Annotated in this window: 89 protein-coding genes, 1 pseudogene and 2 riboswitches; of the genes and pseudogenes, 62 read left to right on the plus strand and 28 right to left on the minus strand. The window is 71.8% G+C overall.

Annotated features, from left to right (window positions below; genetic code table 11):
- Window positions 1–110 precede the first annotated feature (110 nt).
- Window positions 111–1,304: an amino acid deaminase/aldolase gene (locus AB0D67_RS06480; RefSeq protein ID WP_362930596.1), complete on the minus strand. Its 1,194-nt coding sequence runs from the start codon at window positions 1,302–1,304 to the stop codon at window positions 111–113.
- 148 nt (window positions 1,305–1,452) lie between these two features.
- On the opposite strand from AB0D67_RS06480, the gene AB0D67_RS06485 reads away from it, so the two are divergent.
- Window positions 1,453–2,073, plus strand: a complete 621-nt coding sequence (locus AB0D67_RS06485) for a DUF6286 domain-containing protein (RefSeq protein WP_362930598.1) — start codon at window positions 1,453–1,455, stop codon at window positions 2,071–2,073.
- Between the two features lie 227 nt (window positions 2,074–2,300).
- Here AB0D67_RS06485 and AB0D67_RS06490 read toward each other — a convergent pair whose 3' ends face one another.
- The 4 genes from AB0D67_RS06490 to gcvT all read right to left on the minus strand — a co-directional run bounded on the left by AB0D67_RS06490 (window position 2,301) and on the right by gcvT (window position 7,389).
- Complete coding sequence (locus AB0D67_RS06490) at window positions 2,301–4,244, minus strand: hypothetical protein (protein ID WP_362930600.1); 1,944 nt, start codon at window positions 4,242–4,244, stop codon at window positions 2,301–2,303.
- Window positions 4,245–4,456: 212 nt separating this feature from the next.
- Window positions 4,457–5,833, minus strand: a complete 1,377-nt coding sequence (locus AB0D67_RS06495) for an L-serine ammonia-lyase (RefSeq protein WP_362930602.1) — start codon at window positions 5,831–5,833, stop codon at window positions 4,457–4,459.
- A 78-nt stretch (window positions 5,834–5,911) separates the two neighbouring features.
- Window positions 5,912–6,301 carry a glycine cleavage system protein GcvH gene (gene gcvH, locus AB0D67_RS06500; RefSeq protein ID WP_362930604.1) on the minus strand — a complete coding sequence of 130 codons (390 nt, stop codon included), beginning with the start codon at window positions 6,299–6,301 and terminating at the stop codon, window positions 5,912–5,914.
- The gene (gene gcvT, locus AB0D67_RS06505) at window positions 6,298–7,389 is read right to left on the minus strand and encodes a glycine cleavage system aminomethyltransferase GcvT (protein ID WP_362930606.1); all 1,092 of its coding nucleotides are present in this window, start codon (window positions 7,387–7,389) and stop codon (window positions 6,298–6,300) included. The genes gcvH and gcvT overlap by 4 nt, the downstream gene beginning before the upstream one ends.
- Window positions 7,390–7,422: 33 nt before the next feature.
- Window positions 7,423–7,517: riboswitch (glycine riboswitch) on the minus strand.
- Window positions 7,518–7,616: riboswitch (glycine riboswitch) on the minus strand.
- 215 nt (window positions 7,617–7,831) lie between these two features.
- Here gcvT and AB0D67_RS06510 point away from each other — a divergent pair.
- From AB0D67_RS06510 to AB0D67_RS06520, 3 genes are read left to right on the plus strand one after another with little or no spacing between them, the layout of a single operon-like run.
- Complete coding sequence (locus tag AB0D67_RS06510) at window positions 7,832–8,734, plus strand: hypothetical protein (RefSeq protein WP_362930608.1); 903 nt, start codon at window positions 7,832–7,834, stop codon at window positions 8,732–8,734.
- Between the two features lie 7 nt (window positions 8,735–8,741).
- Window positions 8,742–9,077 carry a hypothetical protein gene (locus AB0D67_RS06515; protein WP_362930610.1) on the plus strand — a complete coding sequence of 112 codons (336 nt, stop codon included), beginning with the start codon at window positions 8,742–8,744 and terminating at the stop codon, window positions 9,075–9,077.
- Window positions 9,078–9,082: 5 nt separating this feature from the next.
- On the plus strand, window positions 9,083–9,790 hold the full coding sequence (locus tag AB0D67_RS06520) for a nucleotidyl transferase AbiEii/AbiGii toxin family protein (RefSeq protein WP_362930612.1): 708 nt from the start codon (window positions 9,083–9,085) through the stop codon (window positions 9,788–9,790).
- 50 nt (window positions 9,791–9,840) lie between these two features.
- Here the strand turns inward: AB0D67_RS06520 and tsaA are convergent, their stop codons facing one another.
- The gene (tsaA, locus tag AB0D67_RS06525; protein WP_362930614.1) at window positions 9,841–10,245 is read right to left on the minus strand and encodes a tRNA (N6-threonylcarbamoyladenosine(37)-N6)-methyltransferase TrmO; all 405 of its coding nucleotides are present in this window, start codon (window positions 10,243–10,245) and stop codon (window positions 9,841–9,843) included.
- 384 nt (window positions 10,246–10,629) lie between these two features.
- Between tsaA and AB0D67_RS06530 the strand changes: the two genes are divergently transcribed.
- Entirely contained in the window at window positions 10,630–10,830 is a 201-nt protein-coding gene (locus AB0D67_RS06530; protein WP_362930616.1) for a hypothetical protein, read from the plus strand.
- A gap of 91 nt (window positions 10,831–10,921) precedes the next feature.
- Here AB0D67_RS06530 and AB0D67_RS06535 read toward each other — a convergent pair whose 3' ends face one another.
- Window positions 10,922–11,239 carry a hypothetical protein gene (locus tag AB0D67_RS06535; RefSeq protein ID WP_362930618.1) on the minus strand — a complete coding sequence of 106 codons (318 nt, stop codon included), beginning with the start codon at window positions 11,237–11,239 and terminating at the stop codon, window positions 10,922–10,924.
- Between the two features lie 511 nt (window positions 11,240–11,750).
- Between AB0D67_RS06535 and hutU the strand changes: the two genes are divergently transcribed.
- Entirely contained in the window at window positions 11,751–13,406 is a 1,656-nt protein-coding gene (gene hutU, locus AB0D67_RS06540; protein ID WP_362930620.1) for a urocanate hydratase, read from the plus strand.
- A gap of 204 nt (window positions 13,407–13,610) precedes the next feature.
- Window positions 13,611–14,444, plus strand: a complete 834-nt coding sequence (locus AB0D67_RS06545; protein WP_362930622.1) for a MurR/RpiR family transcriptional regulator — start codon at window positions 13,611–13,613, stop codon at window positions 14,442–14,444.
- A gap of 157 nt (window positions 14,445–14,601) precedes the next feature.
- Here AB0D67_RS06545 and AB0D67_RS06550 read toward each other — a convergent pair whose 3' ends face one another.
- The 3 genes from AB0D67_RS06550 to AB0D67_RS06560 all read right to left on the minus strand — a co-directional run bounded on the left by AB0D67_RS06550 (window position 14,602) and on the right by AB0D67_RS06560 (window position 17,153).
- Window positions 14,602–15,351 carry an ABC transporter permease gene (locus AB0D67_RS06550; protein ID WP_362930624.1) on the minus strand — a complete coding sequence of 250 codons (750 nt, stop codon included), beginning with the start codon at window positions 15,349–15,351 and terminating at the stop codon, window positions 14,602–14,604.
- 103 nt (window positions 15,352–15,454) lie between these two features.
- Window positions 15,455–16,414, minus strand: a complete 960-nt coding sequence (locus AB0D67_RS06555) for an ATP-binding cassette domain-containing protein (RefSeq protein WP_362930626.1) — start codon at window positions 16,412–16,414, stop codon at window positions 15,455–15,457.
- A 208-nt stretch (window positions 16,415–16,622) separates the two neighbouring features.
- The gene (locus AB0D67_RS06560; protein ID WP_362930628.1) at window positions 16,623–17,153 is read right to left on the minus strand and encodes a PadR family transcriptional regulator; all 531 of its coding nucleotides are present in this window, start codon (window positions 17,151–17,153) and stop codon (window positions 16,623–16,625) included.
- Window positions 17,154–17,191: 38 nt separating this feature from the next.
- Between AB0D67_RS06560 and AB0D67_RS06565 the strand changes: the two genes are divergently transcribed.
- The 6 genes from AB0D67_RS06565 (at window position 17,192) to AB0D67_RS06590 (ending at window position 23,369) form a co-directional block, all read left to right on the plus strand.
- Window positions 17,192–17,521, plus strand: a complete 330-nt coding sequence (locus AB0D67_RS06565; protein WP_362930630.1) for a hypothetical protein — start codon at window positions 17,192–17,194, stop codon at window positions 17,519–17,521.
- Window positions 17,522–17,639: 118 nt separating this feature from the next.
- Window positions 17,640–18,326: an SDR family oxidoreductase gene (locus AB0D67_RS06570; RefSeq protein ID WP_362930632.1), complete on the plus strand. Its 687-nt coding sequence runs from the start codon at window positions 17,640–17,642 to the stop codon at window positions 18,324–18,326.
- Window positions 18,327–18,409: 83 nt separating this feature from the next.
- Window positions 18,410–19,588, plus strand: a complete 1,179-nt coding sequence (locus tag AB0D67_RS06575) for an allantoate amidohydrolase (RefSeq protein ID WP_362930634.1) — start codon at window positions 18,410–18,412, stop codon at window positions 19,586–19,588.
- A complete protein-coding gene (locus AB0D67_RS06580) occupies window positions 19,576–20,934 on the plus strand; it encodes a formimidoylglutamate deiminase (protein WP_362930636.1) in 1,359 nt (452 codons plus the stop codon). Before AB0D67_RS06575 ends, AB0D67_RS06580 begins: the two co-directional genes overlap by 13 nt.
- Before the next feature lie 104 nt (window positions 20,935–21,038).
- Window positions 21,039–22,178: an imidazolonepropionase gene (hutI, locus tag AB0D67_RS06585; protein WP_362930790.1), complete on the plus strand. Its 1,140-nt coding sequence runs from the start codon at window positions 21,039–21,041 to the stop codon at window positions 22,176–22,178.
- Window positions 22,179–22,430: 252 nt separating this feature from the next.
- A complete protein-coding gene (locus AB0D67_RS06590; protein ID WP_362930638.1) occupies window positions 22,431–23,369 on the plus strand; it encodes a sigma-70 family RNA polymerase sigma factor in 939 nt (312 codons plus the stop codon).
- Between the two features lie 230 nt (window positions 23,370–23,599).
- Here AB0D67_RS06590 and AB0D67_RS06595 read toward each other — a convergent pair whose 3' ends face one another.
- Entirely contained in the window at window positions 23,600–24,778 is a 1,179-nt protein-coding gene (locus AB0D67_RS06595; RefSeq protein ID WP_362930640.1) for a cytochrome P450, read from the minus strand.
- A 142-nt stretch (window positions 24,779–24,920) separates the two neighbouring features.
- On the opposite strand from AB0D67_RS06595, the gene AB0D67_RS06600 reads away from it, so the two are divergent.
- The 5 genes from AB0D67_RS06600 (at window position 24,921) to AB0D67_RS06620 (ending at window position 31,026) form a co-directional block, all read left to right on the plus strand.
- A complete protein-coding gene (locus AB0D67_RS06600) occupies window positions 24,921–25,526 on the plus strand; it encodes a TetR/AcrR family transcriptional regulator (protein ID WP_362930642.1) in 606 nt (201 codons plus the stop codon).
- Between the two features lie 313 nt (window positions 25,527–25,839).
- Window positions 25,840–27,327 carry an aspartate aminotransferase family protein gene (locus AB0D67_RS06605; RefSeq protein WP_362930644.1) on the plus strand — a complete coding sequence of 496 codons (1,488 nt, stop codon included), beginning with the start codon at window positions 25,840–25,842 and terminating at the stop codon, window positions 27,325–27,327.
- Between the two features lie 29 nt (window positions 27,328–27,356).
- Complete coding sequence (locus AB0D67_RS06610; RefSeq protein WP_362930646.1) at window positions 27,357–28,670, plus strand: lysine N(6)-hydroxylase/L-ornithine N(5)-oxygenase family protein; 1,314 nt, start codon at window positions 27,357–27,359, stop codon at window positions 28,668–28,670.
- On the plus strand, window positions 28,667–29,218 hold the full coding sequence (locus AB0D67_RS06615) for a GNAT family N-acetyltransferase (protein ID WP_362930648.1): 552 nt from the start codon (window positions 28,667–28,669) through the stop codon (window positions 29,216–29,218). The genes AB0D67_RS06610 and AB0D67_RS06615 overlap by 4 nt, the downstream gene beginning before the upstream one ends.
- Window positions 29,215–31,026 (plus strand): IucA/IucC family siderophore biosynthesis protein, encoded by a 1,812-nt coding sequence (locus AB0D67_RS06620; RefSeq protein ID WP_362930650.1) that lies wholly within the window; start codon window positions 29,215–29,217, stop codon window positions 31,024–31,026. The genes AB0D67_RS06615 and AB0D67_RS06620 overlap by 4 nt, the downstream gene beginning before the upstream one ends.
- Window positions 31,027–31,070: 44 nt before the next feature.
- Here AB0D67_RS06620 and AB0D67_RS06625 read toward each other — a convergent pair whose 3' ends face one another.
- Together AB0D67_RS06625 and AB0D67_RS06630 are read right to left on the minus strand one after the other, a co-directional pair.
- The gene (locus tag AB0D67_RS06625) at window positions 31,071–31,271 is read right to left on the minus strand and encodes a DUF397 domain-containing protein (RefSeq protein WP_362930652.1); all 201 of its coding nucleotides are present in this window, start codon (window positions 31,269–31,271) and stop codon (window positions 31,071–31,073) included.
- Window positions 31,264–32,121 (minus strand): helix-turn-helix transcriptional regulator, encoded by an 858-nt coding sequence (locus AB0D67_RS06630; protein WP_362930654.1) that lies wholly within the window; start codon window positions 32,119–32,121, stop codon window positions 31,264–31,266. Before AB0D67_RS06630 ends, AB0D67_RS06625 begins: the two co-directional genes overlap by 8 nt.
- A 229-nt stretch (window positions 32,122–32,350) precedes the next feature.
- Between AB0D67_RS06630 and AB0D67_RS06635 the strand changes: the two genes are divergently transcribed.
- From AB0D67_RS06635 to AB0D67_RS06645, 3 genes are all read left to right on the plus strand, one after another.
- Window positions 32,351–32,638: a hypothetical protein gene (locus AB0D67_RS06635; RefSeq protein ID WP_362930656.1), complete on the plus strand. Its 288-nt coding sequence runs from the start codon at window positions 32,351–32,353 to the stop codon at window positions 32,636–32,638.
- Window positions 32,635–33,093 (plus strand): ATP-binding protein, encoded by a 459-nt coding sequence (locus AB0D67_RS06640; RefSeq protein WP_362930658.1) that lies wholly within the window; start codon window positions 32,635–32,637, stop codon window positions 33,091–33,093. Before AB0D67_RS06635 ends, AB0D67_RS06640 begins: the two co-directional genes overlap by 4 nt.
- Window positions 33,094–33,226: 133 nt before the next feature.
- Window positions 33,227–34,045, plus strand: coding sequence for an alpha/beta fold hydrolase (locus AB0D67_RS06645; RefSeq protein ID WP_362930660.1), 819 nt, complete (start codon window positions 33,227–33,229; stop codon window positions 34,043–34,045).
- A gap of 552 nt (window positions 34,046–34,597) precedes the next feature.
- Here AB0D67_RS06645 and AB0D67_RS06650 read toward each other — a convergent pair.
- Window positions 34,598–35,530 carry an iron-siderophore ABC transporter substrate-binding protein gene (locus tag AB0D67_RS06650; RefSeq protein ID WP_362930662.1) on the minus strand — a complete coding sequence of 311 codons (933 nt, stop codon included), beginning with the start codon at window positions 35,528–35,530 and terminating at the stop codon, window positions 34,598–34,600.
- Window positions 35,531–35,791: 261 nt separating this feature from the next.
- Here AB0D67_RS06650 and AB0D67_RS06655 point away from each other — a divergent pair, with 261 nt between their 5' ends.
- The 8 genes and pseudogenes from AB0D67_RS06655 to AB0D67_RS06690 form a co-directional block, all read left to right on the plus strand.
- A complete protein-coding gene (locus tag AB0D67_RS06655) occupies window positions 35,792–37,105 on the plus strand; it encodes an ammonium transporter (protein WP_362930664.1) in 1,314 nt (437 codons plus the stop codon).
- Window positions 37,102–37,440, plus strand: a complete 339-nt coding sequence (locus tag AB0D67_RS06660; RefSeq protein ID WP_189246045.1) for a P-II family nitrogen regulator — start codon at window positions 37,102–37,104, stop codon at window positions 37,438–37,440. Before AB0D67_RS06655 ends, AB0D67_RS06660 begins: the two co-directional genes overlap by 4 nt.
- Before the next feature lie 3 nt (window positions 37,441–37,443).
- Window positions 37,444–39,873: a [protein-PII] uridylyltransferase gene (locus AB0D67_RS06665; RefSeq protein WP_362930666.1), complete on the plus strand. Its 2,430-nt coding sequence runs from the start codon at window positions 37,444–37,446 to the stop codon at window positions 39,871–39,873.
- Between the two features lie 130 nt (window positions 39,874–40,003).
- Window positions 40,004–43,000 carry a nitrate- and nitrite sensing domain-containing protein gene (locus AB0D67_RS06670; RefSeq protein WP_362930668.1) on the plus strand — a complete coding sequence of 999 codons (2,997 nt, stop codon included), beginning with the start codon at window positions 40,004–40,006 and terminating at the stop codon, window positions 42,998–43,000.
- Window positions 43,001–43,005: 5 nt separating this feature from the next.
- Window positions 43,006–43,419, plus strand: a complete 414-nt coding sequence (locus tag AB0D67_RS06675) for a roadblock/LC7 domain-containing protein (RefSeq protein WP_346020964.1) — start codon at window positions 43,006–43,008, stop codon at window positions 43,417–43,419.
- Window positions 43,420–43,446: 27 nt separating this feature from the next.
- The gene (locus AB0D67_RS06680; protein ID WP_362930670.1) at window positions 43,447–43,809 is read left to right on the plus strand and encodes a DUF742 domain-containing protein; all 363 of its coding nucleotides are present in this window, start codon (window positions 43,447–43,449) and stop codon (window positions 43,807–43,809) included.
- Complete coding sequence (locus AB0D67_RS06685; RefSeq protein WP_362930672.1) at window positions 43,790–44,377, plus strand: ATP/GTP-binding protein; 588 nt, start codon at window positions 43,790–43,792, stop codon at window positions 44,375–44,377. Before AB0D67_RS06680 ends, AB0D67_RS06685 begins: the two co-directional genes overlap by 20 nt.
- Window positions 44,371–44,658: pseudogene (locus AB0D67_RS06690) on the plus strand (transposase); the annotation flags it as partial. The gene AB0D67_RS06685 and the pseudogene AB0D67_RS06690, both read left to right, overlap by 7 nt.
- Window positions 44,659–45,233: 575 nt before the next feature.
- On the opposite strand, the gene AB0D67_RS06695 reads toward AB0D67_RS06690, so the two are convergent.
- The 3 genes from AB0D67_RS06695 to AB0D67_RS06705 all read right to left on the minus strand — a co-directional run bounded on the left by AB0D67_RS06695 (window position 45,234) and on the right by AB0D67_RS06705 (window position 48,197).
- The gene (locus AB0D67_RS06695) at window positions 45,234–45,803 is read right to left on the minus strand and encodes a dihydrofolate reductase family protein (RefSeq protein ID WP_362930674.1); all 570 of its coding nucleotides are present in this window, start codon (window positions 45,801–45,803) and stop codon (window positions 45,234–45,236) included.
- A 335-nt stretch (window positions 45,804–46,138) separates the two neighbouring features.
- Window positions 46,139–47,092 carry an SIS domain-containing protein gene (locus AB0D67_RS06700; protein ID WP_362930676.1) on the minus strand — a complete coding sequence of 318 codons (954 nt, stop codon included), beginning with the start codon at window positions 47,090–47,092 and terminating at the stop codon, window positions 46,139–46,141.
- 154 nt (window positions 47,093–47,246) lie between these two features.
- A complete protein-coding gene (locus AB0D67_RS06705; protein ID WP_362930678.1) occupies window positions 47,247–48,197 on the minus strand; it encodes a hypothetical protein in 951 nt (316 codons plus the stop codon).
- A gap of 343 nt (window positions 48,198–48,540) precedes the next feature.
- Here AB0D67_RS06705 and AB0D67_RS06710 point away from each other — a divergent pair, with 343 nt between their 5' ends.
- From AB0D67_RS06710 to AB0D67_RS06725, 4 genes are read left to right on the plus strand one after another with little or no spacing between them, the layout of a single operon-like run.
- Window positions 48,541–49,674, plus strand: a complete 1,134-nt coding sequence (locus AB0D67_RS06710; protein ID WP_362930680.1) for a spermidine/putrescine ABC transporter substrate-binding protein — start codon at window positions 48,541–48,543, stop codon at window positions 49,672–49,674.
- On the plus strand, window positions 49,671–50,552 hold the full coding sequence (locus tag AB0D67_RS06715; protein ID WP_362930682.1) for an ABC transporter permease: 882 nt from the start codon (window positions 49,671–49,673) through the stop codon (window positions 50,550–50,552). The genes AB0D67_RS06710 and AB0D67_RS06715 overlap by 4 nt, the downstream gene beginning before the upstream one ends.
- Window positions 50,545–51,318, plus strand: coding sequence for an ABC transporter permease (locus AB0D67_RS06720; RefSeq protein WP_362930684.1), 774 nt, complete (start codon window positions 50,545–50,547; stop codon window positions 51,316–51,318). Before AB0D67_RS06715 ends, AB0D67_RS06720 begins: the two co-directional genes overlap by 8 nt.
- Window positions 51,318–52,508, plus strand: coding sequence for an ABC transporter ATP-binding protein (locus tag AB0D67_RS06725; protein ID WP_362930686.1), 1,191 nt, complete (start codon window positions 51,318–51,320; stop codon window positions 52,506–52,508). Before AB0D67_RS06720 ends, AB0D67_RS06725 begins: the two co-directional genes overlap by 1 nt.
- Here AB0D67_RS06725 and AB0D67_RS06730 read toward each other — a convergent pair.
- Entirely contained in the window at window positions 52,502–53,110 is a 609-nt protein-coding gene (locus AB0D67_RS06730) for a TetR family transcriptional regulator (RefSeq protein WP_362930688.1), read from the minus strand. The two genes, AB0D67_RS06725 and AB0D67_RS06730, sit on opposite strands and share 7 nt — an antisense overlap.
- Before the next feature lie 127 nt (window positions 53,111–53,237).
- On the opposite strand from AB0D67_RS06730, the gene AB0D67_RS06735 reads away from it, so the two are divergent.
- The 7 genes from AB0D67_RS06735 to AB0D67_RS06765 all read left to right on the plus strand — a co-directional run bounded on the left by AB0D67_RS06735 (window position 53,238) and on the right by AB0D67_RS06765 (window position 62,507).
- Window positions 53,238–54,518, plus strand: coding sequence for a glycosyltransferase (locus AB0D67_RS06735; protein WP_362930690.1), 1,281 nt, complete (start codon window positions 53,238–53,240; stop codon window positions 54,516–54,518).
- A gap of 144 nt (window positions 54,519–54,662) precedes the next feature.
- The gene (locus AB0D67_RS06740) at window positions 54,663–56,069 is read left to right on the plus strand and encodes an aminobutyraldehyde dehydrogenase (protein WP_362930692.1); all 1,407 of its coding nucleotides are present in this window, start codon (window positions 54,663–54,665) and stop codon (window positions 56,067–56,069) included.
- 122 nt (window positions 56,070–56,191) lie between these two features.
- Complete coding sequence (locus AB0D67_RS06745; RefSeq protein WP_362930694.1) at window positions 56,192–59,323, plus strand: nitrate- and nitrite sensing domain-containing protein; 3,132 nt, start codon at window positions 56,192–56,194, stop codon at window positions 59,321–59,323.
- On the plus strand, window positions 59,320–59,742 hold the full coding sequence (locus tag AB0D67_RS06750; RefSeq protein ID WP_362930696.1) for a roadblock/LC7 domain-containing protein: 423 nt from the start codon (window positions 59,320–59,322) through the stop codon (window positions 59,740–59,742). Before AB0D67_RS06745 ends, AB0D67_RS06750 begins: the two co-directional genes overlap by 4 nt.
- Before the next feature lie 9 nt (window positions 59,743–59,751).
- On the plus strand, window positions 59,752–60,153 hold the full coding sequence (locus AB0D67_RS06755; RefSeq protein ID WP_189246057.1) for a DUF742 domain-containing protein: 402 nt from the start codon (window positions 59,752–59,754) through the stop codon (window positions 60,151–60,153).
- A 7-nt stretch (window positions 60,154–60,160) separates the two neighbouring features.
- Window positions 60,161–60,700 carry an ATP/GTP-binding protein gene (locus AB0D67_RS06760; RefSeq protein ID WP_362930698.1) on the plus strand — a complete coding sequence of 180 codons (540 nt, stop codon included), beginning with the start codon at window positions 60,161–60,163 and terminating at the stop codon, window positions 60,698–60,700.
- A 544-nt stretch (window positions 60,701–61,244) separates the two neighbouring features.
- Window positions 61,245–62,507, plus strand: a complete 1,263-nt coding sequence (locus AB0D67_RS06765) for a flavin-dependent oxidoreductase (protein WP_362930700.1) — start codon at window positions 61,245–61,247, stop codon at window positions 62,505–62,507.
- A 38-nt stretch (window positions 62,508–62,545) separates the two neighbouring features.
- Here AB0D67_RS06765 and AB0D67_RS06770 read toward each other — a convergent pair whose 3' ends face one another.
- From AB0D67_RS06770 to AB0D67_RS06790, 5 genes are all read right to left on the minus strand, one after another.
- Entirely contained in the window at window positions 62,546–63,550 is a 1,005-nt protein-coding gene (locus AB0D67_RS06770; RefSeq protein WP_362930702.1) for a methyltransferase, read from the minus strand.
- A gap of 129 nt (window positions 63,551–63,679) precedes the next feature.
- Complete coding sequence (locus AB0D67_RS06775; protein WP_362930704.1) at window positions 63,680–64,462, minus strand: ABC transporter ATP-binding protein; 783 nt, start codon at window positions 64,460–64,462, stop codon at window positions 63,680–63,682.
- Between the two features lie 9 nt (window positions 64,463–64,471).
- Window positions 64,472–65,263 carry an ABC transporter permease gene (locus tag AB0D67_RS06780; protein ID WP_362930706.1) on the minus strand — a complete coding sequence of 264 codons (792 nt, stop codon included), beginning with the start codon at window positions 65,261–65,263 and terminating at the stop codon, window positions 64,472–64,474.
- A complete protein-coding gene (locus AB0D67_RS06785) occupies window positions 65,260–66,051 on the minus strand; it encodes an ABC transporter permease subunit (protein WP_362930708.1) in 792 nt (263 codons plus the stop codon). The genes AB0D67_RS06780 and AB0D67_RS06785 overlap by 4 nt, the downstream gene beginning before the upstream one ends.
- The gene (locus AB0D67_RS06790) at window positions 66,048–67,040 is read right to left on the minus strand and encodes an ABC transporter substrate-binding protein (RefSeq protein WP_362930710.1); all 993 of its coding nucleotides are present in this window, start codon (window positions 67,038–67,040) and stop codon (window positions 66,048–66,050) included. The genes AB0D67_RS06785 and AB0D67_RS06790 overlap by 4 nt, the downstream gene beginning before the upstream one ends.
- A gap of 639 nt (window positions 67,041–67,679) precedes the next feature.
- On the opposite strand from AB0D67_RS06790, the gene AB0D67_RS06795 reads away from it, so the two are divergent.
- From AB0D67_RS06795 to ffh, 5 genes are all read left to right on the plus strand, one after another.
- Complete coding sequence (locus tag AB0D67_RS06795; protein WP_362930712.1) at window positions 67,680–70,676, plus strand: nitrate- and nitrite sensing domain-containing protein; 2,997 nt, start codon at window positions 67,680–67,682, stop codon at window positions 70,674–70,676.
- Between the two features lie 34 nt (window positions 70,677–70,710).
- Entirely contained in the window at window positions 70,711–71,133 is a 423-nt protein-coding gene (locus tag AB0D67_RS06800) for a roadblock/LC7 domain-containing protein (protein ID WP_362930714.1), read from the plus strand.
- Between the two features lie 144 nt (window positions 71,134–71,277).
- Complete coding sequence (locus AB0D67_RS06805; protein WP_362930793.1) at window positions 71,278–71,649, plus strand: DUF742 domain-containing protein; 372 nt, start codon at window positions 71,278–71,280, stop codon at window positions 71,647–71,649.
- Window positions 71,650–71,659: 10 nt separating this feature from the next.
- Window positions 71,660–72,220: an ATP/GTP-binding protein gene (locus AB0D67_RS06810; protein WP_362930795.1), complete on the plus strand. Its 561-nt coding sequence runs from the start codon at window positions 71,660–71,662 to the stop codon at window positions 72,218–72,220.
- A gap of 83 nt (window positions 72,221–72,303) precedes the next feature.
- Window positions 72,304–73,860 (plus strand): signal recognition particle protein, encoded by a 1,557-nt coding sequence (gene ffh, locus AB0D67_RS06815; protein ID WP_362930716.1) that lies wholly within the window; start codon window positions 72,304–72,306, stop codon window positions 73,858–73,860.
- Between the two features lie 317 nt (window positions 73,861–74,177).
- Here ffh and AB0D67_RS06820 read toward each other — a convergent pair whose 3' ends face one another.
- Window positions 74,178–74,444, minus strand: coding sequence for a hypothetical protein (locus AB0D67_RS06820; protein ID WP_362930718.1), 267 nt, complete (start codon window positions 74,442–74,444; stop codon window positions 74,178–74,180).
- A 268-nt stretch (window positions 74,445–74,712) separates the two neighbouring features.
- On the opposite strand from AB0D67_RS06820, the gene rpsP reads away from it, so the two are divergent.
- The 12 genes from rpsP (at window position 74,713) to dprA (ending at window position 83,887) form a co-directional block, all read left to right on the plus strand.
- Window positions 74,713–75,198 carry a 30S ribosomal protein S16 gene (gene rpsP / locus AB0D67_RS06825; protein ID WP_362930720.1) on the plus strand — a complete coding sequence of 162 codons (486 nt, stop codon included), beginning with the start codon at window positions 74,713–74,715 and terminating at the stop codon, window positions 75,196–75,198.
- Between the two features lies 1 nt (window position 75,199).
- Entirely contained in the window at window positions 75,200–75,442 is a 243-nt protein-coding gene (locus AB0D67_RS06830) for an RNA-binding protein (RefSeq protein WP_362930722.1), read from the plus strand.
- A 125-nt stretch (window positions 75,443–75,567) separates the two neighbouring features.
- Window positions 75,568–76,083, plus strand: a complete 516-nt coding sequence (gene rimM, locus AB0D67_RS06835; protein ID WP_362930724.1) for a ribosome maturation factor RimM — start codon at window positions 75,568–75,570, stop codon at window positions 76,081–76,083.
- A 13-nt stretch (window positions 76,084–76,096) separates the two neighbouring features.
- The gene (trmD, locus tag AB0D67_RS06840) at window positions 76,097–76,864 is read left to right on the plus strand and encodes a tRNA (guanosine(37)-N1)-methyltransferase TrmD (protein ID WP_362930726.1); all 768 of its coding nucleotides are present in this window, start codon (window positions 76,097–76,099) and stop codon (window positions 76,862–76,864) included.
- A 303-nt stretch (window positions 76,865–77,167) separates the two neighbouring features.
- Window positions 77,168–77,521 carry a 50S ribosomal protein L19 gene (gene rplS, locus AB0D67_RS06845; RefSeq protein ID WP_362930728.1) on the plus strand — a complete coding sequence of 118 codons (354 nt, stop codon included), beginning with the start codon at window positions 77,168–77,170 and terminating at the stop codon, window positions 77,519–77,521.
- Between the two features lie 168 nt (window positions 77,522–77,689).
- A complete protein-coding gene (lepB, locus tag AB0D67_RS06850) occupies window positions 77,690–78,562 on the plus strand; it encodes a signal peptidase I (protein ID WP_362930730.1) in 873 nt (290 codons plus the stop codon).
- Window positions 78,563–78,691: 129 nt separating this feature from the next.
- The gene (gene lepB, locus AB0D67_RS06855) at window positions 78,692–79,387 is read left to right on the plus strand and encodes a signal peptidase I (protein ID WP_362930732.1); all 696 of its coding nucleotides are present in this window, start codon (window positions 78,692–78,694) and stop codon (window positions 79,385–79,387) included.
- A gap of 94 nt (window positions 79,388–79,481) precedes the next feature.
- Window positions 79,482–80,138: a ribonuclease HII gene (locus tag AB0D67_RS06860; protein WP_362930734.1), complete on the plus strand. Its 657-nt coding sequence runs from the start codon at window positions 79,482–79,484 to the stop codon at window positions 80,136–80,138.
- Window positions 80,139–80,177: 39 nt separating this feature from the next.
- Window positions 80,178–80,501 carry a DUF2469 domain-containing protein gene (locus AB0D67_RS06865; protein WP_026215037.1) on the plus strand — a complete coding sequence of 108 codons (324 nt, stop codon included), beginning with the start codon at window positions 80,178–80,180 and terminating at the stop codon, window positions 80,499–80,501.
- Window positions 80,502–80,621: 120 nt separating this feature from the next.
- Entirely contained in the window at window positions 80,622–80,975 is a 354-nt protein-coding gene (locus AB0D67_RS06870; protein WP_362930737.1) for a YraN family protein, read from the plus strand.
- Between the two features lie 48 nt (window positions 80,976–81,023).
- The gene (locus AB0D67_RS06875; RefSeq protein WP_362930739.1) at window positions 81,024–82,628 is read left to right on the plus strand and encodes an ATP-binding protein; all 1,605 of its coding nucleotides are present in this window, start codon (window positions 81,024–81,026) and stop codon (window positions 82,626–82,628) included.
- Window positions 82,625–83,887: a DNA-processing protein DprA gene (gene dprA, locus AB0D67_RS06880; protein WP_362930741.1), complete on the plus strand. Its 1,263-nt coding sequence runs from the start codon at window positions 82,625–82,627 to the stop codon at window positions 83,885–83,887. The genes AB0D67_RS06875 and dprA overlap by 4 nt, the downstream gene beginning before the upstream one ends.
- Before the next feature lie 255 nt (window positions 83,888–84,142).
- Here dprA and AB0D67_RS06885 read toward each other — a convergent pair whose 3' ends face one another.
- Entirely contained in the window at window positions 84,143–85,039 is an 897-nt protein-coding gene (locus AB0D67_RS06885) for an NAD(P)H-binding protein (RefSeq protein ID WP_362930743.1), read from the minus strand.
- A 272-nt stretch (window positions 85,040–85,311) separates the two neighbouring features.
- A complete protein-coding gene (locus tag AB0D67_RS06890) occupies window positions 85,312–85,668 on the minus strand; it encodes an AraC family transcriptional regulator (RefSeq protein WP_362930745.1) in 357 nt (118 codons plus the stop codon).
- A 302-nt stretch (window positions 85,669–85,970) separates the two neighbouring features.
- Here AB0D67_RS06890 and AB0D67_RS06895 point away from each other — a divergent pair, with 302 nt between their 5' ends.
- Complete coding sequence (locus AB0D67_RS06895; protein ID WP_362930747.1) at window positions 85,971–86,525, plus strand: GNAT family protein; 555 nt, start codon at window positions 85,971–85,973, stop codon at window positions 86,523–86,525.
- A 44-nt stretch (window positions 86,526–86,569) separates the two neighbouring features.
- Here AB0D67_RS06895 and AB0D67_RS06900 read toward each other — a convergent pair whose 3' ends face one another.
- Together AB0D67_RS06900 and AB0D67_RS06905 are read right to left on the minus strand one after the other, a co-directional pair.
- Window positions 86,570–87,223, minus strand: a complete 654-nt coding sequence (locus AB0D67_RS06900) for a peptidoglycan DD-metalloendopeptidase family protein (protein ID WP_362930749.1) — start codon at window positions 87,221–87,223, stop codon at window positions 86,570–86,572.
- 252 nt (window positions 87,224–87,475) lie between these two features.
- Window positions 87,476–88,753, minus strand: coding sequence for an MFS transporter (locus tag AB0D67_RS06905; RefSeq protein WP_362930751.1), 1,278 nt, complete (start codon window positions 88,751–88,753; stop codon window positions 87,476–87,478).
- A 67-nt stretch (window positions 88,754–88,820) separates the two neighbouring features.
- Here AB0D67_RS06905 and AB0D67_RS06910 point away from each other — a divergent pair, with 67 nt between their 5' ends.
- The 4 genes from AB0D67_RS06910 to pyrH all read left to right on the plus strand — a co-directional run bounded on the left by AB0D67_RS06910 (window position 88,821) and on the right by pyrH (window position 92,562).
- A complete protein-coding gene (locus AB0D67_RS06910) occupies window positions 88,821–89,450 on the plus strand; it encodes a winged helix-turn-helix domain-containing protein (RefSeq protein WP_362930753.1) in 630 nt (209 codons plus the stop codon).
- Between the two features lie 377 nt (window positions 89,451–89,827).
- Complete coding sequence (rpsB, locus tag AB0D67_RS06915; protein ID WP_362930755.1) at window positions 89,828–90,793, plus strand: 30S ribosomal protein S2; 966 nt, start codon at window positions 89,828–89,830, stop codon at window positions 90,791–90,793.
- A gap of 113 nt (window positions 90,794–90,906) precedes the next feature.
- Entirely contained in the window at window positions 90,907–91,740 is an 834-nt protein-coding gene (gene tsf, locus AB0D67_RS06920) for a translation elongation factor Ts (protein ID WP_362930757.1), read from the plus strand.
- Window positions 91,741–91,863: 123 nt separating this feature from the next.
- Entirely contained in the window at window positions 91,864–92,562 is a 699-nt protein-coding gene (gene pyrH / locus AB0D67_RS06925; protein WP_218911649.1) for a UMP kinase, read from the plus strand.
- Window positions 92,563–92,704: the final 142 nt, after the last annotated feature.

Below are 92,704 nucleotides of genomic sequence, written 5' to 3' on the forward strand. Positions count from 1 at the left end.
AAGACGCCGGGGAAACAAGTCCCCGGGAACGTGAGTCCCCGGGAACGTGAAGACGTGAGGCCCGCGGGTGTGAGCCCGCGGGCCGTGTGCGTCAGAGGGGGCCGTGTGCGTCAGAGGAAGGTCCGGCCCTCGCCTCGGTAGGTGGGGGCCTCCTCCACGATCTCCTCGCCGTCGATGAGGTGCAGGCTCGCGAAGCGCTCGGACAGTTCGCCGGCCTTGGCGTGGCGGAACCAGACGCGGTCGCCGACGCGCAGTTCCTCGGCCGCCTGGCCGAGGAGGGGGGTCTGGACCTCCCCGGCGCCCTCGTCGGGGTCGTAGCGCAGGCCGCAGGGGAGGTAGGGCTGGGGGAGGCGGTCGGGGCCGGGGGCGCCGGAGGCGTGGTATCCGCCTCCGAGGACGGTGACGACGCCGGCGGCGGGGCGGCGGACGACCGGGAGGGCGAAGAGCGCGGCGGGCCGTCCGGTGAAGCCGCGGTAGAAGTCGAACAGGCGGGGGTGGAAGAAGCCCGATCCGGCGGCGACCTCGGTGACGGCCTTCTCGCGGGCGGTCTTCTCGATGCTGCCGGTGCCGCCGCCGTTGACGAACTCCAGGTCGGCGACCTGGCGGACGGCGTGGACGATGCGGCCCCGGCGGGAGAGGAGCTCGCGCCGCGAGCTGGCCTGCATCCACCGGATCGCCCGGGTGCGGGCGGCGCCGCCCGGCGGGGCGTCGCCGACCCCGGCGATCTGGGACTCGTAGGCCATCAGCCCGACGAGGCGGAAGCCGGTCCGCTTGGCGATGCCGGCGGCCAGGTCGGCGGCCTGGCCGGCCTCGCGGACGGTGGAGCGGCGGGCGCCGATCCGGAGCCTGCCGCCGAACGCGACGAACCCCGCGTCGATGTCCAGGCAGACCCGGATCTCGTGGCGGTCGCGGACGCCGGCCACGGCCGACTCGACGAGGTCCAGGTGGTCGGGGTGGTCGACCATGATCGTGATCTCCCGGGCCGCGCGGCCGTCGGCGGCCAGCTCGGCGAGCGCGGCGCGGTCGGCGGTGGGGTAGGCCACGAGCACGTCCCGCAGTCCCGTGGAGACGAGCCAGAGGGCTTCGGGGAGGGTGAAGGCCATGATCCCGGCGAAGCCGTCCATGGCGAGGATCCGTTCGAGGACGGGGCGGGAGCGGATCGACTTGCTGGCGACCCTGATCGGCTTGCCGCCGGCCCGCCGGACCATGTTCTCCGCGTTGGAGCGCATGGCCGCCAGGTCGAGGACGGCGAACGGGGGGTCCAGGTGCGCGGTGACCCGGTCGTAGCGCTGGCGGTCGTCCATGACGGCAGGATAACCCGGACCGGCCGAACATGAGCAGTATTCATGTCCATCGGGCGGCGGTAAAGTCTCCCGCCAGGGCGATCCCAAGATCATGAAAATGGCAGGTCGCGGCCCGCACGGGAGCTTCCGGCCGGTTAAGCCTGGAGGCGTGACGAGTAGCCTTCAGGAGACCTCGGCGGGGCTCGGGGGGACGACGGCCGAGGAACAGCAGCACGCCGCACGCCGCCGGGCGGTACGGCTGTTCCGCCCGGCGAGGAGCCCGGCCGGCGTGGTGGTCGCCCTGATGACGTCCACCGCGTTGTCGGCCGCCGCCGGGGTGACGGCCGGGATGGTGACGGACCACCCGCTGGGGCGGGTGCCGTACCGGAGAATCGCCACCGGGCCCGGCGCCGCCGCCTGGTCGGACCCCTCCGTGATCCTCGTCTCGATGGGCGCGATCGTCGCCGGCGCCGTGCTGCTCACCCTCGCGCTGCTGCCGGGGCGCACCCGGCTGGCGCCGCTGGAGACCTCCGACCCGCGGCTGTACATCGGCCTGACCAGGAGCGGGCTGCGCCGTACGCTCCGGGCGGCGGCCGAGTCGGTGGACGAGGTGACCGGCGCGCGGGTACGCCTCGGCGCGCGGGACATCGAGATCACGGTCATCAGCGGCGCCGAGCGGACCGGCCCCCTGCTCCGCCAGGTCGGCACGGTGGTGGGCGACCGGCTGGCGGGCCTGGGCGCGATCTCCGAGGGGGAGATCGTGGTACGGCTCCGCAAGCGGGGACTCTAGATGTCCGGCGGACGGGAGCGGCGGATGGACGGAGAGCGCGGATGAGGCCGTACCGGGGCAACCGCATCGGGCTCGCCGTCGTCGGGCTGGCGCTGGCCGCGGCCGGCCTCTACGGCTTCCTGCGCGGGGAGGGCAAGCTCCCCCGGCCGCGCGGGGAGCGCCTGCTGCCCCGCGGGCTGCCCGCCCGGGTGGCCGAGCACCCGTGGGCGGGGTGGGCGGCCGCGCTGCTACTGACGGCGCTGGCGCTGCTGTCGATCCTCTGGCTGATCCGGGCCGTGGGGCTGGGGCGACTGGGGAGCCGGAGCGGCAGCGCGACCGCCATGCTGGGGGTTGCGCTTAAAGAAATCGAAGGGCTCGCCCGGATCCGCGTCCGGTGGGTCAAATGCGACCGGCTGCGGATCTCGGTGACCTGCGGGCCGTCGTCGGACCTCGCGAAGCTCGTCGCGCGGCTGAACCGCGATGCGGTCGGCAAGGTGCGCCGGACGGTCGGAGATGACGATCTCGGGGCGGTCGTCCGGCTGCACGTCGGACGGCGCTGACCCGCCGGACCACGACCCGGCCGGTACGGCGGGCGGGTCGTGGTCCGCCCACGGATCCCGGTCTCCCAGGCTCGGGAAGGCATCGCGGGACGGGCTGAAGAACATGCCGGGACGCGCGTCGGCCGCCGCGGTGGCCGGGACCGGATGCACGAGCCGGTCGCTCCGCCCGGGCGCGGGGAAGGCCGGCACCTCCGGGCCGGACGCGCCCGGGGTCTCCTCATCCGCCGCACGAGACCTCCTGGCGGTCCGGGAGAAGGCCAGCCCGGCCGCCAGGCAGGCGAACGGCAGGGCGGGCACCACGTACCGGTGGTCGAAGGCCGCGATGAACGGCGGCAGCGCCAGCAGCGTCGCGCCGGCCGCCCACGGCAGCAGCACGGCGCCGCCGAGCCGCCGGACGCGCGCCAGGACGCCGACCAGGCCGATCAGCACGATCGCGGCGATGAACGGGCCGCGCAGATAGCCGTACCGCTGGTAGTCGCGGAGCAACCCGGCGTACGGCTCGGCCAGCACGGGCCGGCCCGAGACGCCCTGGTAGGCGGCGGTGATCTGCTCGGCCGTCCGGCCCCGGGAGGCGGCGCCCTCCGGGAAGGGCCTGGCCGTCTCCGGGAAGACGTAGGCGCTCTGCGGGCCGGGGGCGGGGTAGACGCGGCGGTTCCAGTCGAAGATGTGGGCCACGTCGGCCAGTCCGGTGCGCAGGAAGTCGAGGGGCTGGGCCCTGATGGCCTGGGCGGCGAAGTCGCCGGCGAGCCGGTCGCGCTCCGCCCAGCTCCCCTCGATCTCGTTCAGGGGGGAGGAGCCGTCCCAGATGTACGCCGGCGGGGCCTTGCGCTCGCTCACCGGCTCGTCCGGGCACAGGGTGGCCTCCGGACCGGCAGGCCTGATCTTCGGGCAGTCGGCGAAGGTGAGCGTGCGCGCGTACAGGAAGGCGTTGCCCCGGGTCAGCCCGTAGGAACCGTACTCGGAGTGGAACCAGGCGGCGTAGGCGCCCAGGCCCAGCGCGGCGGCCACGGCGGTGGCGGTGACCGCCCGCCAGCCGGCCCGGCGGATCACCAGGCAGACGAGGACGACGGCGGTCAGCGGCAGGCCGATCGTCCGGGTGGCGGTCGCCGCGGCCAGCAGCAGTCCGGCGAACAGGGCGGCCGGGACACCTGGCCGCTCCCGCCGCAGCAGCAGCGTGACGGCCAGCACCGCGAGGAACTCCATCAGGGAGTCGGCCATGACGAGGTGTTCGAGCTGGACCTGGTGGACGTCCAGCAGGACCGGCAGGGCGGCGAGCGTGGCGCCCCAGCCGGGCAGGCCGCCGGGGCGGCGCAGCACGAGGTATACGCAGACCGCCGTGGCCAGGCCGAGGAGGTGCTGGACGACGACGACGGCCGGCACGCTGGACAGGGGGTGCAGCAGCCACAGGAACAGCGAGTATCCCGAGGGCCGCGACTCCATGGGCCGTGGGTCGAGGCCGCCGTTGAGGTAGACGAAGGAGTCGGCCCAGAACCACAGGGCCGGGCGGTAGCCGAGCACGGCCAGGGCCCGCAGCGCGCCCCCGGCGAGCAGGGCGGCCAGGAAGACCCAGTGGGCGCCGAGAAGGCGGAGGAGGCGCGGGGAACGGCGGTCCGGACGTACTCCCGCTGACACCTTCCGACCTCCGGGTCCATCTCGGGTGGAAGGCTCCTGCGGCCGGAACCTCCGCGACGAGCCAACCAGCATAGGCCGCCCGGCGGAGATCAGGTGCGGAAAGGCGGCTTTTGCGCTGATTCTGCCGATTCTGATGATTCAACGGGCTTGCGCCGGAGACCTTCCCGCACGGTGACCTGCGGAGACGTGCGCACGCGGCCTGCGGCGGCGGCTCAGCACTCGATGACGTTCACCGCGAGGCCGCCGCGGCTGGTCTCCTTGTACTTGTCGAGCATGTCCCGGCCGGTGTCGCGCATCGTCTTGATCGCCTTGTCCAGCGGGACGAAGTGCCGGCCGTCTCCGCGCAGCGCGATCCGGGCGGCGGTGATCGCCTTGATCGAGGCCACCGCGTTGCGCTCGATGCACGGGATCTGCACCAGTCCGCCGATCGGATCGCAGGTCAGGCCGAGGTTGTGCTCGATGCCGATCTCGGCGGCGTTCTCCACCTGCTCCGGGGTGCCGCCCAGCGCCTCGGTGAGCCCGGCCGCGGCCATCGAGCAGGCCGACCCGACCTCGCCCTGGCAGCCGACCTCGGCGCCGGAGATGGAGGCGTTCTCCTTGAACAGCACGCCGATCGCCCCGGCGGTCAGCAGGAAGCGCACCACGCCGTCCTCGCCGGGCGTCGGCGTGAACCGGTGGTAGTAGGTGAGCACGGCCGGGACGATGCCCGCCGCGCCGTTCGTCGGGGCGGTGACGATCCGGCCGCCGGCCGCGTTCTCCTCGTTCACCGCCAGCGCGAACAGCGTGACCCAGTCCATCGCCTGCAGCGGGTCCTGCCCGGACGACTCGCCGCTGAGCCGCCGGTGGAGCTGGTGGGCCCGGCGGCGGACCTTCAGCCCGCCGGGCAGCACGCCCTCCTTGTCGATGCCGCGCCGCACGCACTCGCTCATGACGCGCCACAGGTTCAGCAGGTCGTCGCGGATCTCCTGCGCGGAGCGGCCGAACGCCTTCTCGTTCTCCATCATCAGCCCGGAGATCGACAGGCCGGTCTCGGCGCAGTGCGCCAGCAGCTCGGCACCGGTCGTGAAGGGGTACGGCACCGCGGTGTCGTCGGGCTTGATCCGGTCGGCGCCGGTGGCGTTCTCGTCCACCACGAACCCGCCGCCCACCGAGTAGTAGACCTTCTCGCGGAGCGGGTCACCCGACTCGGAGAAGGCGGTGAAGCGCATGCCGTTGGGGTGGCGCGGCAGCGAGATCTTCCGTTCGAAGACGAGGTCCTCGCCGATCACGAAGGGGATCTCGTGCGCGCCGTACAACCGGACGGTCCCGCTCTCGCGCATGGCGGCCAGCCGCTCGTCGACGGTGTCGACGTCCACCAGCTCGGGCTTCTCACCCGACAGGCCGAGCAGGACGGCCTTGTCGCTGCCGTGGCCCTTGCCGGTCAGCCCGAGCGAGCCGTACAGGATCGCCTCGACCCTCGCGGTCTTCTCCAGCAGCCCGTCCTGGGCGAGGCCGCGGGCGAACCTGTGCGCCGCGGCCATCGGGCCGCCGGTGTGCGAACTGGACGGGCCGATACCGATCTTGAAGAGATCGAAGACGCTGATCGCCATTGATCTGGTCCTTGCTTGCGTCGCCGCGACCACGCGAGCCCCCATGGCCCGCATGGTCACGGCACTGTTGGGAGGAGGTCAGGACTCACCGGAGGTGAGCACGCCGTACTCCTCGGCGGACAGGAGGTCCTCGGGCCGGCCCTCCATACGGACGCGGAAGAGCCAGCCCTCGCCGTAGGGGTCGCTGTTGACCAGCGACGGGTCGTCCACGACCAGGTCGTTGACCTCGACGATCTCGCCGCCCACCGGGGCGAAGATGTCGCTCACCGACTTGGTGGACTCGACCTCGCCGACCGCGTCGCCCGCGGCGACGGTGGAGCCGACCTCGGGGACCTGCACGTAGACCACGTCACCGAGCGACTCGGCGGCGTAGGCCGTGACGCCCACGGTGAGGGTCAGGCCGTCGTCGATGCCCGCGACCCACTCGTGCTCCTTGGTGTACTGCAGGTCATCGGGAATGCTGCTCACTTTTTCCTCCTGTAGAAAGGCAGGTCGACGACCTCGACCGCTTCATGGGTACCCCGGATGCTCACGGCCAGACCCTCGGAACGGTCACCGTCCACGTAGGCCATGGCGATGGGCCTGCCGAGGGTCTGGGACGGGGCTCCGCTGGTCACCTCGCCGACGACGGCGCCGTCACCGGCGACGACCACCGGGTAGCCGTGGCGGGGCACCCTGCGGCCGGTCGCGATCAGTCCGACCAGGCGGCGCGCGGGCGGGACGTCCCTGAGAGGCTCCAGGGCGGCCCGGCCGACGAAGTCGCCCGGTTTGTCAAACCTCACCACACGGCCGAGCCCGGCGTCGAACGGGGTCAGCCCGGACGTCAGCTCGTTGCCGTACAGCGGCATGCCCGCCTCCAGGCGGAGGGTGTCGCGGGCGGACAGGCCCGCGGGGATGAGACCGTGCGGGGCGCCCGCCTCGGTCAGCGCCGACCACAGCGCCTCGGCGTCACCGGCGGCGACGAACAGCTCGAAGCCGTCCTCGCCGGTGTAGCCGGTGCGGGCGATGAGCGCCCGGATCCCGGCGACGGTCGCGGGCAGGCCGGCGTAGTACTTCAGGCCGTCGAGGTCGGCGTCCGTGAGCCCGCCGAGGATGGCGCGCGAGTTCGGGCCCTGCACCGCGACCAGCGCGTACTCCTCGGAGCGGTCGTCCACCGCGGCGTCGAAGTCCTTGGCCCGATCGGTCAGCTCGGCGGCGACCCGGGGGTAGTTGGACGCGTTGGCGACGACCATGAACTCGTCGGCGGCCAGGCGGTAGACGATCAGGTCGTCCAGCACGCCGCCGTCCGGCGAGACGATCATGGTGTAGCGGGCGCGGCCCGGCTCCAGCGCCGACAGGTGGCCGACCAGCGCGTAGTCGAGGGCCTCACCCGCCTGCGGGCCGGTCACGAAGATCTCACCCATGTGGGAGAGGTCGAACAGGCCCGCCGCCTGGCGGACGGCGTTGTGCTCGGCGGACTCGCTGCCGTAACGCAGCGGCATCAGCCACCCCGCGAAGTCGGTCAGGGTGGCGCCGAGAGCCTCGTGGACACCGCGCAGCGGCGTGGGTCGTGACATGTTCGCACCTCAGGCAGGGGACGGATGAGAGCATCCTCCCCCTCTGTCATTGATGCCTGAGAGCTTCGCCCGATTTTTGCCGGACTTTCACCTTCGGCGAGGCCGTACGGCCTGCTTTCCAGAGGTCACCTACCCGCACGGTCCTTTGCCTTGAGAGGTTCGCGGGGAGGGCTTGCTCCTTCAGGGGTCCTGGCCTGGATGTCAGGACTCTCTCCCGCACGGGTTCATCGGTGCCGTGGCCAGCCTAACCGGCGGCACCCGCCGAGCGAAATCCCTCACGGGGACTCACCGGGAACTCACTGGGGACTCACGGGGACTCACCGGGGCTCGCGGGGGGCTCGTGGGGGACTCGCGGGGGGCTCGCGGGGAAACGTCCGTCTCCGCCCGGCCGTACGGCGGGGCGGCCGTGTCGCATGGGTTCCTTGCATAATCTGATGAATCGATGGACGACTTCTTCCGCGAGAGGATCCTTGAGACGGGACGGCTGCCGCTGTTCTGCTTCTTCGTCGCGCTGATCGCCGCGTTCGTGCTGACCAGGATCAACGTCCGGCTGATCCGGGCGAAGATCGGCTGGTTCGGGAACGTCGGCGTCGGCGACATGCACATCCACCACGTGGTGTTCGGTGTGGTGCTGACCCTGCTGGGCGGGGTGGCGGGGCTGGTCGTCTCGGGTCTCTCCCAGGGCTGGTACGCCGTGACGGCCGCCGTGTTCGGGGCGGGGGCCGCCCTGATCCTGGACGAGTTCGCGCTGATCCTGCACCTCCGCGACGTCTACTGGGAGGAGGAGGGGCGGGCGTCGGTGGACGCGGTGTTCACCGCGATCGCGATCACCGGCCTGCTCCTCACCGGTCTGCGCCCGCTGGGCTGGGAGAACTCCGACGGCACGCCGCGCGGGGCGTGGCTCACCGCCGGCGTCATCGTGGCGAACCTCGCGCTGGCCGTGGTCACCCTCCTCAAGGGGAAGATCTGGACCGGCCTGGCCGGCCTGTTCCTGCCGCCGCTGCTGATCGTGGGCGCGGTACGGCTGGCCCGCCCGGGCTCGCCGTGGGCGCACTGGTTCATGGCGCCCGGCTCCCGGCGGCCCCGGCCCCGGAAGATGGCCACGGCGGTGCACCGGGAGAGGCGCTGGCGGCGACCGGTCATCCAGGCGAAGATCGCCTTCCAGGAGTTCGTCTCCGGCCGGCACGACCTGCCCTCCACCCGCCGCCTGGTCAGGCTCCAGGAGCGCCACGAGCACCCCGCGGGTCAGGAGCGCGTCACGGGCCGGGAACGTGCCGCGGGCCGGGGACACCACGAGGGCGCCGCGGGCCGGGACGGCCGCGAGCACACCGCGAGCCGGGAGTGACCCGGCCGTGAGCGGACTTCCGTCCCGCTGGGAGGGCGTGGCGCACCGGGTGCCCGACTCCCTCGCCGACCTGCGCGGCCCCGCCACCGGGGTGGTCAGCCTGCCCGTCCACCTGGCCTGGTCGGGCCTGACCGAGTTCGACCTGGGGAACCGGCTGCTGCGGATGAGCCTTTACCGGACGGTCATCACCGGCGGCGGGCGCGAGGACGCCGAGGCGTACCTCAACGCCGGGATCCTCCTCGCCGACTGGCCCCTGCTGCGCCGCGGCCTCGGGCCGAGTTACCGCGGGGCCTGGGAGGGCAAGATCTCCGCGTTGGGACGAGCGCGAGCCAGGTGGGAGTGAGCAGGGTGGACGCGATACGACTGCCCCCGTTGCAGGAACGGATGCTCCAGGCCGTCCTGCCGGTCTGCGACCGGTTCGGCCTCGTGCTGGCCGGCGGCTACGCCATGAACGCCCACGGCCTCACCGAACGCCCGAGCAACGACCTCGACTTCGCGACCGCCGCCGAGACGCCGCTGCCCGAGGTGGCCGGCGCGGTCGCCGACACGTTCCGGGAGGCCGGGCTGGACGCCACCGTGGTGGAGTCCGGGCCCAGGATGGCGCGGCTGGTGGTGAGCGACCCGGTGACCGAGCAGAGCTGCGAGTTCGACCTGCTCAGGGAGGCGCTCCAGCGCGGGCCCGTGGTCGTCGGCGACGTGTCCGTGGTCTCCCTGGACGACGCGGTCGGCCTGAAGATGCGGGCCCTGCACGAGCGCAGCCTCGCCCGCGACGTCATCGACGTCGTCTCGGTCTCCCACCTGTACGGCTTCCGCGACCTGGAGGGCCTCGCCCGCCTGCACAACGAGGAGTTCTCGCTCGCCGAGCTGGTGATGCGCCTGGAGTTCGTCGAGCTGATCGCCGACGAGGACTTCGAGGCCTACGGCCTGACCGCGGAGGAGACCGCCGCGATCCGCCGGTACTGCGCCGCCTGGGTGGAGGACGTCAAGCTCCGCCGCCCGGAGGACGGCGACGCCGAGTACGGCGCCGAGTCGGCCGACCTCCCCGACATCGGCTGATCCTCGGGGAGGCCGTCCGCCGTCCGCGGGGAGCGGTCAGCGGTCAGCGGTCAGCGGTCAGGGGTGAGGATGGGCTTGACGTCCAGGATCGGGGTCCCGTCGAGGGCTTCGAGGTTGCGGACGTGGACGCGCGCACCGGCGACGGCGAGGATGTGGACGGTGTGCAGGCCGATCGGGTTGGGCCGGTCCGGCGCGCGGGTGGCGAAGACGCCGGTGACAGGCCGGGTGGCGTCGCCGCGCGGGCGGACGGCGAGGGTCTCGCGGTCGGCGCGGTCGAGCCAGGTGAACAGCAGCACGTCGGTGCCCGGGACCAGGCCGTCCAGAGCGGGGGCGTACCGGTCGTCGAAGACGAGCCAGGCGTCGGGCGCTCCCTCGTCGGGCTGCCGGGGCGCCGCCGCGCGGTCGGTCAGCGCCGACTCGACGCGCCCGACCGGGCGCAGCGTGTATTCGGCCAAAGTCCTCGGTCCTCTCCTGAGGCGGCGCCCGGACCCCGGCGGCGTGCCCGTGGGGCTTCCTCCGGCCGCCCGCCCGTCGGCCTGGTCGGTCCGGCCGTCCGACGTCGGGCGGCCGAACATGTGGATCTCCGCCGCGAAAGTCTCGCCCCTGCGCGACCTGGTGCGCAAGGGGCGCCGGACGGCGGTCCTCGACGCCCGAAGCGGTCCGCCGCCCGCCGCCCGCCGCCTGTCGCCTGCCCTCCGTCGCCCGTCGCCCGTCGCCCGCCGCACCAGAGCCGGGCGGCGGACCGCTTCGGGCGGGGACGGGCCGATTCGTGGTCCGGCAGGCATATCCGGCCGTTCCCCGGGAAGCTGAAGGGCCTGCCTGCCGAAGGAGTGTGGATCGTGGGTCTGGTCGAGAAGCTCAATCTGCGTGAGATGAAGGCGAAGGCCAAGCGGAAGCTCGGCGGCCGGGTCGGCGACCGGCGGCTCGCCGCCGAGGGGCGGACCGAGGAGGCCGAGGCCAGGCTCCTCAAGACCCAGGACGAGATCCTGGACACCGTGGCCGAGATGCGCAGGGAGTACGGCGCCGCCCGCCGCGGCTGACGCCCGCCCCCGCCCGGCCGCGCCGGGCGCTGGCGCTCCGCGGCCCGTGCTCCCCCTCCGGGCCGTGGAGCGCCGGTGCCCGGCGCCGCCGTCAGTCCAGGCTCTGCACCTGGTAGCGGGGCCCGAGCTCGGAGTGCCAGGGGTCGGTGGCGGCGACGACCAGGCCGGGCCCTCCGATGAGCTCCGCCAGTACCTCCTCGACGCGCCCGGGGTCCAACCCCGTCACCCGTGCGATCTCCGCCACGTGTCCCGGTCCGCCGGAGCTCTCCAACTCCGAGACCGCCCTGAAGACCGCGGCCTGTTCCGTGGTCAGGTTCGCGTCGGCGGACGGGCCGATGTCCGCCGCGTCACCCGACACCCCTGTCAGGTCCGAACCGCCGGGCAGGTTCACATCGTCCGCGTCCTTCATGCCGGTCCCCCTTCTGGCGCTTTCCGGTACTCGGCGGGCCCCCTGACCGTCACCATCCCCCCGGGTGACCGCCTCAAGCCTTCGGCGGGGATTGCGGAAAATCTGCGTAGCGGGTGGCGAGATACTTCGGAAGACCCGGCTTCCCGCTGATTCGCCGCTCCGGAAAGCGGGCACCTGGCCTGTGCGGAGCCTCTTCTTCGCAATTCGGAGCGTCCCGTGGGCGCTCCCCGGCTCACTCCTCTTCGCCCAGTCCGTGCGGGACTAGGGTCAGGGCGGGGGCCGGAGGACGGCCGGAAACGGAGGGCGTCCCGGCGGCGGCCGGGGCGTCCTCCCGCACCGGGCCCCGCACACCCTCCCGGGCGGGCCCCGCACACGGCCTCGCACACCGGGTCTCCCGGACCGGGTCTCCCGGACCGGGTCTCCCGGACCGGGCCTGCCGCGCCGGGTTGACCCGTGGCCTCCGGGTGACAAATATGAATGCATTCATTCATGACGATGAGGAGGCTCGGTCATGACCGGCAGCCGGACCGTGCGCGCCCCACGCGGCACCACGCTCACCGCCAGGGGATGGCCGCAGGAGGCGGCGCTCCGCATGATCCAGAACAACCTGGACCCGGAGGTGGCCGAGCATCCCGAGCAGCTCGTCGTCTACGGCGGTTCGGGACGGGCCGCGCGCGACTGGCGCTCCTTCGACGCGATCGTCCGCACCCTGACCACTCTGGAGGGCGACGAGACGCTGCTGGTGCAGTCCGGCCGCCCGGTCGGGGTGTTCCGCACCCACGAGTGGGCGCCTCGGGTCCTCATCGCCAACTCCAACCTGGTGCCCGACTGGGCGAACTGGGAGGAGTTCCGCCGCCTGGAGGCCGCGGGCCTGACCATGTACGGGCAGATGACGGCCGGCTCCTGGATCTACATCGGCACCCAGGGCATCCTGCAGGGCACCTACGAGACCTTCGCCGCCGTCGCCGCCAAGCGGTTCGGCGGCTCGCTCGCAGGGACGATCACGCTGACCGCCGGGCTCGGCGGCATGGGCGGTGCCCAGCCGCTGGCCGTGACGATGAACGGCGGCGTGGTGATCTGCGTCGACTGCGACCCCCGGTCCATCGACCGCCGCATCGAGCACCGCTACCTGGACGTCCGCGCCGCCGACCTCGACGAGGCGCTGCGCCTGGCCTACGACGCCCGCGACCGGCGCGAGCCGCTCAGCATCGGGGTCGAGGCCAACGCCGCCGACGCCTTCCCCGAGCTGCTGCGCCGAGGCGCCGAGATCGACGTCGTCACCGACCAGACGTCGGCGCACGACCCGCTGATGTACCTGCCGTCCGGCATGGCCTTCGAGGACATGGCCGCCGAGCGCGACAAGGACCCGGCGGGCTTCACCCGCAGGGCCCGCGAGTCCATGGCCCGGCACGTCGAGGCCATGGTCGGCTTCCAGGACGCCGGCGCCGAGGTCTTCGACTACGGCAACTCCATCCGGGGCGAGGCGAAGCTGGCCGGCTTCGAGCGCGCCTTCGACTTCCCCGGCTTCGTGCCCGCCTACATCCGGCCGCTGTTCTGCGAGGGCAGAGGCCCGTTCCGCTGGGCCGCGCTGTCGGGGAACCCCGCCGACATCGCCAGGACCGACCGGGCGATCCTGGACCTGTTCCCCGACAACGAGCCGCTGGCCCGCTGGATCAGGATGGCCGGGGAGAGGGTCCACTTCCAGGGGCTGCCCGCCCGGATCTGCTGGCTCGGGTACGGCGAGCGTCACCTGGCCGGGGAGCGGTTCAACGACATGGTGGCCTCGGGGGAGATCGAGGCGCCGCTGGTCATCGGCCGCGACCACCTCGACTGCGGGTCGGTGGCGTCGCCGTACCGGGAGACCGAGGGCATGGCCGACGGCTCCGACGCGATCGCCGACTGGCCGCTGCTGAACGCCATGCTCAACGTCGCCTCCGGCGCCGCGTGGGTCTCCATCCACCACGGCGGCGGCGTCGGCATCGGCCGGTCGATCCACGCCGGTCAGGTCACCGTCGCCGACGGCACCCGGCTCGGCGCGGAGAAGCTGAACCGGGTCCTGACCAACGACCCCGGGACCGGCGTGATGCGCCACGTCGACGCCGGCTACGACGAGGCCGTCACGGTGGCGGAGGAGCGCGGCGTCCGCGTCCCGATGCGCGAGCCCTGACCGGCCTGCGGGCCCGAGGGCCCGCGCCGGACCACGGGCGGGCCCGCCTGGCAGCCGGGCCCGCCGGACAGGGCGCGGACGGGTCCCGTCCGGGCGGGTACGCGCCGGTCGTGCGGCGGTCACGCGCCGGACGCGCGGTGGACACACACCGGATGCGCGGCGGGTGCGGGAATGCCCGTGCGCGGCCCGGCGGTTGGAGGGGACGTGGGGCACGGACTCGATCGACTTCTTGAGGGCCGGCGGCTGTCGCCCGTGCAGCGGCGGATCGCCCGTTACCTCGGCGACCACCTGGACGAGGCGATCTTCCTGTCCAGCGTGGAGCTGGCCGACCGGGCCGGGGTGAGCCAGCCGTCGGTCACCAGGTTCGCCGTCGGGCTCGGCTTCGCCGGGTATCCCGAGCTGCGGCAGGCGCTGCGGCCCCTCGTGGTGGGCGACCGGGTCCCGCCGCGCGCCGGCGACCCGCGGAACGCCAACGATCTGCAGACCGCCATCGACGTCGAGATCGGCAACCTGCGCGGCGTGCGCGAGGGCCTGGCCGACCCGTCGACGGTCGCCGAGCTGGGCGCCGCGCTCGCCGGGTGCGAGCCGCTGCCGGTGCTGGGGCTGCGCGTCTCCAGCGGGCTGGCCACCACGTTCGCCTACTTCGCCCGCCGCATCCACCCCGACGTCCGCCTGATGGTCCACGGCGGCTCCGAGCTGGCCGACGGCCTGCACGCCGCGCGCCGGGCCGGGGCGGGCTGGCTGGTCGCGGTGGTCCTGCCCCGCTACCCCGCCGAGGCGGTCGCAGCCCTGAACCAGGCACGCGAGCTGGACCTGCGGACCGCGGTGATCACCGACCGGCGCGACGTGCCGTTCGAGGCCGACGTCCTGCTGGACGCGCCGGTCGGCGAGCGGCTGGTGTTCGACTCGCACGCGGCGCCGCTCGCCCTGGCCATGGTGCTGGTGGAGGCCATGGCCGACGCCGCGCCGCTGCGCACCCAGGCCCGCCTGGAGGAGTACGAGCGGATGACCGACCAGGGCGGGGTCTTCGTCGAGTGACGGCCCCACCGCCTCCCAGGCCCCGGCCCGTCGCCCGGCCCCACCGCCTCCCCGGTCCCACCACCCTCCCGGCCCCGCCATCGGGAGGCGGGAGCCGGGGTCGCGGGAAGACCGGGGAGCGGGCGGGCTCCGGGGCCGGGGGAGCGGGCTGTGCGGGTCAGCCGGCCAGCTTGCGCAGCGAGCGGACCGACCAGGTCAGGGTGAGGACGCCCAGGACCAGGAACAGCGCGAAGGCGGTCGGGATCGTGCCGCTGGAGAAGTCTCCCGCGAACAGCGCCCGGCCCGCCTCGACCGCGTAGTACAGGGGGTTGAACTTCGCGGCCGCCTGCATCCAGTCCGGGCCGAGGGAGATCGGCAGCATCAGGCCGGACAGCAGCATCAGCGGCAGGAGGAAGAACTGCACGATCTGTGACATGCCGTTCTCGTCGCGGATCGACAGCGCCAGGCCGTACGACAGGTTCGCGGCGAACAGACCGGTGACGGCCATGAGCAGCAGCATGAGGCCCATCGCGGCCAGGGAGATCCGCAGGCCCATCAGCGCGGCCACGCCGAGGACCAGGAGCGACTGCAGGACCAGCATGATCATGTCCTTGGCGACCCTGCCGAGGACGATCGAGGGCCGCCACGCCCGGCTGACCGCCAGCCGCTCCAGCACCCCGTTGCGGGTCTCGTTGATCATGCCGAACCCGGTGAACATCGAGCCGAACAGGGCGATCATCACCAGGGCGGCGGGGGTGAACACGACCAGGGCCTCGGACAGCGTCCCGCCCGGGGTCAGTTTGGTCAGCAGTGGGGCGAACAGCAGCAGGTAGAGGACGGGCTGCATGATGCCGAGCAGGGGCCAGGCGGGGTTGCGGCGGAGGTTGCCGAGTTCGTAGCCCAGAAAGAGCATGGTGTGCCGGAGCATCGGGGGGTTCCTTCTTCGGTCGGGGGTCGGGGGTCGGGGGTCGGAGGCCGCACGGCCGGTCGGTGCCGGGTGGCGTCGCGCGGTGACGGCCGGGCGGCGGGTGTCAGGCGGCGTCGCGCAGGGAGCGACCGGTGTGCTTGAGGAAGACGTCGTCGAGCGTGGCCCGGTCGAGGGAGATGGAGCCGATCGTCACGCCTCCGGACTCCAGGGCGCGCAGCAGCGCGGGCAGGCTGTGCTCGCCGTCGTCGAGGTAGGCGCGCAGGACCTCCCCCTCCAGGCGCGTCTCGGCGATGTACGGCTGCGCGGCCAGCAGTTCCCGGGCCGCGGCCGGGTCGCCGGTCCGCAGGGTGACGACGTCGCCCGCGACCTCCTTCTTCAGCCCGGCGGGGGTGCCCTCGGCGACGATCCGGCCGTGGTCGATGATGACCAGCCGGTCGCACAGGGCGTCGGCCTCGTCGAGGTAGTGGGTGGTCAGCAGCACGCTGGTGCCCGCGTCGCGCAGGGCGCGGATCTCGTCCCACAGGTTGGCGCGGTTCTGCGGGTCCAGGCCGGTGGTGGGCTCGTCCAGGAAGACCAGCGGCGGCCGGTTCACCAGGCCGATGGCCAGGGCGAAGCGGCGCTTCTGCCCGCCGGAGAGGGTTCGCGCCGGGCGGTTCGCGACCTCGGTCAGGCTGAAGGTCTCCAGCAGCTCGCCGGCGCGGGCCAGCGCGTCCCTGCGGGAGGCCCCCGCGAGGCGGGCGGCCAGCACCAGGCTCTCCAGGCCGGGGGCGTTGTCGTCCACGCCGCCGGCCTGGCTGACGTAGCCGATCCGCTCGCGGACCTTGGCCGCCTCGGTGACCACGTCGTGTCCGGCGACCCGGGCGGTCCCGGCGGTGGGGATGGTGAAGGTGGCGAGCATCCGGACCGTGGTGGTCTTGCCCGCGCCGTTCGGGCCGAGCGCGGCGAAGATCTCGCCCTCGCCGACGCTCAGGTCGATGCCCCGGACGGCTTCCACCTCCTCGGCCTTGCCGCGCCCGCGCCGGGCGGTGAAGGTCTTGCGCAGACCCTGTGCCTCAATGATCATGATTCTCCGTTCGGGGATGAGGGGTCGTGCGGTGCTCCGGGGTGTTCGCCGGAGAAGAGTGGCGAACGCCGGGACGTGCTCTTCCGGGGGGCGTGACTGGAAGGTCCGGAAGGTTCGGAAGACCTATCCGGAAGGCGCGCCAGGACGTTTCACGGCGTGCCCGAAGAAGAGGGTGAACCCTCCGGTGGGGTGAGGCTCAACCGGTTTTTCAGGGAAGCTCGCCGTTCCTGACCTTCTCGGCGGCCTCCTCCACCCAGGTGAGCTGGGCCTGGAGCTGGAGGAGGTTCAGCCGCAGGCATTCGTCGATGTGCGGGGGAGCGCCGTAGGCCTGCTTGCCGCCCATCGCCCGCCGGACCATCTCGACGGAGAACCGGAGCTGGGCGGCCCTGGCGTCCAGCGCCGAGGTCAGTTCGGCCGGCGCCAGCCGGTCCATGAAGGTGAGCGCCACCTGGAACGGGTCGACGATCGGCTTGATCTCCCACCAGTTCGACAGCAGCAGGCGGTTGAACTCCTCCCGGCCGGTCTCGGTGATCGCGTAGACGGTCTTGCCGCCCCTGCCCCCCTCCGCCCGCTCCAGCAGGCCCTCGTCGGCCATCTTGGCCAGCCCGTGGTAGATCGAGCCGTAGGCCACGTTGGCCCAGTGGTGGGTGCCCATGACTTCGAGGCGGCGCCGTACCTCGTAGCCGTGGAGCGGGCCGTCGAGCAGCACGCCGAGAAGGAGAACGCGGGTGGAGGACATATACAAGTTTGTATTCAAGTTTGTATATGGTGTCAACCGTGAGAGAGATCAGACGCGACGACGACGGCGCCCTCCTGGGCTACCTGCGGCAGAACGGCGACGGCTGGGAGCCGCTGACCGTGTTCGGCTACCCCCTCGGCGAGACCGGGTCCGAGGATCAGGCCGACGAGGAGGTCCGGCGGTCCGGGCTGGAGGTCCTCATGGGGCACTGGGAGTTCCTGCGGGACGGCGAGTGGTACCGCTGCGTCATCCTGGAGGCCGCCGCCGGGGAGGTCCGGGTCCGCCCGGACGACCACCGCTACCCGCACGACGAGTACGCCCTGACCCTGGAGCGGCCCGGCCCCGCGACCTTCCGCCCGTACCGGTAGCCGTACCGGCGGCACCCCGGTGGCGACCCGGTGGCGGCCCGCGGACGGGCGGTGACCTGGGCGGCGCCGCCCGGAGGGGGTGACGGCGGGCCGGCGGGCCCGGAGTAACGTGGCCCGCATGTCCGCACGACCGACCGCACTGGTCACAGGAGCCTCCCGGGGAGTCGGGGCCGCCGTCGCCCGTGCCCTCGCCCCCACCCACGATCTGCTGCTCGGCGGCCGCGACGCCGAGGCGCTCGGCAAGCTGTGCGCCGAGCTGCCCGGCGCGCGGCCCTGGCAGGTGGAGCTCACCGCCGTCACCGAGGCCGACGTCGCCGGGATCGACCGGCTCGACGTGCTGGTGCACAGCGCGGGCGTGGTGACGCTGGGCCGGATCGAGGAGACGCCCGCCGAGGTGTGGCGCCGCACGATGGAGGTCAACGTCGTCGCGGTGGCCGAGCTGACCCGGCTGCTGCTGCCCGCGCTGCGCGCCGCCCACGGCCAGGTGGTGGCGATCAACTCGGGGTCCGGGCTGAACGCCAACCCCACCTGGGGGTCCTACGCCGCCAGCAAGTTCGCGCTGCGCGCCTTCGCCGACGTGCTCCGGCAGGAGGAGCCCGCCCTGCGGGTGACCACCGTCTACCCCGGGCGCATCGACACCGAGATGCAGCGCGGGGTCCGGGCCCAGGAGAACGGGGCCTACGAGCCGGAGAGATACCTGACGCCGGAGTCGGTGGCCCGCGCGGTGCTGGCGGCGGTGACCGCCTCGCCCGACGCGCACCTCACCGACATCACCCTCCGCCCGGCGGTCCGCCCCGTCGCCTGACGCCTCGCGAGCCGCCCGGGGGAGATCGGGCCGCCCGGGGGAGATGAGGGCTCGCAAATGAATGGCTTCATTCACATAATGGGATGGTGTTCGACGAGATGTGGGGTGCCATCGAGCACCTCGGACGTGACGGCCGCACCGGCGGATACCTGCGCGACGCGTGGTCTCCCGCCGACCGGGAGCTGCGCGAGTGGTTCCGCCAGGAGGCGGAGCGGCGCGGCCTCGACCTGCGCCAGGACCGCAACGGCAACCTCTGGGCCTGGTGGGGCGACCCGTCCGCCCGTCCCGGCGTCGTCACCGGCAGCCACCTGGACTCGGTACGGCAGGGCGGCGCCTTCGACGGCCCCCTCGGCGTCGTCTCCGCCTTCGCCGCCCTCGACGCGCTGCGCGCCAGGGGCGCCGAACCCGCCCGCCCGCTGGGCGTCGCCTGCTTCACCGACGAGGAGGGCGCCAGGTTCGGCGTCCCCTGCGTGGGATCCCGGCTCCTCACCGGTGTCCTCGACCCCGACCGTGCCCGCGGACTGACCGACGACGAGGGCGACTCGCTGGCCGAGGTGCTCCGCCGGGCCGGACGCGACCCCGGAGCCCTCGGCCGGGACGACGAGACGCTCCGGCACATCGGGGTCTTCGTGGAGCTGCACGTCGAGCAGGGCCGCGGCCTGGTCGACGCCGGAGCCCCGGTCGGCGTGGCCTCGGCCATCTGGCCGCACGGCCGCTGGCGCTTCGACTTCCGCGGACGGGCCGACCACGCCGGCACCACCCGCCTGGCCGACCGCGACGACCCCATGCTGCCCTTCGCCCGGACCGTCCTGCTGGCCCGCGAGGCCGCCGAACGCGCCGGGGTGCTCGCCACCTTCGGCAAGGTGCGTGTCTCGCCCGGCAACGCCAACGCCGTGCCCGGCCTGGTCAGCGCCTGGCTCGACGCCCGGGGCGAGGCGGAGGACGCCGTCCGGGCACTGGTCGCCGAACTGGCCGGCTCCTCCGGCGCCGAGGTGAGCGCCGAGTCGTGGACCCCCGTCGTCGACTTCGACACGGACCTGCGCGACCGCCTCGCCGCGGTCCTCGGCGGCGCCCCCGCGCTGCCGACCGGCGCCGGGCACGACGCCGGGATCCTCGCCGCCGCGGGCGTTCCCAGCGCCATGGTGTTCGTGCGCAATCCGACGGGAATCTCACACTCCCCGGACGAACACGCCGAGACGTCCGACTGCCACGCGGGGGTCGCCGCCCTCGCCGACGTGCTGGAGGACCTGTGCCGGAGCTGAACTACTGGTGCGAGCTGGCCTGGCTGCCCCCGGGAGAGGCGGTGAAGGGCGTGCTCGTCACCGTCACCGGCTCGATGATCTCCGATGTCGTCCCCGGCGTGGCCGAGCCGCCCGCCGGGGCCGTCCGCCTCACCGGGCTGACCCTCCCCGGCCTGGCCAACGCCCACTCCCATGCCTTCCACCGCGCCCTGCGCGGGAGCACCCAGCGGGAGAAGGGCAGCTTCTGGACCTGGCGCGAGCAGATGTACGCCCTGGCCGCGGCGCTCGACCCCGACTCCTACCTCGCCCTGGCCAGGGCGGTGTACGCCGAGATGGCGCTGGCCGGGATCACCTGCGTCGGGGAGTTCCACTACCTGCACCACGCGCCCGGCGGCAGGCCGTACGAAGATCCCAACGTCATGGGGCACGCCCTCGTGCGGGCGGCGCGGGAGGCGGGCCTGCGCATCGCGCTGCTGGACACCTGCTACCTGACCGGCGGCATCGGCACCCCCCTGACCGGCGTCCAGCGGCGGTTCGGCGACGGCGACGCCGAACGGTGGGCGGCGCGGGCCGAGGCGCTGCTCGCCGCCTATCGCGGCGAGAAGGACGTGGAGATCGGCGTGGCCGTCCACTCGGTGCGCGCCGTCCCCGCCGAGCAGATGCCGGTGATCGGCGCGTTCTCGGCGCACCACGCGGTCCCGGCCCACGCCCACGTCTCCGAGCAGCGCGGCGAGAACTCCGCCTGCGTGGAGACCTACGCCGCCACCCCGGTCGAGGTCCTGTGCGAGCACGACGTCCTCGGCCCCCGCTCGACCGCCGTGCACGCCACCCACCTGTCCGACGTCGACATCGCGCTGCTCGGCCAGTCCGGCACCCACGTCTGCATGTGCCCCACCACCGAGCGCGACCTGGCCGACGGCGTCGGGCCCGCCCGGAGGCTGCGCGACGCGGGATCGCCGATCACCCTCGGCTCCGACAGCCACGCCGTCATCGACCTGTTCGAGGAGGCGCGCGCCGTGGAACTGGACGAACGGCTGGTCAGCGAGCAGCGCGGCCACTGGACGGCCGCCGAGCTGCTGTGCGCCGCCACCGCCGACGGCCACTCCTCGCTCGGCTTCGCCGACGCGGGCATGCTCGTGCCGGGCGCGTGGGCCGACCTGGTGTCGGTCCGTCTCGACTCGGTCCGTACGGCGGGCACGCCCGCGCGCGACCTGGCGGAGACCGTGGTCTTCGCCGCGTCGGCCGCGGACGTCCACTCGGTGGTGTCGGGCGGCCGCCGCGTCGTCGAGGACGGCCGGCACGTCCTGGGCGACGTCGGCGCGATGCTGGGCGAGGCGATCGCGGCGGCCCGCGGGGAGGGGGCGTGAACGGGGCGGCGGGTTCGGCCGGCACGGCCGGTGGAGCGGAGCGGGTGAGCGGGGTGGCCGGTGCGGAGCGGGTGAGCGGGGTGGCAGGAAGAACGCGGAGCACGTTGTTCCACCGGATCGGGCTGCTCTACACGGGCGACCCGGAGCGGGAGGAGATCGCGGACGCCGCGCTGGTCGTCGAGGACGGCCGGGTGGCGTGGATCGGAGCCTCCGGTGAGGCGCCCGCCGCCGACGAGCGCGTGGACGCCGGCGGGCGCTGCGTCGTCCCCGGATTCGTCGACAGCCACGCCCATCTCGTCTTCGCCGGGGACCGCACCGCCGAGTTCGCCGCCCGCATGTCGGGCGAGCGCTACACCGCCGGGGGCATCCGCACCACGGTCGCGGCGACCCGCGCCGCCACCGACGCCACGCTGGCCGGGCGGGCGGCCGCCCTGGTCGCCGAGATGCTCGCCCAGGGGACCACCACCGTCGAGATCAAGAGCGGCTACGGCCTCACGGTCGACGACGAACGCCGGTCCCTGGAGATCGCCCGGCGGTTCACGGCCGAGACCACCTTCCTGGGCGCCCACGTCGTGCCGCCGGACGCCCCGTCCGCCGACGACTACGTCCGCGTCGTCACCGGGGAGATGCTCGCGGCCTGCGCGCCGTACGCCCGGTGGGTGGACGTGTTCTGCGAGCGCGGCGCGTTCGACGCCGAACAGAGCCGGGAGATCCTGCTGGCGGGCATGAAGTCCGGGCTGCTGCCGCGCGTCCACGCCAACCAGCTCGGCGAGGGGCCCGGAGCGCGGCTCGCCGCCGAGGTGGGCGCCGCCTCGGCCGACCACTGCACCCACCTGACGGACGGGGACGTCGATGCCCTGGCCTCGGCGGGGGTCGTCGCCACCCTGCTGCCGGGCGCGGAGTTCTCGACCCGCTCGCCGTACCCGGACGCCCGGCGGCTGCTCGCGGCCGGGGTGACCGTCGCGCTGGCCACCGACTGCAACCCCGGCTCCTCCTTCACCTCGTCCATGCCGTTCTGCGTCGCGCTGGCCGTACGGGAGATGCGGATGACGCCGCTGGAGGCGGTCCGGGCCGCCACGTACGGCGGAGCCAGGGCCCTGCGCCGCGACGACGTCGGGGTGCTGCGGACGGGAGCCGCCGGTGACCTGGTGATCCTGGACGCCCCGTCCTACGTCCACCTCGCCTACCGGCCCGGGGTGCCGCTGGTGACACAGGTCTGGAAGGAGGGGCTTCGTCTGGTTTGAGACCCGGTCGTCTGGTTTGAGACCCGTGAGACGTGGGCAGCGGCGGGGGGTGTGACACCACGCGCGCGGACGTCGTTCCCGGGGACGGCATCCTCCTTGAGGAGGAAATCCAAAACCATTCTCCAGGCGTACTTCTTTAGGGAATCTTTGCTCCGGTCCGAGCGTTGATCAGACAAGCGGTGTGTCCGTGCACGCGGGGCGTTGAGCGAATGCGTGGGCACGCCATAAGCAGGCGGAGCGAGGTGCCATCGGATGGCAAGGCCGACGGGGAATCGGACGCAGGAGCAGCAGGTCTCGGATCGGGACCTGCTCGGAACCTACCTGGCTGAGATCGGGCGGGTTCCCCTGCTCACCGCGGAGGAGGAGGTGGAGCTCGCCAAGCGCATCGAGGCGGGCCTCTTCGCGGAGCAGTTGCTGGACGGCGGGCTGCCGGAACCGCGGATCGGGGACGCGGCCGACGAGGAACTGGAACGGATCGCCGTTTCCGGGCAGCGGGCCAAGGACGAATTCATCCAGGCCAATCTACGTCTTGTGGTGGCGGTCGCGCGCAAATACTCCGGCCGGGGAATGCCGCTGATCGATTTGGTGCAGGAAGGAAACCTGGGCCTGGTGCGGGCGGTCGAGAAATTCGACTACCGCCGGGGTTACAAGTTCTCCACCTACGCCACGTGGTGGATCCGCCAGTCGGTGGGGCGCGCCATCCACGAGCAGGCCCGCCCGGTCCGGCTGCCCACCCACGCGGGCGAGCAGATGACCCGGCTGATGAGGGTCCGGCGCGACATGCTGGCCGAGTTCGACCAGGAGCCGACCGACGCCGACCTGGCCACCGTGCTGGAGCTGCCGATCGAGCGCGTCCGCGAGCTGCGCCGCTGGGCCTCCGAGCCGGTGTCCCTGCAGCTCGGCGTGGGCGACGAGGACGAGACCGAGCTGGGCGACATGATCGCCGACGAGACGTGGGCCGACCCTGAGCAGCAGGCCATGGACATCCTGGAGCGCGAGCGCCTGGAGCAGTGGCTGACCGGTCTGGAGGGGCAGACCCGGGAGATGCTCCGCTGGCGGTACGGCCTCATGGACGGCCGTGAGCACACCCTCACCGAGGTCGGCGAGCGCTACGGCATCGGCCGCGACCGCGCCCGCCGCATCGAGCGCGACGCGCTGGCCCGCCTGCGGAAGATGGCCATGGCGGCCTGACCCCGTTCCCATCGGGCCCGGTTCCTTCTGGAACCGGGCCTTTTCACGTCGCTTCGTCGCGGGGCTCAGGGCTGATCGCCGTGGCTCTGCGGCCGCACCGGCGGGGGAGGGCGCAGGGCCGGGCCGTAGCCGCTCGCTTCCGGGCCGCTCGTGGTTCCCGCCGGTGGTCGCTCTCCTACGGGCTGCTCGCGGTTCCCGCCGTGGTCGCCACAGGGGCCGGCCCACCGGGATCACGGCCCCCAGGTGACGGGGAGCTCGTGGACCCCGAAAATCATCATGTCGTCGCGCAGGGGGACCTTCTCCGGTGGTACGGCCAGCCTCAGGTCGGGGAAGCGCCGGAACAGCGCGGAGAAGCCGGCCCGGATCTCGACCCGCGCGAGCTGCTGGCCGAGGCACTGGTGGACGCCGTGCCCGAAGGCGAGATGGCCGGTCGCGGACCTGGTGAGGTCGAGGGTGTCGGGGTCGGGGAAGCGCTCGGGGTCGCGGTTGCCGCCGGGAATCGAGACCATGACGCTCTCGCCGGCCCGGACGAGGACGTCTTCGACCTCGACGTCCTCCAGGGCGGCGCGGATCGTCCCCGGGACGACCGGGAGGTAGCGCAGGAGCTCCTCCACGGCGCCGTCGGCGGTCTCCGGGTCGGTGAGCGCCGGGATCCGCCCGGGGTTCAGCAGCAGGGCGAAGGCGCCGAGCCCCAGGACGTTCGTCGTGGTGTCGAAACCCGCGCCCAGCAGCATGAACGCGATGTTGGCCAGCTCCTCGTCGGTCAGCCCGGCGTCCGCGACGAGCCCGCCGAGTATGTCGTCGGTGGGCTCGGTCCGCTTGCGTCGCACCAGCTCGCCGAGGTGGCCGCCGACGTCGGCCATCGCCCGCTGCCGGTCCTCCTGGGTGGCGTCCTGACGGATCAGCTTCGTGACGTCCGCCTGGAAGCGTTCGCGGTAGTCGCCCGGCACGCCGAGCAGCTCGCAGATCACCAGGGCGGGAACCGGCGCGGCGTACTCCCGTACCAGGTCGGCCGGGGGGCCGGCCGCCTCCATCCGGTCGAGCTGTTCCTCGGCGATCTGCTCGACGCGGGCGGTGAGCCGTCGCATCCGGCGTACGGTGAACTGCCCGGTGAGCAGGCGCCGGTAGCGGGCGTGGTCCGGGTCGTCCATCCCGATGAACATGCCGGGAAGGGCGGGCGGGATCTCCGCGGCGCTGAACGGGCTGTTGCGCAGCTCCTGCCGGGCGCTGAACCGGGGGTCGGCGAGGACCGCGCGGATGGTCGCGTGCCGGGTGACCATCCAGCCGAGCCTGCCGTCCGGGAAGCGAACCCGGGCGATCGGCCGCTCGCCGCGCATCGCCAGGATCTCCCGCGCCGGGTCGAACGGACCGGAGGAGGTCATGGGGAAGGTCAGGGGCTCTGTCGGCATCTTCGCCGTCCTCACCGGGCGACAGGGGTCGCCCACGTCGTCTCTCGGAGGCCATCGTGTTCCGGCCTCCGCGATCTCATGAAACTACATCAAGTGTAAGAGTGCAATGAGAGTAAGCGTAGTTTGCATGTAAAGTGAGTGCGTGGACGAGTCACGGCGCGAGCGTAAGAAGCGGCAGACCAGGCAGCTGATCGCTGAGGCGGCGATCAGGCTGTTCGGCGAGCAGGGATATGAGCAGACGACCGTCGCGCAGATCGCGGCCGCCGCGGACGTGGCCACGAAGACGTTCTTCAACCACTTCCCCAGCAAGGAGGACGTGCTGTTCGCCGACACCCGGGAGCGCAACGCGGTCCTGCTGGAGGTGCTCGCCGGCCGCCGTCCGGGGGAGAGCCTCCCCGACCTGCTGACCCGGATGTACGACAGGCTGCTGGCCGACTACCTGGTGGCGGGCGCGGACGACCCCGAGCTGATGGAGACCTACACCCGCCTGGTCATGACGGTACCCGCCCTCCAGGCGAAGGCGCTGCACATGATGTTCGAGCTGCAGAAGGAGATGGCGGCGGTCCTGGTGAAGGTCTATCCCGACGATCTCGACCCGGTCGCCGCCGCCGCCGCGGTCGGCTCGGTGATAGGCGCCGTCCAGGGGGCCGCGCTCGCCAGCATGGACCTGGGCGAGCCGGAGGAGCGCTTCTGGGTGTCCATGCGCCGCGGCTTCGACCTCGCCCTGCGTGCCCTGCGCGCTCCCTGAACCGCCCGTCGCCCTTTCGGTGCCGCCGAGCGGCCCGGCTCCCTCGGCGGCCCGCAGCGCCCGGTCGCACTCCACCTCCAGCGTCAGGATCGCGGGCAGCCCGGACTGATCCAGGCGGAACGTCCTGTCGCTCCCATCGGGGAAAGTCCCTCCGCGGGATTGCTCTCATCGGAGAGGAGCCTTCCTCGGGAGATCTTTTTTAGGTTAACCTAACCTAACTAAGGATGACCTTGCCGGCAGGCGTCCATCCGTCCGTCCGTCGTCGTCCGGTCGCTTCCGCCTGATCCCTCGCAGCCCCCGGAGGAAGAACTCGATGCCGCCCGCCGCCCGTGAGCACCTGCTCAGCAACGCCACGGCCGATCGGTACCTGCGCACGGTCACCGACGGCGCGGCCCGTGTCGCCGCCCACATCGCCGGGACCGACCGGCCGTTCACCGGGATCGCCCCGGAGCACCTCGCCCTCGAGGTGGCCGCGGTCGACCTCGACCGGCCCCTGGGCGACCCGGCCGCCGCCCTGGACGAGCTGGGCGACGTGTACCTGCGCGACGCGGTGTACTTCCACCACCCCCGCTATCTGGCCCACCTCAACTGCCCGGTGGTGATCCCGGCGTTGCTGGGCGAGACGGTGCTGTCCGCGGTCAACTCCTCGCTGGACACCTGGGACCAGAGCGCGGGCGGAACCCTGATCGAGCAACGTCTGATCGACTGGACCGCCCAGCGGATCGGCCTCGGCCCGCTCGCCGACGGCGTCTTCACCAGCGGCGGCAGCCAGTCCAACCTTCAGGCCCTGCTGCTGGCCCGGGAAGAGGCGCTCGCCGCGTCCGGGTCGCCGCGTGCGGAGACGCTGCCACGGCTACGCGTCCTGACCTCCGCCGCCGGTCACTTCAGCGTGCAGAAGTCGGCGAAGCTGCTCGGCCTGCCCCCCGACGCGGTCGTCACCGTCGAGGTCGACGCGGACCGGCGGATGCGCCCGGCGGCGCTCGACCGCGCGTTCGAGCGCTGCCGCCGTGACGGCTTCACCGTCATGGCCGTGGTCGCCACCGCCGGCACGACCGACTTCGGCTCGATCGACCCGCTGCCCGAAATCGCCCGGCGCTGCGCGGCGACCGGCGTGTGGCTGCACGTCGACGCCGCGTACGGATGCGGGCTGCTGGCCTCACGCACCCGCCGCCACCTGCTCGACGGCATCGAGCGGGCCGACTCGGTCACCGTGGACCACCACAAGTCGTTCTTCCAGCCGGTCAGCTCCAGCGCGCTGCTGGTGCGCGACGGCCGCGTCCTGCGGCACGCCACCTACCACGCCGACTACCTCAACCCCGAGCGTACGGTGGCCGAGCGCATTCCCAACCAGGTGAACAAGAGTCTGCAGACCACCCGCCGCTTCGACGCGCTCAAGCTGTGGATGACCCTGCGCGTCATGGGCGCCGACGCGATCGGCGAGCTCTTCGACGACGTGGTGGATCGTGCCGCGGCCGCCTGGAGCCTGCTCAGCGAGGATCCCCGCTTCGAGGTCGTCACGCGCTCGCAGCTGAGCACCGTCGTGTTCCGTTACCTGCCGGCCGGGCCGGGGCGTGCGTACGCCGACGAGGCCAACCTGCACGCCCGGGCGGCGCTGGCCGCCTCCGGCGACGCGGTGGTCGCGGGCACCACGGTCGACGGCCGGCACTTCCTCAAGTTCACCCTGCTCAACCCCGAGACGACGATCGACGACATCGCCGCCGTCGTGGAACTCACCGCCGAGCACGCCGGCCGGTACGTCGAACATGCGATCGGCCCGATGCTCGCCTGCACCGCCTCGTGACCCGCCACCCGACCACCGGGAGACCCGCCATGCCGGCCCACGACTTCATCGCGATCGGACTCGGCCCGTTCAACCTGGGGCTGGCCTGCCTGACCGAGCCGATCGCCGGGCTGGACGGGCTGTTCCTGGAGGCCCGCCCGCGGGCGGACTACGGCTGGCACACCGGGATGATGATGGACGGCACACACCTGCAGACGCCCTTCCTCTGCGACCTGGTGACCCTCGCCGACCCGACGTCGCCGTACTCGTTCCTCAACTACCTCAAGCAGTCCGGACGCCTCTACCCCTTCTACATCCGGGAGGACTTCTACCCGCTGCGCAGCGAGTACGACGACTACTGCCGCTGGGCCGCGGACCGGTTGGGCAACGTGCGTTTCGGCCAGGCCGTGACCGAGGTGCGCTACGACGACCGGGACGAGCTCTACATCGTCCAGGCCGGCGAGCGGCACACGTACCGCGCCCGGCGTCTCGTCCTCGGGACCGGGACGCAACCCCACATCCCCGAGGCCTGCCGGAACCTCGACGGCGACGTGGTGCACAACTCGGCGTACCTGACGCACCGCGACGCCCTGCGCCGCAGGCGCAGCATCACCGTCGTCGGCAGCGGGCAGAGCGCCGCCGAGGTCTACCACGACCTGCTCGGCACCATCGACACCGGCGGATACCAGCTCAACTGGATCACCCGGTCGCCGCGCTTCTTCCCGCTGGAGTACACGAAGCTGACGCTGGAGATGACGTCACCGGACTACATCGACTACTTCCACGCGCTGCCCGAGCCGACCCGGTACCGCCTGGAGAGCGAGCAGAAGGGACTGTTCAAGGGGATCAGCGCCGAACTGGTCAACGCCATCTACGACCTGCTGTACGCCAAGAGCGTCGACCGGCCGGTGCCCACCCGCCTGCTGACCGGCACCGCACTGACCGGCGCCGCCCACGACAGGGCCACCGGCACGTACACCCTGGATCTGCGCCACGAGGAGCAGGGGCGCGAATTCACGCTGACCACCGAGGCCCTGGTGCTGGCCACCGGATACCGGCACACCGTACCGGCGTTCCTGGAGCCGATCCGCGACCGGATCCGGTGGGACGCGGCCGGCCGTTACGACGTGGCCCGCAACTACAGCATCGACGTCACCGGCCGCGGCGTCTTCGTGCAGAACGCCGGGACGCACACGCACAGCGTCACCTCGCCGGACCTCGGCATGGGCGCCTACCGCAACGCGTCGATCGTGCGTGAGCTGCTCGGCCGCGAGCACTACCCGATCGAGAGGCGCATCGCCTTCCAGGAGTTCGGCGCGCAGGCGGAGGCGCCGACGGGGACACCGGCGGAGGCGCCGGCATGACCGCCGCCTTCGTCCGCGGCGAGTACTCGCTGCGCCCGCTCGACGTCGAGGCCGACATCGGACTCCTGCACCGCTGGGTGACGCACCCCAAGGCGGTGTACTGGATGATGCAGGACGCCGACGTGACCGCCGTCGCCGCCGACTACCGGCGCATCGCCGCGCATCCGCACCACGAGGCCCACCTGGGCCTGTACCGCGGTGAGCCGGCGTTCCTGGCCGAACGCTACGACCCCCGGCACGTCGAGCTGGCCGGGCTGTACGAGCCCGAGGACGGCGACGTCGGCATGCACTTCCTCACCGCGCCGGCCGGGACGCCGGTGCACGGCTTCACCCGCGCGGTGATCACCACCGTGATGGCCTGGCTCTTCGCCGACCCCGCCGTGCGGCGGGTGGTCGTCGAACCCGACGTCCGCAACACCGCCGTACACGCCCTCAACGCCGCCGTCGGCTTCACCGTCGTCGGCCCGATCGCCAAGCCCGAGAAGACCGCACTGCTCAGCGCGTGCACCCGCGCGCAGTTCCTCGCCGCCACCGGAGTATCCACGTGACCAGCGCCGCCACCGCCCACCTCGACCCCTCACACTGGGAGCGCGCCAACCGGCTGCTCGTACGCAAGGCGCTCGCCGAGTTCGCCCACGAGCGGCTGCTGACCCCGGTCCCCGACGGCGACGGCTTCTCGGTCCGCAGCGACGACGGCTCGGTGGAGTACCGGTTCACCGCCCGTATGTACGCCCTCGACCACTGGGAGATCGACGCCGGGAGCGTCACGCGGCACCGGGACGGCGTCGAACTGCCGCTGGACGCGCTGGACCTCTGCCTCGACATGCGTGGCGCGCTCGGCCTGCGCGACGAGATCCTGCCGGTGTACCTGGAGGAGATCACCGCCACCCTGGCGGGCAGCGCCTGGAAGCTCGGCCACCGCGCCCGGTGCGCCCGGGAACTGGCCGCCGCCGACTTCCAGGCCATCGAGTCCGGAATGACCGAGGGACACCCCGGCTTCGTCGCGAACAACGGCCGGATCGGCTTCGGCGCCGACGACTACCACCGGTACGCGCCGGAGGTGGCGGCACCGGTCCGGCTGGTCTGGCTGGCCGCGCACCGCGACCACGCCACGTTCACCTGCAGCGCGGACACCGACTACGACCGCCATGTCCGCGGCGAACTCGGCGCGGACACCGTCGCCGCGTTCGCCGCCACCCTGACCGACCTCGGCCTCGACCCGGCCGACTACCTGCTCCTTCCGGCGCACCCGTGGCAGTGGTGGAACAGGCTGGCGGTGACCTTCGCCGGCGAGCTCGCCACCCGGCGGCTGGTCCTCCTCGGCCGCGGACCCGACGAGTACGTGGCCCAGCAGTCGATCCGCACCTTCTTCAACGTCTCCGACCCGGCGCGGCACTACGTCAAGACCGCCGTGTCGGTGCTGAACATGGGCTTCATGCGCGGCTTGTCCGCGGCGTACATGCGGGCCACCCCCGCCGTCAACGACTGGCTGGCGGAGCTGATCGCGGGCGACGAGGCGTTCCGGGCGAGCGGGCTCACCATCCTGCGCGAACGCGCCGCGATCGGCTACCGGCACCGGCAGTTCGAGGCGGCAACCGACCGCTACTCGCCCTACCGCAAGATGCTCGCCGCGCTCTGGCGCGAGAGCCCGGTGCCGTCGCTGCGGCCCGGCGAGCGGCTCGCCACCATGGCCTCGCTGCTCCACGTCGACCAGCAGGGCCATTCCCTGGCCGCGGCGCTCGTCGAACGCTCCGGACTGCCGCCACGGGTATGGCTGCGCCGCTACCTGGACGCCTACCTCACCCCGCTGCTGCACGCGTTCTACGCGTACGGCCTGGCGTTCATGCCGCACGGCGAGAACGTCATCCTGGTGCTCGCCGACGACGCGGTGAACCGGGTGATCTTCAAGGACATCGCCGAGGAGATCGCCGTCATGGACGCCGGAACGCCCCTGCCCGAGGACGTCGAGCGCATCCGCGCCGACGTGCCGGAGGACCTGCGGCTGCTGTCCGTCTTCACCGACGTGTTCGACGGTTTCCTGCGTTACCTCAACGTCATCCTCGCCGAACGGGGGCTGCTCACCCAGGAGGAGTTCTGGGGCACGGTGGCCGAATGCGCTCTCGCGTACCAGGAAGGCGCCCCTCACCTGGCCGATCGATTCGCCCGCCACGACCTGTTCGCGGCGGAGTTCGCGCGCTCCTGTCTCAACCGGCTCCAGTTGCGCGACAACCGGCAGATGGTGGACCTCGCCGACCCGTCGGCCGCGCTGCAGCTGGTCGGCACGCTGCGCAACCCGATCGCCGGCTTCGCACCCCGCCGGGCGGACACGGCCCCGGCCGTGGAGCCCGGGCGATAGACCGGTACGGCTCGCAGGGGCGGCCGGGCCGTACGGCGCCGCCCCTACCCGTCGAACCCGCCGCTCCCGACGGCGTCGACGAAGGATCGCCAGATGCCGGGGGAGAGGATGAGCGCCGGGCCCTGGGGGTCCTTGCTGTCTCTGACGGCGACGATTCCGGGGAGGTTGTCGGCGATCTCGACACAGTTGTTGCCGCTGCCGCTGATGCTGCTCTTGCGCCAGCGGGCGTCCGACAGGTCAGTCATGGGCCAGCCGTCCTTTCACCTCGGTGATCAACCTCGCGGAGTCCTCCGGAGGTAGGGCGGCGTCGCAGATGCGAGCAAATGCCATTTTATAACGATCTACGTGCTCCGAGCTTTCGACATATACGTCACCCGCCGTCCCCTCGACGTAGGCGACATCAGGATCGATGTCCTCAGCGAATGACAGGATGGTGAACGCGCCTTCCAGTCCCGCGTGTGCTCCGGCGCTGTACGGGAGGACGCGGATCGTGACGTTGGGGCGCCGGGCCGCCGCTTGCAGTGCGTCCAACTGGCCGCACATCGCCTCCCATCCCCCGATGGGGCGCCGGATGACCCCTTCGTCGAGCACCGTATGCAGCTGTGGCGCATCCGATCGGCTGAGCAGCGTACGCCGTGCCATTCGCGCCATGACCCGCCGCTGGACATCGCCGGTGTCATGAGGTTCCGGTCGTCCGGCGCTGATTACGGCGCGGGCGTAATCCTCGGTCTGGAGCAGACCGGGGACGAGCTGCACCTCCCACTGGCGGATCAGGACCGCCTCGTCTTCCAGTCCGATGTAGGACCCGGTGAAGACGTCGGCGTACGCCGCCCACCAGCCCCTCTGGCGGACATCCTTTGCGAGTTGGATCAGGCCGGCGCGGACTGGGGAATCGGCACCGTACAGATCACAGATGTCGGCCACATCGGCGGAGCTCGCCCTGGTGCGGCCGGTCTCGATCCGGCTCACCTTGCTGCGACTCCACCCGAGCCGGGCCGCGACCTCTTCGGGCTTCAGCCCACTCCGCTCGCGCATCGTGCGCAGCTCACGGGCGAGGCGGCGCAGCCGCACGGTAGGGCTCTGGAACGGCGACATGCGCCCAGTGTGACGGAACCATCACGGGATCACCGGCATTTGCTTGGATCAAACTCGACTTGCACAGTGCATTGACAGTCTGCACTGAGCGGCATCAACATGGCTTCAGCTACTCTCCGCTCTTGCTCGATGACTGATTGCGCATGGAACGGAAAGTGGGGCACCGTTCGCGTACGGAGGTCTTTCGAACGTCACCGTACGAACCATCGCAATGAAGGAGGTCGTTCACATGGGCCGAGGGGACCCGCAGATCCAGTTCATTCATCTGGTGCGGCTGAGCTGGGACCTGAAGTCTCTGGGGGTGTGCACCTCGCTCGTCCTGCCGGTCACCGGGCCGCCGGTGCTGGAGGTCTTCTCGGGCCGCCGGAGCCGGGTGCGCATCACCGCCGTCCGCCGTGATCGCGGCTGGTTCTTCGTCTGGCGGCCCTGGTGGGCGCGGCTGTGGCGGCCCGGCCGGTCGGTGTGGGCGGACGCGGACAACGTCGCCGACATCATCGCCACGGCGGCGTCCGCATGAGCCCGGTCCCGGTCTGCCGTTACGAACGGCAGCGTGGCGCCTCGTCGCACTGGGCCGTCCTGCGGGCGCTCGGTCACGCCGACTTCCCCGCCGCGCCTTCCTCGGTCGCCTGTGCCCGTGCCTGGACGCGCGCCCTCCTGGCCGGGGCCATCGCCCCCTGCCTTCTCGACGACGCGTTGCTGCTGCTCAGCGAAGTCGTCACCAACGCCGTCGTCCACTCCGACTCCGGGCGCATCCCCGGCGGCTCGGTGACCGTCTGCCTCGGCGTCGTCGACGACGCCCTGCACGTCGAGGTCATCGACGACGGCTCGGCCGACAGTGTCCCCTTCGTCCGCGCCGCCGATTCCGACAGCGACGGCGGACGCGGCCTGCTGCTGGTCGAGCTTCTGGCCGCCGAGTGGGGTGTCCGCGACGGCCGGGACGGCACCGCCGTCTGGTTCCGCCTGCCGGGCTGATCGCCGCCGGGAGGACTCCGTACGACGGGGCACTCCACTCCTTCCTCCGGGCTCCGCGCGTCGGATTCCACGGCACGGGGAAGGGTGCGACCGTGGACATTCAGGTCTCGGAAATCCCCTGCGGAGGCATGCGATGCGTGTGGACGTCAACGGCACGGAGCTTGAAGTCCAGGTCAGCGGGGAGGGGCCGGACGTCGTGCTGCTGCACGGCTACCCGGACACCCACGCCTGCTGGCGGCACCAGGTGGCCGCGCTGAACGCCGCCGGGTACCGCACGATAGCCCCCGACCTGCGGGGCTTCGGAGCCTCGGCCAAACCGGAGGGGCTGGAGAACTACCGCCTCTCCCGCTACGTGGGGGACCTGCTCGGGATCCTGGACCACCTCGGCGTGGAGCGGGCCCATCTCGTCGGCCACGACTGGGGGTCGCCCATCGTGCAGCTCACCGCCGTCGCGGCGCCGCAGAGGACGCTCAGCCTCACCTGCATGTCGGTCGGCCACCCCGCCACGCTGACGGCGGCCGGCCCGACGCAGTGGAGGCGCTCCTGGTACATGCTGCTGTTCCAGTTCCCGGGCGTCGCCGAGCGGTGGCTCAGCCGCGACGACTTCGCGGCCATGCGGCGGTGGATGGGGCACCCCGACGCGGAGGAGGTCGTCGCGCGCATGCGCGACCCCCGCGCGCTCACCTCATCGCTGGCGATCTACCGTACGGGGCTGCGCCGCATGCCGTCCGGCAGGATCGCCAAGCTGCCGCCGGTGCCCGTCATGGGCGTGTGGAGCAGCGGCGACCGGTTCCTCACCGAAAGGGCGATGCTCCTCACCCAGGAGCACGTCACCGGACCGTGGCGCTACGAGCGGGTCGACGGCGCGGGTCACTGGATGCAGCTGGAGGCCCCGGACAGGGTCAACGCCCTGCTCCTCGACTTCCTCTCCACCGTGGACTCTTCTCGCTGACCACCGTTCCCCGCACCCGCTCTCTACGTTCCTTTTCCGCCTTCCGCGCCCCCGCGATGGTGCCGTGGATGACACCCGGAGCCGTCGGAACCGTAAAGGAGCGGCTACGGCGGGAACCGTGGGCGGCCCGGTGGTGAGGAGCTACGGCGTCCGGTTCTGCGCTCTCCCCTGTCAGTGTGGCCGCAAGGCTACGGCGATCCACCCTGAACAGGGAGAGGAGGATGCTTCAGCGTCGGCGAGGACCGTAGGCCGCCGGAAAGCGAGAAACTACGGCGGGTCATCCGTACAGGCGAAGCAGACATGGCGCGGAGGTGGGTGGGTGTTCCGGCCGGCTTCAAAATGCCCGCAACCACCGCGCCCGAGACCAGGCCGGAGGCCGGGAAACACCAGAGCCCGGCCACAGCGCCGGCCGGAACACCCACCCACCGCAGCGCGCGCGGTCGTCCAGCCCGGGAAGAGACCGGAGCGCGAACCCCCGACCGGCCAGACGGGAAACCCCACCGGAACACGCACCCCCGTACGGCTCGGCGGGAAACCCCACGCCGTACGGGATCAGGGCTTGGCGTACTTCTCCAGGTCGTCGAGGATCTTCCCGGCCGCGGTGACGCCGATCCCGGTCATCCAGATCTCGTCGTCCACGTTGTGAGCCGTGCCGTTCTCGACCGCCTTCAGGTTCTTCCAGAGCGGCCCGGCCGTCACCGACGCCTGCGCCTGCGCGGCCTGCTCGCCGTACGCGCAGTAGAAGAGGACGTCGCCGTCGGCCTGGGAGAGGTTCTCCTGGCTCAGCTCGGCGAAGCGCCGGTCGGCGGCGCCGTTCAGCTGCTGGGGCTCGGGGCGGGCGAAGCCCGCGTCGCCGACGACGATGCCGCTGAACGACGTGGGACCGTACATCCGGATCGTGCCGGGGATGAAGCGGATGATGCTCACCGTGCCCGCGTCCGAGCCGTTCAGAGAGCGCGCCCGGGCCTGGTAGTCGGCCAGGAGTTTCTCCGCCTGGGCTTTCTTCCCCAGCGCGTCGGCGTCGAGGAGGAAGTTCTCCTTCCAGGTGGATCCCACCTTCTCGGTGAACACCGTCGGCGCGATCCGGCTGAGCTTGGCGTAGAACTGCTCCTGGCGGAACTTCGAGCCCAGGATGAGGTCGGGCTTGAGGGCGGCGATGGCCTCCATGTTGGGCGCCTGCAGGGTGCCGACCGCCTTCGTCGCGTCCAGGGCGGAGCCCAGGTACTTCGGCCATTTCTGGCTCGCGTCCGCCTGGGCCGCGCCGACCGGGGACAGGCCGAGGGAGACCATGCTGTCCAGCTTGTCGGTGTCGAGCACGACGACCCGCTTGGGCGTCTCGGGCACCTTCGTCTCGCCCATCGCGTGTTTGACCGTCCGGGTGGGGCCCTCGGCGGTCTGATCCCCGCTGCCGGAGGAGCCGCAGGCGGCAAGGGCGGCGGTCGAGAGCAGAACCGCGGCGGCGGCTCTGACCAGGCGGAAGGACATGGGTTCCCCTCGGTTCATAAGGTAAGGCAAGCCTAACTATAGATGCGGTCATCTCCCGGTCAGGAACCCGCCTGCCCGAAACGCGACCGAAACACCGCGCGCCCGGGTTTCACAGGCCCGAAACACCCGTGCACGAGCGCTGAAACCGTGCGCCACCAGGCTGTGGGCCAACGTCAGTGCGCGGCCGGTCAACGAAGCCCAGAAGCGTCCACTGCGACCTTGAGACGGCCATACGCCATGTGTAAGGGAGGGTCGCGTCGAATGAAGATCGATAGCGGCACCACTGCCTGGATGCTCACAGCCGCCGCCCTGGTGCTGCTGATGACTCCGGGCCTCGCGTTCTTCTACGGGGGCATGACCAGGGCCAAGAGCGTTCTCAACATGATGATGATGTCGTGGGTCAGCATCATCGTCGCGACGATCGCCTGGGTCCTCTACGGCCACTCGCTGGCCTTCGACGAGGCCGGCTCCGGCGTCGTCAACAAGATCGTCGGTGGCCTCGACAACCTCGGGCTGTCCGGCCTGGCGGACACCGCCACCAAGGACGACGGCACCGGCATGCCGAGCCTCGTCTTCTCCATGTTCCAGATGACCTTCGCGATCATCACTGTGGCCCTGATCAGCGGAGGGCTCGCCGACCGCGTCAAGTTCGGCGCCTGGGTCGTCTTCGCGACCGTCTGGGTGAGCATCGTCTACTTCCCCGTGGCCCACTGGGTGTGGGGCGGCGGCTGGCTGAGCAACCTCGGCATCGAGGACTTCGCCGGCGGCACGGTCGTCCACATCAACGCCGGAGCCGCGGCCCTGGCGGTGGTGCTCGTGATCGGCAAGCGGGTCGGCTGGGGCAGGGAGCCGATGCGGCCGCACAGCCTCCCGCTCGTCCTGCTGGGTGCCGGGCTGCTGTGGTTCGGCTGGTTCGGCTTCAACGCCGGCTCCGAGCTCGCCGTGGACGGCACCACCGGCCTGGCGTTCATCAACACCCAGATCGCCACCGCGGCCGCCGCCGGCGCCTGGATCGTGGCCGAGAAGCTCCGCGACGGCCACTCCACCAGCCTGGGCATCGCCTCCGGCGCCGTCGCGGGCCTGGTCGCCATCACCCCGGCCTGCGGTTTCGTCGACCCCTGGGCGGCGTTCGTCATCGGCGCGATCGCCGGCGCCGTCTGCGCCTACGCGGTCGGCCTGAAGCACAGGCTGGGCTACGACGACTCCCTGGACGTGGTCGGCGTGCACCTGGTGGGCGGTGTCATCGGCGCCGTGGCGCTCGGTTTCGTCGCGGCCTACCCGTTCGCCGACGGCCAGGCCAAGGGCGTCCTGCTGGGCGGGCCGATCTCCCAGCTCGGCGTCCAGGTGCTCGGCCCGGTCGCCGTCGGTCTGTACTCCTTCGTCGTCTCGTGGATCCTCGCCAAGGTCATCGACAGGACGATGGGCTTCCGCGTCACGCAGGAGCAGGAGGTCGCGGGCGTCGACGTCACCACCCACGCCGAGACCGGGTACGACCTCGGCACCATCCACTCCTCCGGCGTGGCCTCACCCAACGGCGCGGCCACCGCCCCGGTGTCCAAGAAGGTGGACGCATGAGACTCATCACCGCCGTGATCAAGCCCTTCAAGCTCGACGACGTGAAGGCCGCCCTCGAACAGTTCGGCATCAAGGGCATGACGGTCAGCGAGGCCAGCGGGTACGGCCGGCAGCGCGGCCACACCGAGGTCTACCGGGGCGCCGAGTACCAGGTGGACCTGGTGCCCAAGGTCCGCCTGGAGGTGCTCGCCGAGGAGGACGACGCCGAGGACGTCATCGACGTGATCGTCAAGGCCGCGCAGACCGGGAAGATCGGCGACGGCAAGGTCTGGTCGGTCCCGGTGGACGCCGTCGTGCGGGTGCGCACCGGCGAGCGCGGCCCCGAGGCGCTCTGACCCGTGAGGGGTGACGCCCGCTCCTACGCCGCGGTCCGCAGGGATCGGGCGGCGGACATCGACCGCTGGCTCGCGGACCTGCTCCGGGCGGCCTGCGGCACACCGTACGGTGCCGCCGCCGGGAACACCGGCGGGGACGGCGGCCCGTACGGGATGTCCGGAAGGAGCACGCCGTACGAGGTCCCGGACACCGCGCGGGGAGCCGCGCGGGTGGTTTCGAACGGTTCTCCGTACGGCGTCGCCGGCGGCGTCACGCGCGGCGCCCGGCGCGGCCCCTCGCGCGGGGCGCCGGGCGGCGGGGCCTTCGAGGGCGTGGCGCTGGTCGCGGTGGGCAGCCTGGGGCGCGGGGAACTCGCCCCGGGCAGTGACCTGGACCTGGTCCTGCTGCACGACGGCAGACAGGACGTGGCGCGGGTCGCGGACCGCCTCTGGTACCCGGTCTGGGACGCGGGGGTGGGCCTGGACCACTCGGTGCGCACGGTGGAGGAGGCCGCCGCCGTGGCCCGGGACGACCTCAAGGCCGTGCTGGGCCTCATCCAGGCCCGGCACGTGGCCGGGGACCCGGAGCTGACCCGGGCGGCACGCGAGGCGGTGCTCGCCGACTGGCGGGCCGACGCCAGGCGGCGGCTGGGCGAGCTGCGGGAGGCGTCCGAGGGGCGGGCGGAGGCGTGCGGGGAGCTGGCGTTCCTCCTGGAGCCCGATCTGAAGGACGCCCGCGGCGGTCTGCGCGACGTGCAGGCGATGCAGGCCGTGGCCGCGGCCTGGGTGGCCCCGGCCCCGGGGCCCCGCTCCCGCGAGGCGTACGAGCTGCTGCTCGACGTGCGGCACGCCCTGCACCTGGTCACCGCCCGCGGGGCCGACCGGCTGGTGCTCCAGGAGCAGGACGCGGTGGCCGGGACGCTGGGCCTGCTCGACGCCGAGGCGCTGATGCGCCGGCTGGCCGAGGCGGGCCGTACGGTGGCGCACGCCCTCGACGCCACCTGGCGCGCCGCCGACCGGCTGCTCACCGGTCCCGCGCCGCGGGGCCGCCGTCCGCTGGCCGACGGCGTCGTCGAGCACGGCGGCGAGGTGGCGCTCGCCCGCGGGGTGAGCCCCCGCACCGACCCCGTGCTCGTGCTCCGCGCCGCCGCCGCGGCGGCGCAGGCCGGGTTGCCGCTGGCCCCCGCCGCGGTCACCGCGCTGGCGGCCCAGTCGCCGCCGATGCCGGTCCCGTGGCCGCCCGCGGCGCGTGACGCGCTGGTGGCGCTGCTCGGCGCGGGACGCGCGGCGGTGCCGGTCTGGGAGGAGCTGGACCAGGCGGGGGTGCTGGTCCGGCTCCTGCCGGACTGGGAGTGGGTACGGCACCGCCCGCAGCGCAACCCGGTGCACCGCTACACCGTGGACCGGCACCTCATCGAGACCGCGGCCGCGGCGGCCGCGCACACCCGGGACGTCTCCCGCCCCGACCTGCTGCTCATCGCCGCGCTCCTGCACGACGTCGGCAAGGGCTGGCCCGGCGACCACTCCGCCACCGGCGCGGTGGTGGCCCGCGACATCGGGGCCCGCATCGGGCTGCCGCCCGCCGACGTCGCCGTCCTGGAGCGGGTGGTCCGGCACCACCTGCTGCTGCCGGAGACCGCGACCCGCCGCGACCTGGACGACCCGGTGACGATCTCCCGGGTGGCCGGGGCGGTCGGCTCGCGGGAGGTCCTGGAACTGCTGGCCGCGCTCGCCGTGGCCGACGGCGCCGCCACCGGCCCGGCCGCCTGGAACGCCTGGAAGGCGTCGCTGGTGGCAGACCTCGTGCGCCGGACGCGCTCGGTGCTGGCCGGCGCGCAGCCGCCCCCGGCGCCCACGCTGTCGGCGGAGCGGGCGTCCCTGGCCCGGCACGACGGCTGCGCCGTGCGGGTCGGCGGGGGAGCGGTCACCGTGGTGGCCCCCGACCGCGCCGGGCTGCTGTGGCGGGCGGCCGGGGTGCTCGCCGCCCACCGGATGGTGGTGCGCGCCGCCTCCGCCGCCTCGGCGGGCGGCACGGCCGTCATCGAGTTCGCGGTCGTGCCCGAGTACGGCTCGCCGCCGGACCCCGCGACCCTGGAGGCCGACCTGCGGCTGGTGCTGGCGGGGCGGCTCGACATCGAGGAACGCCTGGCCAGGAGGGCCAGATCGATGCGCCCGTCCCGGGTGCCGGTGGCTCCGCCCCGGGTCGCGCTGCTGGACGACGCGTCCGCCACGGCCACGGTGATCGAAGTGCGCGCGCACGATAGACCCGGACTATTGTGGCGAATCGGCAGGGCTTTCGGAGACTGTGGTCTTGACGTACGCGCCGCGCGTGTGGAGACTCTCGGCGCGGAGGCGGTGGACGTTTTCTACGTCGTCGACAGGGCCGGACGTCCGCTGACCGACGCGGTTCAGCGAGTACAGGTGCGGGACCAGGTGCTCGCCGCTCTGCGGTAACCGTAGCCAATCGTTCCTTTGTCACCTTCGTAACGATTAAGGCCGGTTTGTCGGCTATGCCGATTGCGTCCCGTGACCTTGTGGTCTCATTGTGGCCACGTACGTCGGTTAGGTGAGAGGTGTCGAGAGCGTGACGACGGCGACAACCGACAGCGGCCGTCATCCGGCGCGCGATCGCGGCAAGCGTGCCGGTGGCAGGTTCAGCCTGCGCAACTGGCGCGTGCGGTCCCGCCTCACGGCCCTGATCCTGGTGCCCACCGTGGTGGGCGTCCTACTCGCCGGAACCCGGGTGTACGCCTCCGTCGAGAGTGTGGCCGGTTACCAGCGGGCGGCTTCGGCCGCCGAGTACGGCAACCGGATCCGCGACCTCGCGCAGGCCCTCGGCCTGGAGCGCGACCGGGTCGCCTGGGCCTCGTTCCAGCCGGGCAACAAGGGGCTGAAGTCGAGCGCCGAGGCGCAGATGGAGACCGTGGACGGCAAGGTCACCAAGGTCCTGGCCGACCTGGGCGCCATCGACGACTCCTACGGCCGGCGGGCGACGGACGCAGCCAGGGACGTGCGCTACCAGCTGTCCGGGCTGAAAGAGCTACGCCAGCTCTCCGGGACGATCCGTGTGGAACGGTACAGCACCATGGTCGCCCCGCTGCTGCAGCTCCACGAGGAGCTCACGGCGGTCAGCGACGACCCGGAGATCGTGGGCAACACGCGCGCGCTCAGCGCGCTGTCCTACGCCAAGGAGGAGGTCTCCAGGCAGCGCGCCCGCCTGCTGTCCGGCTACTACGCGCCCTGGCTGATCAACGCCCAGGAGCTGGAGAAGTTCATCGCCTCCCGCTCGCGCATGCAGGACTACGTGGCCGACTTCACCGTCGAGGCGACCCCGGCCAACGCCCAGCTCCTGTCCAACGCCCTGATCGACGAGCGGGTGTACCGGGCCGAGCTGACCAAGGCCAGGGCGATCGTGCTGGCCAGCGACCCCCGCCACCAGGGCCGGCTGCTGACCGACTTCGCCGACGTCAAGCAGTGGTTCTCCGACAACGCCGTGACCATCGACAAGATCGCCAAGGTCGAGTCCAAGGTCGCCGGGGACGTGGTCACCCGCGCCCGCGACCTGGAGGACACCGAGCAGCGCAACGCGATCATCACTTCCGCGCTCATCCTGCTCCTGCTGGCGCTGGTCATCGGTCTCACCGTCCTCATCGCCCGGTCGATGGTCCAGCCGCTGCGCCGCCTGCGGGCCGAGGCACTGGACGTCGCCGGGCACCGGCTGCCCGAGGTGGTGCGCAACCTGCGGGTCTCCGGCGACAGCCAGATCCCCGAGGTCGACCCCATCCCCGTCGACTCCAAGGACGAGATCGGAGAGGTCGCCAAGGCCTTCGACGAGGTCCACCGCCAGGCCGTACGGCTGGCCGCGGAGGAGTCGGAGCTGCGCTCCAACATCAGCGCGATGTTCGTCAACCTCTCGCGCCGCACCCAGACCCTCGTGGAACGGCAGATCTCGCTGATCGACGGTCTGGAGAAGGGCGAGGAGGACGGCGGGCGCCTGGGCGACCTGTTCAAGCTCGACCACCTGGCCACCCGCATGCGCCGCAACTCCGAGAACCTCCTGGTCCTCGCGGGCCACGAGCCGACCCGCCGGCGCAGCCAGCCCGCCAAGCTCGTCGACGTCGTACGCGCCTCCCTGTCGGAGGTCGAGGACTACGAGCGGGTGCAGGTCAAGGTGCACCGGACGATCTCGGTGGCCGGGATCGCCGCCAACGACATCGTCCACCTGGTCGCTGAGCTGGTGGAGAACGCCATCCAGTTCTCCCCCCGGGCCAGCCAGGTCGTGGTCTCCAGCAGCATGGTCGAGGGCGGCGCCGCGCTGCTCGCGGTCAGCGACTCCGGCATCGGCATGACCACCGAGGAACTGGTCGAGACGAACCGCCGCCTGGCCGATCCGCCCGTCGTGGACGTCTCGGTGTCGCGGCGGATGGGCCTGTTCGTGGTCGGCCGGCTGGCCCTGCGGCACGGCATCCGCGTCCAGCTCCGGCCGCAGGAGGGCGGCGGCCTGATCGCCATGGTGCTCTTCCCGCCGGAGCTCATCGTCCAGCAGGTCCAGCCGGGTCAGACCCCCTCGTGGGGCGGTGAGTCGCAGGCCGGGCGGCAGTCCCCCTTCGACCAGCCGTCGTTCGGCCAGTCGCCGGCGTCCCAGCCGTCGTTCGGACAGTCGTCCTTCGGTCAGCCGCCGGTGTCGCAGCCGTCCTTCGGTCAGCCGTCGTTCGGTCAGCCGTCGTTCGGCCAGTCCTCCTTCGGCCAGTCCTCCTTCGACCGGCCGATGGCCGGGCGGCCCGCCCCGGCGCCGAGCCCGGCGGCGGGACCGAACGGCGAGTACCCGCTGCCGCGGCGACAGCCCCGGGCGGCCGCCCAGCCGCAGGCGGGCGAAGCGTCCTGGGGGCAGGCGTCCGCCTGGGAGCAGCCGCCTGCCTCCTTCGACCGGCCGCCTGCCTCCTTCGACCAGTCGCCCCCTTCCTTCGAGCAGCCGCTCCCCTCCTGGGACCAGCCGCCTGCCTCCTGGGGGCAGGCGTCCTACGAGGAGCCGGTGAACACCCCGATGCCGGCAGTGGAGGTCTCCCCGCTCGAACCCGAGCAGGAGGAGTACCTGCCGATCTTCGCCTCCGTCGAGTCCGCCTGGTTCCGCCGGCCGGACGCCTCGGAGCCGCGCCCGGCCGCCGGGGCCTCCCCGGCCGGCCGGCCCGCGCCGTACGACCCGCTGGCCGCGGGGCCCACGCCCCCGGCCGGAATGCCGGCCGCCGAGCCGGTCGCCGCCGAGCCGGTCCTCACCGAGCCGGTCACCGCGGGCGGGGGCTGGCACAGTCCCGCCGATGCCGGATGGCAGGCGGCCAGGGCCGCGAGCGAGCCTGCTCTCGGCGGACTGACCGCGGCCGGCCTGCCCAAGCGGACGCCCAAGGCCAACCTGGTGCCGGGCGCCGCGACGAGCACGCCCGCGCCGGCCGCTCCGATGGCGCCGGTCTCGGCCGAGCGGGTCCGCAACCGTCTGTCGAGCTTCCAGCAGGGGATCCGGCGCGGTCGCGCCGAACTGTACGAGGACACCGCCGGGAACACGGCGGATAAGGAGGAGCGCTCGTGACGACCCTGAGCCATGAGGCACGCAGGTTCGACTGGCTGATCACCGAGTTCGTCCGCGGCACCCCCGGCGTCGCGCACGCGGTGTGCGTCTCGGCCGACGGACTGCGGCTCGCCAGCTCCGAAGGGTTCCCCGACGACCGCGCGGACCAGCTCTCCGCGGTGGCGGCCGGGTTGCTCAGTCTCACCGTGGGCGCGTCCCGCGTCTTCGACGGCGGGTCCGTCACCCAGACGGTGGTCGAGATGGAGCGCGGACTGCTGCTGGTCATGGCGATCAGCGACGGCTCCTGCCTGGCGGTACTGGCCTCCGCCGAGTGCGACATGGGTCTGGTGGCCTACCAGATGACCCTGCTCGTCGACCGGGCCGGCCAGGTGCTCACCCCCGCCCTGCGGGCCGAGCTGCAGTCCACCCGGGGGCGTTGATGAGCGCGCGCGTCACGGGAGAGGTCCATGATCGGTAACGACGGGATCGGGGACGAGGAGCCCCTGTTCCGTCCGTACGCGATGACCGGCGGCCGCGCCGAGCCCCGTTACCACCTGGCGCTGGAGACGCTGGTCTCGTCCTCGTTCGTCACGGACGAGGAACTCGTCCTGCTCACCCCCGAGCAGGACGCCATCATCAGATTGTGCCGGTCCTTCCGGTCGGTCGCCGAGATCTCCGCCCTGCTGCGGGTCCCCCTGGGCGTGGCCCGGGTGATCGTCGCGGACATGGCGGACGAGGGCCTCGTCCGCCTGCACCAGCCGCAGCTGGACAAGGGGCAGCCGGATCTCGACATGCTCGAAAGGGTGCTCAGTGGACTTCGCAGGCTCTAACCCCGGTGGCCTGACCTCGACGAAGATCGTCGTCGCCGGCGGGTTCGGCGTCGGGAAGACCACGTTCGTGGGGTCGGTCTCGGAGATCCTCCCGCTGACCACCGAGGCGGTGATGACCGACGCCAGCGCCGGCATCGACGACCTGGGACTGACGCCCAACAAGACGACGACCACGGTGGCCATGGACTTCGGGCGGGTCTCGCTGGACCAGGACCTGATCCTGTACCTGTTCGGCACGCCGGGTCAGCACCGGTTCTGGTTCATGTGGGACGACCTGGTGCGCGGCGCCCTCGGCGCGGTTGTCCTGGTCGACACCCGGAGGCTGGCCGACGGGTTCCCCGCGATCGACTACTTCGAGGAGGCGGGACTGCCCTTCGTGGTCGCCATCAACGGCTGGGACGGGCAGTTCATGCACTCCCAGGACCAGGTGCGCGAGGCGCTGGCGCTGGCGCCGTACGTCCCGGTGGTGACCACCGACGCGCGCTCGCGCGACTCCGTCAAGCGCACGCTCATCACGCTGGTCGAGCACGTCCTGCGGGTCCGCACGGGCCACGGCATGCCCGCCTGACCCATCCCGAGATCACCCTGGTCTGGGCCGACTCCGCCTACGCGGGATCGCTGATCGAGTGGGCGCGCACCTTCTTGGACCTCACCGTCAAGGTGGTTTCCCGGCAGCGCGGCGCCCAGGGCTTTGTCGTGCCGGCCAAACGCTGGGTGGTGGAGCGCAGCCTGTCGTGGGTGCTGCGCGCCCGCCGCAATGTCCGCGACCATGAACGGCTGCCGCAGCACAGCGAAATCATGATCACCTGGTCGGCGATCATCCAGATGACGCGCCGCCTCACCCGCAGCTCCCGCGCCAGGACCTCCTGGGGAGGGGTTTCGTGACCGCGCCGGTGCGGGCCGACCTGTCTCACAACCCAGCAAACGAGACAGCCTGATCCGCAGCCATGCGGCCACGAAACCCCTTTGGTGAGCGTCCTCATGGGATCTCGAACCGAGCAGTGCCTGAACTGCGAGGCGCCGCTGCCCCCTCCAGCGGATCGCCGCGGAGGACGGCCCCGCAAGTACTGCTCCGACGCCTGCCGGTGGGCTTTCGGCCGCACGCGCCAGACGCCGGCGCCCTCTTACCCAGCGCCACCAACGCCAGGACGACACCCGCAACCAGCGCCGTCACATCCGCGACCAGGCCGAACGCCTCGCGCAGGCAGTCGGGAAGCCTGCCCTGGACCTGCACGCCGAAGACCTCGCCCCGCCCACTCAGCAGACCGGCTGGAAGCCTGGGCCCATCGCCGCTCGGGGCGATGTCCCCCGTCGATATGTCCGCGCGTTCGGGGGCACGGCCAGGTCACGGCCGGCGCGGCCAACGCGACTCCGAGCCGTCGTTCCGTCGTGAGGGAGCGGCCGACGTGCCAGGATGAATCACGTCAAGCCGTAGCTCGCGTGGGCCGGTATCGCAGGGCGACCGCCCCCGACCGGAACTCATGGCGATCCACGGGCTCGAGCTGGATGCGCTCGCGCAGACCGGCGAGCAACGTCGGCCCGTGTCCGGCAAGGATCGGCTGCACAAGGAACTCGTACTCGTCGATCAGTCCCAGATCCGCCAACGCCAGGGGGAGCGTCACGCCACCCACCCACAGGCCCTCGCCTGACTCCTGCTTGAGCCGCTGAACCGCTTGCCCGAAGTCGCCTCGCACCAGCTCGGCATTCCAATCGACCGCGCTCAGCGTGCTCGACACGACGTACTTCTTCGCCCGGTCGATGGTCTCGGCGAACGGGATCTGCCAGTCATCCATCCAGTCAGGCCACGTGCCCGTGGCCGGCTTCCGCCACGCCGACTCCATCATCTCGTAGGTCACCCGGCCGAACAGCAGGGCATCGGCTCGCTCCATCTCAACGGTCCAGTAACGCATCGACTCCTCGTCCGGGGCGAGCCCTGCCTCGTGATGGCAGCAGCCGTCGAGCGTGACGTTGATCGAATATCGAAGTGGTCTCATCTCGTTGCTCTTCCCTGATGCGCGCAGCGCGTTTTCATCGGACGTCTACTTAGACGGCTGCCGGCGCCATTTCTCATCGGCGCCCGATCCCACCTGCTCAACACCGTCGTGATGCGAACCAGACCGCAGACCGAGCGCGCGACGGATTCGGACGCTCGGGCCGTTCAGGTTCGCAACGGGTCTCGAAGCGCCCTGCGAGACCTACTGCCCCTCCACGACGTCCTCGCCGAACAGCCACCGCCCGGCCACCCGGACAGCCCGGAGCGACGTCAGAACCCACCGACATCGATCAAGGAACCGGCCCCCGACCTCCTCCCGAAGTCAGCGACACCTTCTCAGCCGATCCACCACCGGGCGGCGACCAGTTCGGCCACCAGCGTCTCGGTGAGCAGGGCGACGCCGGGGTCGTCGTCGTGGCGGTAGCGGACGGAGTCCCGGGCCCCGGACAACTCTCCGCCGACGGTGAGCACGGTGGAGCCCCGCTGCCGGATCCAGTCCATGGCCTGCTCGTCGTAGGCGGACCCGGGGAAGAGGACCGCCCGGTAGTCGAGGGTCTTGGTCAGGTAAACGTCCACGTGGGCCCAGTCGCCGGTCTCGCAGGCGTCGGCCGCGCGGCGCGGGCCCTCGCGGAACATCAGCGCCGACTGCTCCGCCGACGACAGCCGCTCGGCGGGGGCGATCGTGTACACACCGTGCGGGCCGTCGAGCAGCTCCGCGGCCCGCTCCAGCCACTCGCCGCGCCGCTCCAGCAGGTCGGCGGCGGCCTCGGCGGAGCGGCGCAGCAGGGCGGGCACGTCGGGTCCCGAGCCGGTCAGGCGGCCGTGCAGGGCCAGCAGCAGCGCGATCGTGTGCTGGAAGGTACGGCAGGACACCCCGCCGCGCTCCTCGCCGGCGGACATCGGGACCGTCAGGTCGGCGCCCTCGGTGACGGGCGAGCCGTCCCGGTTGGTCATCGCCAGGACGAACGACCGGCCCCGGTGGCGGGCGACCGCGTCGAGGGTCTCCCGGCTGCCGCCGGTCGCGGAGATCGCCACGACGAGCGTGGCGGGGTCCGGCGGGTAGGAGGCGGCGGCGGAGGCGTACTCGGCGACCGCGTCGATCCCCGCCGCCCGCAGGCGCGCCGCGGCGACCCCGGCGGCGTAGCGGGAGCTGCCCATGCCGAGGAGGAGGACCCGCCGTACGGCGGGCGGCAGGGCTCCGAACGGGTCGCCTGCCTCCAGGGCGTCCGCCAGCCCGGTCAGCGCGGCCGGCTTGGCCTCCAGGTCGGCGAGGTACAGCTCGGGGTTCACGTTCTCTTCTCTCCTTCGGTGGGTGTTCCCCGGGGTCCGCGGTGACTTCGGCGGTGGGGACGGCGGGGGCGGAGTCCGGGTGCGCGGCTTCCCGAGCTCCGCGGGCTCCGCGGGTTGCGCGGGTTGCGCGGGGATCTCTCAGGGGCGCGGCGGCTCAGCCGTACCAGGACCGCAGGACCCCCATCGGCGCGTAGCGCCAGCGCGGCAGGTGCCGGGCGGCGTAGACGAGCTCCCGGCACTCCTGCTCGATCTCGAAGGGCCGCAGCAGGGAGTCGTCAAGCAGGTCCGGCCGTCCGTGCTCGGCGAGGCGGGCGCGGTAGGCCGCCTCCAGCGCGGTGCGGGCCGCCGTCGCCCAGGCGCCGGCCGCGGCCGGGTCGGCGCCGCGGCGCCTGATCGCGACCTGGGCGACGTGGTCGACGCTGGTGGTCAGCTGGGCGAGGTCGCGGGCGGCCGGCTGGAAGGGGTCCGCTCCGGTGACCGTGGGGTTCCCGTCGAAGTCGATCACCGCGTAGCCGCCGCGCCAGCGCAGGATCTGGCCGACGTGCAGGTCGCCGTGGATGCGGATCAGCGGGGTGGGTCCCGCGCCGGCCAGCGGGGCGAGCCCGGCGCGCAGTGCGCCGGCGCGGGCGGCGAGCCAGTCGCCGTCCTCGCCGCCGGTCAGCGCGAGCGCCTCCTCCAGCGCCGCCAGTGCCCGCCCGTGCGGCTCGGGACTGATCGGGGCGTGCCGTACCGGGCCGGGGACGGCGGACGAGGGGGTGGCCAGGGCCGCGTGCAGGTCGGCCGCCAGCGTCCCCAGTTCGGCGGCGAAGGCCGTCCCTCCGCCCGCGGCCTCGTCCACGCACCACTCCCAGCCGTCCGAGGCGTCGGGGAGATAGGCGGTGACCAGGGCGAGGAGCACCTCGCCGTCACCCCCGTCCCCGTTTTCGCGCCGGGTCACCGCCGCGTACGGCGTGGCGGTGGCGGTGAAACCGACCTCGGTCAGATGGGCGAACATCTCGGGTGCCGGCTGGGGAAGCGGGGCGGGGGGTGTGAGCCACTTCACGACCACGCGCTCGTCGACGATCACCGAGTGATTCGTCTGGTCGGCGTCGAAGCCCCGCTCCACCGGCGGGCACCCGGCGGAAACAGGTGTCGCCTGAATAAGCGATGAAAAGCTTCCGACATCCGTCCCGGGAAGCGGCCGGAACTGTCTCACGGCGAACGGCGAAGGAATTTCGCTGGTCAGGGCCTTGATGAGTTCATCGCTGCGCCCATCCCCGGCGCGCGGCGGGGTCCCGAGCCGCTCCCAGATTGAACGTGGATTTAACAAACTGATCAAACTTCCCTGGGACGTTGTCGGGCAAAGTCTTGCTCAAGATATTCTTGCCTGCAACACTCCTGCTTTGGTCTGCCGTGTCCGTTACGGCCGGTCTACCCCCCTTAACCTGAATTCCGAAGGAGTAGCGGCCGTGTTCCGTGCTCGGTCCCCCCGTTCCCTCTCCGCTGCCGCGCTGGTCACAGGCCTGGCCCTCGCCGTCTCCGCCTGCGGCGGAGGTTCCGGTGAGACCACCGCCGCGGACGCCGGCGGCCCCACCGCCGCGGCCGCGCAGCTCGACCCGAACGCCGACCTGACGAAGCAGAGCGTCACCGTCACCGTGTGGGAGGGCTACACGCCCAAGGAGCTTCCCGAGAAGGTCAAGGAGAAGCTCAAGTTCGACCTCAAGGTGACGCCGCACGACACCAACGAGATCGCCATGGCCAAGCTGACCTCGGGCGCCGACAGCGGCATCGACGTGGCGTTCGTCTCCGGCCAGTACGCCCAGGCGCTCAACGAGGCCGGGCTGCTGGAGCCGCTCCACCCCGAGCTCATCCCCAACCTCGCCAACCTCTACCCCGAGGCCAAGGAGCTCGCCTACGACAAGGGCAACGTCTTCTCCGTCCCCTACACCTGGGGCACCACCGGCATCTGCTACCGCACCGACCTGGTGAAGACCCCGCCGGCGAGCTGGAACGACATCCTCAGCCCGGCCCCGGACGCCGAGAAGAAGGTCACGATGATGACCACCGAGCGCTGGCTGGCCCTGCCCGCCATCAAGGCGCTCGGCTACTCGGTCAACACCCGCAGCGACGAGGAGCTGGCCAAGGTCAAGGAGAAGCTGCTGGAGGCCAAGCCCCACCTGCTCGGCTACGACGACGTCACCTTCGGCGACAAGCTCAAGTCGGGCGAGGCCGTGATGGTCGAGGCGTGGGACGGCTGGTGCCCCACCACCGAGAAGAACATCAAGTTCGTGGTGCCCAAGGAGGGCAGCGACCTGTGGGTGGACACGATGGTGATCCTGAAGTCCTCCAAGAACAAGGAGGCCGCCCACGCGCTGATCAACTACATCCTCGACCCGGAGATCCACGGCTGGGCCGCGGAGAACATCCTGTACAAGGTCCCGAACAAGGCCGCCATGGACCGGGTGGACGCCAAGCTCAAGGCCGACAACACCCCGCTGCAGATGACCCCCTCCCAGCTCCTGCAGGGTGAGTCGATCGTCGACCTGGGCGAGGACTCGACCAAGTTCAGCCGCCTCCAGACCGAGGTCAAGGCAGCGAAGTGACATCTTCCACCGTCTCCGGTGCGGCCGCGGGTTCGCGGCCGCACCGGTCGCGTGTGATCGGACGGCTGACGTTCCTCGGCCCCGGCCTGGTCTACCTGGTCGTCTTCCTGCTGGTGCCGCTGGCGCTGGTGCTGAGCTACACGCTGTTCCGCCGGGGACGGTTCGGCGGAGTCGTCCACGAGGTGACGGGGGAGAACTTCACCCGGCTCCTCGACCCGCTCTACCTCGACGTGGTCGTCGGCTCGCTGCGGCTGGCCGCGCTCGCCACGCTGATCGCCCTGCTCGTGGGCTACCCCACGGCCTACCTGATCGCGCAGCTGCCGCGGAGATGGAAGACGATCGCGCTGGTGGCGATCGTGCTTCCCTTCTGGACCAACTTCCTGGTCCGCATCTACGCCTGGATCATCCTGCTGAGCGGCCCCGGCCTGGTCAACTCCGCGCTGACGAAACTCGGCCTGGTCGACAAGCCGCTGGAACTGCTGTACAACGAGGGCACCATCGTCACCGGCCTGGTCTACTCCTACCTGCCGCTGATGGTCCTCCCGCTGTACGCCGCGATCGAACGGCTCGACCCGCAGCTCCGCGAGGCGTCGGCCAACCTCGGCGCCCGGCCGGCCCGCACGTTCGTGTCGGTGACGCTGCCGCTGACCCTGCCGGGCGTGCTCAGCGGCTGCCTGTTCGTCTTCGTGCCGAGCTTCGGCAACTTCGTCATCCCCGAGCTGCTCGGCGGCGGACGCTCGATCATGGTCGGCAACCTGATCCGCGACCAGTTCCTCAACGCGCGCGACTGGCCGTTCGGCGCCACGCTCTCGCTGGCGCTGCTCGCCGTACTGATCGTCCTGCTGCTGCTGCAGGCCTGGAGTTCCCGCCGTGCGTAGACCGCGCCTGCTGTACGTCCCCTTCTGGGCGACCTACGTCTTCCTCTACACCCCGATCGTGGTGCTCGTCGCCATGTCGTTCAACGCCGGGAAGTCGCCCTACGTCTTCGCCGGTTTCAGCCTGAAGTGGTACGGCGAGCTCGCCGGCGACGCGACCATCCGCGACGGCCTGGTCAACACGCTGATCGTGGCCGCGGGGGCCACGGTGCTGTCCACCGTCCTCGGCACCCTGCTCGCGGTGGGCCTGGCCCGCCACACCAGGTCGCGGGTGCTGGACGCGCTGGGCGTGCTGCCCGCCGTGCTGCCCGACCTGGTGCTGGCCATCGGCCTGCTGGTGTTCTACGCCGCGATCAAGATGACGCTCGGGCTGCACTCGGTGCTGCTGGCCCACACCGTGTTCGGCATGGCGTTCGTCACCGCGGTGGTCCGCACCCGGCTCAGCCACGCCGACACCTCCCTGGAGGAGGCCTCCCGGGACCTCGGCGCCACGCCGTTCGTCACGTTCTTCCGCGTCACGCTGCCGCAGCTCGCGCCCGGCGTGGCCGCGGGCGCGCTGCTGGCGTTCACACTGTCGGTCGACGAGTTCGTCATCGCGTTCTTCACCGCGGCGCCGACCGCGCCGACCCTGCCCATCGTCATCTACTCAATGGTCCGCTTCGGGGTCACCCCGGAGATCAACGCGCTGGCGACCCTGCTGCTGGCGGTGAGCTTCACCGTGGTGATCGTGGCCCAGCGGATGACCCGACTGACGGAGTCCCTGTCGTAATGCTGCAGATCACAGGTGTCAGCCGCCGGTTCGGCGAGATCACGGCGCTGTCGGAGGTCTCCCTGGACATCCGGCAGGGAGAGTTCTTCGCGCTGCTCGGCCCCAGCGGCTGCGGCAAGACCACGCTGCTGCGGATCCTCGCCGGGTTCGAGACCCCCGACTCCGGAGCCGTCACCCTCGACGGCTCCGACCTGCTCGCGCTGCCCGCGCACCGCCGCCCGGTCAACCTGATGTTCCAGTCGTACGCGCTGTTCCCGCACATGACCGTGGCGAAGAACGTCGCCTACGGCCTGGAGCGGGAGCGGCTGCCCCGGGCCGAGGTCCGCGAGCGCGTCGAGGAGGTCCTCGCGAAGGTCGGCCTGGCCGAGATGGCCGGACGCCGGCCGCAGCAGCTGTCCGGCGGCCAGCGGCAGCGGGTCGCGCTGGCCCGCGCGATCGTGAAGCGGCCCCGGCTGCTGCTGCTCGACGAGCCGCTGTCCGCGCTGGACAAGAAGGTCCGCGCGGAGATGCAGCTGGAGCTGAAGCGTCTCCAGCACGAGGTCGGCATCACCTTCGTCGTGGTCACCCACGACCAGGAGGAGGCCATGTCGCTGGCCGACCGGATCGCGGTCTTCAGCGCGGGCCGCGTCGAGCAGGTGGACGAGCCGGTGGCGCTGTACGAGCGGCCCCGCACGCCGTTCGTCGCCGGGTTCGTGGGAGCCGCCAACCTCTTCGAGGGCGAGGTCCGCGCGGGAGGCCTGGACGGCGGGTCGCTGGGCGTCCTGCCGGGTGCGGGGGACCTGCCCGAGGGGGCCTCCGCGCTGCTGGCCGTACGGCCGGAGCGGATCCGCCTGGCGGACTTCGGCGTGCCGGAGGAGCCGGCGGGCTCGGGGGAGGCGTCCCCGGAACCCGTGGAGGAGTCCCCGGCGGAGCTCGCGGAGGAGTCCTCGGAGTCCCCGGAGTCCTCGGCGGATCCGGCGGAGGCTCCGACGGAGGCGGTGGCGGGGGCGGAGCCGGTGGGGGAGCGGGGCGTGCTACGGGGGAAGGTGGCCGACGTCAGCTTCTACGGCGGCGTCTCGCACGTCTCCGTCGTCGTGCCGGGACGCCCGGCGCCGGTCCTGGTGGCCGTCCAGGGGGCCACCAGGGTCCGGACAGGATCGGCGGTGGCCCTCCGCTGGACGGCGGACGACGGGGTGCTGGTGCCTCAGTGAGACGTCTTGAGCGGGTTGTCCGTCGCGGTCCGGGCGTAGGCCAGGATGAGCTCCGCCGCCTCCTCCGGGCCGATCACCGGGTGGCGGGCCGTTATGCGGTAACCGTACGCGTCCTCGAGCGCGACGAGGTTGCGCGCGACGATCAGGGAGTCGTCGGCCAGAGTGAAGGTCCCCAGGGCGGCCCCGGTCTCCAGGACGCTCTGGTACAGCGAGACCTGGCGGTCGTAGAGCGTGGTGAGCAGCAGGGCGTACATCCGGTTGCGCGGCGCCGCCCCGCCCAGCTCGTTGAGGAGCCGGACGTCGGGGTCGTCCGGCCCGTGCGGCAGGCCGGAGCGGATGGTGACGACGAGCTTCTCGACGGGGTCGCGCATGCCCGCGATCCGCTTCAGCCTCTGTTCGTAGAAGCGTTCCATCCCCGCGTGGTGGGCGTCGACCAGCAGGTCCCCGAGCTGGGGGTAGTGGTAGAGCACCGCCCCGGAGGTCAGCCCGGCCTCCTCGGCGACGTGGTTGAGGTGGACTCCGTCGGTGCCGTGCCGGATTATCGCCCGGTGCGCGGCCGCTATGAGATCGAGCCGCCTGTCCGCCCGGTTCTTGCGCGTCATGATACCCCGCTCGTTGAAAAGAAAGCCGTGACCCCGGGGTCCATGGTGGCCCCTTTCCGGCGATTTAGCCAGACACAGAATTGAACCACTCTTCAAAGCCCAGAACACCACAACATACGGAGGCGTGATGTCGCTCACGATCCTGTTCATGCCGGAGAGCGCTTACGGGCCGACGAACAACTGCATCGGCATCGGTGACATTCTCCGCAAGCGCGGTCACCGGGTCGTCTTCGCAGCTGAGGCCTCCTGGAAGGGAAAATTGGAAGCGCTCGGATTCGAGGAGGACCTGGTCGACCTCGCGCCTCCGTCCGAAGAGGAGCAGGACGCCGGGCAGTTCTGGAAGGATTTCATCCGCGACACCGCGCCGGAATACCGCAAGACGACCGCCGAGCAGCTGGAGACGGTGACCAAACCGATCTGGGAAGCGCTGATCGACGGTGTGAAGTACTGCGAGCCGCAGCTGAGGGAAATCATCGGGCGGGTCAGGCCGGATGTGATCGTCGAGGACAATGTGATCACTTTCCCGGCGCTGCTGACCGCGGGAAAGCCGTTCGTCCGCATCGTCTCGTGCAACCCGCTGGAGGTCCGCGGCGAGAACGTCCCGCCGGTCTTCTCCGGACTGCCCGCCGACGACCGCTCGGAGTGGGACGCCTTCCGTGCCGAGTACGACCGCACCCACCGTGAGCTGTGGAGCGCCTTCAACGAGTGGTGCGTCGAGCAGGGCACCGAGCCGCTGCCCGACCTGGACTTCATCCACGAGGGCGACCTGAACCTCTACCTCTATCCGGAGATCGCCGACTACACCGACGCCCGGCCGCTGGACGAGCGCTGGCACCGCCTGGACTCCTCGGTCCGCGAGACCGACGCCGGGTTCGAGCTGCCCGAGCCGCTGGCCTCCCGGGACGGCGCGCTGGTCTACTTCTCGCTGGGCTCGCTCGGCTCGGCAGACGTCGCGCTGATGCAGCGCGTCATCGACGTGCTGGCCACCACCCCGCACCGCTTCATCGTCTCCAAGGGCCCGCTGCACGAGGAGATCAAGCTCGCCGACAACATGTGGGGCGCCGAGACCCTCCCGCAGACCACGATCCTGCCGATGGTGGACCTGGTCATCACCCACGGCGGCAACAACACCACCACCGAGGCGCTGCACTTCGGCAAGCCGATGATCCTGCTGCCCCTGTTCTGGGACCAGTACGACAACGCGCAGCGCGTCCACGAGCTCGGCTACGGCGTGCGGCTCGGCACCTACACCTTCACCGACGCCGAGCTGACCGGCGCGCTGGAGCGGCTGCTCGGCGACACCGCGCTGCGCGAGCGGCTGGCCGCGGCCGGCGAGGAGATCCGCCGCCGCGACGGCCTGCGCAGGGCCGCCGACCTGATCGAGCGGGCCGGAGCCCCCGGAGCCTGACGTCCGCCCCCGCGGGTTCCTCCCGGTCCCCGCGGGATCTCCACCGGGCGGGACGCCGCCGTCCGCCCCGGCCCGGCCCCTCCGTCGCGAGAGGCCGGGCCGGGGCGGACGGGGGACCCCGCCCACCACCACGAGGGAACGACCATGGGCAAGTTGATCAACCCGGCGACCGGCGGGCTCCTGCGGGAGGTCGCCGACACCCCCGTCGCGGAGGTGGCCTCCGCCGTACGGCGGGCGCGGGCCGCGTTCGCGGAGTGGGGCGAGGCCACCCCGGCGGAGCGGGCGAAGGTGCTGCTGCGCCTGGCCGACCTCGTCGAGGCCGACGCCGAGGAGCTCACCCGGCTGGAGGTCGCCGAGACCGGCAAACCCGCGGCGGTGTTCCGCGACGGCGAACTGCCGTTCGCGGCCGACAACCTCCGTTTCTTCGCCGGCGCGGCCCGCTCCCTGGACGGCACCGGGGCGGGGGTGTTCAGCTCCGGCTACACCTCGGTGATGGTCCGCCGCCCGGTCGGCGTGGTCGCGTCGATCTCCCCGTGGAACTTCCCCCTCGTGATGGCGGTGTGGAAGATCGGCCCTGCCCTGGCCGCGGGCAACGGCGTGGTCATCAAGCCCGCGCCGCAGACGCCGGGCACCACGCTGCGGCTGGCCGAGCTGTTCGCCCGGGCCGGGGCGCCCGAGGGGCTGCTCCAGGTCGTCCTCGGCGACGCCGAGGTGGGCGGGGCGCTGGTCGGCGACCCGGGCGTGGACATGGTGAGCGTCACCGGCTCCACCGAGACCGGCCGCGCCGTCATGCGCGGGGCGGTCGGCTCGCTCAAGCGGGTCCACCTGGAACTCGGCGGCAAGGCCCCGGCGCTGGTCTTCGGCGACGCCGACCTGACCGAGATGGCACGCGGGGTGGCCATGGGCGCCACCTACAACAGCGGGCAGGACTGCACGGCCGCGACCCGCGTCTACGTCTCCCGCGAGGTGTACGGCGAGGCCGTCGAGGCGCTCCGCGCGACGCTCACGCGGGTCACGGTGGGCGACCCCTGGGACGACGCCACCGACATCGGCCCGCTGGTCTCCGCGGGGCACCGGGACCGGGTCCACGGGTTCGTCGAGCGGGCGGTCGCCGAGGGCGCCTCGGTGCTCTGCGGCGGCGCGCCCCTCGACGGTCCCGGCTCCTACTACCCGCCGACGCTCGTCGCCGGCGCCCGCCAGGACAGCGAGATCGTGCGGGGCGAGCTTTTCGGTCCGGTGCTGGTGGTGCTGCCCTTCGACGACGAGGACGAGGCGGTCCGCCTGGCCAACGACACCCCCTACGGCCTGGCCTCGTCGGTCTGGTCACGGGACGTGGCCCGGGCGCTGCGCGTGTCGCACCGGCTCGACGTGGGCGTGACCTGGGTCAACGACCACCTGCCGATCGCCTCGGAGGCGCCGCACGGCGGGGTCAAGCAGAGCGGCTTCGGCAAGGACATGAGCCAGGAGGCCGTTCAGGAGTATTCGGTCACCCGCCACCTTATGATCAAGCATCAGGACCCCGAGGCCAGGGCCTCTTTCCGGCCCGCATGACAGCCTGGTGTTATGTCCTTTTTATGGCGGTTTAACGATATTTACGCCATTCGAAGTGAAATAAAGGATGTGTTCAAATTGTCTGCGCCGCATCCGAATCCGGCGAGGGGTTACGTAGGCCAGTGAAGACACAAGACCGCCGGAGCCGCCGCGCGCCGAACGCCGGGAGCAGACTGCTGCCGTCGAACTGGCGAGTACGCCCGCGACTGGTCGCTCTGATCATGCTCCCCACGGCCGCCGCCGTGCTGCTGGGCGGGCTCCAGCTCTCCGGCTCGCTGTCCGGCGCGAACACGTACCGCAGGATGACCGAGGTCGCCGCGCTCGTCGACAAGCTCGGCACCCTGTCCTACGAGCTGGCCGAGGAGCGCGACCTCACCTCCTGGTACATCGCCGACCGCCGCAACAGCCGCAGGCTCGCCAAGGTGCGGGAGCAGCGCGAGGAGGTCGACCGTACCCGCGCCGACGTGCTCGCCGCGATCGACGCCCTCAGCCCCGACCAGCCGGCCCGTGTCCGCGCCGAGACGACGCTGATGCGCAACTGGCTGCGCGGCCTCCCCGGCCTGCGCAAGCCGCTCACCGAGGGCGGCGTCCTGCCGCGAGCGGCCCTCGACATGTACTCGGACATGATCGACGACCTGACCACCCTCTACGACGACCTCGGCCGGAGCGGCGGCGACGAGCGCCTGATCGGTGACGCGCTCGCGCTGGGCGCGCTGACCCAGGCCAGGGAGCAGTCGTCCCGGCTGCGCGGCATCCTGCTCGTCGGCCGCATCGAGGGACGCTTCGACTTCGACGACCCGGCGCAGTTCCTGGGCGCCTGGCAGGACCAGCTGAACCAGGTGGCCGCCTTCCGCGCGGCCGCCTCGCCCACCGACATCAAGCGCTTCGACAACGCCACCGACACCGTCAAGGCCGCCCGGGCCGACGCCTCGCGCGCCCTGGTCATGTCCCGGATGCGGGAGAACCGCGGCCTGCCGCGGACGCTGCGCATCAACGACTGGTTCGACACCTCCTCGGCGCTGGTGGACGGCATGCGCACGGTCGAGCGCGGAATGTCCACGGCCGTCGTCGCCCGAAGCCAGGAGCTGGAGGCCGCCGAGCGGCGCAGCGCCATCATCTTCGGCGCCGCGATCGCCGTCCTGCTGGTCCTGATCCTGCTGATCACCGCCTGGGTGGCCGGCACGCTGGTGCGGCCGCTGCGCAGGCTGCGGTCCGAGGCGCTGGAGGTGGCCGACACCCGGCTGCCCGAGACGGTCCGCACGCTGCGCGAGTCCGGCGACCACGCCCCGGACGTCGAGGTGCCCTCCATCGGGGTGGTCTCCCGCGACGAGATCGGGGAAGTGGCACGGGCGTTCGACGAGGTCCACCGCGAGGCGATCCGGCTGGCGGGCGACGAGGCCCGGCTGCGGAGCAACGTCAACTCGATGTTCGTCAACCTCTCCCGGCGCACCCAGTCGCTCGTGGAGCGGCAGATCGACCTCATCGACGACCTGGAGCAGGGCGAGCAGGACGAGGGCCGGCTCGCCAACCTCTTCAAGCTCGACCACCTGGCCACCCGCATGCGCCGCAACTCCGAGAACCTGCTGGTCCTCGCGGGTCAGGAGCAGAGCCGCCGGTGGAGCGAGCCGGTCCCGCTGAGCGACGTGGTCCGCGCCTCCCTCTCGGAGGTCGAGAACTACGAGCGTGTGGCGCTGCGGGTCGAGGGCGGCATCTCGATCATCGGCTCGGCCGTCAACGACATCGTCCACCTGATCGCCGAGCTGGTCGAGAACGCCATCTTCTTCTCGCCGCAGGACACCAAGATCACGGTGAGCGGCAACGTCAACGAGATGGGCGCCGTCATCCTGGCGGTCACCGACGCCGGCATCGGCATGAGCGACGAGGAACTCGGCGAGGCGAACCGCAGGCTGGCCGAGCCCCCCGCGGTGGACCTGTCGGTGTCCCGCCGGATGGGCCTGTTCGTGGTCGGCCGCCTGGCCATGCGCCACGGCATCCGCGTCCAGCTCCGCAGCCCGGAGAGCGGCGGCCTCAGCGCCGTCGTCATGCTGCCCCCGCAGGTGGTGGCCCAGGGCTCGCCGGAGCTGGCCCTGACCGGTCCGGGCGCCTCCCAGTCGTCGTTCGCCGGCTCGTCCTTCTCCGACGCCTTCGGCGGAGCCTCGTTCGGCGGCACGCCCGCAGCCACGGACTCGTTCGGCGGCAGGTCCAACGCCGGTCCGTTCGGCGGCGCGCCCGCAGCCGCGGACCCGTTCGGCGGCGCGACGGCGGCCCCGGACCCGTTCGGCGGCGCGTCCGCCGGCGGCTCGTTCGACCGTTCCTCCTCGGTCTTCGGCTCGCCCGGGGACGACGGCCCCGACCCCTTCGGGTCCGGCTGGGGAGACTCCCCTCGCAGGCCCGCCGCGCCCGAGTGGCCCTCCACCCCGGAGCGGCCGCCGGCCGCCGCGCAGCCGCCCCCGGCCTCCCCGACGGCCGACCTGTGGTCGTCGCCCGTGGTCCCGGCCTCCGCGGTGGAGGACCTGTGGTCGTCGCCGCTGACGTCCGTACCGCCGGCCTTCCCGTCGGCGCGGCCCGACCCGGCGCCTGGGGAGTCCTCCGGGTCCGGCCGGGGCGGGCCGGGACGGCCCGGGGCCGGGCAGCCGTCCGGAACGCCCGCGGGTCCCTCGGCGCCCTCGCCGTCCTGGCCGGAGATGCCGCCCGCCGACCCCTGGACCCCGCCGCGCAGGGAGCCCGCGCAGAGCAGCCCTTCTCTGCCCGCGGTCCAGGTGTCGGCCACGGAGCCGGAGCCGGAGGAGTTCCTGCCGATCTTCGCGGCGGTGGGGTCCGACTGGTTCCGCAGCAGCGCCTCCGTCGAGCAGGCGTCCCCGCCCGGCCTCGGCGACGCCCGCCCGGAGCCGGAGCCGGAGCCGGCGGCGGATCGCCGGCCGGAACCCTCCGTGGAGGAGCCGCTGCCCGTCCGGCAGCCCAGGCCGGTCGAGAGAGCGCCGTGGAGCAGCCCCGCGGACGAGGGCTGGGCCGCGGCCAAGGCGGCGAAGGAGCCGTCGCTGGGCGGGGTCACCGGCTCGGGCCTGCCCAAGCGGGTGCCGAAGGCCAACCTCGTCCCCGGATCCGCCACTCCCGCCCAGGCTTCGCCTCCGCCCATCCCTCCGCTCTCCGCGGAGCGGGTGCGCAGCCGACTTTCCAGTTTCCAGCAGGGCATCCGCCAGGGCCGTGCTGAGATGAACGAGCGGCTGAACGCCGCCGAAAGAGAGAAGCAGTGAACCACCAACTCAGTCAGGCCGCTCGGGGCTTCAATTGGCTGATCACCGAGTTCGTCAAGGAGATGCCCGGGGTCGCCCACGCCGTGATCGTCTCGGCGGACGGCCTCCCGCTGGCCTACTCCCAGGGATTCCCCAGGGACCGCGCCGACCAGCTCGCCGCGATCACCGCCGGCCTCATCAGCCTGACGCAGGGAGCCTCCCGGGTCTTCGAGGGCGGCCCGGTCGTCCAGACCGTGATCGAGATGCAACGGGGCCTCCTGCTGACGATGTCGATCAGCGACGGGTCCGCGCTGGCCGTACTGGCCTCGCCGGACTGCGACATGGGCCTGGTGGCCTACCAGATGACGTTGCTGGCTGAGCGTGCCGGACAGGCGCTCACGCCCGCGCTGCGGGCCGAGCTCCAGTCGGCCCAGCGATAGGGAGGTGATATGGACGCACCAGGTTGGCGCGGCCAGGGAGACGATTCTCCCGCCCCGCCCCAGGCCAAGAGCGGGCGGAACCGGCTGATCCGCCCGTACGCTGTGACCGGTGGGAGAACCGCGCCCCGGATGCAGCTCGCGCTCGAGGCACTGGTCTCCTCGGCGACATTCGTGAGCGTGGATTCGGCTACGCTCTCCACGGAGTATCAGGCGATCATCTCGTTGTCCCAGCAGGTGCGCTCGGTCGCGGAGCTGTCGGCTCTGCTGCGCATGCCGCTGGGCGTCACCCGAGTCCTGATCGCGGACATGGCGGCCGAGGGCCTGGTGCAGATCCACCAGCCGTCGCTGGATGCCGGAAAGCCGGATCTCAACTTGCTTGAAAGGGTGCTCAGTGGGCTTCGCAGGCTCTGACGCCGGAATGACGTCAACGAAGATCGTCGTGGCCGGAGGATTCGGCGTCGGCAAGACGACCTTCGTCGGCGCGGTCTCCGAGATCATGCCGCTGACCACGGAAGCGGTGATGACGGAGGCCAGCGCGGAGGTCGACGACCTCTCGCACATCCCGACCAAGCGGACCACCACGGTGGCCATGGACTTCGGCCGGGTCTCGCTGGACCGTGACCTGATCCTGTACCTGTTCGGTACGCCGGGTCAGCACCGGTTCTGGTTCATGTGGGACGACCTCGTCAAGGGCGCCATCGGCGCGATCGTGCTGGTCGACACCCGGAGGCTGGCCGACAGCTTCCCGGCGATCGACTACTTCGAGGAGGCCGGGCTTCCCTTCGTCGTCGCCCTCAACGGCTTCAACGGCTCGCACATCCACGCCGAGGAGGAGGTGCGGGAGGCTCTGACGATCTCCCCGCACATCCCCGTCGTCCGGACCGACGCCCGGTCGCGGGACGCGGTGAAGACGACCCTGATCACCCTGGTGGAGCACGTCCTCACGCTGAGGGTCTGAACACAGAGGGGCTGACGACGGGGCACGGGCCCCGTCCCCGCCGCCGGGCCGTACGGCTCCGCGGCGGGGACGGGGCCCTTGTCGTGACCCCGCGGAGTGAGGTCCGCGCCGGCTTCTTCGAACGGCTTCTCCGCCGGAGCCGGGCCCTCGACGAGGGAGCCGGGCCCTCAGTGAGAGGGCTCGGCCGCAAGACTGAATCCTCCATCAGGAGGATCCCTCTGCCCGGAGAGAGCCCCGACGTGGCCCCCGGGCATCGGAGGGAGGGCTCCGGTCACGGATGCTGAATCATCCTTCAAAACGACTTCGGCTTTCGGCGTCCCCTTTCGGGTTTTCCGTTCCGCCCGCCGGAGCCGTTTCGGCGGACCGCGCCCGCCGGTTTCCGAGGGGCGACTCTCCTGACGTCCGGTGAAATCCGTCCCGCCCCCGCCTCTCTCGACGGCCTTTTCAGGAAGTCCTTTCCCGGAGGGGAAACCCGGATAAGACACCGAAGTATGCTGTAGCCACAATTCGCGATCTTGACGGAAAATCGCCATGGATTTCCGGCGTGGGTGGAGGACGTATGCGGGTGCTGGTCGTCGGCGGAGGAATCGGTGGTCTCACCACGGCTCTCAGCCTGCACGCCGCGGGGATCGAATGCGTGGTCGCGGAGTCGGTGCGGGAATTGCGGCCCCTCGGGGTCGGAATCAATCTCCAGCCGCACGCGGTCAGGGAGCTGACCGAGCTCGGAATGGGCGACGAGCTCGCGGACCTCGGCGTGCCCACCAGCTTCCAGACCTTCACCGACCGCTTCGGCAACACGATCCTGTCGCTGCCCAGGGGCAAGGCCGCCGGCTACCGGTGGCCGCAGTACTCCGTGCACCGGGGCGCGCTGCAGATGTCACTGCTCGGCGCGGTGCGTGAGCGGCTCGGTCACGCGGCGGTCAGGACCGGCCTGACCTTCGAGAACCTCACCGAGGGGCGCGGCGGCGTCGTCGCCTCGTTGCGGGACGCGCGCACCGGCGGGCTCGTCGAGATCGCCGCCGACGTCCTGGTCGGCGCCGACGGCCTGCACTCGACCGTGCGCGCCCGGCTTCACCCGGACGAGGGGCCCCCGCTGTGGAGCGGAATCCGGATGTGGCGGGGCATCACCGAGAGCCGCCCGTTCCTGGGCGGTTCCACTCTGCTGATCGCCGGCTCCAACCACTCGTGCAAACTCGTCGCCTACCCCGTCTCGCCGGATCGGACCCGGATCAACTGGGTCGCGGAGGTGAAGGTGGCCGAGGGCGGGACGGCCCCGGCCGCCGACTGGTCGCGGCAAGGGCGGCTGGAGGACGTGCTGCCGCACTTCGCGGACTGGAAACTTCCCTGGTTCGACGTGCGCGAGCTGCTGTCGAACGCCGGGCGGATCCTGGACTACCCCATGGTCGACAGGGAGCCGCTGCCATCGTGGGGGCGGGGCAGGACGACCCTGCTGGGCGACGCCGCCCATCCGATGTACCCCGTGGGGTCCAACGGCGGCTCGCAGGCCGTTCTCGACGCGCGGGCGCTGGCGCGCTGCCTGGCCGCCGCGGGACCGGTCGACGGGCCGGCCGCGTACGAGGAGGAACGCAGGCCGGCCACCGCGCCGCTGGTCCTGGCCAACCGGGAGATGCCGATGGAGCGGACGATCCAGCTGGTCACCGAGCGGGCGCCCCTCGGCTTCGGTGACGTCTCCGAGGTGCTCACCCCGGCGGAGCTGGCGGAGATGGCCGCGGGGCATCGGCGTACCACCGACATGGACGTCGCCTTCCTCAACGGACGCCCCTCCTGGAACGCCGACGGCCGGTGACGTGGGCCTCCACGTCACCGGCCGCCGCGCCGGACCGGTCAGGCGGGCAGCGCCTCGACGATGGAGGCTCCGCCGCCCAGCTCGATCTGGCGGCTGAACCGCAGGCCCGCCTTGGCCAGCAGCTCGCCGTACTGCGAGAGGCCGCGCTCCATGCCCTCACCGAAGAGGGCGAGCATCCGCATGTCCAGGTCCTTGCTGATGTGAGGGGTGTCGTCGTCGGGCACGACGAACTCCACCAGCAGCACCCGGCCGTCCTCCGCCATGGCCTCCCTGACGTTGCGCAGGATCCGCGTCGCGTCCTCGTCCGACCAGTTGTGCACCACGCTGCCCAGCAGGTACGCGTCCGCCCCGGAGGGCACGGAGACGAAGAAGTCGCCGCCGGCGAATTCGCATCGGTCTTCAAGACCGGCCTCGGCCATGAGCCGCCGCGCCCCGGGGACCACGTGCTCCAGGTCGAACAGCACGCCACGCGTATTTGAATGAGCGTTCAGGACGGCGGCCAGGATGTGTCCTTTGCCGCCGGCCACGTCCACCAGGGTCCGCACGCCGGAGAAGTCGTAGCGGGAGGCCACCGCCCGGGCGACCGGCCAGGCCCTGGACACCATGTAGTCGTCGAACAGCCGTCCCACCTCGGGGTTGTCCCGGTATCGGGTGTACATCGGGCCGAAGCGCTCGACGAACGCCGACCGGCCGGTCCGGGTGGTCCGGGGGACGTTGCCCATGCCGTACCAGAAACCCTCCTCGGCGATCATCCGTACGGCGGGGCGCAGCGACTCGGGCGCGTCCTCGCGCAGGGTGGCGCCCACCTCGGTCAGCTCGTAGACACCGGGGGCCGTGGTCGCCACCACGCCCATGGCCGCGAGCTGGCGCAGCACCCTGCCGAGCGCGGCGGGGTCGGCCTGGCAGCGTAGCGCGAGCTCGTCGACGCTCAGCGGCCCCTCGTGCAGGTGGTCCGCGCAGCCCAGCTCCGCCATGGTGGCCAGGGCGGCGAAGCGGGAAACCCCGCCGATCACGTCCCAGATCGGCGCCTGCGGGTCGTTCATCGAATACCTCCAGCGTGGGCCCCGCCTCCGGGCGGGGGAGACACGGCGTGACGCCGCACGGAATGTTCTCGGACGACTGCGCGGTCCGGTCCTCATGGCCGCCCCTCCTCGAGGAGGGGCGGCCGGTTCTCACCGGGCGGAGGCCGACGGGCTCCGCATGCCGCGGACGAGGCGGCCGACCTCGGCGCGCAGGTGCACGAAGTCGGGGTGCTCCCTGGTAGTGATCTGGTCACGTGGGCCGGGCAGATCCACCCGCAGGTCGCCGACGACCTCGGCGGGCGCTTTGGACAGGACCACGACACGGTCGCCGACGTAGACGCTCTCGTCGATGTCGTGGGTGATGAGCAGGATGGTCATGTTGTGGTGGCCGCGGACCCGCAGCGTGAGGTCCTCCAGATCCTCGCGGGTCTGGGCGTCCACCGAGCCGAAGGGCTCGTCCATCAGCAGCAGGGCGGGCCGGTAGGCGAGCGCGCGGGCGATGGACACCCGCTGCTGCATTCCGCCGGAGAGCTGCCACGGATACTTGGTGGCGGCGGCCTCCAGCCCGACCTGCGCCAGGGCCTCCGCGGTGGCCTCCGCACGCCCCTTCTTGTCCATTCCCCTGCGGCGCAGCGGGAGGGAGACGTTGTCGGCCACCGACATCCAGGGGAACAGCGAGCGGCTGTAGTCCTGGAAGACCACGGCCAGGTTGTCAGGCGTCCGCTCGACGGGGACGCCGTTCAGCGCGACCCGGCCACCGGTGGGGCGCAGGAGCCCGGCGATGGAGCGCAGCAGCGTCGACTTGCCGCACCCGGAGGGGCCGACGATGCACACCAGTTCGCCCTCCGCGACCGACAGGTCGACGCCGCCCAGGGCGTGGTGGGCGGACGGGCCCGTGCCGTAGGTGTGGGTCAGCTTCGAGATCTCTAACACAGCAGGTCCTCAGCTCGTCTGCCTGGCGGTTCGGTGCCAGGACAGGATGTGCCGCTCGGCTACCAGGAACAGCGCGTTCAACGCGTATCCCAGGACACCGAGAACGACGATGATCCCCCACACGCCGGGAAGGTCGTAGGACCTCTGAGCGTCCAGGAGCTGGAATCCGATCCCGTCGACGCTGCCCACCAGTTCGGAGATGACCATCAGGATCAGCGCCAGGGAGAGGCTGATCCGCAGACCGGCGAAGACGTTCGGCAGCACCGAGGGCAGGATGACCCGGAGCAGGCGCTGACCGCGCGTCAGCCCGAACACCGTGGCGGTGTCCAGGTGCAGCCGGTCGACCTGCCTGGCCCCTTCCGCGACGTTGATCAGGATCGGCCAGATGACGCCGAACACGATCACGTTGATCTGCATCCGGGTGCCGATGGCGAACAGGGCCATGAAGAACGGCAGCAGCATGGGAGGGGGGATGGCGCGGACGAACTGAATGAGCGGGTCGAGGAACCGGAAGAGCACCGGGGAGCGGCCGAGCGCCACTCCCAGGGCCACCCCCATCACCCCGGCCAGCAGCCATCCGGTCAGCAACCGGCCGACGCTGATGGGGATGTTCGTCAGCGCCGCCTCGTTGAGCCACAGCCACTCGGCCGGACCGGTCAGCCACATCCGCTGCATGGCGGCGGCGATGCGGGTCGGCGGTGGGAAGGACAGGTCGTCCGCGGCGCGGGTGGCGATCTCCCAGACGACCAGGACGACAGGGACCGGCCACAGGCGGACGGCGGCGCGCAGCGGCCGCCTCACCGGTCCGCCCCCGTCCGGGCCGTGTGCCAGCGGAACATCCGTCGCTCCGCGAGCACCAGCAGCCCGTTGAGGAGCACCCCCAGGGCTCCGGCCCAGATGGCGGCGGCGACGATGTACTCCAGCGCGTCAGGGCTGCCGCCGACCTCGAGGACGAACGTCCCGATGCCGCTCGCGCCTCCGGCGAGCAGCTCGGTGCTGATCGCCACGATGAGCGCGACCGAGGCGGCCAGCCGTACCCCGGTGGCGATGAACGGCGCGGTGCTGGGCAGCGAGACCCGCCACAGCACGGCCAGCGGGCCGAACCCGAAGCTGCGCAGGGTCTCCTTGGCCAGCGGGTCGACGTCTTTGAGGCCGTACATGGTGTTGATGAGCACCGGCCAGCTCGCCGCGTAGAGGATCAGGAGGATCTTCATCTCGGTCTTGTCGGAGAACAGTGCCAGTGCCAGTGGGATCAGCGCGACCGAGGGGATCGGCCGCAGGAACTCCAGGATGGGGCGGAGCGCCAGTTCCACCCGGGGCAGGGTGCCGAGCACGAACCCCAGGGGCACCGCGACCACGATCGTGAGAAGCAGGCCGGCGGCCCACCCCCCCAGTGTCGAGAGGACATCGGCCAGGAATTCTCCCTCGGTGGCGAGCTCGGCTGCGCGGCGGAGCACGTTCGAGGCGAGCGGGAAGGTGATCGGGCTGATCAGACCGGTACGGCCGGCGGCCTCCAGAACGCAGAACAGCCCTGCGGCGCCGAGGGCGCCGCAGAGCGGTCTGTTGTCCAGCAGGCGTCGACCGATCACCCGAGTTTGTCCAGGAGGAGAGCCTTGGCTTCGATCTTGCTGGTCAGGTAGCCCTGCTCCAGCATCAGGTCGGCCACGCGCTGCAGGCGGGTCTCGTCGAGGCTGGTCGGGAAGGACCCCAGGGTGATGACGGCCGCGGTGGCCGCGTCGATGCCCTTGGTGTAGGTGGGCAGGACCTGCTCCACCGCCTTACGGTCGGCCGCGGCCAGTTTCTGGGCCTTGTCGAGCGCCCGCTGGAAGGCCGCCACCGTCTTGGGGTTCTCGGTGGCGAACTTCTCGGTGACGGCCATGCCGGCGATGGGGAAGTCGGCGGTCGCGTCGACCATGGTGTCGGCGAGCTTCTGGGCGCCGATCGTCTTCTGCGACGCGGTCAGGTGCGGCTCGGTCATCCAGGCCGCGTCGACCACGCCGTCCTTCAGCTTCCCGGCCATTTCCGGGAAGGGGAACTCCAGGAACGTGACGTCGTCGGCGGTCAGCCCGTGGGTCTTGAGCACGGAGGTCACGGCCAGGGTGCCGATGTTCTTCTGGCTGTTGACCGCGATCTTCTTGCCCTTGAGGCCGGCCGGGGTCTTGATCGAGGAGCCCTTGGCGACCATCAGGTTGAAGGCGTTCGGGGCGGCCTGGTACATGTCAGAGACGATCTTCAGTTTGTTGCCGGCCGCCGTCGCGAGGAAAGCCGAGACGTAGTTGGTCTGCGTGGAGTCCAGCGACCCTCCCATCAGACTCTGCTGCGCCTGCGCGCCGCCCTGGACGGTCTCGATCTTGACCGTCAGCCCCTCTTCCTTGAAGAAGCCCTTCTGCTGGGCGATGTACAGCGAGGCCGCGTCGGGGATGGGCAGGGCGCCGACGACCAGGTTGGGCTTCTCCAGTCCGCCGGCCGCTCCGGCGGGCTTGGCGGCGGTGTCCGAGCCGCTGCAGGCACTGACGCCGAGCGCCAGCGTGGCGACGACTCCTGCGATGACCGCCCGGCTCGTGAGGCTGAACCTCATGGGTCTCCTTAGCTGGAACTGATCGCTCTCGCCGGACCCGCTGGGAGTTGTCGGACGGCATGGAGATGGTCCTGGGAGACGTGCGATCGCGGGGGGTATGCCGACCGGCGATCAGAGTAGCGGAGTAGATCAACCAAATTACAAATATCGTCTCAAAGTTCCGAAGTGGACATAGTCCAGCATCTTTCGCTCCGATTACGAAACGTGGTCGCGATGGTTTGCCGAGTGATCATCCTTGTGAGCGCGCGATGAAGCCGCCTCGGCCACTCGGCGGCGCTTTCCGTGGAAACCCAGAGTCACCGCCCGGTTGCCGACCCTATGTGTCGATTCAACCGATAAGGCGTATTTTGCGCTGTTGGCCGATCTCATCCGCCTGTGCTCCAATAACCCCTACCCCATGGATGCGTCTGCGTCACTTCCATCATTTAGGTGACGCGATCCCCCCCAAACGGACGATCCGAGGAGAGGCAGCGGAGGCCAGTGAGGACAGCTTCGATTTCCGGTGAGCGCGAATCCACGCCGGCGGCCACCCGGGGGTTCGGCGCACAGGAGGCGCCACCGGGCGGCTCGGCTTCGGACTCCGCGGGTGAGAAGCCCGGCAGACGGAGGGGCGGCAGGTTCGCCCTGAAGAACTGGCGCGTGCGGTCGCGGCTGATCGCGATCATCATCATCCCCACCGTGGCCGCGATCGTCCTCGGCGGGTTCCGGGTGGTCGGCTCGATCAACACCGCCGCCGACTACGAACGTGTCCGCGTCGGCACCGAGCTCGCCGCCGAGCTGAGCGAACTCGCCGACTCCCTGCAGACTGAACGGGACATGTCCGCCAGATTCGTCGCGCAGGGACGCGGCGGAGCGGCCAGGCGGGCACTGCTGGAGAAGCAGTACCGGATCGTCGACGAGGCCGCCAAGGGCGTGCTGGACCGCATCAGGCTGATCCTCGACAGCGATGACGCCGGAGGATTCGGCGAGCGGGGCAGGACCGAGCTCACCCAGATGCGCGGGCGTATCGACGAACTCGCGAACATGCGCAAGACGGCGACCGACACCCAGCTCCAGGCCGAGGCCACGATCGCCATGTACTCTCGGACGATCACCGACCTGCTGGCCCTGCACGACGAGATCGTCCAAGGCGTCACCGACCCGGAGCTCGCGAGTGGCGCACTCGCGTTCGGCGCCCTCACCAGGGCGAAGGAGCAGGTCTCGCTGGAGCGGGCCAACCTCGCCATCGCCCTGGCCACCAAGGAGTTCACCCCCGGGACCCTGACCGCCCTGCTGGCGGCCCGGGCGCAGCGCGACAGCGAGCTCGCCACCTTCCGCGCCAAGGCGTCGCTGGCCCAGCGCCAGCTGTACGACGACACGGTCAGCAGCCAGGAGAAGGACCGTGCCGCGGCCATGCGCGCACGTGCCCTCGTCCTCGGCCTCGACAAGGAGCCGCTGGTCCGTGTCGACGCCTCCGGCGCACGCGCCGGGGACCAGACGACCTGGTTCAACGCGTCATCCGACGCCATAGGACGCATGCGCAAGGTCGAGAAGGAGGTGGCCGACTCCCTGATCGCGCGGAGCCGCGTCCTGCAGGAGACCGAGCAGCGCAGTGCGCTCATCACCGGTGGGCTGACCGGGCTGCTCCTCATCCTCGTGCTGATCATCACTTCGGTCATGGCGCGTTCTCTGGTCAAACCGCTGCGCATGCTGCGCACCGAGGCCCTCTCGGTCGCCGGCCAGCGGCTGCCCGACACCGTGCAGCGGCTGCGGGAGAGCGGGGAGGGCGCCGCGTCCGCGGACGTCTCGCCGATCGGGGTCGACTCCGACGACGAGGTCGGTGAGGTCGCCCGCGCGTTCGACGAGGTCCACCGCGAGGCCGTACGGCTGGCGGGCCAGGAGGCGACGCTGCGGAGCAACGTCAACGCGATGTTCGTCAACCTCTCCCGGCGCAGCCAGACCCTCGTCGAGCGTCAGCTCGCCCTCATCGAGAGCCTGGAGCAGGGCGAGCAGGACGAGGGCCGGCTGGGCAGCCTGTTCCGGCTCGACCACCTGGCCACCCGCATGCGCCGCAACAGCGAGAACCTCCTGGTCCTCGCCGGGCAGGAGCCCGCGCGCCGGTGGAGCCAGCCGGTCCCGCTGATCGACGTGGTCCGCGCCTCCCTGTCGGAGGTCGAGAACTACGAGCGGGTCGACCTGCGGATCTCCGGCGGCGTGTCCGTCGCCGGCACGGCCGTCAACGACGTCGTCCACCTGGTCGCCGAGCTCGTGGAGAACGCGATCTCCTTCTCCCCCCGGGAGACCAAGGTCGTCGTCTCCAGCAACCGCATCGACGGTGGCGGCCTGATGGTCTCCGTCACCGACATCGGCATCGGCATGACCCCGGACGAACTCGCGGAGGCCAACCACCGGCTGGCCAACCCGCCCGTGGTGGACGTCTCCGTCTCCCGCCGGATGGGTCTGTTCGTGGTCGGCCGGCTGGCCCTGCGGCACGGCGTCAGGGTGCAGCTGCGCCAGCAGGACAGCGGTGGCCTGACCGCGATGATCCTGCTGCCCGACTCGCTGGTCTCCCTGTCGGGCGTCCCGGCCAAGCCGGCGACCCCGGTGGACTGGGCCGCGTCCTCGGCGTCCCTGGAGCGGCCGGCGGTGATGGCCAGCCCGACCACGTTCGACACGGCGGCGCCGTCCTCGTTCTCCTCCTTCGACGCCACCCAGCGGCAGCAGCCGCTCGGCTCGTTCGACTCCTCCTGGCAGTTCGGCTCGGCGGAGGCGCCGCGCTCCGCGCCGGGCGGAGACCCGGGCCGGGCGCCGCTGGACACCCCCTGGCCCGGTCACGTGCCGCCGCCCGGGTCCGCCTCCGGGTGGTCGGTGACCTCCCGGGCCGACGCGCCCGTGTGGCCCGAAGCCTCCGCGCGCGGCGGCGCGGCGGCGTGGCCGGACGCCCCGGCGCGCGGCGGCGACTCCGTCTGGTCCGACACCTCCACGCGCGGTGGAGACTCGATCTGGTCCGACGCCCCGGTGCGCGGCGGCGACTCGGGCGCCTGGCCCGTCCCGCCCGCCCGGCCCGGAGACTCCGGCGGGTGGCCGCCGGCCGGAGCGGCCGGGCCGTTCGGCCGCCGCGGCCCGGAGGAGGCCGCCGAGAACACCGGCCCGCTGCCGGCCGTCCAGGAGCCCTCGCCCATGGAGGAGGCGAAGGAGGAGTTCCTGCCGATCTTCGCCGCGGTCGAGTCCGACTGGTTCAAGAAGGCCGAGCCCGTGGCGCAGAACCCCGGGCCCGCCCGCGAGCCCGCCCGCGAGCCGGCCCGCGAGCCCGAAGCCGCCGCGCCGCCGGACGCCTGGTCCTCGCCCGCGGACGCGGGCTGGCAGGCGGCCAGGGCGGCGGCCGAGCCGACGCTCGGCGGGCTCACCGGGTCCGGGCTGCCCAAGCGGGTGCCCAAGGCCAACCTCGTGCCCGGCACGGTCTCGCCCGACCTGGGAGCCCCGGCCCCCGCTCCCGCGCCCAGGCCCGCCGTCTCCCCCGAAGCGGTGCGCAACAGGCTCGCGAGCTTCCAGAAGGGCGTACGGCAGGGCCGCGCGGCGGCCAGGGGCGAAGCCGGCGAGGACAGGCCGTATCCGGATTTCGGCCGGGACGTTGAAGCTAACGAGGAGGACCGGTGAGCGAGCTCATCAAGGTCGTCGAGGAGGATGACACGTGCGTGAAATGAGCCAGGCCGCCCGGGGGGTCAATTGGCTGATCACCGACTTCGTGACCAACGTGCCGGGCGTGGCGCACACGGTCGTCGTCTCGTCCGACGGACTGCCGCTGGCGTACTCCGACGGCTTCCCCCGGGACCGGGCGGACCAGCTGGCGGCGGTCGCGGCCGGCCTCATCAGCCTGACCCAGGGCGCCTCCAGGGTCTTCGAGGGCGGTGCGGTCACCCAGACGGTGGTGGAGATGCAGCGTGGGTTGCTCCTCATCATGTCGATCAGCGACGGCTCGTGTCTCGCCGTGCTGGCCGCCGCGGACTGTGACATGGGGTTGGTGGCCTACCAGATGACCCTGCTGGTGGAGCGCGCCGGGCAGGTGCTGACACCCGCCGTGCGCGCCGAACTCCAAGCAGCCCACCCACGGTGATGACGACGACCCCAGGAGGATGCCGTGGCAAGCCGGGACTGGCCGGGTGACGGGGGCCCGCTGAGCGGGCCGCCTTCCTGGTCGATGGACGACCCTCACCGGTCGCATGGGTGGCCGGCGGACGATCCCCACCGGTCGCAGGGGATGCCCTCGCACGTCGTGCAGCCCCCGCCGGGAGAGCAGAGCTCCCTGGTGCGCCCGTACGCGATGACCGGGGGGCGGACCGCCCCCCGCATCCAGCTCGCCATGGAGGCCCTGGTCTCCTCGGCCACATCCGCACATCATGATCTGTCCAACCGCACCCCGGAGTATCAGGCGATCAGCGCGCTGTGCCGGCAGGTGCGTTCGGTCGCTGAGATCTCCGCGATGCTCCGCATCTCCCTCGGCGTCACCCGGATCCTCGTCGCCGACATGGCGGCCGAGGGTCTGGTGCAGCTGCACCAGCCGCAGCTCGACGCGGGCAAGCCGGATCTCAACCTGCTGGAAAGGGTGCTCAGTGGACTTCGCAGGCTCTAACCCCGGTGGCCTGACCTCGACGAAGATCGTCGTCGCCGGCGGGTTCGGTGTGGGCAAGACCACGTTCGTGGGGTCGGTCTCGGAGATCCTCCCGCTGACCACCGAGGCGGTGATGACCGACGCCAGCGCCGGCATCGACGACCTCGGGCTCACTCCCAACAAGACCACCACCACGGTGGCCATGGACTTCGGGCGGGTCTCGCTGGACCGTGACCTGATCCTGTACCTGTTCGGTACGCCGGGTCAGCACCGGTTCTGGTTCATGTGGGACGACCTCGTCAAGGGCGCCATCGGCGCGGTCGTGCTGGTCGACACCCGGAGGCTGGCCGACTGCTTCCCGGCGATCGACTACTTCGAGGAGGCGGGACTGCCCTTCGTCGTGGCGGTCAACGGCTGGGACGGCGGCTACCCGCACGGTGAGGAGGAGGTGCGCGAGGCGCTGACACTGGCCCCGCACATCCCCATCTCGCGGACCGACGCCCGGTCGCGTGACGCGGTGAAGAGCACGCTCATCACGCTGGTCGAGCACGCGCTCACCACGCGGATGGCCGTCCCCGGCTGGGGACGCTGAGCTCCGGGGCGTCAGTCGTGCCTCCCAGCGGATAGGCTGGGAGGTCGAGTCGCAGACCCGTAGCGCAGAGGCTGGCCAAACACGTGTTCGAGACGCTTTCCGACCGGCTCACATCGGTCTTCTCCTCCCTCCGTTCCAAGGGTCGGCTGTCCGAGGCCGACATCGACGCCACGTGCCGCGAGATCCGCATCGCGCTGCTCGAGGCCGACGTCGCCCTGCCCGTCGTCAGGACGTTCGTGGCCCAGGTCAAGGAGCGTGCCCGCGGTGCCGAGGTCTCGCAGGCCCTCAACCCGGCCCAGCAGGTCGTCAAGATCGTCAATGACGAGCTGATCGAGGTCCTCGGCGGCGAGACGCGGCGTCTCCGCTACGCCAAGAACCCGCCGACCGTCATCATGCTCGCGGGCCTTCAGGGCGCCGGAAAGACCACCCTGGCCGGCAAGCTGGCCCGCTGGCTGCGCGACCAGAACCACGTGCCGCTGCTGGTCGCCGCCGACCTCCAGCGCCCCAACGCGGTCCAGCAGCTCGCCGTCATGGCCGAGCGCGCCGGCGTGGCGGTCTACGCCCCCGAGCCGGGCAACGGCGTCGGCGACCCGATCGCCGTGGCCCGCCAGTCGATCGACCACGCCAGGCGGCAGCAGCACGACGTCGTCATCATCGACACCGCCGGCCGCCTGGGCATCGACCAGGAGCTGATGAAGCAGGCCGCCGACATCCGCGACGCGGTCTCGCCCGACGAGGTCCTGTTCGTCGTGGACGCCATGATCGGCCAGGACGCCGTCACCACGGCCCAGGCGTTCATGGAGGGCGTCGGCTTCGACGGCGTCGTGCTCACCAAGCTCGACGGCGACGCCCGGGGCGGCGCCGCCCTGTCGGTCCGCCACATCACCGGCAAGCCGATCATGTTCGCCTCCACCGGTGAGAAGCTGGAGGACTTCGACGCCTTCCACCCGGACCGGATGGCCTCCCGCATCCTCGACATGGGTGACATCCTCACCCTCATCGAGCAGGCCCAGAAGACCTTCGACGAGGCCGAGGCCGTCAAGATGGCGGGCAAGCTCACCTCGGGTGAGGGCTTCACGCTGGAGGACTTCCTCGAGCAGATGATGATGGTCCGCAGGATGGGCCCCATCAAGAACCTCCTCGGCATGATGCCCGGCATGGGGCAGATGCGCGACCAACTCGACCAGTTCGACGAGCGCGACCTCGACCGCATCGCCGCGATCATCCGTTCGATGACCCCGGCCGAGCGCGAGAACCCGAAGATGATCGACGGCTCCCGGCGGGCCCGCATCGCCAAGGGCTCCGGCGTGACGGTGACCGAGGTCAGCGGCCTGGTCACCCGCTTCTTCGACGCCCAGAAGATGATGAAGCGGATGGCCGGCGGAATGGGCCTCCCCGGCATGCCCGGCGGCCGCAAGGCCAAGGCCGCGCAGAAGAAGGCCGGCAAGGGGCGCCGGGTCAGCGGTGACCCGCGCAAGGCGGCCCTCGGCAAGAAGGCATCCGGCGGGGCCGACGGCAAGGTCCCCGGCGGCGCCCTCGGCAACCTGGGCGCCGGGCAGCTCCCCGGTCAGCTTCCGCCGGGCCTGGAACTGCCGCCGGGCTTCGACCCCTCCAAGTTCAAGTTCCCGGGCCAGAAGTGAGCGACGGCCGGGACGGTGGCGGCTTCCACGGGCGCGCCCGGTGGATCTGGGTGGTCATCATTCTCGGTTTCATCGCGATGGCGACGCTGGAGCTCCTCGGCCTCGGCCCCCGGTAGCGGGCCGGACCACCGGTGAGGAAGGGGGCGGCGGGGGAGACCCGCCGCCCCCTTCCGGTTCCGGCCCTCAGCGCTCGTGTTCAGGCCCCCGGCCCCCGGCGCTCCGCGCTCGGCGCTCGTGCCCGGAGGCCGGCGGACCACCGTGAGGTCTTTCCGCGCCGAGGGTCCGGCGGGCGGACGGCCGTACGGCGGCATCCGCGCTCAGGATCCGGCGGGAGGACGGTCGTACGGCGTCATCGCCAGCGTCAGCAGCACCCGCAGCAGCGACGGCAGGTCGTCCGCCGGCGCGGCCGGCCGTACCGGGGCGGCGCCGGGGGCCGCGGCCCGGACGACCGCGTGGTCCCACCGGCCCCCTCCGGCCGGGGGCGCCTCGCCCGCGGGGGAGGCGGCCCGCATCGCGAGCACGGCGCCCAGCACGGCGATCGACCCGGCGGCGGTGAGCGTCAGAGATCTCAGGGTGGTTGCCACGGCGGCCATTTAGCGCAGCGGCGGGCCCGTCCGGCACGGCGGACACACGCGGATTACCGACTCTTGCCCCGGGCTCGCCGTACGGGATGGCCCTTTGGGGCCGGGCACCCCCGCGGGTCTGGCACAATGACATGTTGGAACACCGTGACCCTGTGGGTGCCCTCTCACCCCCGCGCGGCACGGCCTGTCCCTTGAACGGTCTTCTCCTCGTGCCCCACTCGATGAGATGCCGCTCACCCACGCTTTCGAAGCAGGAGAGACCACAGCAGTGGCAGTCAAGATCAAGCTCAAGCGGCTCGGCATGATCCGCAACCCGCAGTACCGCGTCGTCGTCGCCGACAGCCGCACCAAGCGTGACGGCCGTGCGATCGAGGAGATCGGCCTGTACCACCCGAAGGAGCACCCCTCGCGCATCGAGATCGATGCCGAGCGGGCGGCCTACTGGCTGGGTGTCGGCGCGCAGCCGACCGAGCCGGTGCTGAAGCTCCTCAAGCTCACCGGCGACTGGCAGAAGTTCAAGGGCGAGCCGGCTCCGGCCCCCCTGAAGGTCGCTGAGCCCAAGGCCGACCGCCACGCCGCCTACGAGGCCGCGGCCAAGGAGGCGCTGTCGCTCGACGCCGCCGCCGCCACCACGCCCAAGAAGAAGGCATCCAAGGCCGCCAAGGCCGAGGAGCCCGCCAAGGCCGACGAGGCCGCCGCTGAGACCCCGGCTGAGCCGGCGGCTGCGGCGGAGAAGCCGGAAGGCGAGGCCTGAGGTGCTTGAGGAGGCCCTCGAGCACCTGGTGAAGGGCATCGTCGAACATCCCGGCGATGTCCAGGTTCACGCCCGTCGCATCCGCAGCGGCCGTGTGCTCGAGGTCCGGGTCCACCCCGACGACCTCGGCAAGGTCATCGGTCGCGGTGGCCGCACGGCCAAGGCTCTGCGCACGGTCATGAACGCGCTGGGCGATGGCAAGTACGTCCGGGTCGACCTCCTCGACCTCAACGAGGCCCGTTAGGTCCCGCTCGCACCGAGCGGGACCCAGCGGTGAACGCATATCGAGCGAACGGGCCACCCGCCCAGCGTGGGTGGCCCGTTCGCCTGTCATCACACGAACCACTTGGAACCACTTGGGAGGCGGGCGTGCAGCTTGTCGTAGGCCGGATCGGCCGGCCGCACGGGCTCCGCGGCGAGGTGTCCGTGGAGGTGCGCACCGACGACCCGGAGAGCCGTTTCGCCCCGGGATCCGCCCTCTCCACCGACCCGGCGTCCGCCGGCCCGCTCGTCGTGGAGTCCCGGCGGTGGCACTCGGGGATCCTGCTGGTGAGGTTCCTGGGAGTGGCCGACCGCGACCGGGCCGAGGAGCTTCGCGGCACCATGCTCGTCATCGACTCGGAGGAGATCCCGCCGTCCGAGGACCCCGACGAGTTCCACGACCACCAGCTCATCGGCCTCGCGGTGGTCACCCCCGGCCGGGAGCGGGTCGGCGAGGTGACCGACGTGCTGCACCACGGCCAGGACCTCCTGGTCGTGCGGCGTGACTTCGGCGACGTCTACGTCCCGTTCGTCAAGGCGCTCGTCCCGGTGGTCGACCTGGACGAGGGCATCCTGGTCGTGGACGCCCCCGAGGGCCTGCTCGACCCCGACGCGGCCGTCTGACGGCCATCCGGACATGCGCATCGACATCATCTCGATCTTCCCCGAGTACTTCGCCCCGCTCGGCGTCTCCCTCATCGGCAAGGCACGCGAGCGCGGCATCCTCGACGTCCACCTCCACCAGCTCCGCGACTGGGCCCACGACGTGCACCGCACCGTCGACGACACGCCGTACGGCGGCGGCCCCGGCATGGTCATGAAGCCCGAGCCGTGGGGGGAGGCCGTCGACGCGGTCCTCGCCGCCGACCCGGACGCGCGGCCCAGGATCATCGTGCCGACCCCCAGCGGGGTGCCGTTCACCCAGCGCCTGGCGATGGACTACGCCGCCGAACCCTGGCTGCTGTTCACCCCGGCCCGCTACGAGGGCATCGACTCCCGGGTCATGGCCGAGTACGGCTCGCGCCTGCGCGTGGACGAGGTGAGCATCGGCGACTACGTGCTGGCCGGCGGCGAGGCGGCGGTGCTGGTGATGGTCGAGGCCGTCGGCCGGCTACTGCCCGGCGTGCTGGGCAACGCGCGCTCGGCCGTGGACGACTCCTTCGCGCCGGGGGAGATGGAGAACCTCCTCGAAGGCCCCGTCTACACCAAGCCGCCGGAGTGGCGGGGGCACCGGGTCCCGGAGATCCTGCTCTCCGGGCATCACGGGAAGATCGCCCGGTGGCGGCGGGACGAGGCGCTGCGCCGTACCGCCCGGAACCGGGCCGAGCTGCTGGCGGCGCTCGACCCCGAGACCCTCGACAAGCACGACCGGCGGCTCCTGACGGAGCTCGGCCTGCTTCCCTGAGGGGCCGCGGCCGGTTCCTCAGTGTCCGTTTCGCCCGTTCCAGGTCGTCCGGCCGGTTCCGCGTGATCGTTCCGTGTGGTCATGTTGGTTGATTTCCGGTCGGTCGCCGGGATATGGCAGACTGAAGCGTTGCCGCCGACTGCCTGCAGGTCGGCGCGCTGTCGGGCAGACGGTCCGGCTCCGCGGAAACAGGCGCGGAGGCGGGCACAGACGCATCCATTCCAGTACGCGTGTCCACCGCGACGCCGCCTCACCGCGGCCGGGTGAACCTCCGCGTGCTCGCTCAGATGAGGTACCACTGTCATGCACACGCTGATCAGCGAGCTTGAGAAGTCCACGCTCCGTTCCGACGTCCCGGCCTTCCGCCCCGGTGACACGCTCGAGGTTCACGTCCGAGTGATCGAGGGCAACCGCTCCCGTGTCCAGGTCTTCAAGGGCTTCGTCCTGCGCCGCCAGGGCGGCGGCGCCCGCGAGACCTTCACCGTCCGCAAGGTCAGCTACAGCGTCGGCGTCGAGCGCACCTTCCCGGTGCACAGCCCCGTCATCGAGAAGATCGTCCTGGTGACCCGCGGTGACGTCCGCCGCGCCAAGCTGTACTACATGCGTGACCTGCGCGGCAAGGCCGCCCGCATCCGCGAGAAGCGCGAGAGCCGCTGACGCCTCGCTGCGTCTCCGGCGTCTCCGGCGTCTCCGGCCCGCGTCCCCTCACCGGGGAGGCGGGCCGTTCGCGTCCGTACAGGCTTGACCGCCTTTGAGGAAACGCATGGCATGAGGTAACCGGACTGGCGAACGTCCGGCCCCATCCATCATTTAGGCTCATCACCGATGAGTAGCGAAGACCGGGAGTCCGGCGCAGCCTCGCGTCGACCTGTCGAGGACGAGGTGCACGTGGTCGCCGAAGACACGCAGAAGACCGCCAAGGGTGACGAGGGTAAGAAGAAGGGCTCCTTCTGGAAGGAATTGCCCATCCTGGTCGTCGTCGCACTGGTCCTCGCACTGGTGATCAAGACCTTCGTGGTCCAGGCGTTCTACATCCCCTCGGAGTCGATGGAGAACACCCTCCTGGTCAACGACCGCGTCCTGGTGAACAAGCCGGTCTACCGGATCCGCGACATCGAGCGGGGCGACGTGGTGGTGTTCTCGGGCGTCGACTCCTGGGACGGCGAGGTGGAGATCCCCGAGCCGTCCAACCCCCTGTCGGCGGCCCTCCACTGGGTCGGCGGCGTGTTCGGCATGGTGCCGAACGAGAAGGACTACATCAAGCGCGTCATCGGCGTCGGCGGCGACACGGTCGAGTGCTGCGACGTCAAGGGCCGGGTGACGGTCAACGGCGTCCCGCTGGACGAGAAGACCTATCTCTACCCCGGTGACGTGCCCTCGCGGGAGCCCTTCAAGGTCAAGGTCCCCGCGGGACGGCTGTGGGTGATGGGCGACCACCGCTCGGTCTCCCTCGACTCCCGTTCCCACCTGGGTGACCCCGGCGGCGGGACGATCCCGGTGGACAAGGTGATCGGCCGTGCGTTCGTGATCGTCTGGCCGTTCTCCAGGGCGAAGGTCATCTCGATTCCGGACACCTTCGGCCAGCCGGGCCTCCAGCCGGTCGCCGCGGCGGCCGTCGGGGCCACCCCGCTCCTGGGCGGGTTCGCGCTGGCCACCCCGCTGCTGCTCTGGCGCAGGCGCAGGCGCTCCCGGAGCTGACGGCCCCTTCGGGGCACGGGGACCGTACGGGGTCCGGGTGCCCTCCACCCGGCGCGGACGGCCTTTCCGGGCCTTTCCGGGTGGGGAAGCCGCGCGTCCCCGGGGGCCGGTGGCCTTACCCTCATGATTGTGGAACCTGACAGCGAAACGGCGAAGTCCGGCGAAGACGCACCCGGGGAGGCGACCGGGGAGGGCGCGGCCGGGGACGGCGCGAAGGCCGGGACGGGTGTGGCCGGGGACGGCGCGAAGGAGTCCTCCGGCAAGGGCGGCGGCCTGCGCGAGTCGATCCTCCTGATCGCATCCGGTGTGGTGGCGGCGCTGCTGCTGCACCTGTTCGTGATCGAGTCCTTCTCCATCCCGTCGGAGTCGATGGAGAACACCCTGAAGGACGGCGACCGGGTGATCGTCAACAAGCTGCACGGCGAGACCGAGCGCGGCGACGTCGTCGTCTTCACCGGCTGGCGGGACGAGTACACGATCAAGAGGGTCATCGCGGTCGGCGGGGACACGGTCAGGTGCTGCGACGCCCAGGGGCGGATCACCGTCAACGGTGTCCCGCTCGACGAGAAGGCATACCTGCACCCGGACGACTTCCCCTCGGGGCAGAAGTTCGAGAAGGTCGTGCCGGAGGGGCGGCTGTGGGTGATGGGCGACCACCGCTCCGCCTCGGCGGACTCCCGCTCCCACGAGAAGCAGCAGGGTGAGGGCACGATCTCCGAGGATCAGGTCGTCGGCCGCGCCTTCGCGATCTACTGGCCGTTCTCCAGGGCCACCGTGCTGTCGACCCCCGGCACCTTCGCCCGGACCTTCACCGGTACGCGATAGCGGTACCGAACGGGCCGCACAGGGCGTAACCTCTGCCCATGGTCGCTATGTCTGCCGCGGTGCCGTGACGGGCGCGCTCCGTCCCGCACCCTGTGTGGTCCGGCGCGACTCGGGGCTGTACGGCTACGAGCGGGCCCTGGAGCGTCGAGGGCTGGGGCCGGTGGCCGGGGTCGACGAGGCGGGCCGGGGCGCCTGTGCGGGGCCGCTGGTGGTCGCCGCCGTGGTGCTCGGCCGCCGGATCGACGGCCTGGGCGACTCCAAGCTCCTGACGGCCGCCCGCCGGGAGTCCCTCTACGAGCGCATCACGGCGACCGCGAAGGCGTTCGGCGTGGTGGTGATCCCCCCGGCCGAGATCGACACGCGCGGCCTCCACCGCTCCAACATCGAGGGCATGCGCCGTGCCGTCGCACGGCTGCCGTGCGCCCCCGGCTACGTGCTCGTCGACGGTTTCGCGGTCCCCGGCATGTCAGCGCCGTCCCTCGCGGTATGGAAGGGCGACCAGGTCGCGGCCTGTGTCGCGGCCGCCTCGATCGTGGCGAAGGTGACCCGTGACAGGATGATGATCGCCCTGCACGAACGTCACCCGGATTACGGTTTCGCCGCGCACAAGGGGTATGGGACCGTGAGCCATCGCCGGGCGCTGGAGAGACACGGCCCGTGCCCGGAGCACCGGTTCTCCTTCGTCACGGTGGCGAGGGCGGGGCCGGGGCGGTCGATGGGCGAGAATGAAGTGGGGGCCGGTGTCGCCTGATCGGGCGGGCCGGGCAAGGCCTTTAACAGGAGGACCGGTATGAGCGCAGAGGATCTCGAGAAATACGAGACCGAGATGGAGCTGCAGCTTTACCGCGAGTACCGTGACGTCGTCGGGTTGTTCACCTACGTCGTCGAGACCGAACGGCGCTTCTATCTCACAAACTCCGTCGACCTGGACGTCCGCACCGCCGAGAACGGCGACGTGTTCTTCGACGTGAAGATGCAGGACGCCTGGGTGTGGGACATGTACCGCCCGGCGAGATTCGTCAAGAACGTCCGCGTGGTCACCTTCAAGGACGTCAACGTCGAGGAACTCGCCAAGGCGGACCTCGAGATGCCCAAGGAGGGCTTCTCCGGCTGACCCCGGCTCCCGGGGGTTGTCCACAGGCGCGCCCGGTGCCCGTCGTCTGTCCACAGAACCGCGTTCGGTCCTCCGGGGCGAGGCCGGATTGGGCGAAGGTCTGGAACCGGAGGTGGTTCCATGGCCGCGAAACACGAGCTGGGCCGGTACGGCGAGCAGATCGCCGTCGACTATCTGCTGGCTCAGGGCATGCAGATCCTGGATCGCAACTGGCGGTGCCCGGACGGAGAGATCGACGTGGTCGCCCGGGAGGGGCGGGCGCTCGTCGTCGTCGAGGTGAAGACCCGTTCAGGTCAGAGCCACGGCACCGCCTTCGAGGCGGTGACCGAGGCCAAGCTGGCCCGCCTGCGCCTGCTGGCGGTCAGATGGCTGAGGGCCGGGCACCGGCGGTTCGAGTCGATCCGCGTCGATGTCGTGGCGCTGGAGCGGTTCGCCGGAGACTTCGCCATCCGGCACGAGCGGGGGGTGTGCTGAATGCGCACCACGCCGTCGCGCGCCGTCCGTCACCGGGGGGTGATGTGAGTGGCCGTCGCGCGCACCCGCTGCGTCGCCCTGATCGGGGTGAGCGGCCATCCCGTCGACGTCGAGGCCGATGTCGGAGCCGGCGTGTCGGGGCTGCACCTGATCGGCATGCTGGACACCGCGCTGAGCGAGGCGCGTGACCGCGTCCGCTCCGCCGTGGTCAACAGCCGCCACCCCTGGCCCGACACGCGGATCACCGTCAGCCTGTTCCCCGCCAGCCTGCCCAAGCGGGGGAGCCTGTTCGACCTCGCGATCGCGATCGCCCTGCTCGCGGCGGCGGGGGTCGTGCCGGCCGCCAAGGTGGCCGAGCCGTTCTTCCTCGGCGAGCTCGGCCTCGACGGCTCGGTGCGGCCGGTGCGGGGTGTGCTGCCCGCCGTCCTGGCGGCCGTCGCGGCGGGGGCCCGCACCGTCGTCGTCCCCGCACGCAACGTCGCCGAGGCGTCTCTCGTGCCGGATGTGACGGTGGTCCCGGTCGCCGCCCTTTCCGACCTGGTGAAACTCCTGCGCGGCGACGGGCCGCCGACTCCGGGAGGCGTCGCAGGCGAGGCGGAGGACACCGGGGGCGACAGGGGCCACAGGGGCGGCGCAGGTGACATGGGCGACGCGGGCGACATGGGCGACACGGCCGGCGGGCCGGGGGGCATCGCCCCCGACCTGGCCGACGTCGCCGGTCAGCCCTTCGCCCGCCGCGCGTTGGAGATCTGCGCGGCCGGAGGACACAACTTCTGGATGCTCGGCCCGCCGGGCACCGGCAAGACGATGCTCGCCGAGCGGCTGCCCACCCTGCTGCCGCCCCTGGAGCGGGACCAGGCGCTGGAGGTGACCGCCATCCACTCCGTGGCGGGCGTCCTGCCTCCCGACCGCCCGTTGCTGACCCGCCCGCCCTTCGTCGCGCCCCACCACACCGCGACCGTCGCGGCCATCGTGGGCGGGGGAAGCGGGGCGGTCCGTCCGGGCGCCGTCTCGATCGCCCATCGCGGCGTGTTGTTCCTCGACGAGGCCCCGGAATATCCCGCGAGCGTTCTCGACTCGCTCAGGCAGCCCCTCGAGTCGGGCCGGGTGACGGTCTCCAGGGCGCAGGGCACGGTCACGTTCCCGGCCCGGTTCATGCTCGTGCTGGCCGCCAACCGCTGCCCGTGCGCGCGCCCGTCCCGGCCGGACGACCCGTGCCGGTGCTCCCCGGCGGCCCGCCGCCGCTATCTCGCCAGGCTCTCGGGCCCGCTGCTGGACCGCATCGACGTCAAGGTCACCCTCTATCCCTCGACCCGGCGGGAACTGCTCGCCGACCGGCGGTTCACCGAACCGAGCCGGGTGGTGGCCGAGCGGGTGCTGCTCGCCCGCGAGCGCGCGGCCAGGCGCCTGGCGGGCACGCCCTGGCGTTGCAACGCAGAGATCCCCGCCCGGGCGCTGCACACCGTCTACCGTCCCGCGCCGCCGGCGATGGCCCCGCTGCTCACCTGCCTCGACAGCGGCGCGTTGAGCGCGCGGGGGCTGGACCGGGTGCTCCGGCTGGCCTGGACGCTCGCCGACCTCTCCGGGAAGGCCGGTCCCGAGGTCGCCGAGACCAACGCCGCGCTCGGTCTGTGGCTGGGGGAGGAGCGGTGAACGACAGGCTCGCGCGGGTCACGCTGATGCGGCTGGCGGAGCCCGGCGACACGCTGATGGGCGGGCTGGTGGCTTCGCTGGGCGCGCAGGAAGCGGTGGCGCGGGTGCGCGCCGGCCACCCGGACCCGGCGCTCGTCCGTCTGCTGACCGGTGGTGACGGCGGAGTCGGCGGTGACGGTGGTGACGACGATGACGCCGGAGGCTCCGCCGGGGGTGCCGGTGGGAGCGGGACGGGCGGGTCGCGGGAGGAACGGATCGCGGGCCGGCTCGGGCGCGCGTTAGCCTCCTGGTCGGCCCGGCTGGAACCGGCCGACCCCCGGCGGGACCTGGCGGAGGGGGAGCGGAGCGGGGCCCGGCTGGTGATCCCCGGCGACCCGGAATGGCCCACCCAGCTCGACGACCTGGGGCGGAGCCGCCCCTACGCCCTCTGGCTCCACGGCGACGCCGACCTGCGATTCTCCTGTCTGCGTTCCGTCGCGATCGTGGGCTCGCGGGCCGTCACGCCGTACGGCGCGCACGTGGCGGCGGAGTTCGGCGCCGGGCTGAGCGGGCGCGGCTGGAGCGTCGTCTCGGGAGGCGCCTACGGCGTCGACGGCGCGGCCCATCGGGGGGCCCTCGCCGGAGACGCGCCGACCGTCGCGGTGCTCGCCTGCGGCGCCGACGTCGCCTACCCCAGCGCGCACCACCAGCTCTTCGCCGCCGTGCGCGCCCACGGCGTGCTGGTGAGCGAGTGTCCCATGGGCTCCCATCCGACCCGGCCGCGGTTCCTGATCCGCAACCGGCTCATCGCAGCGCTGTCCAGGGGCACGGTGGTCGTGGAGGCGGCCGTGCGCAGCGGGGCGCTCAGCACCGCCAGGCACGCGCTGTCACTGAACCGCGTCCTCGGGGCGGTGCCCGGGCCGGTGACGTCGGAGACGTCGGCTGGATGCCACCGGCTGATCCGGCAGGGGGCGGCAGTCTGTGTCACCACCCCCGAGGAGGCGGTCGAGCTCACCGGCGCGATGGGAACCGACCTGGCCCGTGAGCCGTGCGGCCCGGTGCTGCCGCGTGACGAGCTGGAGCCCGAGACCCGACGGGTGCTGGAAGCCGTGCCGGCCCGGGGTGGAGCCGGGCCCGCGGCGATAGCGGTGACGGCGGGCGTCGGCATGGACACCGCGCTGTCCTGCCTCGGCGGCCTGGCCGCGGCCGGCTACATCGAGCGGGTCGCCCGGGGCTGGCGCCTGCGCCCGGAGGGGCCGCGGAGCCCTTCCGGGCGGTGAGGCGGTGAGGCGGTGAGGCGGTGACCGGGATCCGGACAGGACCGGCGCCCGTCATACGCCGGGAGCGTCCGTGGCAGCGACTCCGTCGCCCGGCATGCCCGGTGTCCGTCATACGCAGGGTGCGTCCGTGGCAGCGACTCCGTCAGCCGGCCGGATGCCCGGTGTCCGGCATACCCGGGCGTGCCCATGGCAGCGACTTCGCCGGCCGGCCGCATGCCCGCCATGCGCCGGACACGCTCCGCGGTGATGGCTCCCTCATCCGGTCGCGTCGAGGGCGGGCCGGAGCTCGGCCCAGGCCCACGCTCCGAGCGTCGTGTCGGTCGTGGTCACGGGGGTCCGTGGCTGTTCGGGAACGAATCCCTCACGCAGCCCGGCGGACATGCCGATGACGGCTTCGGCCTGTGTCCGGGACATGCCGGCCTGCGCCAGTGCGGCGCGCATGTCGTCGTCGCCGACGCGGTGGGCGGTGACCGCGCGGCCCAGGACACCGCCGACCACGGCCAGCGCGTCGTCCCAGGACAGGTCCTCCGGTCCGTGCACGGCCTGCACCCGGCGTCCCGGCCGGCCGGTGCGCAACAGCAGCGACGCGGCCACCACGGCGATGTCGGCCGGCGCGACCCAGGCGAACGGCTCGTGGGTGGGCAGGAGCACATTCACGGTGCCCGAGCGGATGGCGTCGAGCTCGAACAGCAGGTTGCTGTAGAAGTAGCCGCATCGCAGGTGGGTGACGGCGAGGCCGGTGTCGTCGGTGACGATCCGGTCCAGCGTCTCTTCGACACGGGCCAGCCCGTCGATCTCCCCGGCGCCCTTGCGGAGCTCGGCGCCCACACTGCTCTGCAGGACGGTACGCGGGATGCGGTTCCCGGTGATCGCGGCGGCGACGGCCTCGCCGACCTCGGCGTACGCCGCGACGGGGTCGTCGGCCTCGCCGGGCGGCACGACGAGGTACAGCGCGTCGATGTCGCGGGTCGCCTCGGTGACGGCCGTGGTGTCCCGCAGGTCGACTTCGCGGGCGTCGACGAGGTCGCCCCAATTCCCGCGGGCCTGTTCGGGGTGGCGGCTCAGCAGCCGCGGGCGGACACCGGCGCGGACGAGATGCCGGGTCAGGAAGCGGCCGACGTTGCCGGACGGTGCGGTAATGGCGATCTCCATGGTTTCGACCATAGGAGGAGACGCGGCCGGAACCTGTCCGCAATCACACCGGGCCGTGATCGGACGCCGGGGACGACGTGACCCCGGAGATTGCTCGGACGGGATCCGACGCCGGCGGATGGTGCGATGTTCCCGCGGGCGGATGTTCAGGCCCGCAGGGCGTGACACCACGGCGAGAATCCTGTCGCGTCCGTACGGACGGACGCCCGGGAACCCGGACGGCGGCGCCTCACGAAGGCCGACGGCCGTCCCCGCGCGGGCGGACGCCCGCCCTACGGGGAGCACGACGGCAAGCGCGTCCGCCGGCCGTCCCCGCGCGGGGCCGAAGGATCTTCGCCGGTCACATAGCGAGCGGGCGTGGTTCCGATGTGCCGGACGAAATGCCGGTTCAGGTGCGCCTGGTCATGGAATCCCACACTCGTGGCCACTTCGGCCGGCCGTTGGCCGTTCAGCAGGAGCCGGCGCGCCCGCTCGATGCGCCGGCCCGTGAGGTAGGCGTGCGGTGGCAGGCCGTACGTCTGCTTGAAGCAACGGATCAGGTGGGTCGGGTGGCTCCCCAGGATGACGGCGGCCTCGCGGAGCGGCAGGCCCGTCTCGACTCGGGCGTCCAGCAGCTCGCGCAGCCTCACGGCCAGACGATGTGCCTCACGGCCCGGACGGCGGGGCCGCAGCGACTCGAGATGGAACCGCAGCCTCTCGGTGACGAACGACAGGCGGGATTCGGCCTCGAACACCTCACCGGTGACGCGGGAGGCCCGATGACCAGGGTCGCCGAATCCCTCGATTAGCGGGCACCGTACTCCGTCACCCGCCTGTGCGTTTCCGGGTCCGCCCTTGCTCCGGCGACCCAGGGACCGTCCGGCGCCGGGGCATCCGGGGGCCCGGGTGTGCGAGGGTTCCGTCGTTCTCCGTGACGAAAGGTCGTGAGCCGATGCGGAATCTGATCACCGCCCGTCTGGTGCTCGTCCCCTGGGAGCACCGTTTCCTGGACGATCTCGTCCGGCTGTCCGCCGACGAGCGGGTTATGAGGTTCGTCGGCAGCGGGCCGTGGGACGGGCGGTACGCCGGCGAACGGCACGAGTCGGCCCTCGGACAGTGGGCGACGCATGGGTTCGGGATGCGTGCCGTCACGAGCGCGGACGACGGAAGGTTCCTTGGCCTCGTCTCCCTGGGCGAGTCCCGGGCCACCGGATTCGAGACGCCTGTCTTCGAGATCGGCTGGTGGGTGGACCCGGCGGAGTGGGGACACGGAATCGCCACCGAGGCGGCGGCGTCGGTCCGGGACGAGGCGTTCAGCCGGGTGGGGGCGAGGTCGATCGTCGCCTGCTTCCACCGCGACAACACCGCCTCCGAACGCATCATGGCCAAGCTCGGAATGAGCCCTCACGGGGATGTCATCGACCGGTACGGCGAGCCCGCCCGGATGTACGCGCTGACCCGTGCCGAATGGGAACGTCTCGGATCTCCGAAGCCCCTGAGTCCCTGAGGTCGTGATCGTCGGGTGGGGGTGCGCGGCCGGGTGCGGCGGGGTCACCGGTCCCGGCGCGCGGGCCGGACCGGCAGCAGCCGTACCCGTCCCCGGCCCAGCAGGAGCAGCGGGTCGAGGTACAGCCAGTCACGGAGCAGCCCCCAGTGCAGGCAACCGGCGGGGCAGTGACCGGGGACGTCCTGGAGGGTGCCGATCACCTGGCCCCGCTCCACGGTCTGGCCGTGCCGTACCGAGGGGGTGACGGGGAGATAGGTCGTCCGCAGACCGCCGTCGTGGAGAACGGTGACCACGCCCCGTCCGGCGAGCGGCCCCGCGTAGCCGACCGTGCCGGCGCCCGCGGCGCGGACCTCCGTGCCGGGTGGTGCGGCGAGGTCGGTTCCCCGGTGCCCGGCCAGCCAGGGCCGCGCCGGGGGCGCGAACTCCCGGAGCACACGGAGCCGCCCGGCGAGCGGCCGGCCCCACCGGGGAGAGGGTTCGACGTTCCCGGGGCGGGGCGAGGACGGCGTCTCCGGGCGGGGTGAGGACGCGGCTTCCAGGCGAGGGGAGGGCCGGCGGGAATCGGGCCGGGAGGCGACGGCTTCCAGGCGGGTCGTCCGATCGCCCCGGTCCGGGGCTGGAGGACCTGCGGCTCCCGACGAGGTGAGCAGCAGCGCCGGCAGCAGGAGATGTGTCCCGAAGACGCGGAAGGAGCTCATCCGCCCAGGATGGGGATCACTGCGAGGGCGGGGCCGGGCCGAACACGGTTCTGTGGACGACCGGCGTGCGCTCCCGGACGGCACGCGTCCTCGGGGAGGCGCGATGTCCCGGGCGGCACGTGTCGCCGGGGAAGCGGTTCCGGACGGCACGCGTCCTCGGGGAGGCGGCGCGACGTCATGGGCGGCCCGTCTCACCGGGGAAGCGGTCCGAAGCGGTCCCGGACGGCACGTCTCATCGGGGACCATCGGGGATCATCGGGAAAGCGGCGCGGGGGAGCGGCGCAGCGGGGAGAGCCAGACCAGCGGGATGGCGAGGAGCACGATGCCCGCCGCGCCGCACCACAGCACCGAGCGCAGGCCGAACAGCTCGCCGGCCACGCCGCCCGCCAGGCCGCCCGCGGCGACGACGCCGTGGATTCCGAAGGTCATCGTGGCGTTGACCCGGCCCCGCAGTTCGGCGGGCGCCTCCCGGAGGGTGATGGCCCCCATGGAGGTGGAGAAGGCGACGATCGCCGCGCCGCTGACGAGCCCGCTGGCCGCCATGACGGCGAACCTGGCCCAGACCGGCCCGGAGGCGAGCGCCGTCACCACGTAGTCGAGCGGGAACAGCAGCATCGCGTAGCGGAGGATGCGGTTCTCGCCCACCCGTCCGATGAGGCGCGCCGCGGCCAGGGCGCCGAGCAGGCCGCCCACACCGAAGCACGCGCTGACCGCGCCGACCATCCCGGCGGGCAGGTCGAGGACGGTGACGGCGTAGAGGACGAAGATCGCCATGTACGCGCCGCCGAAGAAGTTGATCGCCATCCCGGAGCCGCAGAGCGCGCGGAGCGCGGGGTCCGCCGTCACGGCGCGCAGGCCCTCGCGGATCTCGGCCCACATGCCGCGAGGGACCGCGGGCACGTGCTTCTCCGGGGCCCGGATGCCGCGGATCAGGAACGCCGAGGCGAGGAAGGACAGCGCGTCGGCGAGCAGGGCGAACGGCGCGGTGGCGATCTGGACGAGCAGGCCGGACAGGCTCGGGCCGCCGATGATCGCCAGTGAGGTCGCCGACTGGAAGCCGGCCAGCGCCTGGGGCCGCCGGCTCTCGTCGACCACGGCGGTGACGTGCGGGAAGCTGCACGCCCGGAAGAGCACCGAGCAGAGGCCGACGGTGAACGTCACGGCGATCAGCCACGGCACGGTCAGCCATCCGGCGAGCCAGGCCACCGGGACCGTGGCGGTCGCCGCCGCCGCCGTCACCTCACAGCCGATCATGACGGGCCGGTGCCGCCGCATCCGGTCGGCCAGCGCGCCCGCCTGGAGCCCGGCCAGCAGGTAGGGGAGGGAGCCGGCGGCGGCGAGCACGCCCATCTGCGCGGGGGAGGCGCCGAGGAGGGTGGCGGCGGTCAGCGGTACGGCCAGCCGGGAGACCTCGGCGCCGGTCTCGGAGACGGCGCGCGCCGAGAGCAGCAGCCGGTAGTCGCGCTGCCGGCGAAGGGGGACGGGGCGAGGTCCGGAGACGGCGTCGTCGATCTGAAGGGAATGCTTCACATCTGTGAAAGTAATCCTTCACAGATGTGAAGGCAACCCTTCAGACCTGAACGGGTACGGTTTCCCCATGACCCAGGAGGCGCGCAGGCAGCTCACCGACCCCGTGGCGATGCGGGCGCTCGCCCACCCCGCGCGGCTGGCGATCCTGAACCGGCTGCAGGCCGAGGGGCCCGCCACCGCGACCGAGGTGGCCGAGGTCGTCGGCGTCACGCCCAGCGCCGCCAGCTACCACCTGCGGATGCTCGCCAAGTACGGCTTCGCCGAGGACGCGCCCGCACGCGGCGACGCCCGGGAGCGCGTGTGGCGGCACAGCCCCGGCGGCATGGTCCTCAGTCCCGAGGCCGGCGACCCGCCGGAGGTGCGTGCGGCCAAGGACCTGCTCATCAAGGCCGTGCGCGACCACGCCGCCGACGAGGCGACGCGCGCGCTGGCGAGCTTCGACCGCGAGCCCGCCGAGTGGCAGGAGGCGTCGATCTTCTACCGGACCGCCCTGCTGGTGAGCGCCGAGGAGCTCGGGGAACTGCACCGGCGGATCGACGAGCTGCTCGACCCCTACTCGATCAACAGGCGTGACCGGGCGGAGGCCCCGCCCGGCGCCCGGGTGGCCGAGGCGCAGGTGAACCTCTTCCCCCGCGCCGAGCGGCGCCCGCACGGACTCCCGCAGGAGGGCACGCACCCCGGCCCCCTCGACGGGTAGGCCTTTCTCGTCCGCTGGCGCGGCGGCCGTCCCCTCGCGGGAAGGGGCCGTTCGCCGTCTCCGAGCCCCGTCCCGATCCCCTTCGCGCGACTCCCTCGCAGGCGGGGGCCGTTCCCCCGCGTGCCGGGAGGCGGTTCCCCGTGGGCGGTCAGGATGGCTGACGCGCCGAGGTCGGGCGGAGGTCCGGCTGAGGGTACACTTTTCGATGGCCTGCACCACGCGGGCCGACTTCGCATGTCCCGCTGAGAACCGTCTCCCCCGGTCCGGGTGAGAGCCCGGCTGGAGCCGGTTCGGGACATCAGGGCGGTGGCCGAGGGCCACCGCGTCAACCGAGAACAGCGCCCAGCGATGGGTGCCCCGACCTGGAGGACAATCACATGTCCACCCCCGTCGTCACCATGCGACAGCTGCTCGAGAGCGGCGTTCACTTCGGCCACCAGACTCGTCGCTGGAACCCGAAGATGAAGCGCTTCATCTTCACCGAGCGCAACGGCATCTACATCATCGACCTCCAGAAGTCGCTGTCCTACATCGACAGGGCCTACGACTTCGTCAAGGAGACCGTCGCCCACGGCGGCACGATCATGTTCATCGGCACGAAGAAGCAGGCGCAGGAGGCCATCGCCGAGCAGGCGGCCCGCGTCGGCATGCCGTACGTCAACCAGCGCTGGCTGGGCGGCATGCTCACCAACTTCTCCACCGTGCACAAGAGGCTCCAGCGTCTGAAGGAGCTCGAGGAGCTCGACTTCGACAACGTCGCCGCCTCGGGGCTCACCAAGAAGGAGCTCCTCATGCGTCGCCGTGAGAAGGAGAAGCTCGAGCGCACCCTCGGCGGTATCCGCGACATGGCCCGCGTTCCGAGCGCGGTGTGGGTCGTCGACACCAAGAAGGAGCACATCGGGATCAGCGAGGCCCGCAAGCTCAACATCCCGGTCGTCGCGATCCTCGACACCAACTGCGACCCGGACGAGGTCGACTACCCGATCCCGGGCAACGACGACGCCATCCGCGCCGTCGGCCTGCTGACCCGTGTCGTGGCCGACGCCGTCGCCGCCGGTCTCATGGCCCGCGCCGGCGCCAACCGCGGTGACGACAAGCCGGCCGTCGCCGGTGGCGCCGAGCCGCTCGCCGAGTGGGAGAAGGAACTGCTCGCCGGCGGTGAGAGCGAGGCCAAGGCCGAGGCCGCCCCGGCCGCCGAGGCCGACGCCGAGGTCGAGGCCCCGGCCGCCGAGGCTGAGGCCCCGGCCGCCGAGGTCGAGGCTCCGGCCGCCGAGGCTGAGGCTCCGGCCGCCGACGTCGAGGCTCCGGCCGCCGAGGACGGCGCCGAGGGCGAGAAGGCCTAGTTCTCATCTCGTACGGTTCGCCGTACGAACCCGCAAGGCTCTTTTCGGGTGGGCGCGCCTCCTTCGGGGGGTGTGCCCACCCGGTCCACGACGATTCCGACGAGGAAAAGACAATGGCTTCCGTGAACATGGCCGACGTCAAGCGGCTTCGCGAGCTGACCGCCGCCGGCATGATGGACTGCAAGAAGGCTCTGGAGGAGTCCGCGGGCGACTTCGACCGCGCCATCGAGATCCTGCGCCTCAAGGGCGCCAAGGACGTCGGCAAGCGCGAGGCCCGCACCGCCTCCAACGGCCTGGTCGCCCTGAAGCAGGACGGCGACTCGGCCGCCGCGCTGCTGGAGCTCAACTGCGAGACCGACTTCGTGGCCAAGGGCGAGCGCTTCCAGGAGCTGGCCGCCCAGGTCGTCGAGCACATCCTGGCGTCCCGCCCGGCCGACGTCCCGGCCCTGCTGGAGTCGGAGTTCGACGGTAAGACCGTCAAGACCCACCTCGACGAGGCCAACGCCGCGCTGGGTGAGAAGATCGAGATCCGCCGCTTCGCGGTTCTGGAGGGCGGCTACGTCGGCGCCTACATGCACAAGACCGACCCGCAGCTCCCGCCGGCGGTCGGCGTGCTCGTGCAGCTCGACGCCCCGAACGCCGAGGTCGCCAAGGACATCGCCCAGCACGCCGCCGCGATGGCTCCGAAGTACCTCAACGCGGACGCCGTCCCCGCCGACGTCATCGAGAAGGAGCGCGCGCTCTTCGAGGAGATGACCCGCGAGGAGGGCAAGCCCGAGGCCGCCATCGGCAAGATCGTCGACGGTCGCATCAACGGCTGGTTCCGTGACTTCACCCTGCTGCAGCAGGCGTTCGTCAAGGACAACAAGAAGTCCATCGGCAAGTACGCCGACGAGAACGGTGTCAAGGTCGAGGCCTTCGTCCGCTTCAAGGTCGGACAGGCTTAGTCTTAACCCAGCTTCTCTCAGCCACAGCACTACAACGAGGAGGCCGCCGTCGTGCAGGAGAACTCAGAATCCGCTACGTCGGCGGTTTCTTCGTATTCGGGTCCGCTCCGCTGGAAGCGGGTCATGCTGAAGCTGTCGGGCGAGGCGTTCGCCGGCGGGGAGCCGCTGGGCATCGACCCCGGGGTCGTCGGCCACCTGGCCGACTCGATCGCGGAGGCCGTCCGTAAGGGCGTGCAGGTCGCGGTCGTGGTCGGCGGCGGCAACATGTTCCGCGGCGCGGCCCTGTCCGAGCGCGGCATGGACCGCGCCCGGGCCGACTACATGGGCATGCTCGGCACGGTGATCAACTGTCTGGCCCTCCAGGACTTCCTGGAGAAGCGGGGCATCGACACCCGTGTCCAGACGGCGATCACCATGCAGCAGGTCGCCGAGCCCTTCCTGCCCCGTCGCGCCATCCGCCACCTGGAGAAGGGGCGCGTGGTCATCTTCGGAGCCGGGCTCGGTTCGCCGTTCTTCTCCACCGACACCTGCGCCGCGCAGCGCGCGCTGGAGATCGGTGCCGAGGCGCTGCTCAAGGGCACCCAGGTGGACGGCGTCTACGACGACGACCCCCGGAAGAACCCCGACGCCGTACGGTTCGACCACCTCGAATATGGTGAGGTCCTGACCCGTGGCCTCGGTGTGATGGACGCCACGGCCATCAGCCTCTGCATGGACAACGGCCTGCCCATCGTGGTCTTCGACCTCATGGGTGAGGGCAACATCCTGCGGGCGGTGCGTGGTGAGAAGATCGGCACGCTGGTGAGTCCGGCAGGGAAATAGGGAGCGAGCCTGACGAGCGAGCGGAGCGGTGCGCGACGCAGGAGTGTCCCGCGAAGTGAGTGAGGATGGTGAGTGACCCATGAGCGGGGAGCGAGCCTGACGAGCGAGCGGAGCGGTGCGCGACGCAGGAGTGTCCCGCGAA

Source organism: Streptosporangium sp. NPDC048047, assembly GCF_040653115.1.
In the GTDB taxonomy this organism is placed as follows: domain Bacteria; phylum Actinomycetota; class Actinomycetes; order Streptosporangiales; family Streptosporangiaceae; genus Streptosporangium.

What these genes read in the sequence shown, in the direction of transcription:
- AB0D67_RS06480 (WP_362930596.1), bottom strand. Translation starts at nt 1,304, where the DNA reads ATGGACGACCGCCAGCGCTACGACCGGGTCACCGCGCACCTGGACCCC.
- AB0D67_RS06495 (WP_362930602.1), bottom strand. Translation starts at nt 5,833, where the DNA reads ATGGCGATCAGCGTCTTCGATCTCTTCAAGATCGGTATCGGCCCGTCC.
- gcvT (WP_362930606.1), bottom strand. Translation starts at nt 7,389, where the DNA reads ATGTCACGACCCACGCCGCTGCGCGGTGTCCACGAGGCTCTCGGCGCC.
- AB0D67_RS06510 (WP_362930608.1), top strand. Translation starts at nt 7,832, where the DNA reads ATGGACGACTTCTTCCGCGAGAGGATCCTTGAGACGGGACGGCTGCCG.
- AB0D67_RS06535 (WP_362930618.1), bottom strand. Translation starts at nt 11,239, where the DNA reads ATGAAGGACGCGGACGATGTGAACCTGCCCGGCGGTTCGGACCTGACA.
- hutU (WP_362930620.1), top strand. Translation starts at nt 11,751, where the DNA reads ATGACCGGCAGCCGGACCGTGCGCGCCCCACGCGGCACCACGCTCACC.
- AB0D67_RS06550 (WP_362930624.1), bottom strand. Translation starts at nt 15,351, where the DNA reads ATGCTCCGGCACACCATGCTCTTTCTGGGCTACGAACTCGGCAACCTC.
- AB0D67_RS06555 (WP_362930626.1), bottom strand. Translation starts at nt 16,414, where the DNA reads ATGATCATTGAGGCACAGGGTCTGCGCAAGACCTTCACCGCCCGGCGC.
- AB0D67_RS06560 (WP_362930628.1), bottom strand. Translation starts at nt 17,153, where the DNA reads ATGTCCTCCACCCGCGTTCTCCTTCTCGGCGTGCTGCTCGACGGCCCG.
- AB0D67_RS06570 (WP_362930632.1), top strand. Translation starts at nt 17,640, where the DNA reads ATGTCCGCACGACCGACCGCACTGGTCACAGGAGCCTCCCGGGGAGTC.
- AB0D67_RS06575 (WP_362930634.1), top strand. Translation starts at nt 18,410, where the DNA reads ATGGTGTTCGACGAGATGTGGGGTGCCATCGAGCACCTCGGACGTGAC.
- AB0D67_RS06590 (WP_362930638.1), top strand. Translation starts at nt 22,431, where the DNA reads ATGGCAAGGCCGACGGGGAATCGGACGCAGGAGCAGCAGGTCTCGGAT.
- AB0D67_RS06595 (WP_362930640.1), bottom strand. Translation starts at nt 24,778, where the DNA reads ATGCCGACAGAGCCCCTGACCTTCCCCATGACCTCCTCCGGTCCGTTC.
- AB0D67_RS06605 (WP_362930644.1), top strand. Translation starts at nt 25,840, where the DNA reads ATGCCGCCCGCCGCCCGTGAGCACCTGCTCAGCAACGCCACGGCCGAT.
- AB0D67_RS06610 (WP_362930646.1), top strand. Translation starts at nt 27,357, where the DNA reads ATGCCGGCCCACGACTTCATCGCGATCGGACTCGGCCCGTTCAACCTG.
- AB0D67_RS06615 (WP_362930648.1), top strand. Translation starts at nt 28,667, where the DNA reads ATGACCGCCGCCTTCGTCCGCGGCGAGTACTCGCTGCGCCCGCTCGAC.
- AB0D67_RS06625 (WP_362930652.1), bottom strand. Translation starts at nt 31,271, where the DNA reads ATGACTGACCTGTCGGACGCCCGCTGGCGCAAGAGCAGCATCAGCGGC.
- AB0D67_RS06630 (WP_362930654.1), bottom strand. Translation starts at nt 32,121, where the DNA reads ATGTCGCCGTTCCAGAGCCCTACCGTGCGGCTGCGCCGCCTCGCCCGT.
- AB0D67_RS06635 (WP_362930656.1), top strand. Translation starts at nt 32,351, where the DNA reads ATGGGCCGAGGGGACCCGCAGATCCAGTTCATTCATCTGGTGCGGCTG.
- AB0D67_RS06640 (WP_362930658.1), top strand. Translation starts at nt 32,635, where the DNA reads ATGAGCCCGGTCCCGGTCTGCCGTTACGAACGGCAGCGTGGCGCCTCG.
- AB0D67_RS06645 (WP_362930660.1), top strand. Translation starts at nt 33,227, where the DNA reads ATGCGTGTGGACGTCAACGGCACGGAGCTTGAAGTCCAGGTCAGCGGG.
- AB0D67_RS06650 (WP_362930662.1), bottom strand. Translation starts at nt 35,530, where the DNA reads ATGTCCTTCCGCCTGGTCAGAGCCGCCGCCGCGGTTCTGCTCTCGACC.
- AB0D67_RS06655 (WP_362930664.1), top strand. Translation starts at nt 35,792, where the DNA reads ATGAAGATCGATAGCGGCACCACTGCCTGGATGCTCACAGCCGCCGCC.
- AB0D67_RS06660 (WP_189246045.1), top strand. Translation starts at nt 37,102, where the DNA reads ATGAGACTCATCACCGCCGTGATCAAGCCCTTCAAGCTCGACGACGTG.
- AB0D67_RS06680 (WP_362930670.1), top strand. Translation starts at nt 43,447, where the DNA reads ATGATCGGTAACGACGGGATCGGGGACGAGGAGCCCCTGTTCCGTCCG.
- AB0D67_RS06695 (WP_362930674.1), bottom strand. Translation starts at nt 45,803, where the DNA reads ATGAGACCACTTCGATATTCGATCAACGTCACGCTCGACGGCTGCTGC.
- AB0D67_RS06725 (WP_362930686.1), top strand. Translation starts at nt 51,318, where the DNA reads ATGCTGCAGATCACAGGTGTCAGCCGCCGGTTCGGCGAGATCACGGCG.
- AB0D67_RS06730 (WP_362930688.1), bottom strand. Translation starts at nt 53,110, where the DNA reads ATGACGCGCAAGAACCGGGCGGACAGGCGGCTCGATCTCATAGCGGCC.
- AB0D67_RS06735 (WP_362930690.1), top strand. Translation starts at nt 53,238, where the DNA reads ATGTCGCTCACGATCCTGTTCATGCCGGAGAGCGCTTACGGGCCGACG.
- AB0D67_RS06740 (WP_362930692.1), top strand. Translation starts at nt 54,663, where the DNA reads ATGGGCAAGTTGATCAACCCGGCGACCGGCGGGCTCCTGCGGGAGGTC.
- AB0D67_RS06755 (WP_189246057.1), top strand. Translation starts at nt 59,752, where the DNA reads ATGGACGCACCAGGTTGGCGCGGCCAGGGAGACGATTCTCCCGCCCCG.
- AB0D67_RS06760 (WP_362930698.1), top strand. Translation starts at nt 60,161, where the DNA reads ATGACGTCAACGAAGATCGTCGTGGCCGGAGGATTCGGCGTCGGCAAG.
- AB0D67_RS06770 (WP_362930702.1), bottom strand. Translation starts at nt 63,550, where the DNA reads ATGAACGACCCGCAGGCGCCGATCTGGGACGTGATCGGCGGGGTTTCC.
- AB0D67_RS06790 (WP_362930710.1), bottom strand. Translation starts at nt 67,040, where the DNA reads ATGAGGTTCAGCCTCACGAGCCGGGCGGTCATCGCAGGAGTCGTCGCC.
- AB0D67_RS06805 (WP_362930793.1), top strand. Translation starts at nt 71,278, where the DNA reads ATGCCCTCGCACGTCGTGCAGCCCCCGCCGGGAGAGCAGAGCTCCCTG.
- trmD (WP_362930726.1), top strand. Translation starts at nt 76,097, where the DNA reads ATGCGCATCGACATCATCTCGATCTTCCCCGAGTACTTCGCCCCGCTC.
- rplS (WP_362930728.1), top strand. Translation starts at nt 77,168, where the DNA reads ATGCACACGCTGATCAGCGAGCTTGAGAAGTCCACGCTCCGTTCCGAC.
- lepB (WP_362930730.1), top strand. Translation starts at nt 77,690, where the DNA reads ATGAGTAGCGAAGACCGGGAGTCCGGCGCAGCCTCGCGTCGACCTGTC.
- AB0D67_RS06865 (WP_026215037.1), top strand. Translation starts at nt 80,178, where the DNA reads ATGAGCGCAGAGGATCTCGAGAAATACGAGACCGAGATGGAGCTGCAG.
- AB0D67_RS06870 (WP_362930737.1), top strand. Translation starts at nt 80,622, where the DNA reads ATGGCCGCGAAACACGAGCTGGGCCGGTACGGCGAGCAGATCGCCGTC.
- AB0D67_RS06885 (WP_362930743.1), bottom strand. Translation starts at nt 85,039, where the DNA reads ATGGAGATCGCCATTACCGCACCGTCCGGCAACGTCGGCCGCTTCCTG.
- AB0D67_RS06895 (WP_362930747.1), top strand. Translation starts at nt 85,971, where the DNA reads ATGCGGAATCTGATCACCGCCCGTCTGGTGCTCGTCCCCTGGGAGCAC.
- AB0D67_RS06900 (WP_362930749.1), bottom strand. Translation starts at nt 87,223, where the DNA reads ATGAGCTCCTTCCGCGTCTTCGGGACACATCTCCTGCTGCCGGCGCTG.
- AB0D67_RS06910 (WP_362930753.1), top strand. Translation starts at nt 88,821, where the DNA reads ATGACCCAGGAGGCGCGCAGGCAGCTCACCGACCCCGTGGCGATGCGG.
- rpsB (WP_362930755.1), top strand. Translation starts at nt 89,828, where the DNA reads ATGTCCACCCCCGTCGTCACCATGCGACAGCTGCTCGAGAGCGGCGTT.
- tsf (WP_362930757.1), top strand. Translation starts at nt 90,907, where the DNA reads ATGGCTTCCGTGAACATGGCCGACGTCAAGCGGCTTCGCGAGCTGACC.
- pyrH (WP_218911649.1), top strand. Translation starts at nt 91,864, where the DNA reads ATGCTGAAGCTGTCGGGCGAGGCGTTCGCCGGCGGGGAGCCGCTGGGC.